The organism is Planctobacterium sp. AWM4_229, assembly GCF_056160305.1.
This window is the reverse complement of the sequence record NZ_JBSWWX010000002.1, coordinates 288,358-403,700: the sequence shown is the minus strand read 5'-3', so window position 1 is coordinate 403,700 and position 115,343 is coordinate 288,358. Positions and strand designations below refer to the sequence as shown.

90 protein-coding genes and 1 tRNA gene (2 of these 91 only partly in view) are annotated in these 115,343 nt (G+C 46.3%); 52 read left to right on the top strand and 39 right to left on the bottom strand.

Annotation, left to right across the window (positions count from 1 at the left end; all coding sequences use genetic code 11):
• Positions 1–90, bottom strand: the 5' end (the start) of a protein-coding gene (locus tag ACXAGP_RS04815; protein WP_475259886.1) for a hypothetical protein. Its footprint begins 585 nt before the window's first position; only the first 90 of its 675 coding nucleotides appear in the window; the start codon lies at positions 88–90; its stop codon lies off the left edge, out of view.
• A gap of 426 nt (positions 91–516) precedes the next feature.
• On the opposite strand from ACXAGP_RS04815, the gene ACXAGP_RS04810 reads away from it, so the two are divergent.
• The gene (locus ACXAGP_RS04810; RefSeq protein ID WP_475259885.1) at positions 517–1,884 is read left to right on the top strand and encodes a serine hydrolase domain-containing protein; all 1,368 of its coding nucleotides are present in this window, start codon (positions 517–519) and stop codon (positions 1,882–1,884) included.
• Positions 1,885–1,893: 9 nt separating this feature from the next.
• On the opposite strand, the gene ACXAGP_RS04805 is transcribed toward ACXAGP_RS04810, so the two are convergent.
• Positions 1,894–3,657: a CRTAC1 family protein gene (locus ACXAGP_RS04805; RefSeq protein WP_475259884.1), complete on the bottom strand. Its 1,764-nt coding sequence runs from the start codon at positions 3,655–3,657 to the stop codon at positions 1,894–1,896.
• Positions 3,658–3,889: 232 nt separating this feature from the next.
• Between ACXAGP_RS04805 and ACXAGP_RS04800 the strand changes: the two genes are divergently transcribed.
• A complete protein-coding gene (locus ACXAGP_RS04800; protein ID WP_475259883.1) occupies positions 3,890–4,366 on the top strand; it encodes a nuclear transport factor 2 family protein in 477 nt (158 codons plus the stop codon).
• Positions 4,367–4,404: 38 nt separating this feature from the next.
• On the opposite strand, the gene ACXAGP_RS04795 is transcribed toward ACXAGP_RS04800, so the two are convergent.
• From ACXAGP_RS04795 to ACXAGP_RS04780, 4 genes are all read right to left on the bottom strand, one after another.
• Entirely contained in the window at positions 4,405–4,578 is a 174-nt protein-coding gene (locus ACXAGP_RS04795) for a hypothetical protein (protein WP_475259881.1), read from the bottom strand.
• Between the two features lie 299 nt (positions 4,579–4,877).
• Positions 4,878–6,065, bottom strand: coding sequence for an NO-inducible flavohemoprotein (gene hmpA / locus ACXAGP_RS04790; protein WP_475259879.1), 1,188 nt, complete (start codon positions 6,063–6,065; stop codon positions 4,878–4,880).
• Between the two features lie 25 nt (positions 6,066–6,090).
• Complete coding sequence (locus ACXAGP_RS04785) at positions 6,091–7,311, bottom strand: NnrS family protein (RefSeq protein WP_475259878.1); 1,221 nt, start codon at positions 7,309–7,311, stop codon at positions 6,091–6,093.
• A gap of 5 nt (positions 7,312–7,316) precedes the next feature.
• Positions 7,317–7,631 carry a hypothetical protein gene (locus ACXAGP_RS04780; RefSeq protein WP_475259876.1) on the bottom strand — a complete coding sequence of 105 codons (315 nt, stop codon included), beginning with the start codon at positions 7,629–7,631 and terminating at the stop codon, positions 7,317–7,319.
• Between the two features lie 233 nt (positions 7,632–7,864).
• Here ACXAGP_RS04780 and norR point away from each other — a divergent pair, with 233 nt between their 5' ends.
• A complete protein-coding gene (gene norR / locus ACXAGP_RS04775) occupies positions 7,865–9,454 on the top strand; it encodes a nitric oxide reductase transcriptional regulator NorR (RefSeq protein ID WP_475260245.1) in 1,590 nt (529 codons plus the stop codon).
• Between the two features lie 80 nt (positions 9,455–9,534).
• On the opposite strand, the gene ACXAGP_RS04770 is transcribed toward norR, so the two are convergent.
• Entirely contained in the window at positions 9,535–12,834 is a 3,300-nt protein-coding gene (locus tag ACXAGP_RS04770; RefSeq protein ID WP_475259875.1) for a hypothetical protein, read from the bottom strand.
• Between the two features lie 193 nt (positions 12,835–13,027).
• Here ACXAGP_RS04770 and ACXAGP_RS04765 point away from each other — a divergent pair, with 193 nt between their 5' ends.
• Positions 13,028–13,417: a VOC family protein gene (locus ACXAGP_RS04765; protein ID WP_475259874.1), complete on the top strand. Its 390-nt coding sequence runs from the start codon at positions 13,028–13,030 to the stop codon at positions 13,415–13,417.
• 40 nt (positions 13,418–13,457) lie between these two features.
• Here the strand turns inward: ACXAGP_RS04765 and ACXAGP_RS04760 are convergent, their stop codons facing one another.
• Positions 13,458–14,840, bottom strand: coding sequence for a diguanylate cyclase (locus ACXAGP_RS04760; RefSeq protein WP_475259872.1), 1,383 nt, complete (start codon positions 14,838–14,840; stop codon positions 13,458–13,460).
• Positions 14,841–15,162: 322 nt separating this feature from the next.
• Here ACXAGP_RS04760 and ACXAGP_RS04755 point away from each other — a divergent pair, with 322 nt between their 5' ends.
• From ACXAGP_RS04755 to ACXAGP_RS04740, 4 genes are all read left to right on the top strand, one after another.
• Entirely contained in the window at positions 15,163–15,888 is a 726-nt protein-coding gene (locus ACXAGP_RS04755; protein WP_475259871.1) for a TetR/AcrR family transcriptional regulator, read from the top strand.
• 11 nt (positions 15,889–15,899) lie between these two features.
• The gene (locus ACXAGP_RS04750; RefSeq protein WP_475259870.1) at positions 15,900–17,003 is read left to right on the top strand and encodes an efflux RND transporter periplasmic adaptor subunit; all 1,104 of its coding nucleotides are present in this window, start codon (positions 15,900–15,902) and stop codon (positions 17,001–17,003) included.
• Complete coding sequence (locus tag ACXAGP_RS04745; RefSeq protein WP_475259869.1) at positions 17,003–20,104, top strand: efflux RND transporter permease subunit; 3,102 nt, start codon at positions 17,003–17,005, stop codon at positions 20,102–20,104. The genes ACXAGP_RS04750 and ACXAGP_RS04745 overlap by 1 nt, the downstream gene beginning before the upstream one ends.
• A gap of 182 nt (positions 20,105–20,286) precedes the next feature.
• Positions 20,287–21,156, top strand: coding sequence for an alpha/beta hydrolase (locus tag ACXAGP_RS04740; RefSeq protein WP_475259867.1), 870 nt, complete (start codon positions 20,287–20,289; stop codon positions 21,154–21,156).
• On the opposite strand, the gene ACXAGP_RS04735 is transcribed toward ACXAGP_RS04740, so the two are convergent.
• From ACXAGP_RS04735 to ACXAGP_RS04725, 3 genes are read right to left on the bottom strand one after another with little or no spacing between them, the layout of a single operon-like run.
• Complete coding sequence (locus tag ACXAGP_RS04735; protein WP_475259865.1) at positions 21,153–22,139, bottom strand: sterol desaturase family protein; 987 nt, start codon at positions 22,137–22,139, stop codon at positions 21,153–21,155. The two genes, ACXAGP_RS04740 and ACXAGP_RS04735, sit on opposite strands and share 4 nt — an antisense overlap.
• Positions 22,140–22,163: 24 nt before the next feature.
• Positions 22,164–24,395 carry a TonB-dependent receptor family protein gene (locus ACXAGP_RS04730; RefSeq protein WP_475259864.1) on the bottom strand — a complete coding sequence of 744 codons (2,232 nt, stop codon included), beginning with the start codon at positions 24,393–24,395 and terminating at the stop codon, positions 22,164–22,166.
• Positions 24,396–24,399: 4 nt separating this feature from the next.
• The gene (locus ACXAGP_RS04725; protein ID WP_475259863.1) at positions 24,400–26,940 is read right to left on the bottom strand and encodes an imelysin family protein; all 2,541 of its coding nucleotides are present in this window, start codon (positions 26,938–26,940) and stop codon (positions 24,400–24,402) included.
• A 512-nt stretch (positions 26,941–27,452) separates the two neighbouring features.
• Between ACXAGP_RS04725 and ACXAGP_RS04720 the strand changes: the two genes are divergently transcribed.
• Complete coding sequence (locus tag ACXAGP_RS04720) at positions 27,453–28,997, top strand: hypothetical protein (protein ID WP_475259861.1); 1,545 nt, start codon at positions 27,453–27,455, stop codon at positions 28,995–28,997.
• Between the two features lie 74 nt (positions 28,998–29,071).
• Here ACXAGP_RS04720 and ACXAGP_RS04715 read toward each other — a convergent pair whose 3' ends face one another.
• The gene (locus tag ACXAGP_RS04715; RefSeq protein WP_475259860.1) at positions 29,072–29,860 is read right to left on the bottom strand and encodes a LamG domain-containing protein; all 789 of its coding nucleotides are present in this window, start codon (positions 29,858–29,860) and stop codon (positions 29,072–29,074) included.
• Between the two features lie 161 nt (positions 29,861–30,021).
• Between ACXAGP_RS04715 and ACXAGP_RS04710 the strand changes: the two genes are divergently transcribed.
• Positions 30,022–32,352 carry a winged helix-turn-helix domain-containing protein gene (locus ACXAGP_RS04710; RefSeq protein ID WP_475259859.1) on the top strand — a complete coding sequence of 777 codons (2,331 nt, stop codon included), beginning with the start codon at positions 30,022–30,024 and terminating at the stop codon, positions 32,350–32,352.
• A gap of 90 nt (positions 32,353–32,442) precedes the next feature.
• Here ACXAGP_RS04710 and ACXAGP_RS04705 read toward each other — a convergent pair whose 3' ends face one another.
• The 4 genes from ACXAGP_RS04705 to ACXAGP_RS04690 are packed head-to-tail and all read right to left on the bottom strand — an operon-like array spanning position 32,443 to position 38,019.
• Positions 32,443–34,551, bottom strand: a complete 2,109-nt coding sequence (locus ACXAGP_RS04705; RefSeq protein ID WP_475259857.1) for a TonB-dependent siderophore receptor — start codon at positions 34,549–34,551, stop codon at positions 32,443–32,445.
• A 17-nt stretch (positions 34,552–34,568) separates the two neighbouring features.
• Positions 34,569–35,846 (bottom strand): DUF3526 domain-containing protein, encoded by a 1,278-nt coding sequence (locus tag ACXAGP_RS04700; RefSeq protein WP_475259855.1) that lies wholly within the window; start codon positions 35,844–35,846, stop codon positions 34,569–34,571.
• Positions 35,843–37,279: an ABC transporter permease gene (locus ACXAGP_RS04695; protein ID WP_475259854.1), complete on the bottom strand. Its 1,437-nt coding sequence runs from the start codon at positions 37,277–37,279 to the stop codon at positions 35,843–35,845. Before ACXAGP_RS04695 ends, ACXAGP_RS04700 begins: the two co-directional genes overlap by 4 nt.
• Positions 37,279–38,019, bottom strand: coding sequence for an ABC transporter ATP-binding protein (locus tag ACXAGP_RS04690; protein ID WP_475259852.1), 741 nt, complete (start codon positions 38,017–38,019; stop codon positions 37,279–37,281). The genes ACXAGP_RS04695 and ACXAGP_RS04690 overlap by 1 nt, the downstream gene beginning before the upstream one ends.
• Positions 38,020–38,302: 283 nt before the next feature.
• Between ACXAGP_RS04690 and ACXAGP_RS04685 the strand changes: the two genes are divergently transcribed.
• Positions 38,303–39,901: an ABC-F family ATPase gene (locus ACXAGP_RS04685; RefSeq protein WP_475259851.1), complete on the top strand. Its 1,599-nt coding sequence runs from the start codon at positions 38,303–38,305 to the stop codon at positions 39,899–39,901.
• On the opposite strand, the gene ACXAGP_RS04680 is transcribed toward ACXAGP_RS04685, so the two are convergent.
• Together ACXAGP_RS04680 and ACXAGP_RS04675 are read right to left on the bottom strand one after the other, a co-directional pair.
• Positions 39,898–40,818, bottom strand: a complete 921-nt coding sequence (locus tag ACXAGP_RS04680; RefSeq protein WP_475259850.1) for a hypothetical protein — start codon at positions 40,816–40,818, stop codon at positions 39,898–39,900. The genes ACXAGP_RS04685 and ACXAGP_RS04680 overlap by 4 nt on opposite strands.
• A gap of 19 nt (positions 40,819–40,837) precedes the next feature.
• Entirely contained in the window at positions 40,838–41,587 is a 750-nt protein-coding gene (locus ACXAGP_RS04675; protein WP_475259849.1) for a DUF2306 domain-containing protein, read from the bottom strand.
• Between the two features lie 153 nt (positions 41,588–41,740).
• On the opposite strand from ACXAGP_RS04675, the gene ACXAGP_RS04670 reads away from it, so the two are divergent.
• Both ACXAGP_RS04670 and ACXAGP_RS04665 read left to right on the top strand, forming a co-directional pair.
• Positions 41,741–42,874, top strand: coding sequence for a helix-turn-helix domain-containing protein (locus tag ACXAGP_RS04670; protein WP_475259848.1), 1,134 nt, complete (start codon positions 41,741–41,743; stop codon positions 42,872–42,874).
• A gap of 23 nt (positions 42,875–42,897) precedes the next feature.
• Positions 42,898–43,968 (top strand): Kelch repeat-containing protein, encoded by a 1,071-nt coding sequence (locus ACXAGP_RS04665; RefSeq protein ID WP_475259847.1) that lies wholly within the window; start codon positions 42,898–42,900, stop codon positions 43,966–43,968.
• A gap of 82 nt (positions 43,969–44,050) precedes the next feature.
• Here the strand turns inward: ACXAGP_RS04665 and ACXAGP_RS04660 are convergent, their stop codons facing one another.
• The gene (locus ACXAGP_RS04660) at positions 44,051–44,839 is read right to left on the bottom strand and encodes a peptidylprolyl isomerase (protein ID WP_475259846.1); all 789 of its coding nucleotides are present in this window, start codon (positions 44,837–44,839) and stop codon (positions 44,051–44,053) included.
• A gap of 230 nt (positions 44,840–45,069) precedes the next feature.
• Between ACXAGP_RS04660 and ACXAGP_RS04655 the strand changes: the two genes are divergently transcribed.
• A complete protein-coding gene (locus tag ACXAGP_RS04655; RefSeq protein WP_475259845.1) occupies positions 45,070–46,710 on the top strand; it encodes a SulP family inorganic anion transporter in 1,641 nt (546 codons plus the stop codon).
• A gap of 56 nt (positions 46,711–46,766) precedes the next feature.
• Here ACXAGP_RS04655 and ACXAGP_RS04650 read toward each other — a convergent pair whose 3' ends face one another.
• The 4 genes from ACXAGP_RS04650 to ACXAGP_RS04635 form a co-directional block, all read right to left on the bottom strand.
• Positions 46,767–47,309, bottom strand: coding sequence for a hypothetical protein (locus ACXAGP_RS04650; protein ID WP_475259844.1), 543 nt, complete (start codon positions 47,307–47,309; stop codon positions 46,767–46,769).
• Positions 47,310–47,311: 2 nt separating this feature from the next.
• On the bottom strand, positions 47,312–48,901 hold the full coding sequence (locus tag ACXAGP_RS04645; RefSeq protein WP_475259843.1) for a YHYH protein: 1,590 nt from the start codon (positions 48,899–48,901) through the stop codon (positions 47,312–47,314).
• A 172-nt stretch (positions 48,902–49,073) separates the two neighbouring features.
• A complete protein-coding gene (locus ACXAGP_RS04640) occupies positions 49,074–49,760 on the bottom strand; it encodes a response regulator (protein ID WP_475259841.1) in 687 nt (228 codons plus the stop codon).
• Positions 49,757–51,226 carry an ATP-binding protein gene (locus ACXAGP_RS04635; protein WP_475259840.1) on the bottom strand — a complete coding sequence of 490 codons (1,470 nt, stop codon included), beginning with the start codon at positions 51,224–51,226 and terminating at the stop codon, positions 49,757–49,759. Before ACXAGP_RS04635 ends, ACXAGP_RS04640 begins: the two co-directional genes overlap by 4 nt.
• Before the next feature lie 148 nt (positions 51,227–51,374).
• Between ACXAGP_RS04635 and ACXAGP_RS04630 the strand changes: the two genes are divergently transcribed.
• On the top strand, positions 51,375–51,635 hold the full coding sequence (locus ACXAGP_RS04630) for a hypothetical protein (RefSeq protein WP_475259839.1): 261 nt from the start codon (positions 51,375–51,377) through the stop codon (positions 51,633–51,635).
• 134 nt (positions 51,636–51,769) lie between these two features.
• Here ACXAGP_RS04630 and ACXAGP_RS04625 read toward each other — a convergent pair whose 3' ends face one another.
• Positions 51,770–52,252, bottom strand: coding sequence for a hypothetical protein (locus ACXAGP_RS04625; protein WP_475259838.1), 483 nt, complete (start codon positions 52,250–52,252; stop codon positions 51,770–51,772).
• A gap of 232 nt (positions 52,253–52,484) precedes the next feature.
• Here ACXAGP_RS04625 and ACXAGP_RS04620 point away from each other — a divergent pair, with 232 nt between their 5' ends.
• Both ACXAGP_RS04620 and rluF read left to right on the top strand, forming a co-directional pair.
• A complete protein-coding gene (locus ACXAGP_RS04620; RefSeq protein WP_475259837.1) occupies positions 52,485–54,611 on the top strand; it encodes a winged helix-turn-helix domain-containing protein in 2,127 nt (708 codons plus the stop codon).
• A gap of 85 nt (positions 54,612–54,696) precedes the next feature.
• Complete coding sequence (gene rluF, locus ACXAGP_RS04615; RefSeq protein WP_475259836.1) at positions 54,697–55,434, top strand: 23S rRNA pseudouridine(2604) synthase RluF; 738 nt, start codon at positions 54,697–54,699, stop codon at positions 55,432–55,434.
• 10 nt (positions 55,435–55,444) lie between these two features.
• Here the strand turns inward: rluF and ACXAGP_RS04610 are convergent, their stop codons facing one another.
• Together ACXAGP_RS04610 and ACXAGP_RS04605 are read right to left on the bottom strand one after the other, a co-directional pair.
• Positions 55,445–55,696 carry a hypothetical protein gene (locus ACXAGP_RS04610; protein WP_475259835.1) on the bottom strand — a complete coding sequence of 84 codons (252 nt, stop codon included), beginning with the start codon at positions 55,694–55,696 and terminating at the stop codon, positions 55,445–55,447.
• Between the two features lie 64 nt (positions 55,697–55,760).
• Positions 55,761–56,531, bottom strand: a complete 771-nt coding sequence (locus tag ACXAGP_RS04605; RefSeq protein WP_475259834.1) for a TrmH family RNA methyltransferase — start codon at positions 56,529–56,531, stop codon at positions 55,761–55,763.
• 94 nt (positions 56,532–56,625) lie between these two features.
• Between ACXAGP_RS04605 and rlmE the strand changes: the two genes are divergently transcribed.
• Positions 56,626–57,246, top strand: coding sequence for a 23S rRNA (uridine(2552)-2'-O)-methyltransferase RlmE (gene rlmE, locus ACXAGP_RS04600; RefSeq protein ID WP_475259833.1), 621 nt, complete (start codon positions 56,626–56,628; stop codon positions 57,244–57,246).
• Between the two features lie 19 nt (positions 57,247–57,265).
• Here the strand turns inward: rlmE and ylqF are convergent, their stop codons facing one another.
• Positions 57,266–58,267, bottom strand: coding sequence for a ribosome biogenesis GTPase YlqF (gene ylqF / locus ACXAGP_RS04595; RefSeq protein ID WP_475259831.1), 1,002 nt, complete (start codon positions 58,265–58,267; stop codon positions 57,266–57,268).
• A gap of 418 nt (positions 58,268–58,685) precedes the next feature.
• On the opposite strand from ylqF, the gene ACXAGP_RS04590 reads away from it, so the two are divergent.
• From ACXAGP_RS04590 to ACXAGP_RS04560, 7 genes are all read left to right on the top strand, one after another.
• Positions 58,686–59,303, top strand: coding sequence for a hypothetical protein (locus tag ACXAGP_RS04590; protein ID WP_475259830.1), 618 nt, complete (start codon positions 58,686–58,688; stop codon positions 59,301–59,303).
• Positions 59,304–59,333: 30 nt separating this feature from the next.
• Entirely contained in the window at positions 59,334–60,620 is a 1,287-nt protein-coding gene (locus ACXAGP_RS04585) for a hypothetical protein (RefSeq protein ID WP_475259829.1), read from the top strand.
• A gap of 66 nt (positions 60,621–60,686) precedes the next feature.
• Positions 60,687–62,141, top strand: a complete 1,455-nt coding sequence (locus ACXAGP_RS04580) for a hypothetical protein (RefSeq protein WP_475259828.1) — start codon at positions 60,687–60,689, stop codon at positions 62,139–62,141.
• A gap of 19 nt (positions 62,142–62,160) precedes the next feature.
• On the top strand, positions 62,161–64,146 hold the full coding sequence (locus ACXAGP_RS04575) for an SUMF1/EgtB/PvdO family nonheme iron enzyme (protein ID WP_475259827.1): 1,986 nt from the start codon (positions 62,161–62,163) through the stop codon (positions 64,144–64,146).
• Between the two features lie 139 nt (positions 64,147–64,285).
• Positions 64,286–65,059, top strand: a complete 774-nt coding sequence (locus ACXAGP_RS04570; protein ID WP_475259826.1) for a MotA/TolQ/ExbB proton channel family protein — start codon at positions 64,286–64,288, stop codon at positions 65,057–65,059.
• Positions 65,060–65,064: 5 nt separating this feature from the next.
• A complete protein-coding gene (locus ACXAGP_RS04565) occupies positions 65,065–66,132 on the top strand; it encodes a VWA domain-containing protein (protein ID WP_475259825.1) in 1,068 nt (355 codons plus the stop codon).
• Complete coding sequence (locus ACXAGP_RS04560) at positions 66,129–67,079, top strand: hypothetical protein (RefSeq protein WP_475259824.1); 951 nt, start codon at positions 66,129–66,131, stop codon at positions 67,077–67,079. The genes ACXAGP_RS04565 and ACXAGP_RS04560 overlap by 4 nt, the downstream gene beginning before the upstream one ends.
• A gap of 44 nt (positions 67,080–67,123) precedes the next feature.
• Here the strand turns inward: ACXAGP_RS04560 and ACXAGP_RS04555 are convergent, their stop codons facing one another.
• Complete coding sequence (locus ACXAGP_RS04555) at positions 67,124–68,194, bottom strand: hypothetical protein (RefSeq protein ID WP_475259823.1); 1,071 nt, start codon at positions 68,192–68,194, stop codon at positions 67,124–67,126.
• Positions 68,195–68,601: 407 nt separating this feature from the next.
• Here ACXAGP_RS04555 and ACXAGP_RS04550 point away from each other — a divergent pair, with 407 nt between their 5' ends.
• Positions 68,602–70,854 carry a hypothetical protein gene (locus tag ACXAGP_RS04550; protein ID WP_475259822.1) on the top strand — a complete coding sequence of 751 codons (2,253 nt, stop codon included), beginning with the start codon at positions 68,602–68,604 and terminating at the stop codon, positions 70,852–70,854.
• Between the two features lie 143 nt (positions 70,855–70,997).
• Here the strand turns inward: ACXAGP_RS04550 and ACXAGP_RS04545 are convergent, their stop codons facing one another.
• Complete coding sequence (locus tag ACXAGP_RS04545) at positions 70,998–71,540, bottom strand: nuclear transport factor 2 family protein (protein ID WP_475259821.1); 543 nt, start codon at positions 71,538–71,540, stop codon at positions 70,998–71,000.
• 153 nt (positions 71,541–71,693) lie between these two features.
• Here ACXAGP_RS04545 and ACXAGP_RS04540 point away from each other — a divergent pair, with 153 nt between their 5' ends.
• The 10 genes from ACXAGP_RS04540 (at position 71,694) to ACXAGP_RS04495 (ending at position 80,219) form a co-directional block, all read left to right on the top strand.
• Complete coding sequence (locus tag ACXAGP_RS04540; RefSeq protein ID WP_475259820.1) at positions 71,694–72,068, top strand: winged helix-turn-helix transcriptional regulator; 375 nt, start codon at positions 71,694–71,696, stop codon at positions 72,066–72,068.
• A gap of 281 nt (positions 72,069–72,349) precedes the next feature.
• Positions 72,350–72,559 (top strand): hypothetical protein, encoded by a 210-nt coding sequence (locus ACXAGP_RS04535; RefSeq protein WP_338290728.1) that lies wholly within the window; start codon positions 72,350–72,352, stop codon positions 72,557–72,559.
• A 93-nt stretch (positions 72,560–72,652) separates the two neighbouring features.
• Entirely contained in the window at positions 72,653–73,405 is a 753-nt protein-coding gene (locus ACXAGP_RS04530) for a DNA/RNA non-specific endonuclease (RefSeq protein WP_475259819.1), read from the top strand.
• Positions 73,406–73,451: 46 nt separating this feature from the next.
• Positions 73,452–74,138, top strand: coding sequence for a hypothetical protein (locus ACXAGP_RS04525; protein WP_475259818.1), 687 nt, complete (start codon positions 73,452–73,454; stop codon positions 74,136–74,138).
• Positions 74,139–74,162: 24 nt separating this feature from the next.
• Positions 74,163–74,663 carry a glycine-rich domain-containing protein gene (locus ACXAGP_RS04520; protein WP_475259817.1) on the top strand — a complete coding sequence of 167 codons (501 nt, stop codon included), beginning with the start codon at positions 74,163–74,165 and terminating at the stop codon, positions 74,661–74,663.
• Positions 74,664–74,665: 2 nt separating this feature from the next.
• On the top strand, positions 74,666–75,421 hold the full coding sequence (locus ACXAGP_RS04515; RefSeq protein ID WP_475259816.1) for a hypothetical protein: 756 nt from the start codon (positions 74,666–74,668) through the stop codon (positions 75,419–75,421).
• The gene (locus tag ACXAGP_RS04510; RefSeq protein WP_475259815.1) at positions 75,399–76,649 is read left to right on the top strand and encodes an HlyD family secretion protein; all 1,251 of its coding nucleotides are present in this window, start codon (positions 75,399–75,401) and stop codon (positions 76,647–76,649) included. Before ACXAGP_RS04515 ends, ACXAGP_RS04510 begins: the two co-directional genes overlap by 23 nt.
• A 15-nt stretch (positions 76,650–76,664) precedes the next feature.
• Positions 76,665–78,773, top strand: a complete 2,109-nt coding sequence (locus ACXAGP_RS04505) for a peptidase domain-containing ABC transporter (RefSeq protein ID WP_475259813.1) — start codon at positions 76,665–76,667, stop codon at positions 78,771–78,773.
• A complete protein-coding gene (locus ACXAGP_RS04500; protein WP_475259812.1) occupies positions 78,770–79,495 on the top strand; it encodes a nucleotidyltransferase domain-containing protein in 726 nt (241 codons plus the stop codon). The genes ACXAGP_RS04505 and ACXAGP_RS04500 overlap by 4 nt, the downstream gene beginning before the upstream one ends.
• 127 nt (positions 79,496–79,622) lie before the next feature.
• Complete coding sequence (locus tag ACXAGP_RS04495; protein WP_475259811.1) at positions 79,623–80,219, top strand: class I SAM-dependent methyltransferase; 597 nt, start codon at positions 79,623–79,625, stop codon at positions 80,217–80,219.
• Positions 80,220–80,256: 37 nt separating this feature from the next.
• On the opposite strand, the gene ACXAGP_RS04490 is transcribed toward ACXAGP_RS04495, so the two are convergent.
• The 5 genes from ACXAGP_RS04490 to ACXAGP_RS04470 form a co-directional block, all read right to left on the bottom strand.
• Positions 80,257–82,329, bottom strand: a complete 2,073-nt coding sequence (locus ACXAGP_RS04490; RefSeq protein WP_475259810.1) for a TonB-dependent receptor plug domain-containing protein — start codon at positions 82,327–82,329, stop codon at positions 80,257–80,259.
• A 118-nt stretch (positions 82,330–82,447) separates the two neighbouring features.
• Positions 82,448–82,885 carry a hypothetical protein gene (locus ACXAGP_RS04485; RefSeq protein WP_475259809.1) on the bottom strand — a complete coding sequence of 146 codons (438 nt, stop codon included), beginning with the start codon at positions 82,883–82,885 and terminating at the stop codon, positions 82,448–82,450.
• A gap of 184 nt (positions 82,886–83,069) precedes the next feature.
• Entirely contained in the window at positions 83,070–83,984 is a 915-nt protein-coding gene (locus tag ACXAGP_RS04480) for a hypothetical protein (protein WP_475259808.1), read from the bottom strand.
• The gene (locus ACXAGP_RS04475; RefSeq protein ID WP_475259807.1) at positions 83,981–85,801 is read right to left on the bottom strand and encodes a sensor histidine kinase; all 1,821 of its coding nucleotides are present in this window, start codon (positions 85,799–85,801) and stop codon (positions 83,981–83,983) included. The genes ACXAGP_RS04480 and ACXAGP_RS04475 overlap by 4 nt, the downstream gene beginning before the upstream one ends.
• A complete protein-coding gene (locus tag ACXAGP_RS04470; protein WP_475259806.1) occupies positions 85,801–86,496 on the bottom strand; it encodes a response regulator transcription factor in 696 nt (231 codons plus the stop codon). Before ACXAGP_RS04470 ends, ACXAGP_RS04475 begins: the two co-directional genes overlap by 1 nt.
• Before the next feature lie 203 nt (positions 86,497–86,699).
• Between ACXAGP_RS04470 and ACXAGP_RS04465 the strand changes: the two genes are divergently transcribed.
• Complete coding sequence (locus ACXAGP_RS04465; protein ID WP_475259805.1) at positions 86,700–88,148, top strand: MBL fold metallo-hydrolase; 1,449 nt, start codon at positions 86,700–86,702, stop codon at positions 88,146–88,148.
• 29 nt (positions 88,149–88,177) lie between these two features.
• On the opposite strand, the gene rlmF is transcribed toward ACXAGP_RS04465, so the two are convergent.
• Positions 88,178–89,113: a 23S rRNA (adenine(1618)-N(6))-methyltransferase RlmF gene (rlmF, locus tag ACXAGP_RS04460; RefSeq protein WP_475259803.1), complete on the bottom strand. Its 936-nt coding sequence runs from the start codon at positions 89,111–89,113 to the stop codon at positions 88,178–88,180.
• Between the two features lie 65 nt (positions 89,114–89,178).
• A complete protein-coding gene (locus ACXAGP_RS04455; protein WP_475259802.1) occupies positions 89,179–89,538 on the bottom strand; it encodes a YacL family protein in 360 nt (119 codons plus the stop codon).
• A 276-nt stretch (positions 89,539–89,814) separates the two neighbouring features.
• On the opposite strand from ACXAGP_RS04455, the gene ACXAGP_RS04450 reads away from it, so the two are divergent.
• A complete protein-coding gene (locus ACXAGP_RS04450) occupies positions 89,815–92,703 on the top strand; it encodes a P-loop NTPase fold protein (protein WP_475259801.1) in 2,889 nt (962 codons plus the stop codon).
• 440 nt (positions 92,704–93,143) lie between these two features.
• Here ACXAGP_RS04450 and ACXAGP_RS04445 read toward each other — a convergent pair.
• Positions 93,144–93,230, bottom strand: a tRNA-Leu gene (locus tag ACXAGP_RS04445).
• 347 nt (positions 93,231–93,577) lie between these two features.
• On the opposite strand from ACXAGP_RS04445, the gene ACXAGP_RS04440 reads away from it, so the two are divergent.
• The 11 genes from ACXAGP_RS04440 (at position 93,578) to ACXAGP_RS04390 (ending at position 110,213) form a co-directional block, all read left to right on the top strand.
• On the top strand, positions 93,578–94,972 hold the full coding sequence (locus ACXAGP_RS04440; protein ID WP_475259800.1) for an ethanolamine ammonia-lyase subunit EutB: 1,395 nt from the start codon (positions 93,578–93,580) through the stop codon (positions 94,970–94,972).
• Position 94,973: 1 nt separating this feature from the next.
• Positions 94,974–95,822, top strand: coding sequence for an ethanolamine ammonia-lyase subunit EutC (gene eutC, locus ACXAGP_RS04435; protein WP_475259798.1), 849 nt, complete (start codon positions 94,974–94,976; stop codon positions 95,820–95,822).
• A gap of 196 nt (positions 95,823–96,018) precedes the next feature.
• On the top strand, positions 96,019–97,023 hold the full coding sequence (locus ACXAGP_RS04430) for an endonuclease/exonuclease/phosphatase family protein (RefSeq protein ID WP_475259797.1): 1,005 nt from the start codon (positions 96,019–96,021) through the stop codon (positions 97,021–97,023).
• Positions 97,024–97,207: 184 nt separating this feature from the next.
• Entirely contained in the window at positions 97,208–97,849 is a 642-nt protein-coding gene (locus ACXAGP_RS04425) for an RNA polymerase sigma factor (protein WP_475259796.1), read from the top strand.
• A complete protein-coding gene (locus ACXAGP_RS04420; RefSeq protein WP_475259795.1) occupies positions 97,849–98,850 on the top strand; it encodes a FecR family protein in 1,002 nt (333 codons plus the stop codon). The genes ACXAGP_RS04425 and ACXAGP_RS04420 overlap by 1 nt, the downstream gene beginning before the upstream one ends.
• A 187-nt stretch (positions 98,851–99,037) precedes the next feature.
• A complete protein-coding gene (locus ACXAGP_RS04415) occupies positions 99,038–101,995 on the top strand; it encodes a TonB-dependent receptor (protein WP_475259794.1) in 2,958 nt (985 codons plus the stop codon).
• Positions 101,996–102,051: 56 nt separating this feature from the next.
• Positions 102,052–103,551 carry a purple acid phosphatase family protein gene (locus ACXAGP_RS04410; protein ID WP_475259793.1) on the top strand — a complete coding sequence of 500 codons (1,500 nt, stop codon included), beginning with the start codon at positions 102,052–102,054 and terminating at the stop codon, positions 103,549–103,551.
• A 16-nt stretch (positions 103,552–103,567) separates the two neighbouring features.
• Entirely contained in the window at positions 103,568–105,040 is a 1,473-nt protein-coding gene (locus ACXAGP_RS04405) for a purple acid phosphatase family protein (RefSeq protein WP_475259792.1), read from the top strand.
• Between the two features lie 122 nt (positions 105,041–105,162).
• Positions 105,163–106,488 carry an efflux RND transporter periplasmic adaptor subunit gene (locus ACXAGP_RS04400; RefSeq protein WP_475259791.1) on the top strand — a complete coding sequence of 442 codons (1,326 nt, stop codon included), beginning with the start codon at positions 105,163–105,165 and terminating at the stop codon, positions 106,486–106,488.
• Complete coding sequence (locus ACXAGP_RS04395; RefSeq protein WP_475259790.1) at positions 106,485–109,604, top strand: efflux RND transporter permease subunit; 3,120 nt, start codon at positions 106,485–106,487, stop codon at positions 109,602–109,604. The genes ACXAGP_RS04400 and ACXAGP_RS04395 overlap by 4 nt, the downstream gene beginning before the upstream one ends.
• A 117-nt stretch (positions 109,605–109,721) precedes the next feature.
• Positions 109,722–110,213 (top strand): RDD family protein, encoded by a 492-nt coding sequence (locus tag ACXAGP_RS04390; RefSeq protein WP_475259789.1) that lies wholly within the window; start codon positions 109,722–109,724, stop codon positions 110,211–110,213.
• Between the two features lie 32 nt (positions 110,214–110,245).
• Here ACXAGP_RS04390 and lptG read toward each other — a convergent pair whose 3' ends face one another.
• Complete coding sequence (lptG, locus tag ACXAGP_RS04385) at positions 110,246–111,307, bottom strand: LPS export ABC transporter permease LptG (RefSeq protein WP_475259788.1); 1,062 nt, start codon at positions 111,305–111,307, stop codon at positions 110,246–110,248.
• A complete protein-coding gene (gene lptF / locus ACXAGP_RS04380) occupies positions 111,300–112,412 on the bottom strand; it encodes an LPS export ABC transporter permease LptF (protein ID WP_475259787.1) in 1,113 nt (370 codons plus the stop codon). The genes lptG and lptF overlap by 8 nt, the downstream gene beginning before the upstream one ends.
• Positions 112,413–112,675: 263 nt before the next feature.
• Between lptF and pepA the strand changes: the two genes are divergently transcribed.
• The 3 genes in view from pepA to ACXAGP_RS04365 are tightly spaced (at most 8 nt apart) and all read left to right on the top strand, a layout consistent with a single transcriptional unit that may run on beyond the window.
• Positions 112,676–114,181 carry a leucyl aminopeptidase gene (gene pepA, locus ACXAGP_RS04375; protein ID WP_475259786.1) on the top strand — a complete coding sequence of 502 codons (1,506 nt, stop codon included), beginning with the start codon at positions 112,676–112,678 and terminating at the stop codon, positions 114,179–114,181.
• An 8-nt stretch (positions 114,182–114,189) separates the two neighbouring features.
• Positions 114,190–114,654 (top strand): DNA polymerase III subunit chi, encoded by a 465-nt coding sequence (locus tag ACXAGP_RS04370; protein ID WP_475259785.1) that lies wholly within the window; start codon positions 114,190–114,192, stop codon positions 114,652–114,654.
• Positions 114,647–115,343, top strand: partial view of a valine--tRNA ligase gene (locus ACXAGP_RS04365; RefSeq protein WP_475259783.1) — the start only. The gene runs 2,150 nt beyond the window's last position; 697 of the gene's 2,847 nt are visible here — the first part of the coding sequence; its start codon is at positions 114,647–114,649; its stop codon lies off the right edge, out of view. The genes ACXAGP_RS04370 and ACXAGP_RS04365 overlap by 8 nt, the downstream gene beginning before the upstream one ends.

Below are 115,343 nucleotides of genomic sequence, written 5' to 3'. Positions count from 1 at the left end.
ATCACCCACAGCGCCGGCATTGGGATTTCTTATACCATGCTGAGCTGGCTTATATACATCGCCACCTATACGACCTGATCCACCCGGCATTATTTATCGCTCATTTCAGATGTAGCAATTACTGGCTACACAATTGCTTAACTTGGGAAAAGATAGCACCATGAATGTACGATTTCTAGTCGCAGTTACTTGTTGCTAGTGGCTCATTTGTGCCAGAAGAAGAGTTTACTGCGCTTCTCAATTCGAACGATGTACGCGAATAAACTGGTTTCTGGTGACACTTGTCACCGGGGAATCCGGGGCTTTCACCGAGCCCCTACTTTTGTTCGTTTATTTGAGAGTGTTCAAAATTCATCGCCCATGATTCACGTTTTCAAGTTCAATCTATCTCGCCTGAATCACTCATATTAGCCAGTACAAAAAATCCCTTGGCAATTTTGGATTACGCGTGTAATACTTTATATGATTACATGTGTAATCAATTGGTTTGTTGCTAGTCTAAATGGAGTATCACAAGTGAAAAAGAAGCGAGTTTTTGGTCTATGTCTCGGGATTTTGGGGCTATGTGCTACTGCACAAGCGCAGGATTTCGATAAAATAATGCAGTGTCATTATTCTGCTGACGCACCAGGTATGGCCGTGCGGTTGGAGCAATCGGGGCGACTTGTTTACAGCAATGCTTTGGGGCTGGCTAATATTGATGAAAAACAGCCGCTCCAGTTAGATAGTGTGTTTCAAATCGGTTCAGCGACCAAAACATTTACAGCTGCTGCTATTTTGAAACTAGCAGAACAAAATAAGCTTTCCTTACAAGACCCATTGGGCAAGTTTATCTCGCAACTTAATAGCGAATACAGCGAGTTAACCATCGCCAGGGTGTTAAGCCACACCGCGGGCTTGCCTGATTATCTGGATAACCCTGAAGTCACTGCTATTTGGGACAAATATGCCACTATCGATCAGGTGTTGGATATCGTTACCAAACAAGCGCTTATTGCCGAGTCCGGACAACGCTATAGCTATTCAAACATGGGCTATCTTTTGTTGGGTAAAGTTATTGAGGTGGCCTCGGGGTTGCCTTACCCGAAGTTCATGGAAAATAGCTTTTTTAAGCCGCTAAAAATGAACGATACTGTTGTCATATCCAAGGGCACAACTGCAGGTAGCACTAATGGTTATACCCTTAATCAAGATAATCCTGACCACTACCTCAAACCTGATGATCCCTCGCAAAACCTGTGGAATATTGATCGCAGTTGGATTTATGCCGCTGGGGCAATCGCATCAACGCTTGCGGATATGAGTCGCTGGAACAATGCCTTGAAATCTGGAAAAGTGATTTCAAAAGATAGCTATAAATTGATGACAACCAAAGCAACGCTACAAGATGGCACAGCAACCAACTATGGGTTTGGTATTGATATTTATCCCATCAGTGGTTTGCATAGTTTCAGTCATCAAGGCAGGGTTCCGGGCTTTTTTGCCTGGAATATTACTTTTCCGCAGCAGGAGTTGAGTGCCACGGTATTCAGTAATCAAGACACCCAGCATCCCGGCCCTGCATTGTTGGACATGCTTGCCGTGCAATTGGGTTTATCTCCACAACCTATTGCTGAAACCTCGGATATTGAGACGTTAGCGAGTAAGTTGACTGGCGAATATCAGACTGCTGACTCTGAGGTACTGACCATTACCTTTGAAGCTAAGCAACTTTATGCTCAATTCGAGGGGGAAAAGAAGCGCAGATTGATACCCCGTGAAGACAATGCTTACTCTTATGAGTGCACCGAGAACTACTTTCAGCTGCGCGTTAATCAAGGAAACGAGGAAATAATCCCCGTGGATTTATATCGCGGCGAACAACCAGCTTTAGTAAAACTTTAAATACGGAGGCTATTCAGCCTCTAAATCCGGGTGATACAAGCGGATAAATTGGTTGCTGGCGATGTTGCTCACTATCGTTTCCAGGGCTGCATTGCCGGGCCAAACGATGCGAATTTCTTCGACAGTGACATTGTCGCCAAGCCCAAAATGGGCCTCTACCGGATTTTGTGACACATAGTGATTGCCCAGCTGTAGCTCTTTAAACAGAGTTAAATTACCAGCTCTTACATAGATTTTAGCGCCTACAGCTTCCGGATTTTCTTGCAGGCCTTGCAATTGTATGTTGAGAAAACCGTTACCCTCTGCTGCGCTGTCATTGCGATACAAAGTGGGCGATTTACCGCTGTTGGCAATCATTAAATCAATATCGCCGTCCCGGTCGTAGTCATAACAAACTAATCCACGCCCCATGTCGGTATGGGTAATACCAAACTGTTCAGTTTGTTCTTCAAAGGTGCCATCTTGTTGGTTGATGTACAGCCGTGCTGGAGTTGCTAAAAACTGCTCAAAGTTGCCACTTTGGGCTTGCTCTTCTGTCCAGCCGTTGTAGCCGTTAACGATAAATAAATCATCAAAACCATCATTATTGACATCGGCAAAACAAGCGCCCCAAGCCCAGAAGCCCTGGCGCACATCGGCATAATCGGTCATGTTTAAAAAAGTGCCGTCGCCTTCATTGCGATACAGGCGGTTACCATCAAATAAGCCCACGGTGAGAAATTCTTCGCGAGGATCGCCGATGGCAGAGACAAACCAATCCAGATCGCCGTCATTGTCGTAATCGGCCACGGTACCGCCCATACCTGCGCGGTCGTTGATCACCGCGGGTACCGTTTGATCCACAAAGCTACTGCCGCCGTTATTCACCAGTACCTGACTGGTGCTCCAGTCAGCCGCCAAAAGCAAATCGGGGAACTGATCCAGATTGATATCGGCAAAAACCGGGGTGAAGGAAAACTGATCTGCCATGGCATCGGCATCAGCGCTGTCGAACTCTTCCAGATCTACGGTATCGCTGATATCGTGATATTGATTGGGGCCGCGATTCTCCCATAAAAATTCCCAGCGATTTTGGGGATTGTCGGGGTGCCAGTGAGCAAAAAACAGATCCAGGTCATTGTCGTTATCAATGTCACTGGCGGCTACAGAGTAGGTATCTTTGCTTAACGTCAGCGCAACACTGTCGCTGATCTCAGTAAAACTGCCATTGCCTGTATTTTTAAATATCTGCAGCCAGGGGCTGGCTTCCTGAATACTTAACAGATCACTCAAACCATCTTGGTCCACATCTACAAAGGCGGCGGAATGGTCTGTGGCACTGACATTGATGCCAGAGGAGACGGTGATATCGGTAAAGCTATCCTCAGCTGAAAGACTGAATAGTTTGCCTTTAGTATCGCGACCATGGGTGACGTAAATATCCAGATAACCGTCCTGGTTAACATCCTGTACTGCAATACCGCCTGCGACGCGGGCCGGAATGCCATCTTCTGGACTCGTATTCACTTCATAACACAACCCAGCCGCTTGTGAGACGTCGCTGAAAGCACCGGTGCTGCTGGTTGCATCGGCAGCACAGCCTCCGGCAGCTAACTGGTTGGCAGAGGTACGTAGTGTAATAACATCGATTCTCGGTCCTGTGTCTTCAACGGGAGGTGGGGTTGTCGGTGTAGTGGTCGTTGGCACAACAGCTGGCGTGGTATCGGAACCACCGCCACCGCACCCACTCAGAAATGCAAGTGTTAAGGCTGAAACGATAAATTTGCTGCTCACTGTTGGGCCTCTTCTAACTGCTTAAGTGTTGTTTACCCGGACTTCTTACGGTGCATCCCACGAAAATAACACTGATAATTTGCTGAGTATTAACAGGTTTAATTCTCCCGCCAATAAAATTACGTCAAACCGGGATCAGTAAACGTTGAGTTGGTACATGTTATTGATTTTAAGCGCCTTCAAAGTTGGGTAAGGTGTAATGTGAAAAATTCGGTTATCTTGTGAGGAAAGTATGTCAATTTTATCGAAACGCTGCGCAGCGATTGTTTGTGTGTTCCTGTTGCTCGCAAATCCGGTGTGGGGTCATGAAAAAGCGCAGGATGCTATCATGAGTCCTGTCACGCTTTTGTTTGACGGTATGCGGGAAGGCAATGGCGATAAAGTCAGAGCGGCATTTGCAAAAAATGCGGTAATGACTCGTGCCCATGCGACTTTTCGTGAGGGGGGGACACCTGAAAAATTTGCTCAAGCGGTTGAGAATAAGCCTGAAAATCAAATTTGGGATGAGCATATATGGGACATTCAAATCCAACAAGACGACAAGTTGGCTTCGGTATGGACCCAGTTCGCTTTTTATCTCGGAGACAAGATAAGCCATTGTGGTGTGAATTCTTTTCAGCTATACAAGTTCGAAGAAGGCTGGAAAATTATTTATCTGGTGGATACTTTCCGCCAAGACGATTGTAATGTTCCCGACGCACCACAATGACCTGACAGTGCGTCGAATATCAGTCCGAGTTGCAAGTCTTAGTGAGCACGTAGCTTCTTAAGGATGGCATCTGGCACATCCAGATGCATTAAAAAAATAGCATCGGTATCAGACATGCCTGACAAGTGCGACTCAGTTTTGAGTGTTTCAAAAATAGCCTTTTCTTCCGCTTTTTCTGAGTTTTTGGTTGGTTGGTTGTGCAAAATGTCCATAAGTACCTCCGGCGCTATTGCATACCTTGTTATCGCCCGTTTATAAAATTACTGGAGTACGACTTTGGTCTATAACCAAACCGATTCGCAAATTTAAAGTGCTTGATACCTTTCCCGGTGCTGGTTGCTGTCGTTTTTTCTGAATACTTAGTTAACTTTTTGTCAAGGGATCCCCGAATAGCACTTCAGACTTAACATCGCAGAGACTTGTAGTGGTGTGTTTTCAGGGAGTCAATACGAAGCCACCCTTTGAAGGAGGTGGCTTATTGATTTGAAGGCATTGCTATTTACAATATGACTTATAAATCCTGATGGGGGCCAAATACCTCGTAGTGTATGCGTTCTTGGGCGACACCCTGAGCCAGGAGCTGTTTTTTGACAAATGCCATAAAGCCCACCGGACCACACAGATAAAAATGGGCCAGACCATAAGGTAAGTTCACTGCATCGAAATTCATCATGCCCTGTAGGGCATCAGCATGGCTCTGCTGTGCATACCAGGTAAACGATTGCCAGTTGTTATGGGATATGAGCGTTTTTGTACGCTGTGAAAAACTGTGCTGTGCTGGTGTTTCACAAGCGTGCAAATAGTACACCTGGTGTTCATAGTGAGTATGTGCAAGGTGCTCCAGCATGGCCTGCATGGGTGTCGCCCCCACACCCGCTGAGACCAGTACTACTGGCGTGTTTCGATCCTGGAAGTAGAAATCACCCGCTGGGGGGTGAACCTCAATAGCGTCGCCCTTGTTTACATGGTCGTGCAGGTAATTTGAAACCACACCTGGAATGTCTCCGGACTCGCGTTTAACCGAAATGCGATAGCTCTCGTCATTGGGTTTATCTGATAGGGAGTATTGCCGTATTTCGGTGTGCGGATAGCCCGGTGGTTTCACTTTTATCCCCAGGTATTGGCCGGGCTGGTAAGAAATGACCGGGCCATTGTCTTCCGGGGCCAAAATAAAACTTTTCACCAGTTCAGACTCTTGTTCAATGGCCTGTACGATAAAGGTTCGGGAACCATTCCAGCCTCCTTGCTCTGCTAGTTTACCAGCGTAGAGCTGCTGCTCGCGGTGTATAAACATCTCGGCGAGAAAGGCATACGCTGCTTGCCAGGCTTCTTCCACCTCAGCGGTGAATAGTTCGCCAGTCAGCTCTTTGAGGGTTTCTGTTAAATGGTGCCCTACGATTTGGTACATCTCAGGCTGAACGTTGAAGCTAGTGTGCTTGTGAGCAATGCGCTCAACGTCTTTTCGCAGCGCTTGCGGAGTTTCAATGTTTTTGGCGTAGGCGGCGATGATGCTAAACAGGGCCAGCTTTTGCGCTCCTGACTGCTGGTGGCTCATATTGAAAATGTCCATCAGTTCGGGATGCGCGGCAAACAAGCGACCATAAAAATGATCGGTTAACGTGGCACCCGTTGTCTCCAGCAAAGGGGCGAGGGATTTAATGATATCTATGTGAGATTGCGTGAGCATGGTTGTTTTCAAGTGTTTTTCCTTAAGGGGTTTAAAATTAATGGTGCCTGCGCGGGGCAAGTAAAACAGGGCAATAGCAAAGCAGAAATATCAACAAGGCCAGCAACCACAGCAGGCTACTGAGTTGCCATCCCAATACAGGAGCCCCAAGTCCGGGGAGAATGGCGCGCACTAAAGCCGCCGTAGCCAGCAGCACAAATGCCACACTCATCAACGGTTTGGGTGTTAGCGGCCTGCCGGTGTGCCCCAACGAAACCCGGCTCATCATGGACAGGATCATCAGGCCTATCGCACCTATGGTGATCAGGTGCAGTGCGGCACTCAGCGAAATGACAGGAGCAATAAAACTCACTCCGGTGGCCAACAGCCCCAGCGCTAAAAACAAATAGGCGCCATGCAGCGACCACAATAATGGCAGTGTGAATATTGCGCTGTGATACCAGCGCATTAACCGATATAAGTGCAACCCGCCTGAGGTGATAAATAGTAGCGCAGGGGATACAGGCAGTGGCATAAAGTGCTCGGTGATAAACAGCGCAATGCCCGTTGCGGAAACCCAGAGTAGTGCCTTGTCGGTTTTTGGGTTGGGGAGCATTACAATCGAGCCAATGCCTCGTTCAGTGAAAAACGGGATAACGCGTCCGGCGATAATGGCCATTAACAGGGTAAACAACAGCACCATCGACCGACCCAAATGCAAGGCCAGAGCTGTGTTACCTGAAATGTCTGCCAGCAACATACTGAGATTGAGTAGCGCCATCAGCGTAAATACAGCAATTAGCAGATAGTTGCGTCGGTTTTGAGCCTGAAGAAGAAGACGGGTAAACACCCCTATCGCAAAAGCCCACCACAGCATTTGTACAACAATTGCAGGTATAACAAGGGCGCTGTGATTGAACCAGAAAACGAGCCGCGCCATTAGCCACAGCAGCATCAGCAAAGCCAATGGTCGGCCTTTAATGCTGGGCTGTCCGGTCCAGGTTTGCACTGCTGTCAGGGCAAATCCAACAGCAACGGTGGCGGCAAAGCCAAATAACATCTCGTGCAAATGCCAAAGAGTTGGTGTCAGAGCGGGTTCACTGAAACGCCACCAATTGTTGAGTAGGCCCAGCCAGGTAACAATAGCAAACACACTGCTAATGCTGGCCAACAAAAAGCAAGCGCGAAATGCCAGGTGCCACAAAGGTAAGTCAAAAAAGGCGTCGGCGACCTGTTTTAAGTTAGGGGTTGGTTTGGGTATTAGTTTGGCTGGTGGCATCGTCTTTACACCACTTCGCCTAAATGCTTGCGTCCGATACAACGCAGCACATAACCTATTTTAAAAAAGCCGGGTAAGATCATTGAACCAATATGCGCGGCGATTTCCACTGGCATAGACACCAGGTGATTGAATTGATAGCCAATTAATAGTGCCGCAATAAAGACAAGAAGTGAGATGGCCATCAGGCGATTGCCAAAGCGCAAGCAGCGCCGAAAGTTGCTTCTGCTGCTTTGCTCTGCAGTTACCTGAGGCGCTGACCAGCGCGGAAGATTTGGACTGGTTGGGGGATGGGTTGCATTACAAAGCACATTGTTCATGGGTTTGGGTCCTCTTGCCACATCGAGATATTGATTGCCTGTTTATCAGCATCATTGAATTCAAAACAGAACAGGCAATTGAACACAGATATTCCAACTTTTGTGCCAGGTTGATAAAAGCATTATAAAACAGTGATTTACCGTTTTTTGGATAGAAACAGGTGCTAAATAAAAAGGTCATTTAGACCTTTGCTTGAATAGGTTATAATGACCTGAAAAGGTTAAATGGTGATATTGTGAAGCTGACAACCGAAACGTTATTAGAATTTGCCACCGCTCAGGTTACGGGTTTATCCAATACTGACCGCTTTGCGCAATTGTTGGATACACTGGCTAAATTGATTGAATGCGATGCCATTGTTCTGTTGGCGCTGCAAGGTGAGGTGTTGAAACCGTTGGCCCAGAAGGGCTTAAGCCATGATACTTTAGGGCGACGCTTTAACATTCAGGCGCACCCTCGGTTTTCTGCGATAGTGGATGCCCCTGGCCCCGTGCGCTTTGCGGCACAATGCCCATTGCCGGACCCCTATGATGGTTTGTTAGCCGGACATAAAGGCAACTTGCCAATTCACGCCTGTATGGGCATTCCACTCTTTTTCGCCGGACAACTCATCGGGGTGTTAACTTTCGACAGCTTGTCGCCAATGGCCTTTGAATCCCTGCCGGAACAGAAGCTACAAAGCATTGCAGCGATTGCTGCCTCCACCCTGAAAATCGCATTAATGTTAGAGGAGCTGGAATTCAAAAACGCCAGGACACATCTGCTGGTGGCAGAGCTCAACCATGAAGCGTTGGCCCGCGAGGGCAGCGAAATTCTGGGAGAGAGTGACGTGATGCGTCGCCTCAAAAAAGAGCTAAATTTAGTGGCGGCATCGCCCTTTAGTGTGCTTATTCTTGGTGAAACCGGGGTGGGCAAGGAGCTCATTGCCAAACATCTGCATTTGCAATCTTCCCGCGCTAATAAACCCTTGGTCTACGTCAATTGTGCGGCCTTACCAGAGAGCCTGATTGAAAGTGAATTATTCGGGCATGTAAAAGGGGCGTTTACGGGTGCGGAAAAAGACCGGGCCGGTAAATTTCTGTTGGCTGACGGCGGTACATTGTTTCTCGATGAAATTGGTGAGTTGCCTGTTGCGGCGCAAAGTAAATTGCTCAGGGCTTTGCAATCCAATGAAATTCAGCCTGTAGGCAAAGATACCATTCAGCATGTGGATGTGCGGGTTATCGCGGCCACTAATCGTCATCTGGCGGATGAGGTGGCTGCTGGTAACTTTCGCGCTGATTTGTATCACCGTTTGAGTGTGTACCCGGTGCAAATCCCACCGCTGAGAAAAAGACCAGGAGATGTTGCCCTGTTGGCGGGGTATTTTACCGAGCAGTCGCGGCGAAAATTGGGTCTGCAGCAACTTAACCTGAGTCCGGCGGCTATTGCACATCTTGAGCAATATCACTGGCCGGGTAATGTTCGGGAACTGGAGCATGTACTTTCACGAGCTGCGCTAAAAGCGTCCTACGAGCAGCAATCGAACGCGATAGTCACCATAGGTCCCCAGCATTGTGGCGATTTGAGTTTTGAGCCCGGTAGGACAGCACCCCAGTCTGAGGAAATATCCAAAGAACATGCAGAGGCATCATTGCAAGGACAGCAGGATATCAAGCTACAAACCGAAGATTTTCAACGGAAATTGATAGAAGGGACGTTAATTCAATGCAATGGAAACTGGGCGGCCACTGCTCGCCAGTTAAATACCGACCGATCCAACCTGGTGCGCATGGCCCGGCGCTTGGGTATTGAAGTGCACAAGCAGATTGTTAGCCGTTAACCCCCCCGCTGAGTTGTTTAATATGCTATCACTCATAGCAACAGGGCATGGCGGATCCACCTTGCCCTGTTTACTTTTAATCATTCATTCCATGGAAGTAATGTGATGCTGAGTCCTTGCGGCGGATTAGGTGTTGAACCCGTATAGGTGATATTGACGTTGGAAGAAAAACCACCCTGGTCGTCATAGGGGGTTCCGTATGAAAGCCCATTGATACTGACATCCAGCTGGTGCAGGTAGGCGGCATACCAATTAGCCAACTGTCCTGGGGCATTCATGGTATGGGGAGGCGTTGTAGAGCCATCCGCCAAACCATTGTCAATAACGGTGGTGGAGCCAGTGCTTGCTGGCGTTACGGATGTGATTTTTTTCATGGCTGTTGGCGAACTGCCGCGATAAACGTTAAACGCCGTAAATGTAGTCACTCCGGTATTCGGGATAGTGAGTGTTATCTGATTGTTATTGCTGCTACTTAGATCATCGGATTGAATGGTCACTATATTACTCGGAATAGTTTCCTGATTGCTGGAGTCGCCATTGACGTTGACTCCGGTAATGGCGTAGTAATAGGTGTGTTTAGCCAGATTGGCTGTTGCACTTTGAGACACCGTAGCGGTGAGTGGGAACAAAGGTGCTTGGGCCCAATACATGGGCTTTAATACTTCTTTTGGCCAGCTTCCGTCAGGGTTTCTACGGGGTGTGAGGCCGCGATTAAGCGCCGCGTTGATGGGATTCATAACGTCTTTCACGATGGCTGGTGGTGCAGTGGAAAGCGGGGCCGCAGGATTGGCTATGCCGACATTATCAGCCGTGCCAAAACAGCCAGATGCACCGAATACCATGGCAGAAGGAGAGGCCTGCTTATCAGTCAACCAGTCTGGCGCTTTGGGTAATGATGTGGACGGATTAAAAGCATCGTCTGGCACATTACTGGAGAAAAAGGGTTGATAGATATTCACGGTTTTACCCGCATAGTTGCCACCATACATTCCTTGTTCGCCCGTTAATGTCAGTACGGTATAGGTTTCACCATTAATTGTTTGCTCAGAAGTATGGCCTGTCCATTTGGTGGAAACTTCGCCGGCAATATCGATTTCGAATTTTCTGAGGTCGCTGTTTTTGTCTTTAGCGGTTTTGTCATCCGATTTTTTAACTGGCCGATAGTAATCAAAAAAGTCTTTAATGGCGTCAGTAAAATAGCCATTGAGAGGTTCAAAAAAGTAGTTGTTCTCAGGAGGTGTGCTTATATCCCCGGAGTTTTCTGGAGATGCACCATTGTCCAGAAATTGCGGTAATAGCGACACCGAGCTACCTGCATCAAAATCCGCAGTACTGAACATGGTTCCGGTAAAGGTAGACTGGCTAATATCCACCGCCGTGTACTGAAATAGGCCTTCATTGACACCATCACTGACAAGCAATGTGCCGACTTTCGGTATTGTGTCAGTTAACGATGTGGATACTGTTACCGAGGTACTGGCACTGGTAACGCTACTTTCCAGTGATGAGTTATGCGGCAATACTGCTGGAGTATAAGGCGTATCACCATTGAGGCGTTGCGCGCCCTGCAGGTTGGCATGTTTGCTGCGGTATACATTGTATCTTGTGGCCCCGGGGTAATTGCGCCAGTTGACAACCGCCAGGGTGCCTTCGTTGATAGTTTGTGCCTGGATCGCACCTGTCATGGATCCGTTAAAGCGCAATTCTGCGGTCGCGCCCTGTCCGCCGCCACCGCTTAAGGTGACCGAGGGCACTGATTGATAACCACTGCCACTATGGGTGATTTTTATCTCTACCACTTTGCCTGCGTTTGCACCAGTGCCCAATATCGCAATACCTGTAGCCGTTGTGCCCCCCGCTTGTGGTGCAGAGATGCTAACATCGGGCGCACTTGTATAGTTGCTGCCACCGCTGGTTACCCTGGCGAAAAACTCTTCCTTAACCGCGCTGATAGCATAATAAAAATTCTGAGGAGCGAGGCTGACAGCCGCCGCCGCACCACTGCCAGAGGTGCTTGAAAAGGATACCGTGGGAGGGTGTGTGTAGCCACTGCCTGCGTTGGTTATCTCAACACTTTGTACTGTTTCCGAGTTCAGTGTCGCTGTGCCTGTGGCGGTTGTGCCAGGTTTCTGTGGCACTGAGAATGTCACTTCAGGCGCGGTTTGATATTTCGAACCAGGGTTCTGTATAACCACTGTATCTTGGGCGGTGTTTACACCAAACGTAAAGCTGGATGTTCCTGCCGGGTTTTGAATCGGCTGAAAACCCGAGATGCCAGAAGTCGCGATTTGCGAACCGCTATTCACCAGAAAATTTAACCAATCTTGCGGCGCGGTGATACGCGCCACCGTTGGGCTTTTATCCGCTGCCAGCGTCTCGAAAACCTTGGCATTAGAGCTCTTTGGTAAACTTTCAAGAAACGGCACAAAACCGTTAAAAAGCGTTGTTCTATTCTGTAAAAAGCCAACGCCCTGATCAAATGGCTGGTGGGGGTTAGTTGGCGCATTCGGGGCATTACTGATTTTTGCGGTAACTTTAAAAGGAAAGCCAATTTGATCAATGGCAGATACATCAAAATCGATACTGCCACCACTGTTGGCACTGAGTGTGCCATTGATGCCCCATTCAAAAAGTCCAAACGTGTCATTGGGATTAGAACTCAAGGTGGGAACCACCAACTCTTGTGCAGCGTTGCTCTGCAAACCATTATTGGGGCCAACAAACATCACCAATTCACCGCTGGAGATATCAGTGGTAGGCACACTGCCCGCTAAGGTCTGACCGGGCGCAGGGATATTGATAACGGTTTGTGCAATGTCGGGGTAGGTGTTGCCCGCAGAAAACACTTCCAAAAGCGGTATGTTGGTGAGTGCGGGTTGGCTGCTGGACAGTACCCAGTTATGGTCGAGGGTCACCATTGCGCCGGGCGAGAAGGTGCCGCTGCCGCCAGTGACACCAGTAAACATGGCATAACCACTTAAATACATATCTTGCGACAGGAACGATTTATATTGCACTTTGGTTTGCGCAATGACGTTGTTATTGTCATCCGTTTCGGTGATCAGCAACGCCCCATTTTCAAGGGGGAAATTCGCCGTCTGGGTTGTTGCATCCACTGCGATGATGATGGTGTCCGAAGGTAATGTCAGGTTTTCGCGCTTAGGATGCTTTTGCGTGGCTTGTTTTGCCAGGGGGGAAGATGCGACAGCAATATTGCCATTGTCGTTGAGTCCTGCGCTGAGAAAAACTTGTGGTGCGGTCTTGGCCAGCCCACTTAAGCCAAACAGGGCAACATAAACCCCTTGCTGTGCAATTTCTTTAGGAACTGAAAAGGTTATCGGAAAATGTTGCGGTGGAAGGACAGCAGTATCAGTACTCATAATCAAGGTTACCTTGGAATTTTAATTCTCTAAAGCGTAGCTTGAGTCTTTATTTTTACCATTACGATGTATTACATGATTTGTGAAGCTCGAAGGTTGATTTTTTAACCCGCATTTATCCCTACTGACACATTTTGGCAGAACACCAAGGTTAAACTAGCCATGAATTCAACACACCTCTAAGGAGCAAATTATGATTGGTTATGTGACATTGGGTACCGCAGATCTGGAAAAGTCAGGCGCTTATTACGACGCACTATTGGCCACTATTGGCGCAGGCCGTTTTATGGAAGAGGAAAACTATTTTATCGCCTGGTCTAAAGGCGAGGATGAACCCGCCCTGTCGGTAACACTACCTTATAACAAAGAACCTGCTACGGTGGGCAACGGTGTTATGGTGGCCATTTTTCTGGAAACACCGGAACAAGTGGATGCCTTTTATGCTAAAGCAATTGAGTTAGGCGGCACCTGCGAAGGCAAGCCGGGATTCAGACCCGAAGAGGCCACAAAAGGGTTTTATGCGGGCTATTTTCGCGATCTGGATGGCAACAAGCTCAATGCGTTTTGCATGGTTCAAGGGTAAGCAATAAGACTTGGCACCCTGCGTCAGAGAACAGTTAATATTACTGGGCTCTGATGCAGTGTTTGCCTGCAGATTTGGCTTGGTACATGGCATTATCTGCGCGTTCCAGCCACAAATCGATACTATCATCAGCACTGACCTCACTGAGACCAATGCTACAACTTACCATGGCATTTTGGGCAAATTGCGCCTGATCCAGCTCTTTTTGCAAACGCAGTGCAAAGCGCTCTGCTTCGCTGGCTAACGCGCCAGGACAGAGCACTACAAACTCATCGCCGCCCCAGCGACCTATGATGTCAGTTTCCCGCGCACACCGTTTGAGCAAGGCGGCGAATTGCTCAAGTACAGCATCTCCGACATTGTGGCCATAGTGATCATTGAGATGTTTGAAGTCATCGATATCAATAAATACCAGTGAGCACTCATTGATACCACGCTTTTTGCGCTTGATATGCTCTTCGGCTTCAGTGGTGATTTGAACCCGGTTGTAAAGGTCTGTAAGGGGGTCGTGGGTGGAAAGGTAGTGCAGGCGGTCATTTTTCTTTTTCAATGCCGATTGCAAACTTTCAAGTGCCCGGTTTTTTTCTTCAATGCGATTGCGATAGCGCAGAGTGATAGTGTGTCGAATAAACAAAAAGATAAGCAGTACTAATATGGGGCCGGCGATTTTGGCGGTTAACCAGACATCCACTTCTTTAATGATTTTGACATTGTTCCAACGTCGATAAATATCATTGTGTTGCTGCGCGCTGATTTGCTCAATGGCCTGATCAATCGCGGGTACAAGGTGGCTATACTCTTTTATGACACCCACTCTGAGTTCATCGTCTAGTCCAATCCAACCGGTAATGCGCAACTCACTTAAGCCGTTTTTTTGAATATGCTCCATGATGGTGTGCATTGAGCCTACCATCACATCAATATCGCCTGCGGCCAAAAGTCTTATCCCCGCTTGTTCAGTGGGTACTTCATAAATAGGTACGTCGGGATAGTATTTATTGATGTGTTCGTGCTGTCGGTAACCTTTAACCACACCGACTTTTTCGGTTTTTATCATGGCCAGGTTGGGAATAGGTGTGCCTTCGCTATGGGTGATAATGACATTCGGCGCTTTAAAGATAACCTGGCTGAAATCCAAAAAAGCAGAACGATTTACGGTTCGGTTGAGAAAAGGGGTGACGTGGCAGGTACCATTTTGCAACCGCTGTAGCGAATCCACCCAAGATTGCGTCGTGATCAGGCTGAATTCCAGACCTGAATATTGGGAGATTAAATCCAGATAGTCTTTGGACATGCCCACATGGCGATTATCCTGCAATCCTTCATAGGGTAGCCAATTCGTATCCACACAATAATTGAGTGGCTGTGTTGCTTGTGCCTGTGACGTCGATGTAAAAAGCCATGTCAGCACAGCGATAATCAAGCTGAGTTTCCTGTCCAATGGTGAGCTCTAGGTTTTCCTGTTTGAAGTTGAGTATAGCTCATATTTTGAGCTGGCAAGTTGGATTCAATACATTCAACAGTCTTAGTCGTGCCGGGTAATTCAATCATACTTAGATTTCCTGTTACAAAATCTAAAAAATCTTATTGATAGTGCGACCATGAACAAAATCTAACCAAATAAAGCGTTGACATTTTTTCATTTTGCATCAGAATAACCATATTCGAATGATGTTCGAACGTGGTTATCCGTAATCCTAAATAGCCCATAACGAACATCTTATTAATATTTATAGGGTGGTTTTATGGCTCCAGCTCCTAAATTTAGTGTCGCTACACAACAGGAAATGATCCTTAATGCGGCGGTGCAAAGTATTTCTGAAACCTCGGTAACAGACTTCACGATGGCCAGTGTGGCAAGGTTGGCCAAACTGTCCATGGGCAGTATCTACAAGTTTGTTCAAAGTAAAGAAGACATTGTCCTGGCTCTGGCCCACCAGTCTTTTACCCACCTGTCCGCCACTTTTCAGAAAGTCTTGGCATTGCCGTTGAGTGCGCCTGAAAAGCTGGTGGCTGTTTGCCTGATTTCCCCCGCCAAAACACAGCTGTTTGAGTTTGAGCACGATTTGCAATCCTACGCCACCAATGAAGCGGTAATACGCAGAGCTTCGCCAATGTGGACCAACAAAATGATTGAGGCCTGTGGTCACTGCGAATCTATTTTTAAACTGACTTTAGCCAATGACATTAAAGCCGGGGAGCTGGAGCAGGTGCCGAACCTGACTGAAGTGATCGAAGAGATCGTGATTTCAGGCTGGGCAATGACTGTAGGTTACGAAGAAGTGCGCCGGGTGAAGCAGACGAGCGAGGTAATTGACGGTACCGATTCACTGCAAGAGCCATTGGCATTAAACGATCCTATGGTGCGCAGTATGGTGAGACTGCTGAATACCTATCCGTGGCGAAAGCCGCTTACACAGCAGTCTCTGCAGCTGATTGAGCAACAATTAATTTCGCTAGATTTACGTTGAGGATGACGACTATGAAAATTAAAGCATGGATATTGAGTATTGGCCTGGTGGTCAGTGTTATTGCCAGCCTTGGGTTTATTAAATATTCGCAGGTGATGGCTGCGATTGCATTTGGCGAGTCTTTCCCTGAGCCTTCAGCCAGTGTGCAAAGTACCACAGTACAAGTAAGTCACTATCGGCCAATAAGTAAAGTGGTAGGGCAGTTACAATCGCCAAAGCATCTGATGGTGCGCAATGAATATGCCGGTCCTATTACCCATGTGGGCTTTGCACCAGGTGATTATGTAAAAGCAGGTCAGGTGTTAATCAAGCAAGATGTGGCATTAGAGAATGCAGAACTGTCTGCGGCGCAATCACGCCTGAAACTAGCGCAAGTGACATTATCTCGCCGGGTGAGTTTGTTAAAGCAGAATCGCGCCAGCCAAGGGGAAGTGGATGAGGCTGAAGCGAATGTCGCAGTAGCCCAGGCAGAGGTGAGTCGATTAGCCACTATCATTAGCCGCAAAACCATCATTGCCCCTTTTGCCGGACAAGTGGGGCTGGAGCAATATCAAACGGGACAATTATTAGCGGCCAACACTGCACTGACCACGCTGGTGGGGCAGGGAGATAAAATCTGGGTGGATTTCTCTATCCCCCAAACTCAAACCCAAATTGCCACTGGTGACACTGTGATGATTCATTCCGCTGTGGTTAACAGTCAGCCAATTGCCGCAAAAGTCTTGGCGCGAGAGGCGTCTGTGAATGCCAATTCCAGACAATTGCGCTATCGCGCCGAATTGGACAACACCAGCAACACATTGAGTCACAATCAGATGGTCACGGTACACGTGCCTGGCCGGGCGGAGCAGGTGGTGCTGGTACCTGTCAGTGCCATTACCCGAAATCACTTTGGTGAGTTTGTTTATCAATTGCAAAAAGATGCTGAGCAAAACTGGCGGGCCAGTCCGATAAAGGTGGAATTGGGACCGCGTCAGGGAGAGCAACAAATCGTATTGTCGGGCTTAACCGGCGGTGAGTTCATCGCTGCCCAGGGGGCATTTAAGTTATCCGAAGGTTTGTTAGTGTATACCGAGCAAGCTAATAGCAGCACTGTAACAGCTGGGAGCCTGTAATGAGCACCTTGCATGAGAACAAACCCTCTTGGGTGGACATCTTTGTCAGTCGCCCTGCGTTTGCCATTGTTATCTCGGTATTGATCATTCTGGCTGGTTTGAACGCGGCACAGAAAATCTCCGTACAGCAATTTCCTCAAATTAAAAGTGCTTCATTAGTGATTGATACCGTTTATACCGGGGCATCGGCGGATGTGGTAAAAGGCTATGTGACTGAGCCCATTGAGCGGGTCACCTCCACCATTCCCGGCGTGGATTACGTGGATTCGGTTACCACTGCAGGCTTGAGCAAGGTAACGGCCTGGTTGGAGTTGAATCACGACACCACAGACGCATTGGCAGAACTGACCACTAAACTCAATCAAATTAAATTTGAATTGCCGGTAGGTGTTGAAGATCCCTTTATTCAGATAGTACGCGCCGACAGCCCGTACGCGGTATTTTATCTGGATGTGGCCTCTCAAAATTTGCCTCGTAGTGAAGTCAGTGATTATCTGGTGCGCAATATCGTGCCTGCGCTTAACGATATTAAAGGGGTACAAAAAGTTACGTTGGAAGGTGGCCGCGACCCGGCCATGCGTATCTGGTTAGATCCCGATAAACTGGCCATGTATGACCTCAGTGCCGCCGATGTGTTTGCTGCGTTGCAAGCCAATAACACTATCGCCACCTTGGGCTACAGCGAAAACAATCGTCAGCGCATTGATTTGTTGGCCAACACCAGTCTGAAAAGCATTAGTGACTTTGAACAGCTGATCATTCGGGATGTGGCCGGCAGCCAGCTGCGTCTGGGCACCATTGCAGAGATAGAGGTTGGGGAAGCACAAGGCATGGTAACTGCTCGCCTGGATGATAAAAATACCGTATTTCTGGCTATTTGGGCGCTACCAGGTGCCAATGAAATTGATATCGGTGACGGCTTGTACAAGAAGCTAGATGAGCTGAATCCATTGTTGCCAGCGGGTATGCAAATCGACATCGGTTACGACGGTACTTTGTATATGCGCGACTCCATTAAAGAGATTTTCACCACGTTGGCAGAGACAGTCTTGCTTGTGGGTCTGGTGGTCCTCGTAATGATGGGTTCGTTCCGCACTGCACTGGTGCCTCTGATCACCATTCCCATCTCTATTTTAGGGGCGGTTGCGGTAATTTCGCTATTGGGTTTTTCCCTGAATCTGCTGACAATCTTGGCCATTGTATTATCAGTAGGCTTGGTGGTAGATGATGCTATCGTGGTGGTGGAAAACGTCGCCCGCCACATGCGCGAAGGTAAATCTCGCCTTTATGCTGCGCTGATCAGCTCGCGTCAGCTGTTGATGCCAGTTATCGCTATGACACTAACACTAGCTGCGGTGTATGCGCCCATTGGTTTTCTCACCGGATTAACCGGGTTCTTGTTTCGTGAATTTGCCTTTACCCTGGCAATTGCCGTGCTGATATCGGGTGTGGTGGCAATTACTCTGTCACCCATTATGAGTGCTTGGGTAAACCCTGAAGGCGGCAAAGAGGGACCGTTCACCAAGCGGGTTAATCAGCAATTTGATCGCCTGCAAGACTTCTATAGCCGAATATTGGAGCGTTTGTTTCAATATCGCGCTCAGGTGTTTTTTGTGGCGATTGTATTTTCCCTGTTGTCGGTGCCTTTTTATTTGCTTTCACAAAAAGAGCTGGCACCCATTGAAGATCAAAACACTGTCCAGGTAGTGATAGAAGCACCACCTGAATCTTCGCAACAGTATACTGCAAAGCAAATGAACCAAACTGCCGCTGTGATGAATGCCACAGACGGTGGTAAGTTCACCTGGCAAATCGTCACTGCCGCAGCGGGCTTTGGTGGTGTTGAACTAGAACCCTTCGAAAAACGCGAGCACGCCGTACACGATCTTTTGTTTGATTTATACGGTCGTTTGGGCAGTGTTTCGGGTTTAAGTTTGTTCCCCATATTACCAGCTGCATTGCCTACCGCTGGCCAGTTTGATGTGGAGCTGGTGGTGCGCGCCGGTGATGATCCTCGCACCATGAAGCGCTATGCCGATGAAATTCTTGCACAAGCTGAAGCAAGTGGAAATTTCATGTTTGTGAACACCGATCTGAAAATTGATTTGCCTCAGGCGGAGCTGGAATTAAATAAGGAACTGATTGCCGATCTGGGCCTGACTCTGCAGTCGGTGAATGAACAGTTGGCTATTTTGATGTCCAATAATTTCGCGAACTACTTCAACAAAGAAGGCAAAGCTTATCGGGTGATCCCCATTGTTGGCGAAGCAGAGCGCTTCAACCCAGAGAATGTGCTGTCCATGAAGGTGCGCAACGATGCCGGCGACCTTATTCCGGTATCGGCATTTGCTGAGTTACTTACCTTTACCAGTCCTCGGGTACTTGGATCTTTTAATCAGCAGAATAGCTTCCGTATCCTGGCGGGGGTATTACCGCATATCACCAAAGAGCAAGGATTGGTCACAGTAGAAAATATTGCAGCCAATGTTTTACCCGCCAGCTATTCAGTGGATTATGCAGGTGAATCCCGACAGTTGCGCAAAGAAGGCAATACTATGGTCGGTGTTTTGCTGGTGTCTATTATCGTTGTGTACTTCTTGCTCACCATTCAATTCAATAGCTTTCGCGATCCTTTAGTGGTGATTTTAGGGTGTGCACCATTGGCTTTGGCCGGGGCTTTGATGTTGCCGTTTGTCTCCCTGACCACCATCAATATTTACAGTCAGATTGGGCTGATCACCTTAATTGGTCTTATCGCTAAAAATGGCATCTTGATCGTAGAATTTGCCAAGCATTTACAGCTGGAAGGTAAAACTAAGCTGGAGGCCATCAAAGGTAGTGCAGCAACCCGCTTGCGTCCTATCTTAATGACAACTGCGGCCACTGTGCTTGGTCATTTTCCATTGGTATTAGTCACCGGAGCTGGGGCTGAGGCGCGCAACAGCATTGGTGTTATTCTGGTGGTAGGTATGGTCATCGGTACCTTCTTTACCTTAATTGTATTGCCATTGCTCTATCAGGTGCTGGCCAAAGAACACAAACCGCACAACATTGAGCAGTGGCAGGAACAGTCCGCTGTGGATATCAAGCAGGCGGCTTGATTAAGAGCATCTCAAACCATCAAGCGGGGGCATTAGCCCCCGTTTTTTTACGTCTGTTCTGGGGGGAGCTTTAAAACAAGACAGAGCATCAGTGACAAATCAGCAGAATGTCAGGTGTAATTCAGGATTTTAAGATTGGGTTTGTCCACAATGCGTGGCAAATTGACCAAGGATACTGAACTATGAAACGCCTGTTTTTTTTATTATCGAGTCTGTTATTGCTTACCACTTACTTGCATGCAGAAAACGCAAAACCACTTAATCTAGAGACCGACAAGTACCCCGGTTACTCGATGCCCCGAACGCAGGTTGTCCCGCTTAAAGATACCTCGAATGCCAAACAATACGAGTTGTACATCAAGTTACCTGAAAGTTATCAGGAGGAGCCTGATAAAACTTATCCGGTGATTTATTTTACAGATGCTGTCTGGCACATCGAGGTATTGTCCGCGGCAACAGAGTTTATTTTATCAGAGTCGATATTGGTGGGCATTTCCTGGCAACAAGATTCAGACGCTGGATTAGTTGCGCAATACGGCGCACATGCCAGCCGTTTCAGCGATTATTCCTATTGGGATAAAGCCAATCCCAATCACCCCAAAATCAAGTTTGGTGGCGCTGCCAAGCATCTGGAATTCATTCGCAAAGACGTATTACCCTTTGTGGAAAAGCACTATCGAACCCAACCAGATAAGCGCAGTTATTTTGGATATTCACTAGGAGGTGGATTTGGTGCCTATGTGTTGTTAAATCAACCAGATACTTTTCAAAACTATATTTTGGGTAGCCCCTCAGTGAACCTTTTTTCTGAAGATGATTACAAGCGTTTCAAACAAGCCACTATTGAGCGAATAAGTATATTCATCAGCCATGGTGATCAAGAAGAAGCGAAAGCGAAAGAGGTTGATGCTTTCATCACAAAGTTTGAGCAATCTGCCAAGAATCCAGTGGTTTTGGATTCTGAAGTTATCACTGGAGACCACTCTACGGCATTCCCTGGAACGGCGATAGAGAGTATACGTTGGTTAAAAGCACGTCTTTCAGCCGGCTAGTTGTTTGAATTGAGTGGGGCTTTGTTTGGCTGTTTAAACAATCGGTTCTTACAGGCAATAAAAGGCCTGGCATAGGCATCGACAACTGAGCGATGGGAAGGCTCTTTTTTATCTAGTCCGAACAGCAAAAAACGGGTATTGCCCGACAATACCAGGGTGCCAAACAAACGGTCCCATACTGCAAGCGCAGTACCGAAGTTCTTATCGTGGAATTTCACCTGGCGGCTGTGGTGTATCTGGTGTTGCACCGGGCTTATGAACCAGCGTTCGATGCGATTTCCCCAGCGCCACTTTACATGGGAGTGGCGCAAATTCGAGCCCATCACATTAAAGATAAAAATAAACACATTAGCCCCCAGAATATCCACCATCGACAAAGTGGGACCAAATAAGAAATAACAAATACCCACGGCACAGCCTTGCGCCAGTCCCATGCGACAAGCATAGAGAAAGCTCTCCAGTGGATGAGAGCGATACACCGTCATTGGGGTTAGCACTTTGGCTGAATGATGGACTTTGTGAAATTCCCAAAGCCATGGCACTTTATGTAGCAAGTAGTGCAATAAAAAACGGGTGAAATCATCGAACAAAAACAGCATCAGGGTGAACACAAAAATCACAGTGACACTGCTTTCAATATCGCTGAATACCTGCTTGATGCCGAACAGCCTCTCCAAAGCGTCACTTAAGCCAATGGCAATAGGCACCATAGTGAGTACTAAAGGGGCCCACAAGAAAGAGCGCACCAGTCGATTAATAATAAACAACTGATAATCCAACATGGCGCTTTTGTGCAGCCATACTTTTGGGTTAAACAGGTAGTAAATAAAGCCTTTGTCAGTTTTCAGCTGGCGTTGCTGAATGACGTACACCAGAAAAGCGAACAGTGCTGCCCCGACGATGTATCCCACAAACAGACGTTTGTTGGGATCCATCAGGTAATTCAGTATTTCCAGCAGCTCTGCTTTAAATTGCTCTAGCATGATTTGGGGTAAGTTACTCTCCGCTTAGAAGTTATATTTTAGCCCAACCTGAAACTGCTGCGGGCGATTGGGTCTGGCGCCGTAGGGGCGTCGACTGACAATACTGGCGTCATCAAACAGGTTATCCGCTTTAACGTAGAGGCGAATATCTTGATTAAAGCGATACCAAGCAGATAAATCCACCACGGTGAAACTGTCACTGTAAACGCCGGTTAGCGCATTATCTGATTCGCCTTCGATATTCTTTAGTACCTGCTGTCCACTTTCGGGCATGGCATCGGTATAGACAATATTGCCTTTGATGGCCCAGTTGTCACCTTCAAGCCCCAGACTCAGGGTTGCCTGATGTTCTGCCAGGTAAGGCAGTGGGTTGCCTGCATCCACTTGGTTCCATAAGGAGAACGGCGAGTAAAAAGTTTCTTTGAATTCAGAGTCGGTGTAGGTGTACATCAAATCTACGGGTATAGTCAGTCCGTAACCCACAGAGAACTCAGTGCTTGCTGCCATTTCGAGACCGTAAACATCGACACTGCCACCACTGAAGGCCAGATCGGTGTCACAACCTGCTGAGAAAGAGCAGGATTCAATCAGATTGGAATAATCGTTAAAAAACGCCACCGATTCAAAGCGGTTGTCGTCGCCGCTATAACGATAACCGATTTCGTAGTTATTGCTTTTTTCGAATTCAATGGACTCATCCTGGATTGGGCTGGTGGGGACAAATCCGCGATGAACACCTGCGAAAATCACCGACTGCTCTGTTAATTGATATAGCGCGCTGAGTCTCGGCAGGAAGATGTCGTTGCTCTTTTGCTGGGCATCGTCTTCCTCACCAGGTGCGCGGTTTTGGTAGTCACCATCGATATTTTCGTAGCGCACGCCCGCCGTTACTACAAAGTTGCCCCAACTGATGGTGTCTTGCAGATATACCGAAACAGCATCAGTTTGCTCGGTATTGGTGGTGGTGGCACGAGAGCCCTCGCCGGTGGGTGTTAGCGCACCGCTGCGCATAAAGTAGTTTTCTACCGTATGGTTGCGCTGGATTTCGTCTTGATGAAAGCGAAGTCCAAATTCGATAAGGTGCTCAGTATCACCGGAAGTTATGCGATAATCACCGTCGCTTTGGATTCCTTGTGAATACAAAGAACGGTCGTTATTGCCCAACTGTAAAATCTCTCTGGCGGAGCTGTCGATTTGTCCGCGCATCACGGCTAACAGTTCGAAATTACGCGGTTCAGTGGGATCTGAAACGATGGTTAATAGATCAGGCAGAGTTTCACCAAAGGAGCTAACTAATCCGTTAAGTTTATTCCAGGCCCGATCCAGATCGGTGCGATAAGCTTGCGTCGCCAGGGTCCAGTTATTGCCCTCAATAAAATGCGACAGGGTAAAGGCGCTGTGGTCCCATTCCATTCTGTCCAGCTGTCCGGCAGCGTATCGTTGATAAGGATTTTCACGAAAATCCTCATCGGTTAAGCCGGTATAGGTAAAGTTTGACTTTTCATCGGCGTAATTGGCTTTAAATATCAGCTCTTGGGTATAGCCACCGGAAGACAAGTCGTAGCGTACTTTCAGGTTAAAATCATTTTTTTCAAAGCCGACATCTCCACCATTGTCCAGCTCCTGGAAACCATCGGATTGCAGGTTAACCCCTTCAATCAGGACGCCTAGTCGATCTGTGACATTTTTACCGTAATAGCCGTGCGCTTTTTGATAACCGTCGGTACCCAGTGCGATATCTAACTGGCCCTCATCGGCCTCAGGCACGGTGCGAGTAAGCATATTCAGTGCGCCTGCCACGGTATTGGGTCCATATTTGATTGCTGCTGGTCCTTTGGTGACTTCCACACCCACCATTTTACTTGTAAGCGGGAAGAAGTAGGCCGCAGGAGCGGAATAAGGGGCAGGGCCAATTAACAGACCGTCTTCCATGATATTGATTTTTTTACTGCGCTCGGGGGTAACACCGCGAAAACCTATGTTGGGACGCAGACCAAAACCATCTTCCAGGCGCACGTTAACACCCGGTACAGTGGCCAGAATACGGGCAATGTCGTCGTACTCAAATTGCTCAAGTTCAACTTCGTCCACCAGTGACACGGATCCTGCGGACAGTTCCATAGTGCGCTGATTGCCAATAATACTGATGTGCTCAATAGAAGAATAGTCTGCCTCTTCTTCGGCAGCGTTTACGTTAGCAAAGAGGCAGCCAGAGGCTGCCCCAATAAAACCCATTAATAACGTTTTGTTTTTCATGTGTTTAGTCATTGTCTCCAGCAGACGTAGAAGGCAGTTCCAGCGCCAGGCTCTGGATAAAGTCGCCTTTGAGGATGTCATCAACCTCGTTAACTTCTTCGTGCAATTGCTCCACACTTTCAGGATTTTGCTCCAGCACTTCACTATAAGTGCCAGTCATTTGCTCCGCCAAAGTGATAGCGTCATCCAGTTGTGCAATGATGTTGTTGGCGGTTTCGGTATCGCCTTCTTCCGTGAGAAAATCAACGAAGCTTGCGTCTTGTTCGGAACTACCCGCTAACAAGGTACGCAGCGCACGCATGTTGTTTAAAATGTTTTCCAGCGAATAATCAGCGTAAGGTGATTCCGCGTCCTGGGCACAAGGTACCAATCCACAATTATTGACTTTGATCCCCACGGGCGCGGCAATCTTGCCGTCTTTCATTGCGCCAGTAAAATAAAAGAATCCGTCAGAAATATCGTTGATGGCCTCAAGGCTGGTGGCAAAATCAGAGCCGGGTTGCCCGGCATTTTTAAGCAGTTCACCGTAGCCGCTATCTCCCGTCCATTGGCTGACGATATCGTTGGCGCCGGCTAATACATCGGAAGAAACGATACTGGCAAAGTTACAACGGGCTGCAATGCGATCCTCATCACTTCTTTCGTTCCAGCCTTCAGGCTCGGTGCCCGGGGTCGTGCATTTGTGATCGAGATCTTCGTCAAACAGCAGATACTCCAGCGCATCCATGCCCTTTCTGGCCACATTTTGCTGAGTTATGTCATAACCTGACTCTTCCGCTGCTACTACGTCTTGATCCACGAAACAGGCGCGATTGTTGGGCCAGGAATAGATGCGGTCTCGGCGTTCATTGTTGTTCTCTGCCAGTGGTCCCACTTGCATCAGCTCAGCCATTTGCCAGGTGTCCATGGCTGTTTTCCAATTATCTTGGGCGGTGCCACGAAGATTGTCGTCATCGCTCGGTAAAGCGTCGCAATAGGCGCTAACCGAGGTATCTAGTGTTTGAGCGCGTTGCGCGAATAGCTCAAACGTAGGAATGTAGATGTTATCAACTATCGCTTCAATCAGACCGCTTTCGGTAAATTCTGCGGCTTGTTGCGCCTCATTAGGATCGGTGCCGTTACTTACTTCTTCGCCATCATTAGTCCCGTCACCATCACTGTCAGCATTGTTAGGATCGGTTTGATAAACATTGATTTCATCACCGTCAGACAAACCGTCGCCATCTGAATCTGCCGTTGTAGCACTGGTGCTGTAAGTGTTGATTTCGTCACTGTCACTCAAGCCGTCGTTGTCAGTATCACTGGAAGTGGCATCAGTACCGTGAGTATTGACTTCGTCACCATCTGACAAACCATCGTTGTCAGAGTCGGCCACTGTGTAATCCGTTCCTAAAGCATCTTCTTCTGCTTTACTTAAACCGTCCTGGTCGATATCGGCAGATGTCCACAAGCTGTATTGTGGTTGTGCCAAGGGGATATCACTTTGTTGCGTACCGAAGGTCAGACGGGAAATGCCATCGCTGTTATTGCTGAGCGCGTCTGTACCCGAACTGTTGAGCACAAACCACTGGCTAGTGGAAGCGCGACGCACCGCTAAATCGGTCATACCATCTCCGTCATAATCTGCCGGGACAGGAATATCGGTAGAACGTAAACCAAATTGACGACGTGTGATGCCGTCTGCATTGCCAGAAATGGTATCAGTGCCTGAAGAATTTAAGACGTACCAGAACTGTGTACCCGGTCGTCTAACAGCGAGATCGGCCTTGCCATCGCCATCATAATCCGCCGGGACGGGAATATCTGCTTCCTGAGTGCCAAAACGTTTACGAGTTATGCCATCTGAATTACCAGAAATGTTATCCACACCAGAAGAATTGAGTACATACCAGAATTGTGTACCCGGACGACGCACAGCCAAATCTGCTTTGCCATCGCCATCATAATCCGCCGGTACAGGTATATCGCTTTCTTGCGTACCAAATTGGCGGCGAGTGATGCCATCTGCGTTACCCGTTATGTTGTCGACACCAGACGAGTTGAGAATGTACCAATACTGGTTGGAAGGTCTTCTTACTGCAAGGTCGGTGATGCCATCGCCATCATAGTCGGCAGGTACGGGAATATCGCCAGTTTGCAGGCCGAACTGCTGACGCGTAATGCCATCGGCGTTGCTGCTGATGAGGTCAGTACCGCTGGAGTTTTTGATATACCAAATTTGCCCTGTGGCTCTACGTACAGCGATATCTGCAATGCCATCACCATCGAAATCACCTACCACCGGGATATCACCGCCATTGCGACCAAATGTAATTTGCGAGGTTTGGCCATCAGAAGAACGATAAATGCTGTTTTCGAAAGTAGACGCTCTGCGGAAAACGATATCGTCTTTACCATCACCGTCATAATCCAGTGTTGCACTGACTTGCACATTATTTGCCCATACTGCATTTGGTGCCACAAGCACGGCTAGCAAGCTGAACATAGTGAACAGTGTGCTTTCTCGCTTTTTCCGGGATTGCTTGAATTTCGGATTAATTTTCATGGGTTAAACCTTGTGTCACGACATTTCTAATCGCGTTATTGGATGTTATTGCAGTTGGCAGCAGGCGCGGAATGCAAACACGTTTGTCATTCTAAACTTGTACTTAATTCAACAGCGAACGCTACCAATTGTTTGAAAATACTGATTTTTCTCTCAAAAAGTTACTCCAGTCAAAGACTGTAGAGCGGCTTTCTGAGTGCTTTCCCTGGACGATTCAAGGAAATGCCCAACTCATACGTAAAAAACCTAAATGCGGATTGTTCTCATTTTTATCTTTTTTGTCAAATGGTCTTTTTATTACAGTTAACGTTCGGGGGTGAAAATTTAACCTTTTGTAAAATGTTGGGTTGACACACCCTATACAAATAATAATAATTCCTATTATCGTTATGCGAAGAGTTCTTATTATTGTCAGGGCGACTGGTTTTTGAGCCTGGCGAATTCCACCAAGGAATGACATCTACTCCTTCAAACGAATAAGAATCAAATATAAACATTAATGGGATACAACAATGATTGATAAAAAGTTTGCTCTGACATTGCTGAGTGTGGCATTTCTTGGATTAGCTGGATGTAATGGCGATGACGGCGCAACAGGTCCGGCTGGCGCGGCGGGTGCTCCCGGCGCTGATGGTGCCGACGGTAGTGATGGCACTGACGGCACAGATGGCGCTTCTTTGCAGATCGTAGTAGACAGAGTATACGGCGAAGCAAATGATTTTCGCGGTTTAACTTATGCACAAGTAGGTGATCATGCTGGCAAAATTTACGTTTCCGGCTTTGTGGGGACTGATGACGCAAGTCGTATGGCCGTGGTTGGTCGCTTATTTGCCGACGGTACGCCAGATACCTCATTCGGTGGCGATGGCTTTGTAGAAGTGCAAGCGACTACTGAGCAAAGCAGCAGCGATGAACAATCTCTCGGTGTGGCGGAACTACAAAGCGGTGACGTGGTATTTGCCGTGAACGCTGCAGAGAGCACGGGGGGACGTTCTATCTTCTTGTTCCGCGTTACACCTGAAGGTGACTTAGCCACTGGGTGGGGTGATGCAGATGGCAAGGCAGAAGTGGTATTTGGCTATGCCGATGCGGATAACGCCAACTTCCCCGGAGATACAGTACAAGATTTCGTTTGGGACGTACAAGTGGACCGCAGCGTAGCGACGGATCGTGTGGTGGTTTTCGGTAATGGTTCTGCTAATGATGGCACTCGTACTGATACTGACCGCTATATTACTCGCGTTAACATTACCGATACGGGTATCGAGACCGATGCCACTTTCAACGGTGGCGAAGCCTTTTCTTTTGATGCTGGCGGTTTAGGTCTGGGTGATAACCAGCGTCGCGGTATTGTTGAAGCTGATGGTAAAATTGTGGCTGCTGGCTACACCAACTTGGGTGATAGCCCTCGTCATCACGTGATGACCATTCGTTTAAATGAAGATGGCTCTTTTGATGAGACCTTCGCTGGCTACAGTGATGAAGCAAATTTGGTAGCAGCAACGCCAGGCCTTGCAGTCTTTAACCCGTTCCAGGTTGATGGTGGTTTTGCCGAAGCTTATGCCGTGGGCTATCAAGGTATCACCGACTCTTACGTTCAAGCCGGTTATGGCGGTGCAACGGGTTCAGGTTTTGAATCATCATTCGGTTTTGAATCCTATGTTGCCCAAGACATGGTGGCTTTCAGAACTTCTGCCGGAGTTTCAGATAGTCAGGACCTGACCTTCGGAGATGGTGTTTCCGGTGCAGCTGTGATCCAAAGTGAGGGCAAAGGCTTCCCAAGCAGTGAAGATCGCGCCCGTCACCTGGTGGTATTGCCCGATGGTCGTACAGTGATTGTTGGTCGTTACGGCGGTGTACCAGCTGCGTTTGTTTTAACTATTGATGGTCAACCTGATACTGGCGTCTTTGGCGATGGCATCATCGAATTGAGCAACCCCTCAGTTAGCTCACAGTTCTTCGGTGCTGCATTATCTCCTGACGGTACTCGCGTTGCTATGTCCACCAACTATAGTGAAAACGGTGCTCGCCTGGTGGTGATCAAGCCAGGTAACTAATCTAACGATTAATATAATAGGAAGGCCGCAGTCATCAGCGGCCTTTTTTATGTTTATCGTTTAGTCATTTTGTTTTATTTATTTGTGTGGGGTGAAGCAGAGTAAGCCCTCACTTCATCCATTGATAATGCTCTCGAAAAAATTTGCAGTTCATCAATGACGCCTTCGAATTGTAAGTCTTGATGGGGTTGTGAACCATTTCGGGTACCTCCGATGACACAAGCCCTATTTTCGGCTAACTGGGTTGCTCCCCAAGTTTCCTGATGGCTTCCTTTTAACTGAACACCATTCACAAATATCTTGATATTGTCAGCGTTTAATTTTTCGTTTTGTTTCGCTGATAAAACGGCTACCACGCTGTGCCATTCTGAACTATTGACTTCGGCTACTGCATTACTGGTGGTAAAACCCTGACCTAAGGTATCAGCAAAACGGTACTTGTTACTGGTGGTCAACCATAAAACGAACAAGTCATTGCAGACAAAAATATGTTGATGAAGGTTGGATGTGTCTATTTTGAGTTTTGCTGCTACCGTCACCGGACCAGTTAGATTCATTTCTGCGACATCGGGAAGTACAATCACATCCTCTTTCCTGGAAAATCGCAGGCCTTTGCCGTATTGCCCTTCTGCCATTACCGCTGAGCCCATTTGGGCGTGCAGAGTAAAAGGGCCAAAGTCACGCAATAATCCGTCTTGAGTGATGGATTCGAAATCATAAGAAACCACCAGGTTTTGCGCTGATATAGCCGTCGAACCCGTCGGGAGTTTTTCGCTGATACCGGAATAACTTTGACCTTCATTAGCCGCGGCTGGCAGCGAGATGCCTGCGAGAAGTATGGGAAGTACGTGAATCGCTTTCATAGTTGTCCTGTTTTATTGTTATTGAGAGAAACACCCGTTGTTTAATTTGCGTGTGTTGGCTCATATCCACGAGCGTTTCCCCTGTTGAATCGCAGGACATTATGGGAATTGCACAAAGAAAAAAATGAACAAGCGATGAAAAAAGGTGACGAAAAGGTGACGTGGACAATTTACGAAGGGCTTTTAACAATTTTGCTTTCATTGCAGCCAATAACCAGCGTTATTGGTGTAAATCGGTTATGCTACGCCACGATGGTAAATGGAAAGATTTTCTCAACATGACCTTAATTGGATTGGGTGAACTGACAATTGATTTGCAGGCACAATGCATCTTGCAAGGTGAGCAAGAAATTGCCATGGAGCCGAAACAGTTTCAGCTGTTACTGTTATTCCTTGAATATCCTCAACAAATAGTATCGCGTCAGCAAATTTTAGATTCCATCTGGCCAAATCAGTTAGTGACGGACAACGCTGTTAATAAACTGGTGGCAAACCTGCGCAATACCCTCAATGACAACCCTAAATCCCCGCAATACATAAAAACGGTACCTAAGCGTGGATATCGTCTTGTGGCACAGTACCAACAATTAAACAGTCAGGAGTTTGCCAATAGCAGTAATGACAAAGTTGTTGATAATGTTGAATATTCGCCGCAGAAAGGGACTCGTTACTATAGTTGGAATTGGGGAATAGTTGCTATTACCTTATTGATGCTTAGCTTTGTTTATGCTTTTTATGGCAAGAACAATGACTCACCGGGCGAAGTGTCTTCAAGTGCGCAATATGATTTTGCGCTGCTCACCAAGTTGCCTGGGTTGGAGCGTTCACCGTTATTGAGTGAAAACCAGGACGTGTTGGCATTCTTGCGAGAAGATATCGATACGGGTTATCGCAGCTTATGGCTGAAAGAGTTGTCCAATGAGGTGAGTGTTGAGATCTCAGGAGTGACTGAGTTTGTGAGTCGTTTAATTGCGTTCTATCAAGACGGCGAGCATTGGCAATTACTCTATCTGGCGCAGGAAAACAATGACTGTCATATTTCACAGGCTGTTATAGATGCTGATTACTCGTTAGTGGACAACATTGAGTTAATGACCTGCGATGATATGCATGTATTTGACGTGGCCTTTACCAGGTCTGGTGAGCAGCTCTTTTACTCTGCACAGCGAGAGCATGAAACCAAGGCGCGTATCTATCGATTGGATTTGACTACAAGGGCGCAACAGCTGATAACCCAGCCAGAAGTCTCAGGTAAGGGAAATCGTGGTATTGACCTGTCGCCAGATGAACGAAAGTTATTGATCGTGCAATTAGACAAAAACTACGCCAGCCAATTGGTTGCACTGGATTTGTATAGTAATAAACTCGACTTTGGTTTGCAGTCTCAACATAACCTGGCACAAGCAACCTGGAGCCGAGATTCAGAGCACATTATGTACTTCTCCGCATTTCCCTCCCGGCAGATATTACAAAGTGATTTACACGGCGAAAATCTCGAAGTGTTGATTCAGATGCCGGATTACATTGAGCGAGAATTTATTAGCATTCCAAACAGCGACAAGGTGCTATTTTCCACTATTAACCGTGATTATAACATTCGCTGGTTAACTTCCTCCTTGGGCGAAGGTGAAGTAGTAAACTCAACGGTCTACGATATACGTCCTACATTGGCCCATCACAGCAACCAGTTCATTTTTGTTTCAACGCGTCTTGGCAAGCGGCATTTGTATGTTTCGGAACCTGGAAAAACAGGAGAAAGGTTGCTTGCAAAGTTAAAGCAGGACAGGGCGATCAGGCGTCTGTCTCTCTCGCCTGATGACAAGGTTTTGTTATTGACTGACAGCAGCCGACTTTGGCTGGCAAAGATGCAGGAATTATTCTCGTTAAAGAGTAGTTCTAAGCAGTTAGACCTTTCCTCTGCAACAGCAACATTGGAATTTGATGGCGTCATAATGGCAGCACGCTGGTTGAACGAGCAGTCTGTCTTTGTGAAAGTGCAACAGCAGGGTCAGGTGCTGAGTTATATTTATGATGTGATACAACAAAAATTGTTGCAGGTGCCATCGCAGTGGCAGGATCTAGTGGCAGATCACGCTGACACGGGCTCCTTATATTTGATTAGCAAGGACATCGGCGAAATCTACAAAATCCCTGTACAGCAACTTCCTGATGTCATCAACGCCAAACAATTAAGGTTTTCAGACCTCGATACGATAGCAACGGGCAAGAGTATCGCCAAGGCATACAGTGACATTAATGCTCATCTTGGTAAGCTTTATTATTCAACCTCGACAATTAAAAATAGCCCGACGGCATATAGTTATCAGATAGAGGTGATGGATTTAGCGGTGGATAACAACGACATCGATATTTTACCAGCTCGTTGTCAGTGTGGCTTTGATGTGTCGAATTCCGGTTTTATCGTCAGCGAATTACAAGCGATTAAGGGCGATGTGTATTTGGCTGGTGCAACCAAGTATTCTGAGCCTTAAACTGCCAGAGCGCCTTTAGCCTGATGTTGGAAAGATTAATTGTGTGGCACTTCCTTGTGCAGACAACACTAATAATCCATCTTGTTCCGGTTAAAACTGATAAGCTGCAGATACTTTGAAGTTGCGTGGCGCACCGGGTTGTACCCAGGTGTTCGAAAAAGAATTTGGATAATAACGCTCGTCGAATAGGTTGTTGATTTCAACACGAAGCTCAATTTTTGAGCTAACTTCATAAGCCGAAAACAGCTTCATCGTGGTGTAACTTGGTAACTCGAAGTCTGAACCGAAGAATCCGTTGCGCTTACCCACATGTACCAGCCCGCCACCTATAGACAGAGGCTTTCCTTGAAGTTGCATCTCTTTGACCAACTGCAGTGTTAACTGTTGCTCCGGCACGTTTAAAAGTGGGCTTCCAGGAGGCACATCAAAACCAAAATTGGCGTCAAAGAACTGGTTTTTTGTTTCGGCGTCTATATAAGCATAGGAGAACCAAAGGTTGAGATCATCTGTCAGGTTGCCTACTAAATCCACTTCCAGGCCACGGCTCTCTGCTTCGCCAATAGCTGCAGTGGTAAAGGTATTAACGTCATCTACCACCAGAATATTGTCTTGTTCCACATTGAATAAGGCTACGGTGCCCTGTAACGCGCCATCGTTAAGCAAAAAGTTTACACCAGCTTCAATTGATGTGGATTGATTTGGCTTGTGTCCATTACCATCTTTATCTGTGCCAGACAGAGGGCGGAAGTTTTCACCATATACAGCATAAAAAGATATTGCTTCCGAGCTTTTATATACCAGACCAAATTGCGGACTGAAACGAGATTCAGTTTGAACGGCAATAGACGCTGGATCGGAACGACGATTGACTAGTTCTTGCTCATAATCATCGAATCGTGCACCCAATCTGATATCGAAGTTGTCTGTAAGACTGATTTGGTCTTGGATATAGATACCAAAAGATTCTTGGGTTTCAACACGGTCAGTATTGGGTAGGGGGGTAGGTAACTCATACGCACCATAAACTGGATCATAAACGTTGATGCTCTGACTGACACTACCGCCCTGACCATCGCGCACTCGCAGGAAAAATTGATCGTTTTCAAATTCATCTTTATCGGCACCGATAATGATGCGGTGCTTGATTGAACCGGATTCAAATTCGCCACTTAATTCTGCTCTTAATACGTAGTAGTTGGCATCGTATTCACGGTAACGACGGAAGCGACTAAAATCGCCGTTTTCAGCGACCGCGCCAAAGCCGTTTTCAGTGGCAAAGCCTTCCAGTGAGGTATCGCGGTAATTAAATCCTATTAAACCGCTCCAGGTGTCATTGAACCTATGTTGCAGTTCTAACTGATGTCCCACCACTTCTGTATCAATGGGGCCATCACCGGGTTCACCTAAAAAGCGACTTTCTGGCAAGACATCAAGGTCGCCGTTGATCTCCACGATACCGCGATCAAAGGGGATTTCTTGATTGCTGTATTCCAGTTCATAAGTCAGCTGACTGTTGTCATTGAGTCGCACTGCAATAGAAGGACTGAAACCAGATTTCGTGGTTTCAACTGTATCGCGGAAGCTTTCCGCGTCTTCATAGAAGCCCACAAGGCGAATGGCAACTTTGTCTGAAATCGGTGTGGTGTAGTCAATGTCGGTGCGGTAGGTGCTAAAACTACCTAGTGTGAAATGTATTTTACCCTCTTGTTCAAACGTGGGGCGTTTAGTCACCAGATTGATAGTCCCTCCGGGCTCACCACGGCCAAACAATGCTGCACGAGGACCTTTCAATACTTCAACTGAATCGATACCTGACAAGTCTCTTGGGCCACCAAAACCTCGTCCAGCATTGAATCCATTGACCAGATAGTTGCTAGGCAGGTTTTCATCACCAACGAATCCACGGATGGCAAAGCTATTCCACAAACCGCCAAAATTATTTTGTCTGGCCACCGACGCTGATAAGTCCAGTGCTTGGGTCAAATCAACTGCGCCGAAATCTAAGAGTGTGCCCGCGTCTAGTGTTGATTCGGCTTGTGGTGTTTCCATTCGGGTAAAATTACCTTGATAGGCCTGTTTTTGGCCAATGACGGAAATGCTTTCGATATTGTTATCATTTTTATCGTTAGGCTCTTGGGCTAGTGCAGGTGCAGTAGTCCACAATGCAGCCATTGCTGCAGTGAGTATTCTAATTTTCATTTGTGTGTTCTCTGGTTTTAGTTTGGATTCTTATTTGGTTGATACCGAGGAAGTGCCTCTAGTTTTTCCTGTGAAAACTCCGGGTTTTCAAAGAGCAGGGGGTAATAAAAGTCACGTAACTGTCCGTGAAAATTTCGTACTTTATTTTCATACGCTAATAATGCTTCGGTATCTGTTTGGGCAACGTGGGTCATAAGTCGTTGAGTCATCAAGGTCGGAGAAAACAAGGCTACATATCCGGCAATATTGTGCTTCCTCACAGTAGCTTGTTGATACGCTTGAGATAGCTCCGCGGCTTTTTGGTCTCCAACTTGTTGGAATGCGTAGTACCATTTCCATTCGAACATTGACTCCATTTGAGTGTAGTTTTGCCATTCAGGGTGGGTGGCTAAAAAGGCATTCCAGGTGTCAGAAAACGGCAAATCCCAAGCATCGTTAACAGCCTCTCGTTGCGTCAGCATGATGTCTCCACCATCAGGACTGTGAACAAGTTGTTTGAGTAAAGCATGGCTTGATGCAGGAATGATCACTGCGAAAACCAGCCAGATACTGAGCAGTACGGATGCAAATTGGGCTGAGCCGAGTCGAGACAGACTGGGTAAATTGCCCAGCCCCAGAATCAGTAGACTCCAAAATAGCATTTGGGCGGCCACTATCGCTAACATGACAACGGTGCCTGCGGCACTTGCTTGAGCTACTATCGCAGCGAGAACAAAGGGAATAGCAACGACTAAAAACATAGGTAGAACGATGGCTAATAGACGGTTAAGCCACAGACCGTTTTCGCTACGAGTCGTTACAATGAGTAAATCAAAACGACCAGCTTCGCGCTCTGATGCCCGCATGTCATGTAGCATCAGGATCATAAACAGTGGCAATAACACACTGATCAGAAAGGCAAAATCAAAACGTCCTAAGTAGGAAAGCTCGGGGTTGTCCGCGTCAGTCTCGTAGATTTGCCCTTCCAAAGCCAGCATGCGAATACGATGCTTCCACGGGAACACATCCCGTTCACCAATAGCTGCAAAGGCCAACGACGAAGGCTCTGACCAGGTGAGATGAAAAGAGTAATATGCCGCACCACCGTAGTCTTTTTGATTAGATAGCACATGGTTTCGGTCTTTCTCGTCTTTTTCAATAAGGCGCTCGATGGTACTGCGCTGGGAACTAATCTCAGTGTATCCAGACCATACTGAGAATACTGAGAGTAAAAAAAGAATTGAAACGGCTATCCGAAACTGTGGCTGATAAATGCAAAAGGAAATTTCTCTTTTAAATTCGCTGACTGTAATCATAGTTGCTTCCTTTTAGCGGTATACACAAGGCTGGCAAAGGCCAGCGCTGCCCAAAGCAACAGCTGTAATAAATAAGACTGACTGGCACTGATTCGGTCGCTGGCTATTTCAGGTTGAAAACGGAACTCAGACAATATTTGCCAGTTACTTGCATCAACTCTGGCTCGTAGATTCGATTGCTCGTTCTTGGAACGATTGATATCCAGGTCGTAAGCCAAAATGGTTTCATGGGCCTTATTCAACCCTTGCACAAATTGGTAACGCAGTGCTTCTGCCTCTTGTAAGAACCGGTGATGTGTTTCAAGGCTGGAACCAGCGATACGCATAGAATAAGAGCGCATAGCGATTGCGGGGGAGAGCCAACCAAATTGCCTTGCAATCAATGCCTGATTGCGCTCTTCATCCATGCGGGCTTGAGCGTAGCGATTTAATACCCGAGTGAGTTTTTCTTCTGAATACTGCGCTACAACACCGCGAAAATTAACAGGTAGCTGTTCTACATCGTCAACCTCATATTGTGCTAACAGGTTAGATTTGAGCTTCGCAAACGCCGGGTCGGATGCATTATGGCCGTCACCCAATTTGCGCAATTCTTCTAAAACGGCAAAGTCTGCCTCTAGCTTACCAGCAGAGGGTTGTAAGCTCATTGCTGTAGAGCTTGCGATTCGAGGTAATAAAATACAAAGACTGATCCAAAGCCCAACCAACATCACAAAGCTGGTACTGCTTTTTTGGGACCAGGTGGATACGGCTGTTACGAGCATAGCCCAGGTAAAGATGTAAAGAAGGTATCCAATAACAAACATTAAACTGACAAGGCTACTCTCACCTTGAAAGGTGGCCCAAATACTGGCTACAACCAGAGGAATAATGATAAGTACTCCAGTGCTGAACAGTGCCAAGGTTTTGCTGAACATCACAGTAAGCAAAGGGACGCCTTGCGTGACTAACATGTTTAGTGTGCCGGCTTCTCTTTCCCTTGATACGCCCGCATAACCAATCAAAATAATCAACAGCGGGGCCAATATTTGCAGAAGAAAGCCGGGAGTCACACTGCTAAAGCGAGTAAGTCCAGCTGATTGTCGCTGCTCAGAAAACATGGCGCTATTTTGTCGGTGGCCTTCCAGGAATATCGTCGTACCCACAAAAGCATCAACGCCGGGATCGATAATGCTCAATGGCGACGGGGTGCGAAATACATAATGGCCGTAATGCACCATTCTATGAGGATGACGGTCGGGTTGTTCTACAAAGCGCGTCTCTGCTGCTTGTTGTTGATGGATTCGGGCATCATGACTTTCTGCTATGTGCAGAGAGTTCACGATAACTGATGTCATGGTTAACAGCGCGCCAACCATAAGTACAATGAGCGCCAATTTAGAACGTTTCCAGTAGCGCCATTCACCAATCAATAGTGGCATTAAGGTATTCATTATTTGCCAAGCTCCGCAAATGCGGCGTGAACCGATTCGGTATCGATGATGTTGTCACCTTGGCGGGTAAATGAGCCAACTAATTCACCATTGTTGAGCAAAGCAATTCGGTGTGCTACCTGACAAGCACCGTACACGTCATGAGTCACCATAAAAATGGTGGTACCTGCCGCAGATAGTTTTGTTATTAGGGTGTTAAACTCATCGATGGCACTTGGGTCAAGACCAGAAGTGGGTTCATCCAAAAACAACACTGGAGCTTCTCGCAGCAAGGCAAGAGCGATAGCCGTTTTTTGTCGCATTCCTTTCGAATAACTGGACAGTAAACTATTGCGCGCAGAATCTTTCAAAGCGACTTTATCAAAGGCCGCGTTGATATCATGTTCGGTCCGCTGAGTTCCCGCCAAAGCAAGAAAATAACGCACGTTTTCAATGCCAGAGAGATGGCCATACAACATGACTGATTCAGGTAAATATGCGACTTTCGCACGTATTTGTTTGATTTCGTTGGCCACTGAATGACCCAGTACGGTTGCATCGCCACTGGTGGCTTTAACCAAACCTAAAAACGTTTTAAGTGTGGTGGATTTTCCGGCTCCGTTGCCCCCTAGCATGGCAAATACTTCTCCTTTGCCTACATCAAAACTGAGGTTTTGCAGAGCCGAATATTGTTCAAAATCAACACTCAGATTTGACGCGCTAATCGCGAAGGTTGCGGATTCAATTGAAACTTGCTGCATAATGGGAAATTGTAATTGTTATGATATAACATATTTTAAGTTGTTTTTTTTATTATAAGCAAGACTAATTTTGTGTGGATTTGGAATAATTGGCTGAATCACAAACGTGAAGTTGTTAGGTTTAAGGGTTTAAAGCTGATTTAAATATCGAGAGCAACTTATTTAGCTTTGTTTCGTTTCGAGTTAAAAATTATGTAGCGTTCAAATAATCGTTATCTGCTATACTGCGCGCCCTTTAGCCATCGGGCTATCCAGTAAACCTTCGACTTTTGAGAGCTTTCCTTTGATCAGTGCCGCAAACATCACCATGCAGTTTGGTTCTAAACCATTGTTTGAAAACATTTCTGCTAAATTTTCCAATGGTAATCGCTATGGTTTGATTGGGGCCAATGGCTGCGGAAAATCCACTTTTATGCGGATCTTGAGCGGCAAGCAAATGCCCACTGCGGGTAACGTGTCTTTGGCACCTGGCACCAAATTAGGGGTGCTAAATCAGGACCAGTTTGCTTACGAAGATATGTCGGTGGTGGACACCGTGATCATGGGTGATACCCAGCTGTGGGCGGTAAAACAAGAGCGTGATGCCATCTATGCCAAAGCCGATATGAGCGAAGAAGAAGGCATGCGGGTGGCAGACCTGGAAGTGCAGTTTGCTGAGATGGATGGCTACACAGCAGAAGCAAGGGCTGGTGATATTTTGTCGGCAGCGGGAATTGAGGAAAGTTATCATTTTGGCTTAATGAAAGAGGTGGCACCGGGACGCAAGGTTCGGGTGCTATTGGCGCAAGCCTTGTTTGCAGAGCCAGATGTGTTGCTGCTTGACGAACCCACTAACAACCTGGATATCTATACTATCCATTGGCTGGCGGAAGAGTTGAACAAACGCAAATCCACCATGTTGATCATTTCTCACGACCGTCACTTTCTCAATTCCGTATGTACCCACATGGCGGATATCGATTATCAGGACTTGCGCATTTTCCCCGGTAATTATGACGCGTTTGTGGCTGCCGCAGCCTTGATCCAGGAGCAACTGCATCATGAGAATGCCAAAAAATCCGCTGAAATAGAGGATTTGCAAGCCTTCGTGGCGCGCTTCTCGGCCAATGCCTCTAAAGCGAAACAGGCCACCTCGCGAGCCAAACGTCTGGAAAAAATCGAGTTGGCAGAAATTAAAGCCTCCAGCCGTCGTCGTCCTTATATTCAATTTAAACAACACAAAAAACTGCATCGCCTGGCAATTACCCTCGATGGTATCGCCCATGGTTATCCCGATCTGCCGCTGTTTAGCGACGGTAACTTATTGCTTGAAGCCGGCTCTCGTCTGGCGGTCATTGGTGAAAATGGCGCGGGTAAAACTACCTTACTCAAGTGTTTGATTGACGAATTGGCGGTAAAGGAAGGGCGTATCAAGTGGGCGGAAAATGCCGCTATTGGTTATGTACCGCAGGACAGTAGTTGTGATTTTGATGGCGACTGGACCCTATACGAATGGATGTCGCTGTGGCGCAATGAAAAGCACGACGACCTGCAGGTTAAAGCCATGTTAGGTCGATTGCTATTTAGCGCCGATGACTTTAACAAAAAGGTGTCGGTTTGCTCGGGAGGAGAGAAAAACCGTCTGTTATTCGGCAAGCTGATGCTGCAGGATATCAATGTGCTGGTGCTGGATGAACCCACTAACCACCTGGATATGGAATCCATCGAAGCCCTTAACGATGCCCTGCTGCAATTTGATGGCACTATTATCTTCGTCAGTCACGATCACGAATTTATCAGCTCTTTGGCCACGCAAGTGATAGAAATCAGTGAGCAAAAGCTGAACTATTTTGATGGTACTTATGATGAGTTTTTGGCCAGCGAGTCAGTTAAAAAGGCTTAAGTTTCTAACATAGCCAGAAATTGATTGATCTTGCGTTTCAGACTGGCATCTTCAGATTCCTCTTTCAGGCGTTCAAAGTCCTGAATTGAAGTGTCGGGGTGCTGATTAAGATAGCGCAATTGGGTAAGTCTGAAACTTATCCAGTCATCTGAAATAGTGCGCTGATCAGGTGGCAACTTTGCGTATTGCTCAATACTGCTTATGCCTAGCGTCAATTGGCGTTGTGACTCTGCGGCCTGTTTAGCCAGTTGATAATGCAACATGGCAGAGAATGATTGAGGGGCAGCCTGATTGGTTTTGTCAATCGACATCAGTACATCAAGTGCTGTGGAATGATGCCCATAACTTGAAAGCCACATGGCGTAGTCGTATTTGAAAGTCTCGTCCTCATCTGATGCGGAACTGTTCAGTGCCATTAGGTAGCGTTGGTGCACCCATTCAAGCGGATTTTCTTGCAACATTTTTTGCACTTCAAAACTAAAGGCGGCTTTTTCATCTATTTTCCTTAATTGAGCTACTAAATCCGGTATCGATTCTTTTTCGCCACCGGCCAGCACGGGTGCTTCCTGATGAAAACGAATTAATCCGATAATGGCGTCTTTGTGTTGTGGAGCGATAGAGAGGGCTCGTTCAAAGTAGCTTTTGGCTTCTCTGGCATAACTCAGTTTGTTAAATATATTGGCTTGCTGCGCCTGTTTCGCGGCGATGCGTCCAGCCAGATAAAGGGTATCGGGTTGTTCTGGCTGCTGTTGCAAGGCTTTTTCGATGTAGGTTTGCGCGGTTTCCAGTTGCGCTTTTGAAAAAGCCCGCTGAGCTATTTCCAGTAAACTCTCATTGGCTAAGCTTTCATCAGAAATGAAAACACTGCTCAGGCTTAAACAGGTGATTAAACAAGGTAGAAGCTGTTTGATAGGCATTGAGTTACTCCCGGATGAATTAGGCTTTGGATACTTGTTTGAAAGTGCGTCCGTGCAGTGCAAAGACGTTTAACTTGAGCATCCAATAGAAAATCGTCAGTAAGGTCATTACTGTTGGCGCAAACCAGTCGAAATAGCCGCCTAATATTTTTTGGGCCACAAAAAAGCCGGTCACGGCAGTGGCGTAGCCCGCTAACATTTTTGAGAGGTGCAGCACCAGCCAACGCTTTCTGGCAAGACCCGGTTGCTTGAAGAGCCACAAATCCACCAGACAAAAACCTATCGCAACCACACCAAAAACGGTTTGCAAGGGTTGAAAACCGCCATGCAGCCACTTTGAATAGAACAGGATAAACAGGCTGACCGTAGCCGTCACAGCAATTAATGCATAGTCCAGGCGGTAGCGATGTTTTGGATTTTTAAAATACAGGCTGCGAATTCCCCCTAGCAGAAAATACAGAGTCATGACACTGATCTGGAACATTGAGGTACTAAAGTGGAAGGGCATTGTCGCTACTATCAGGGTAAAAACGGCGGACAAGGTCATGAGCAAAAAGAACAATGTGCCAGTGAGTTTGTGTAGGCGTCCGCCTTTTTTCGCGATTAATGCCAAACCGCCCACCACAAAGGCCAGGCTACCTAAGATGACATGCGCTGCGATAAGGCCGTTAACCAGACGAATCTCCAGCAGAATGACAAACAGGGCAGTTGCTATGATTGAAAGAGTTGAGGTTATACTGAGATATCGAATGAGTAATTGCGAGTTCATTGGGTTCCCCTTGTTTTGAGCGCCCAGATTAGGCTTTCAAATAGCTGAAAACCTCTCAAAAGCCATTTTGAGAGTAGGAAAAACAAGAACTGAGAGTACATATATGCTGATAATTAACCCTGAGAGTATTTTCCGCCGATGGGGGCTGGCTAATTGAGTTTTTCCTTTTTTGATGTGTTGTTAATGATTGGGATTGTGCAAGGGCTGGTTGCTATTCCTTTGTTGTTGAGGTCGAAGCAACAACGCTTGAGTAAAGTGTTCCTGGCGTTGGCAATTTTGTCTTTTTGTCTGCTGTTTCTCAAAGTGCTGATTATATTTAGCAGCGCTTTTGCCGGGCCACAATTCCATTACTTCCCTATTGCCTTTGAAATGGCAACGGCTCCCTCGTTCTACTTCTATTTTCTGGCGCTTACTGAAAGGCAGTTTCGTTGGAAAAGGAGCTATGCTTGGCACTTTGTACCGGTGTTATTGGCTCAGAGTTATGCCTTTTTAGTGTACTTTTCTATGCAGGACTTGCCGGACGGTACTCTGAGTTATCAGATGCTGGATGCATTGCATTATAGTACCGTGAAAGAGGTGGAAAACTGGCTTATCGTGGTTTCGATATCGAGTTATTTAACAGTGGGCGCCAAAAAGTATCTGCGCTTTCAGCAGCGTGTCAGAGACAATACCGCTGACACTGCTTATCCCACCTTGAGTTGGTTGAAATCGATTATTTCCACCTGTGGACTATTATTGTTGTTCCTTGTGGTGAATATGCTGGTGGATCGCATCTGGTTGCTGGCCAATGAAACTCTTATTCACTGGCAAGTGTATTATGTTTATGTGGCGGGTGTGACCTATTACCTCGGGTTAATGGCGTTCAGACAACAAGCTCCGGACCTCAATCAAATTTATCCATTAGCGCCAGATTCAGACCAGATGGACGTGATTTGCGACGATACCCGAGAGTTGGCACACAGAATTGAAACGCTACTCAAAGAGCAAGCGCTGTTTTTGGATCCGAATCTCAATGTATCGCGGCTTGCCAGTGAGTTGCGGGTTAACTCAGCCACCATATCGCAAGTGATTAACCGCCATTTTGGTATGAGCTTTCGCGCTTACATCAATGAATTTCGCGTTAATGCCATCAAAGCCAAGCTATTGGATGAAAAAAACAAGGCCTCAGTGTTATCGTTGGCGCTGGAGTCGGGTTTTAATTCTGAAGCCAGTTTTTATCGGGTATTTAAGGCGGCAACAGGCCAAACACCTACGGGTTTTATTGAAGCCAATAAGAACCCGGAGTAAATAGTTTATGGGAGTTGTGAGTTATGAGAATTAGCATTGCTGTATCTTTCCCGTGTTTGAACAGTTTATTACTGTTACTCATTATCTTTTTTCCACAAAGGGCCGTGAGCGCGGAAAAAGATAACGCTGTGATCTGGCAGCATGCAGCGTCACTGCCTTATCGGGTGCAAGAGATTTATCCCACGGTTTTTAAAGGGCATATCATTGTCGCTGGCGGATTATCACCCGATGTTGACCAAAATCGCATCGGCGTATCAGACAGAGTAGTGGCCTATAGCCTTGGAGACAAAACCTGGTTCGATATGCCAACGCTGCCGCAGCCAAGACACCATCCTATGCTCATTGTGGTCAACGACAGGTTGTTGTCATTCGGTGGATTTACCGTGGATCAACAGGGAGCTTGGCACAATAGTCGAGATGTACTGGAGTGGATCCCAGAACAGGTTAATGAAGAGAAAAATAGTTTATTAAAGGGGGAGTGGCAGAAAATCGCCAGTCTGCCGGCGCCCTTGTCCGAAACACTTGCTGTGGTCAATGGGGAACAGGTACATCTTGTGAGTGGTCGCACCCCGGCAAAATCAGAGCAGAATAGTCAATGGAACCATCAAAAAGATGTGGCGACACACTATGTGTTTGATCCAAACAATCTGCAATTTGAACAGAAGGCCGCCGTGCCCACCGCGCGCAATAGTGCCTGTAGTGTTAAGTTAAATAGTTATTGGCACACTATCGCCGGCAGAACGGTATCGGGCGGTAATCTTGCCAGTCATGAAGTGTATGATTTTGAAAAAGATACCTGGATAGCGAAAGCACCGTTACCCGATACTCAAGGAGGCCTGGCTTGTGCTGTAATCGAGCAACAAATCTATGTTTTTGGTGGCGAATATTTTGACAATGGTGGCGGCGTCTACTCAACCGTGTGGCAATACACAAGTGCAACGGATAGCTGGCGCGCTGTCTCGAAAATGCCCTTACCTCGTCATGGTTTAGGGGCGATAGCAGATAATAATCATATCTATGTTATTGGTGGAGCATTGCAAGCAGGGGGCGTTCAAACCAGTGATGCTATGACCATCTTTTCCCTGAAACCCTGATAACTCGTGATGCGCTGACAGACTATAAAGCGGGTTGCAGTGGCAAAGGTTTGTTCATTGCCACCGCATTTTTTAGATTTTTTTACGCTTTGATTCTGCGTCTAAATAGCAATGTGCCAAGTGCTAAAACCAGCATGGTTATCGGGTTGATAGCACCACCAGATGAACCACCATCGGATGGGGTGCTTGGATTGTCACTACCACCACTGTTATTGTTGTTGATCAGGGTATTGGGCGTCGGATTCAAATCCGGATTGGTTACAACCGCGTCATCGGTAACCACGATGTCCGTGATCAGGACAAAGTTGTCTTCGTTTGGATCTTCACCGCTGGCAGAATCGTAGTCGATTAGCGGTGCTGCGCTGACAGCTCCACCCAAGTTAAAACGCGGTAACTGGTTAATTTCATCTGCGATGTCCATGCCGTTTTCAATGACCTGACCAAATACGGTGAAGCCACTATTTTGCAGATCCAGGTTAGCGCTGTTATCCGCCATATTGATAAACCACTGTGAGGTGGCACTGTCTGGATCGCCTGCGAGCTTGGCCATAGCGATGGTGCCGCGCACATTTGACAACTCCGGCTCATTAACCACAGGAGCACCGGTAGGCACTTCATCTAACGGCAGTTCTCCATTGTATTGATAGCCACCTGACTGGATAACAAAGTCGGGTTCAAGGCGGTGCACGATAGTATTGGCGTAGGCCCCCGAGTTTACGTATTCTAGGAAGTTTTCTACAGTTTCAGGTGTTTGTTCATCAAACAGGTTAACGCTGATATTGCCCATATTGGTACGAATTTCAACGACGGTGGCAGAGGTTTGGAAGCTGGCTAAGGCAGCCAGAATGAAAGCTAATGTTATTTTTCTCACGTTCTTATTTCTTTTTTGTTTCTAAATTTGTGGGCCAATGGTAAAGAATGCGCAATCTTGCCAAAACTGTTTCCCTGTATCAATTTGTAATTCAGTTTCAGTTCATGGTTTTGCTTTTTTTAGGCCATGATATAAATTGGTATTACCACTTAGCATTTTTATGGTTTATTAATGAGTTAGCGGGCCTCACAACTTATAATGGGGCAACCAGATTATTTCACTGCCAGTTTATGTTTAACTTTTTTTCCTCGAAATACCTGCGCAACGACATCATGGGCGGCATTACTGCTGCCATTGTGTCGCTTCCCCTTGCATTAACTTTTGGTGTGGCGTCAGGCGTCGGTCCGGAAGCAGGTCTCTACGGTGCCATTATCATTGGTTTGTTTGCCGCCGTATTTGGTGGTACGCCGACACTTATTTCGGAACCTACCGGGCCCATGACGGTGGTAATGGCGGCCATTGTGACAAGCATGATTGCCAATAACCCAGAGAATGGTTTGGCCATGGCCTTTACTGTGGTAATGATGGCGGGCCTTTTCCAGATTGCGTTTGGGCTATTTAAGCTGGGCAAATACGTTACCCAGATGCCTTACAGTGTGGTTTCCGGTTTTATGTCGGGTATCGGGGTGATCCTGATCATTATTCAGCTGGCTCCGGCGTTAGGACAGGCCGCTCCCACTGGCGGTGTCATCGGTACTGTTAAGGCGATCCCTGACATCATTGCCAATGCGCAATTTAATGAGGTTGTACTGACCTTAATTACCCTGTGTATTTTGTTCTTTATCCCCAAGCGATTTACCAAGCGCATACCCGCTCAACTTATTGCCTTAGTGGGCGTCAGCGTACTTTCCTTGGTGGCTTTTGGGCCAGATACGATACGCCGTATTGGCGAAATTTCGGTCTCATTGCCCAGCCCGGTTTTACCCAGTTTTACCGCAGAGCAACTCAATGCCATGCTGGCGGATGCCGTAGTCTTAGGTATGTTGGGCTGTATCGATTCTATGCTGACATCGGTGATTGCTGATAACTTAACCCGGACCGAACACAAATCGGATAAAGAATTAATTGGTCAGGGTATTGGTAATTTTTTCTCCGGACTTTTGGGGGGCTTACCCGGTGCCGGAGCCACCATGGGTACCGTGGTGAATATCCAGACTGGAGCGCGCTCAGCCTGGTCAGGGGTAGCCAGGGTCGTCACCCTGATCATTGGTATTTTTGGTGCCGCCAGTTTGTTGAGTAGCATTCCTCTGGCTGTGCTGGCCGGTATTGCCGTTAAAGTGGGTATTGATATTCTCGACTGGAGTTTTATCAAACGGGCCCATCGGGTTTCCTGGCAATCTACCCTAGTCATGTATTCTGTGCTGTTCTTAACCGTGTTTGTTGATTTGATTTTTGCTGTGGGTTTTGGCGTATTTGTGGCCAATATTTTGATCATCGAAAAACTCAGTGCCAGTCAGTCTAAAAATGTGCGTGCTATCAGTGATCTGGATGACCAACTTCCGTTGAATAAACGCCAGCGAGAACTGTTAAACCAAGCCAATGGTCGCATTCTCTATTTTTACTTAAGTGGTCCCATGATTTTCGGCGTGTCTAAAGCGCTGGCCAAAGAGCGGGCCAACATAGCCAATCACGATGCGGTGATCATCGATTTAAGCGATGTTTCCTTATTAGACGACACTATGTCTTTATCTATCGAAAACATGATCCTGGAAACGCGAGACATGCACAAAGAAGCGATCGTGATCGTAAAAACGGAAGCGGGTAAACAACAGTTGTTGAGATTATTGCAAGAGCACGACCAAAATCTCGAAGAAATTGTGGTGGATAGTCGCACGCAAGCGCTTGAATTGGGCTTGAGTAAGTTAGCTTAAAGCCAGCCTGAAAAGTAATTTCAGGCTGCCTGTTTGTGTTATTGGAATCAGCTCAACTAGTGATGTTTGTGGGCCATTTGCTCAGACGCCAGTTTTGTATCGTCTAAAGGCTGAGAGCTGTAGTTGTGCAGCACTAACTGCTCACTCTCCAGATTGATAAACACCGAGCCCACAATATTGCTGTTGTCCTTCACCCAATTCTCATGTTCATGGCTGTTCAGCGAAATAGCGATCTGATTAACCCCTTTTGCTAACCACGATTGTGGAACATGCAGATTTTCTCCATAAAGCCGTTGTCGTTTAATGCCGTTAACAAACACATGCGCATGTCCCTGTAGCAGCGCTTTTTGCTGCTCGTTGGCCGTATCAGGTGCATTGAGCAGGTAATTGTCTACGGCAACGTGCACATTCACCCCATCCATAGCATCGCGAAATACCGACAATTGCATCTGTGGCACCGGATAACTGCCGATGTCTTTTGATGCATGTTGATGTATTTCCGTGCTGCCTGCATGTGATTGTTGACCTAGCAACAAACAATGGCTGAGCAGTGCGCAGAGGAGCATTGTTGATGGTAATCGAGTGTTAGTCAGTTTCATGATTAACCTCCTGCACCAGGGCCAGGGCCACCCGGTCCGCCAGGGCCACCTGCTCCTGTGCTACAGGTGGCAATTGCGTTGTCTTGTAGTTCACCGGCAAACCTGTCACCTACAATGTAAGGAAAGGCTGGGGTTAACTTGCCATCCACTTCTTTTACCGTAACGTGGTAATGATAACCTCGCTCATCGTCGGAGTGAGCATTATATTGATCCAGATAGGCACCGCCCAACGCCGTGAGTTCTGGGTCCCAATAATGATCTTCGTGATAATAACCGTTGCTGGCCACCAGTTGATTACCGGATAAAGTGGTGACTACTTCATCAAAACCCGGTCCGGCAGAAACGTCTTCAGTGCCTAAACTGACATCGTATTGATCCACCAGGGTGCAGCTTCGAGCGCCGTCGGCACAGCCAGTCGCTGAATCGGCGGAGTAATCTCGGGTAGTCCAGGAACTGATGGCAAGCACCCCATCTGCTTCCCATGGCCCATAAATCGGATAACCATCCGCGGCATAGCCATATAAAGGCGAATGACCATCAGCCTCATCACCCACCATATCGGCCAGGCAAGAGGAATAAAAATGGTGATGATAGTCGTCCATGGCAGCGTGTCCGCCACAAATATCCACATCGTAAAATTCAGCAACGGGGGCCAGGTTGTACCAATCGCCTTGATTGTTGAAGCTCATGCCATCGCCCCAGTTGTACACGGAAGAGCCATTCACCCAGAGTCCAACTTTGCCCAGTCCTGTAGTGCAATCTTCTTCTGTGGGAGTGGGGTCTTTGGGCAAGTACCCTTCACGGGTATTCTGGCCGGGACATTCGGGTCCCGGGGGCCAATAACCATAACCTGCATTGGTTTCGCAGTTGTTATTGCTGGCGTAGCCAATATCCTGGCCAAACTGAACGGTGTCCCCTACGCTGATGGTGGGGGAGCCGGTGACAAAATCAGAGGCCGCGCGTGGCCGTTCGGTGAGACCTGCCATGATATCTTCAGTGATCAATACCGCATAGTCAGGAATACCTTGAGAGGTCACCACCGTAAAATCCTGCCCGTTTAGAGTCGCATCTGCTACTGACTGCACGTTCACCATAACGCCATTGCCAGAATTGGACTCCAGAATATGGGCTGCGCGGGTTTCCTCACTATTAATTATCCAAACGCTGGCATTGCTATCCGTTGGTTCATCCGCATCATCTTCTGCGGCAGTGACGATGACAGATACGGTATCGGTAACGGCGGCATTGACGCCATCATCTACCGTTACGCTGAAGGTCAAAGTTTCATCCTCATCAACATCGGGTGCGGTAAAGGTTGTTGTTGCTGTTTCAGCATTCGTCAGCTCAACCGCGGTTCCGGCTGTTTGAACCCAAAGCACTGTATAGCTGCCATCATCGGTAATCGTTGCGGTTAAAGTGACGGTATTTCCGGGTCCTGTAGTTTGCTCAGTACCCGCATCAACACCAGGGGCGTTATCAACAGTAACCACAGTGTCAGTGCTCTGTTCGGTATCGGAGCTGGAGCCACAGGCCACCAAAACTCCAGAGGCAAATAGCATTGCCATGATTTTTGCCATTTCAGTTTTTTTCATTGGCTGCTTCCAATTGATTCATCGAAGTCCATTGTAAAAATCAATTGTGCAGGTTCGGTGCAGATTTGATGGGATTGCTGTGCAATTTGAAAGCAGTAGCTGTGCATTCCATAGGTTTAAATTGGACCTATAGCGACGCTCTTAAAGTGTTTAATCCTGAAGAGAAATTGGATTATTCGGCTTTGTAACCTATGCCATAAACGGCGTGCAATACGTTTTCCTCGGGGTAGGCATTGCTGAGTTTGCTGCGCAAGTTTTTCATGTGGCTATCTATTGTACGGGTGCTGACAATGCGCTCGTCTTCATAGCAAGTATTCATCAGTGAATCGCGAGAGAAAACTGTGCCGGGCTTTTTAATGAGGGTGCATAACAAGCGAAACTCCACAGGTGTGAGCTCCACCAGTTGTTCACCCACTTTGCAACTAAAACGCTCTAAGTTGATGTGGATGTGTTTATAGTTGATGTGCAATTCGTTTGTTGCAGATACGTTATTGCCCCGGCGTAAAATCACTTTAACTCGGGTGACCACCTCTCTTGCAGAGAAGGGTTTACACACATAATCATCGGCGCCGATTTCCAGTCCCATGAGTCTGTCTATTTCATCGACACGAGCGGTAAGCATTAATATAGGAACATTAGATTTTTGCCGTACTTCTCTGCAGATTGTCAAACCGTCTTTATATGGCAACATGAGATCCAATATTACCGCTGTCGGTGTTCTATTCAGAATCTGTTCTACCGCGTTTTTGCCATCCGGCAATACTAGTGTTTCAAAGCCATCAAGCTGAAAGAACTCCACCAGGATGTTGGCGATTTTTTCCTGGTCTTCAACAATGATAATAAGGCCATTGTGACTCATTTGTGCTCTCCAGTTAGCAAGGGTAAAGACACTTCCACTTTTAATCCGCCGAGATCTGATGGGGATGCTTCAATCTTACCACCATGGGCTTCTACCACGTTTTTACATATCGTCAGACCAAGACCTGCACCGGATTCTCTGCTGGTTCGTGAGGCATCCTGGCGATAGAGAGGGTCAAACAGCAGTGCGCACTCTTCCTCTGTTACCCCGGGTTTGGTGTCATCCACAGTGAGAATGATGTGGTTATTGTCTTTTTTCAATGTAAACATAATCTGCCCAGGTGCGTCGGTGTAGGCTATGGAATTGGCACACAGGTTACGCAGTAATTGTTCAATACGCTTAGCATCGATATTGGCCTCGAATTTGCCCTCGTCTACTTTGAGATCCAGGTTTAAGTTCTTCTCTTCTGCTTGCTTATGCATACTATCCAGGACAATTGCCAGCACATCCAGCACGCTATGTGGGCTAAAGTTGTATTTCAGGCCACCGACATCTGATAAGGATAAGTCATATAAGTCGTCTACCAGGTGGCGTAGTAGTTGTATTTCTTGCTCAAAAGACTGCAGTTGCTGTTGATCAAAGGGCCGGATACCTGCTTTGAGCATTTCAATTTCACCGGCAAGAACCGTCAGCGGCGTCCGAAGCTCATGAGAGATATCAGCAAACAAACGGTTTTTAGCACTGCGATTTTTTTCCAGGGTATCACTTAAGGAAGTAACATCAGCCATGAGTTGGCCTAGTTCGTCCCGGCGTTTTTCGGGAAATGACACCGAATAGCGACCATTAGACAATTCTGAAATACCTCTTAAAACCGCCCGAACAGGCTTTAATAATCGGGTTGCTGCGACCCAGGAAACTAACCCCGCCAACAGCAGGCAGGCAAAGGCGATAAGTAAACTGGTAACTAGCTGTTGTTCTGCGAACTTGCTCTGGGAATGGGCGGATAAGCCAGCTTTGGGCCAACTGCGCAGCTCTCCGATGGGGTTCGATTCTCCGGTTTCATCCTCCAGATATAGGGTTAATTGTATCCCCGCACCAAATGCATCAGCAGGAGTCTCGCCAAATACGAACTCGCCATCAGCATCATATAGTGCGGTGGGAGGGCCTTTTTCATCGGAGAATGCTCGTGGGTCTGCATGATGAGGTGGAGGACGGTGACGCCTGACTTCATGCGGAGGCCGTTTTTCACTCTGGCTGGGTTTGTTTCCAGCAGAATCCGAATCCCTGCGCATTCTGCTCACCAGGGAGTTCATTTCCTGAGTTTTTAAGGTCTCCCATGAGTTGCCTGCTGCCACATATTCTTGCTTCAGTTGCCCGCTTATACGCTGCAAGCGGTTCTGCTCCAGGCCGCTGATATATTCGTAGAAACCCTGTTGAAAGCTCCAACGGGCAAGTGCCAGACTCACCAAAACCACGAAGGTGATCAAGCCAAACAACGTCAAAAACAGTTTTAAAGTAATTTTCATGTTCTCAGTATAACGGGTTATTGCACTGGAGAAATGGCACCGGGGCAAACTTCAGCAGTTCTCCATGCAATCTGCACCGGATCTGCACAATTGCAGGGTACGCTGAACTGGAATCTTTTTTGTGACTGGAAAGTCTTGGGAGTAATCGATGATGAACCTTAAATCAAAATTAGTTGTGGTGGTGTTATTCAGTGTTCTTGCTGGTCAGGCTGCTGCCAAACCCGGTAAGCAAGAAGGGCAGCGAAAAGGCCCACCACCAGAAGCCATAGAAGCTTGCGCAAATCTGCAAGAGGGAGATGCGGTAACCTTTGAAACCCGCCGGGGAGATACGTTAAGCGGCACCTGCATGATGATTGATGACCAGTTGGCGGCGGTACCAGAAGGCCACAAACCCCCAGAAAGAAACTGAATTGGCTCTAGTGTAGAGTTGCTGTTGCAGCTCTTACTGGAAATGTAAATAGCCGCATCCTTGTTGAAGCGCTAAAACTAGAATTTAAAGAACCAGGCAATTTTTTACCTGGCTCTTAGCTGAAAACAATGCAGTTACTGGTTCGCCAATAGTTTTTGTTGCGCTAATACCTTTTGATTATGGGAGACCAGGCGTTGATGTTGAGTGCCCTTGGCTGCTTTTTCTAAGTCATTGCGGCTCGCCTCTAAATTTCCATTGAGAAAATGGAAAACGGCTCTGTTACTCAAAGCGATTTCTTTCGCTTTGTTGCTATTTACGGATTCATTGCAGAAAGTTTCCGCTTCATCAAGCTTATCTAACGCAATATAAGCAACACATAGGTTGGTAAACAATGGCGCTCGTTGCGACGAAACCGTGGTTAGATTTAAGGCGGCCTGGGTCTTGCGGATCCCGTCTTGATAATTACCGGTTTCGATTTCTCGTACGCCGATAACTTCCTCCGTGCTGGTTTTTAACTGCATCGCCGGGCTTTGCACCGATGCCGCCACAAACGATGTGGGCAACATGAGTAAGGTAGCAACTAAGGCGTTTTTAAATGTTTTGTTTTTGTTCAACATGGCAAATTATCCTCATTTCAACAACGTGTTGGTTGTGATCTTGCTATTGCAACTGTTATCTTTCTTGTAAAGGTTGCGGCATAAAGTACTAACTGACTTGCGGTCGATTATTGGCCATGAATTGAAAAATTACCTGACCGAGTCCTGAACAAAGACGAACTTTTTTCTGATGAAAAACTGATGGAAACCTGAGAATGCATTGTAAATTAGGTCTGATGGTGAGGAGTTTACAATGAAACCATTGACCAGCGCCTCATGCTTCATGGTGGCTGATTTTAAAATTGATCCCGGTGATAACACTATCTCGAGTGCCACTAACACCACGCATATTGAGCCCAAAGCGATGCATGTGCTATGCGTACTGGCTAGCAAAGCCGGTGAAACCGTGAGCCGGGACGAGCTCATGCAGGAGGTTTGGGGTGACAGAATTGTGGTGGAAGATGCCTTAACTCGGGCAATTTCCAAACTGCGTCACGCATTTTGTGATAGCAATGCTAAACAGCTCATTCAAACTGTCCCGAAAAAAGGCTATCGCTTAAAAGCCAAGGTGCTTTGGGACCTCAACACACCAATTTCAGAATCAGCTGCAGATTCACAAACTAATGAACCTGACGTTGATGCAGACAGCAAGGGCAATGTAGAAGAACCGAATTCTGATAAACCCGGGGTTCAGAGATATGATTCAGATTCGACCGATAGAAAATATTCAGCTAAAGGATCCCTTCGTTTCGCTGTTGGCACCTGCTTGCTGTTGCTAGTACTGATAATCGCTTTTTTCTACGCTGCAAAGTCCCCGACAGAAAAGGCCGCTTTAAGCAACGTGAGTATTGCATTATTACCCCTTAATAATGTGACGGGTGAGGCTCAGGCGGGCTATCTGGCTGAAGGGATCCCCGAAGAAATATCGGGAATTTTGTCTCGCTATAAACAGGTTACTGTAAAATCTCGATATGCTACTTATACCTATGCCAAGCGAGGTTTACCGCTCAGAGAGCTGGCTCGGGTATTGTCAGTTCAATATCTGCTTGAAGGCAGTGTAAGAAGCAATCAAGAGCAATATCGTATCGTAGTGCGACTCATTGAGGCAGAGACAGAGGAAGTGGTGTGGTCTTCGGTATTCGAAGATTCCAGCTCTGAGCTATTTGCGGTTCAAAGCGAAGTTGCTACAGGTATTTTGCAACAGATTTTACCTGGTTTGGAGGAGTTGCAAACGCCACATACTGGCTCAGATAATGTCGATGTGGTTGCGTACCAGCACTATCTGACAGGTTTATATTGGTTAATGCACGGTAAAACCAGCGAGTGGTTTTACCGTGCCGAAGCCGCATTGTTAAAAGCCATTGAGCAAGATGAACAGTTTGCCGCGGCTTATGGAAGGCTGGCTTATGTTTATGCGCGGCATGATTACCACGACGTGCACATGAAGAGTGAGCTTGCTTTGCCCAAAGCCCAACAAGCTATAGAGCGAGCCACTGAGCTAAACTCAAACGAAGTGAATGCTCACCTTGCAACCGCTATTCTGAATACCAAGGTCGCCGCGTTCGATGAGGCACAAGAGGCGCTTAATCGCGCCTTATCTGTGCAGGATAATCATCCAACCGCACTGTATCTATACAGTGAGCTGGCACTGGCCAGAAACGATTTTGCCCAAGCATTGGCGTATGCAGAGCAGGCGCGGAACATTGATCCCTTATCACCCTGGATTAATGTAAACCTGGCTATTGTGCAATATTGGCAAGGCAACTATGAAGCAGCTCTGAAAGCCCTTGAAACTGCTATTTCTGTGGACAATGAATACACATGGGCTTATGTCTGGCAGGCCAAAGTATTTCAGGTACAAGATAACATCGAAGCTGCAATCAGTAGCATGGAAACCTGTCTTGAGCTTGATCCTGCTTCAACCATTAACAGTGCCTGGTTAGGTATGCTGTATTTAGAGTCTGGGGACATAGCAAAAGCCAATGAATGGTTTGCTCATACCGCAACTTTGTATGGTGACAGTGACGATGCCCGGTTTTGGCAGAGCTATACGCGCTTTGCAGCGGGGCTGGGGAATAAAGCCGTTGTGCATAGCTTGCTGCAAAGGCTGACGTTATTAGACACTCCGCTGTTTAGTTTGCTTCCTATGCTCGGCCAAACGGCCACTAGTGAAGCGGAAATTAATTCGGTCGTCGCCACGCTGATGCAAAAGTTACAGGCGAATGGTAAAGACACGCCTTGGGTAAACATCCACAACTATCAAAGTGCTAAAAGCCTGGTAGCGCTCTCAGCAGTATTACCAGTTGAATACCGAACAGCCTTAGAACTGAAATTTGAGCTGCTTGAAGCAAAGTTACGAGATGAGTTGAAATCTCCGTAACTCCAAAAGGGAAATTTCGATATACTCTAGCGAAACTGAGTCTTTATCCATTGGATACTTTAAGTAGTGGAATGAATTCCTTGTTATGACGACTGATGCCCCAAAACGATTAAACAAGTACCTGAGCGATACGGGGGTATGTTCCCGCAGAGAAGCTGACAAACTCATAGAACAGAAGAGAGTGACCATTAACGGTAAGCTACCGGAACTGGGGACTAAAGTTGGGCCGGGCGATACGGTTAAACTGGACGGAAAAGTCATTGGAGGGGTGGCCAAAGATAAATCTGACCGTATCTATATCGCTTATCACAAGCCGATAGGTATTACCTGTACAACAGAGCGGCATGTAAAGGGTAATATCATCGATGCAGTGCGCCATAAAGAGCGCATTTTTCCGATAGGGCGTTTAGATAAACCGTCAGAAGGGCTGATTTTACTCACCAGTGATGGTGACATCGTTAACAAGGTACTGCGAGCTGAAAACGCTCACGATAAAGAATATATTGTGACGGTGAACCAACCCATCAGTGAACGCTTCTTAACAAAAATGTCCAAAGGTGTACCTATTCTTGGCACAGTGACCAAGCCTTGTCGGGTAGCGGCCAGAGGCCGGTTTGAATTCAGCATTATTCTTACCCAAGGACTGAATCGTCAGATTCGTCGTATGTGTGAGTTTTTAGGCTATGAGGTCACCAAATTAAAGCGCACCCGCATTATGCATATTCAATTGGGAAAACTGCGGCCAGGACAATGGCGCAATCTCACAAAGCAAGAGCTGCAGCAGCTTAACGATGCTGTGAAGCACTCTAAAAAAACGGCGTAGCGAGCGGCTCTTATTTCATGGTGACTTTACCCCCGACTATTTTGTAGGCCGGCGTCCCTCGAATCAGTGTTTCTCGTGCAAAGACTTGTTCGCAGCCGGGGCAGGTACATGGGGTTTTAGTGTGATCTTCTACAATCCGCTGTTTAAAGCATTTCACAAGCGCGCCTTTTCCGCCTTTCCGATATTTAAACAATATCGCTCGGCACTGTGCGCAGAAAATTTGAACCGTTCGGGTGGGGCCTTTGGGGTTGGGTTTTGCCATAAATGATATCTACCCTTAATGGATTAAGCGCAGATTGCAATTTTGTTGCCTTGACGGGGCCGTGCTATCCATTTGATAGCGACAGCTGGTAGACGGACATGCCCACTGAGCTGGCCAGGTTGAGTGAGTCGATTGTGCCCCTGCCGGCAATGGTAAAAGCATCAGCCTGCAATTCTTTGAGGCTCTCCAGTGGCACACCACGTGCCTCGTTACCAAACAGATAACATTGGTAGTTGCTAAACTCTGCGCTATTCACTTTTGCGCCTTGTAAGTCTAGGTAAGCAAATCTATCGAAGCGCTGGGGTAATGCCTTCAGGCTAATCTCCATTTCTATCGGTAAATGGAAAATGGCGCCCATGCTGGCACGCACTACTTTTGAGTTAAATGGGTCAACGCTATTGGGGCTGAGCAGTAAACGAAAACCACCGAACCACACAAGGTTGCGAATGATGGTGCCCAGGTTTCCAGGATCTTGCACTTCGTGCAAGTAAATATAGCGTTCGGTTGCTGGCACAGCCTCTTGGCTTTTCCCTGGTTTGGGCAGTGGCACAAGGGCAAGCACGCCTTGTGGTGTTTTGGTGTCACTAATCCTGGTCATCTGTTTATCGCTGATGACCTCCAAGTGAAAGTCCGCTGAGAGGCTTTGCGCCCATTCTTGTCTTGATTCAGTGACGTAGAGGCTGATGGGTTGTATATCAGCAGAACTGTTTTTGGCCTTTTGCAGTTGCAGCGCTTTTTGAAGTTCTAAAACAAGATGCTCACCTTCCACCAGATAATAGCCAAATTCGGCACGGTATTTTTTCTGATGCAGTTTTTTCACATCGTCTAGTTTCATTTTTCTGAGCCTGTTTTATGGGAAGGGTTTTGCAATTCACGCGGGCGAGTTTACAATATTCGCCCTTTTTGCGATACCGGAGCAGGCAAACTAAATGGCGCGATCAAAAACCAGTAAAAAGTGGTTGGACGAACACGTTAATGATATTTATGTGCAAAAAGCACAAGCCGATGGCTATCGCTCGCGCGCCAGTTATAAGCTGATTGAAATCAATGAAAAAGATGCGCTGTATCGCCCCGGCAGTGTGGTGGTGGATCTCGGTTCTGCGCCTGGGGGTTGGTCGCAGATTGTCGCCCCTGTGGTGGGCGAATCTGGTCGTGTTGTAGCTTCCGATATTTTGCACATGGATCCAATTCGCGATGTCACCTTTATCCAAGGGGATTTTACTGAAGAAGCGGTGTACGACGCTATTTTAGAGGCGCTAGACGGGCAGCAGGTAGACACTGTGATTTCCGATATGGCCCCTAACTTAAGCGGGGTTAAAAATACCGATCAGTATGCTGCGATGTATTTAGTGGAACTTGCGCTGGATATGGCCCGCAACGTATTGAAGCCCGGCGGCAGCTTTTGTGCCAAAGTATTCCAGGGCGTGGGTTATGACGAATACGCCAAAGACGTGCGCAGTTCGTTTGATAAAGTGATCGTGCGTAAGCCTGCCGCGTCCAGACCGCGCTCCCGCGAAGTGTATTTAGTGGGGAAAGGCTTAAAAGGTTAGTGCCCGGCTGCAATAAGGGTTACTTATTTCTTTTCATACGCTGGCTTTGCGCTTCGCGTTTTTCGGTACGTTTTTCTTTGCGATCCCGCTTATCCGGCGTTAACGAACCCTCTTTAAAACGCTGCTTGCGCTTGGCTTTGGCAGCCGCTTTTTTCTCTGATTCGGCTATCATCTCGAGTTTTTCTCGAGCTACCATCTCAGGGGTTTCCAGGCTAATACGACCCAGTTTGCCTGATTGCAGTTCGGTGAGTAGGATTTCGCAGATCTTGTGTAGATTAACCCGGCCACCTGCCATGATCGCCCCGCGCTGTCTCGCTGCGGCTTCCAGAAACTCAATTTCGGTATCAGCTATTTCGTCCAGTTTATAGCGATCTTGTAAAAGCGCCGGATAGGCCTTAATCAGATAGTCGGCGGCAAAAAAGCCCACATCATCATATTCCATAGCGGTATTTTTCACGGCTCCTGAGGCGGCAAGGCGATAGATAGAGTTGGGGTTTTCCACCTTCGGCCATAATACGCCGGGGGTATCAAACAGCACGATACCACTGCCCAGATTGATTCGCTGCTGGCTCTTAGTGACCGCAGGCTCGTTGCCAGTTTTAGCAATAATGCGGTCCGCCAGGATATTAATCAGGGTGGATTTACCCACATTGGGAATGCCGGTGATCATGGCATTAATGGATTTTACCGAGGCATCCTTTGCTGCGCAGTGCTTGCGAATCAGTCCCAGAATTTGTTTGCTTTCGGCAGGTTTCTCGTTGGATGTGGTAATAGTGAAAACACCGCGCTGACTTTCCAGCTCGTCTTGCCATTGCCGGGTAATGTCAGGATCCGCTAGATCAAACTTATTGAGGATTTTCAGACAGGGCTTATCACCACGGATTTTGGCGATCTCAGGGTTTTCACTGGAATAAGGGATACGGGCGTCCAATACCTCAATCAGGATATCCACCTGACTCAACGACTCTTTAATCTCTTTCAGGGCCTTGTGCATATGCCCCGGAAACCACTGTAACGCCACGTTTGCTTCCCATTAAATCTGAATTAACGCGTATTCTACTGTATTGCGGCGTTCATGGCACATCGGGTTCAGCAATTAACAGACATTCAGTGCTGTTTCGGTTGGCGTTTATGCACCACACAGAAATCCATGAGTTTTTAATGTTAGTTTTATTTTAAATTATTTAAGGTAGATAAATTTTGGGCTCTATCTGCCAGTGATTAATAGTATTTAAGATCCGGGTTTATCTATATTTTTAGGTAAAACATGAGCTTAAATATTTTATTCCGCCTGAATTTTTTAAAATTAGGTGATTTTTCATTGAAGAATCAGATAATTTTCATGTGTTAATTTTTAATGACACAAAAAGTTACACTTGAACTAAATATTTCTCTTTGCTAAAAAGTGAAGACAATTTCGCCCTCTTTGGGTTTTAAGGATGTGTAAAAATTTGAAAACGACAATATCTTGCTTTGTAGCAGCGCTTTGTTTTTTTAGCGTATCAGCGCAGGCGCAAACCAGTACATATCAAAAAGGCGCTGCTTATGATTGTACTGGTGTCGAGTTGGAAGATATTGATCCTGAAACCATGACCAAAGAAGAAAAAATTGCCCTCCTTGAACTTTCTCTCAACAATTCAATAGACAAATTTTCGAAGTGCATTAATAAGGTGCAAACTCAAATGGCGGCTTCTGGTGGAGGTGGCGGCGCTGGTTCTGGCTCTGGAGCAGGAGCCGGTTCTGAGGCGGACGGTAGCGGTGAAACCTCCGGTGAAGAAGGGCAAGGTTCGGACAATGCTGAAGGGCAACCCCCTGGGCAGGAAGGTCAGCAAAGTGAAGGCCAGGAAGTTGATTCAGAAAATTCTACAAGTAATGGATATGCAACCCAGACAACTCCTCAAGCTTCAGGCGCGGGAGCAAAGAATCAAATAATCCCCCCTAAGGACAATGACAATATTGTATGTATGTTGCTCTGGGACGAAATATCTTCTTCGACTGATCAAAGCGAAAAAGCAGGTTTGATCAAACAGTATGAAGATATGGAGTGTGGAGAATAAAAAATTAACAAGGTAAAGGAGAATTCACTAATGAACATAAAAAGAGGCTTCCTGGCCAACATTAATAAGTCTATTTCGGTGGTTGTTTGTTCAGCTGCCATTGTATTGAGTGGCTGTGGAACAACTGCTAAGACCCAATCTGGGCCCTTAATGGTGGGGCCTGGCTCTACGATGAACTCGGGCCCCGTACAGAGAACCTATGCCTATAATTCAGATATTTATCTGGATGTTGCTATTCCTGTATTTAATCCGGGGTTCCCGCTGGATAATACTGGTCAGATTGATTATGACGAGTTGGGAGAGCTAGATATTTGGCCTCAACTGAGGAGAGCCGAAGCAAAACGATTTGCAATCCAAACTAAAAAAGCGTTGGAAAAGACAAAGTCCTTTGGTGTTGTCAGTGTTGTTCCGAATGCAAACACTACAGCTGACGTTTTTGTACTTGGTACGGTGTTAGAGTCTGATAGTGAAACCATTGAAATAGAAACAACGGTGATGGACAGCTCAGGGGAAATTCTAGGGCAAAAAACTTTTGAACATCGCGTTTCTAAATATTTCTTCCGCGACCAGGAAAACAGCGAAAAAAATCCTTATGCTCCAGTATTTACTCAAATCAGTGACTATGTTTACGATTTGATTATTGCAATGCCTGATGAATCTAAAAAACAAATTAAGGACACCACTTTAGTTCGTTATGCTCAATATTATTCTCCAGAAGAGTTCAACCGGTATGTGAGTACATCTCTAAAGAGAAAGAACAAAGTCCAGTACTACAAGCATGAGCTGGTTGCACTCCCTGCTGATGGCAACAAAATGCTGTCGCGGATCGGAGCTCTGAAAGCTCAAGATCAACTTTTTGTAGATCAGTTGCAGAATCAATATGAGGTTTTTGACGCTAATACGCTGACGGCTTACAGAACCTGGCAGAAAGAAACCTTACCAGATGCTGTGGCTCGTCGCGAAGCAGAAGAAGAACGCAATACTAAAGCTGCAATTGGCGTTGGGCTTGGTATTCTCGGTGCTGTTTTAGGTAAAAATAGCAGTTCAACAGCTGGGAATATTGCAACTGCGGCGGCGGCGATTGGTTCTGTAAAACTTATTGCTGATTCGTTCAAAGCCAATAGTGATATGAAAGTTCACAGTGAAATTCTTGATGAACAAGGTCAAGGGTTGGATTTATCTTTAAGCCCAACTGTTATGGAGTTTAATGATAATACGGTGGAGCTTACTGGCACTGCATCTGAACAATACGAACAATGGAAGGCACACCTGAAAAACATATATGACTTAGAATCTACGCCTTCAGAGTATCTATAAAATAGGTATATCCAGACAGGCAACCTCATGTTGCCTGTCTCTACTTGACGGATTAAAGAATAAAGCATGGATCAGGAACAGGAAAAGTCCCTCCCTCAGGACGAAAAAATAAAATTGCTCACCAAAGCTGACAACGACAACAGAGTTAAATCGATGCTCTTAATGTCTGGTGTGCTTGTTGGGGCTGCTGCCTTGTATTTTCTGTCCAGTTATATAAGTAATATCAATACCGCTTCTGATGCGACTGAACATACAGAAACAGCTCAAACTTTACCTGAGTCCATCGACACTGAGACTGCACGGAACGAATTTAAAGCCGCCCTTGCGGAGTTTGAACAATCACTACAACCTTATCTCGACGCTCCCGCATTAAAGGCATGGGCGAAAGTTCCCGTGGCTCAATTGTTGGCGGACAAAGAAGAAGTCTTAGTGTATTTCGCCCAGGGAAAATATGTTCAAGCTCAACATGCTCTGACTCAACTAGAAAGCAAAGTTTCAAAACTAGTAGCTGACTGGCAAGCCGCTTTCACTGATACCCTGGCTTCTGCCCAGACCGCTTTTGATGAAGAACGAATCAATCTGGCAAGCATTAATCTTCAAAAAGCGGCAGAAATCCAACCCGAAGCAGAGTCTGTTAAAGCGCTGCAATCCCGTATTAATGCCTATAGCGATGTGAAAGAGTTTATCAATCAGTATAAAGTGGGCTTGGTGGAAAACGACCTGGAAAAGCAAGTGCTCGCTTTGAGTCAAGCATTGGCGCTGGACCCCCTGAGAACTGATTTATCACCCCTGCTGGATGCTGCGCAAAGTGCGTTGCAAGAACAAACGTTGAAATCAAAACTGCAGGCCGCGCAAAACGCGTTGATGCTGGAAGATTATGCTGCGGCTGAGAGAGCATATTCAGAAGCTGCGCAAATATCTCCCAACGACCAAGCTGTGTTAGGGCTTCGCGAGGAACTTGATACAATTGCACTGCAACAAACACTTGATGAAGCCCTTGAAGTTGCCAACGTACTCGCTCAAGAAGATGACTGGCAGCAGGTGCGGGATTATACAAACCAAGCGCTGGCGATTTTTCCTGAAAATGCCTCGTTAAACCAACTAAATGCTTCCGCTACAGACATATTAAGTACCCTTAAAACTTTGAAGAGCTACTCTAACCGTCCGCAACGTCTTACCGATAGTAATATTCGAGACGCGGCAAAAACGGTCTTAAAAAAGTCTGTCCCTCTGATGACAAGGTCTGCCACTGTGGCACAGGAAGTTAAAAGATTAGGAGCCTTGATCAGAGACATGGAGTCCACTGTTGCACTCACAGTTATTTCAGATAATCGCACTCATATTATTGTCAAAGGGAAAGGCATTATTGGTAAAACCAAAAAGAAAACTGTTTCACTAACACCTGGTAATTATATTCTTGAAGCGAGTCGAGATGGCTATCGCAGCAAAATGTTGGAAGTGAACTTATCTCCCGGGCAAAGTGATGAAACCATACATCTGGTTTGCAACGAAAAAATTTGAGCACAATGGAAAAGAATAAATGAGTAGTGCCCTTGATGAAAGACTAAAAAAAGCACAAAAAAGTGATGTGAACTTCCACTATATCAGTAGAGCCATGGGGTTGGTTGTTGTCCTTGGTTTTTTGTTTTGGCTACTACTGGTTAAAGGTTTTGTCATTTTAACGGGACCAGAAGCAGCTGTAAGTACGAGTAAAGTAACACTTGTTGAAGGCAGTGGTTATGTTTCTGGGAACAAAGTCTATTTAATTGGCACGGACGCTAAAATTGTAGTTAGCGCTGACAGATTTGAACCCGAAACAGTGGCCATTTCGGCTAACACTAGTAGTAATATCGAAGTTGTTCTGAAGCCCAGTCCTGCAACATTGTTCGCCAGTGTTAATGTTGCCGATGGTGACACTTCCTGGTATGTCGAAGGCGTTCTCAATAGTGTTGGACAGCAATTGGAATCTAGCTTAGCACCGGGCGAATATGAAATTCTGGTAGACAATCCGTATTACGCACCTTTTGTTACCTCCGTGGTATTAGAGAGAGGGCTTGAGCAAGAGTTAGATGTAACGCTTGAGCCAATAGAAGGCGTCATCACCTTGAACTCTGAGCCTGCGGGGGCAAACGTTTTTGTCGATGATGAACTTTACGGGCAAACTCCTTTGCAATTAGATGCTGAGGGAGGTGCATATAATTTCAGGCTGGAGCTACAAGGGTATGAAGCAGTTACCGATACTGTAGAGTTAACCAACCTCAATAAAATCCCAACGCGTGAATATCAATTGGCCCCAGAAAAAGGCATGCTCACAATTAATGCTGAACCTGAGTCGGGCTTGCTGACCATCAATGGCAGTACGGAAGTTTTGGGACAAGTACTCGTAGAGTCAGGAAGAGAGCATCTTATCCAGTATGCCGTCCCCGGATTTTACAGCATGAGTCGAACTATCGAGCTACAACCCGGTGAGCACAAATCCATCAGCTTTGCATTGCAACCCGAAATTGGTGAAGTAATTCTGGAAGCCAGCCATCCAGCAATGGTGTTGGCTGATGGTCAACCCATAGGTACTACACCGCTGACAATTGAAGCGCAAGCTCTCCCCATTAAGTTCGATTTTGTCGCTGACGGTTTTCGAACCGTGCAAAAAACAGTTACGCCGAAAGGAAAACAAACGCTGACCGTTAATGCAGACATGCTGACTGAATTTGAAGCTCGACGTCAGGGAGGACTGCCGCTATTTGTTTCTGGCCTTGGTATTGACATGGTTAAGTTTCGTGGCACTGCTTTTACTATGGGGTCAGCGCCCGGTGAACAGGGCCGTAGCCGTAATGAATACCCTCTTAAAGTAACCTTTAGCAAACAGTTCTGGGTGTCGCGTCATGAGATAACAGAGGCACAATACAGGGCCTATGATAGCGGTCGAGATAATACTTCATTGCCGATTACAGATGTGACTTGGCTCGATGCAGCAATGTACTGTAACTGGTTAAGTGAAAACGAGGGGTTGACGCACTTTTATCAGATCGAAAACGGACGGCTTTCGGGCATTGACGCTGCCTCTAAGGGCTACCGTTTACCTACCGAAGCCGAATGGGAATGGCTGGCTAAAAAAGCCAAGCGTGCCAAAGAGACAACTTATGTTTGGGGCAATACAGAGCGCATCCCGAACGAGATAGGAAATTTTGGAGACCAATCTATCCAAGGCTCTCAAGCTCTTATCTTAAAAGGTTACAACGATGGTTTTGTGGGTAAAGCGCCTGTTGGCAGTTATAAACAAGAGCGCGCGGGGTTATTTGATCTCGCTGGCAATGTCAGTGAATGGGTACACGATTTATACACCAACACACCGCCCAATACAGCAATCACTCACAAAGATTATTTGGGACCCACTCGAGGGCTGCAAAACGTGGTTAAAGGGGCTCATTTTAAGTCTGGTCGATTAAAAGAGTTGCGTGCTGCAAAGCGGGATTTTTCTGAGGAAAGCGCTGATACCATCGGTTTTCGCATTGCCAGATATGAGTAGTTAAAGGGACATAGAAAGATGAAAAAAAGAATGATTTGGACAATCTTGTTGATTGCAATTGGATTCACCGCTGTTGCGGCTGTAAAAGTGAGCCTTGATGCGCCCGCCACTTTGCCAATTGATATTTAAGGAGACAGTGATGAATAACATCAAGCATGATGCCAATATGAACCCCAGCCCGATGTTGCAATTGCTGTCTTTTCTCGGTCTTACTGCGCTGGTGCATTTCTTTTATCAGGGGGTCATCCTTCCCTTGGCTGAAGCTGCAATTGGCGCTCAAGGGGCGGGTGCCACAACCAACATCTGGGTGATCCTGAAAGATCCGGAACAACAGATTTGTATCACTCTTGGGTTTTATTGTCTGGGGTTGATGTACTACAAATATCGACACCTGGTCAGGCAAGAGACATTGCACACCATCGATTATCTGGATACCTATGATAAAAACGAACCTTTAGATGTTGCTGAAGCACTTGATGGCTTGGAAAAAAGTGAGTTCTGCGAAACAAGCTCCATGTCTACCTGGATAAATTGTTTGCGTAGATACAAAAATACAGGACAAGTTCAGCATGCAGCGGACGCAATCCGGGACAGTGTTGAGTCTCTGGCTGAGCAATTGGAATCGGGCAATAGCATGATTCGCTATTTTATTTGGGCAATCCCCAGTATTGGTTTTATTGGCACTGTTAGGGGGATCGGTTCAGCCTTGGCCAAAGCTGAAGAAGCTGTAGCCGGAGACATATCCGGTATGGTGGATAAACTGGGAGTGGCTTTCAATTCAACTTTGGTGTCTTTGGTTATTTCCATCATTTTGATGTATGTGCTGCACAATTTAAATAATCGTCAGGAACAAATGGTAATCAAGACTCGCAAGAACTGTGAAACCCACTTACTGACACATTTACACAAGTAAAATTTATGGCAGAAAAACGCAAAGAAGACGGATTTAACGTTGCGTTCCTGGACGTCATGGCTTGTGGTCTTGGTGCGGTAATTCTGATCCTGATTCTGGTGAAATTCACGGCTAACACCGCAGTGCCCAGTGAGGAAATAGAGCGCCTCAAAAAAGAGTTAGCGGCTACGGAAAGCCAGGCCAGTCAGATGAACAAGAGTCTTGACGAAATCAATGACAAAATTGCCATGGAGACTGCGAAATCTGAGGAGTTGGAAACCCAAATAGAAGAGTTAAAGGTACAGCAAGATGCCGTTTCCAGAGCTTTGGCGGATCAAAAAGCGGTGGTGGCCAACCTGCAACAGTCTATCGCTGCAGCGGCGCCAAAACAGGCTGACGATCCCATCAAAATTGATGGTAGTGGTGAAGAGGAATATCTACTGGGACTGAAAGTTGAAGGCAAACAAATAGGCATATTACTCGATATGAGCGCATCTATGACGGATGAAAAGCTCATTGAAATTATCAAACGTAAGATCGGCGACGACAATAAAAAACTGCAGGGCCCCAAATGGCAGCGAACAAAACGCATCGCCAAATGGATGATTGCACGTTTACCTGAAACCGCCAAAGTTACGGTTGTCGCTTTTAACGACAGTCATCAGGTGTTGGGGCTACGTCCAGTCAACAGCGCTAAGATAGGTTCATCGATGCAGGAATTGGCGAAAGACATAGACAAATTAGTACCTGCAAATGGTACCAATCTGATGCAAGGATTGAAGGCCATCAAGAAGAACATGCCCGATATGACGGATCTCTATGTGATCACCGATGGTCTACCTACCCTGTTAGACGCAGGCAGCGGATTTCGCGGCAATCGAAATTGCCAACCCAATTCAGGGGCAACAACTATTACTGGCGAATGTCGTATGTGGTTGTTCACACACACGCTAAATAACGCGCTACCCAAAGGCGTTAGAACCAATATTGTACTTCTACCTTTGGAAGGGGATTCCCAAGCGCCGGCGGCCTATTGGAATTGGGCCGATCTCACGGGTGGTTTAATGATAAGTCCGGCAGGAACCTGGCCATGAAAAAACGCGCACCAATTGAAGTTTTTAGTCTGTCTTTTCTGGATATCATCTCATGCGCCTTTGGCGCTGTGGTAATGCTGATACTGTTAGCTAAAAATGGTGATGAGGGAGAATTTAACGATGCCAATCAAATTGCAGATCTCATCCAAGCCTTGTCTGCGGCGGAACAAAGTGTCAATGAACTGCAAGGGGCGATGTCTGATCAGCTTCAAGAGTTAGCAAAGGCTGCAGCCAACTCTGCCAGTAACGCCGACGAGGCAGATGCGCTAGAGGCTGAAATTGCCCGGGCTCAAGATAATATTCAACAGTTAACGGATCAGGCATCTGGCCTTCAGGTGACTCGAGTTGAGCAACAAAGAGCGGCTATCAACGTGGGCAGGGCGACAGAACGAGATGACGAAGTGGGGGGCATACCGGTTGATAGTGACTGGGTTATATTTATTGTCGATACGTCTGGCAGTATGAAGGATTTATGGGACAAAGTACTTCGCACCATGAATGAGGTGTTAAATAGCCATCCGCAAGTGAAAGGATTTCAGGTAATGTCGGACAATGGTGAGATACTTGGGCGCAGTGCTCCGGGCTCCTGGCGTAATGATACCCCATCGCAAAGAAATGGTGTGCTCAGCGCTATGCGTCGCTGGAATGGCTCTTCCAGCAGTTCACCTGTGGAGGGCATAGAGATAGCTCTGCGCAGTTACAAAAGCAAAGCGGGCTCGCTAGCGCTCTATGTATTTGGTGATGACTACACAGGCGGCTCGTATGATGCCACGCTGAAGCTGATAAACGATCTCAATACCAACAAGCGCACCGGCAAGAAAATCGCCAGAATTCACGGTGTCGGCTTTAAACCTCGCGGTATGAGGTTGGGCGGTACTGTGTTGAAATTTTCCACCTTGATGCGAGAAGTGGCCAGGCAAAATGACGGGACTTTTTTGGCGCCTTGAAAGGATGTTAAATTCTAGAGGAAAGTGGGATCTTTGCGCCAGTTTTAGTTCTTGATTCGTATCATTTTAGCCGCTTTAGGGCATAGGACTTCTGGAGGCTTGCACCAATATCCAGTATTTTTATCAAACTGCCAACCTTTGACTCTAAGTAAGTTTCTTTCTGCATTGGTAAATGAACCCTTTATTTTTTTATGTTCTTTGCCAAAAAGCCTGGAAGCATCTCTTATTGGTTTTTTACTTCTCATTGCGTTGCGGAGAACCATGGAGTTTTGTCTCCAGTTTTCTTTGGCACTGTGTTGGTTTGGTAATTTACTTAGTAATGACTTTTCGTTTGGTTTTAATTTGTGTGGTGTTAGATGATCAACTTTTCCGATGACAGTATTTTGGTGACTTTTTGGCAATTCTAATTTCGATGCTCTAGATGATTTTTTTAGGAAGAAAGGTTTTATAGTTCCTGAGTCCACCAATGCTCCATATACCTCATGTTTACAGTCTTCAGCGCTCTTTTTCTTACTTTTACACTTTCCCATAGCTTTTTTGGTCACAGCCCTTGCTTGGGTTTCTTTTCCTTTGTATGTATGTCTTTTGATTTTTTGTTGGAAAAGATCTTCATTTGCCATCTTTCGAGATTTATTTCGTATTGAAGTTAGCTCCTTAGTTGACCTCATTCCTTTATCGGACAAGTTGCGGGCATTCAGCACCTCTTTAACTAGCTTATTGCATTGTGTTTTTGATAATCCGCTACATTTTTCAATCTCTTTCAATGCTGTCTTTCTGTCTTTTTTACTAAGTTTCGAAAGTTGTTTCTTCAATCCTTCAGAACGGCTTGCTATTTGCTCCCTAGGAAAAGAAAGGTTTTTATTAAGAGAGCTATTCTTTGTTTTTCCTTTGACAAGTTCTTGAGCTTTGTCTTTAACCCCTTGCGACAGTTTTTTTAAACACTTTTGTTTTGATTGACCCTTACAGGCTTTTTTAGCGATATTTTTGGCTGCTTGCTTCCCTGCCTTCGACTTGACTATTTTTTTTACCACCACAGGCGCCACAGCTTCCGATTCAAAAGATGTGAAACAAAGTGAAACAGAAAACAATATTAGAAAAATTGTCGCTAACTTCATCTGTAACTCCCTGTAAGCAATGAGTACCAGTGGCTGATATGTACATTTTTGTATGAATTGTAATCTACAATAATAGACAATCCTACTGAATTTAGTGAAAATAATTTTCAAATATTTTGGTTGTTTAGATTCTTCTTTGGTGAGTGCTTGTATCCTCAGATTTTTTATATGTATTTCAATGATATATTTAACAAGTATGGCAATATATGCCATGAAATAATTTGTAACATGGATAATAACGAACCTTTGTGTGTTTTAGTATTCTGACTATATTGAAGGCTAGCTTTCCCGCCATTCGGGCTGGAAAGTTTTTCGGTCAAACTATCTCAATCACATCCTTGGATGGGGGCGAAAGCAGTTACAAAAGCACTCTGCATATCCGGGGTACGGAAACAAAGGACTTTATTATGACTATTGAATTGGATATCAAAGGACTAAAAGAGGCCATTGGCCCTGTTCTTGAGCCATTGGAAGATTATAACGGCACAGATCTTCCTTATATCAACGACCTGACCCATACCATTCCGTTTAGTATTGGAGACGCCAAAGGCAGTATCGTCGGCGCAGCTGATGTGGAATTGTTTAATGCCAAAGACGATAAAGATGCTGATGGAATTTTAGGTGACAAAAGTAAAAAGCCGGATGATACCGACTTAGTCGCCGCTATCCAGTATTCCAAAGACTCTTGCTGGCTGAAATACTCTGCGGATGCACAATTAAAAGGTAATGCAGCGCAATCTCTTGCCGATCTAGATATTGGCATCGATGTCGATGCCGGTCTTTCATTGTCAGCTTATCGCTGCCACGAGCCAGAAGACAAGCTTGGTAGCGCGGTTATTTCCGACGTGGTCACTACGCCACTAATCTTTAATATCGATGATGTCCGTGCTTTAAAAGAGAACGAAGCGGTCGTAATGGATACAAACGGCACCATCAAGGCCAATGCGAGTTTTAAGTGGTCCGACATAGTTGCGCAGAATATCTCTGTATTTAGTCGCTGGCTGGATCAGGGGGAATTATTAAATATCAAAATAGACGCCTCTTTGTCCGCCAGTATAAACGTGGCTCTCTCGGGCGGATTTAAAGTTGTCTTTTCCAGGTCTAATGACGATCCTGGTCATATACAGTTAGCTATCAAAAAATCTTCCAGTTTTAGTCTTAATTCTTCCATAACCGCGCAATTGGTGGCGGGATGGCAGGATGAAGATGCATTCAAAAAAGCCTATGGCGCTTTATTAACAGGCATTTTTGACGAAGCTCTTGATAGGGTCAAAGCTATCGAAGAAGCCACTAGTCTGGATGACTTAGACGACAACTTGAAAAAAGTGGCTGAAAAGTTAATTGAGCGTTTGGGCCTGGATGCCATTAATGATGAATTGTCTGATTTGAAGGCAAAAATCGAAGCGATCAAAAAAGATGTGTTGCAGAAAATTGAAAAAATCGCAGAAGCTAAAGCCAAGCTGAGTTTTGCCTTTGAGTACTCGCGTACTTCATCAAATCAGTCTTTGGTAGAGGCAAAATTGACAGACCAAGGTCTGAATAAAGTTCACCAGAGAGCGTTGTTTGGGGACATATCGAAGGTTACACAATCCGCCGACGACAGTGATATCACTATATCGCGCTTCTTTTACCAAACCACTACGAATATCAAGTATTCCTGGGGTTTTAATTTAGGCTTTGGCTCGTGGTCTGCAATGAGTCGAAATAGTTATTCGTTTAAAACCATTGAAAACCAAAACAAGTTTGGCAATGTAAAGCTCTCAACTATTGGTATGCGGGGCTATAAGGATAAGTGGGGTGATAAACGAAATTACTATATTAGTTTCGATGCCGAGATGGAGCATTATTCTCCCGATGCAGAACCTTCACTCGACGAGTTTACGTTGGGGCTGACTCTGGTGCACGAGCAAGAAGAAGCGCGGTTGGATAAAAGAGAAGTTGAATATGTATTAGACGATTTGGCCGTGTGGGGACAAATACCAGCCAGAGAACTGGAAGAAGCAGAGGCACAGTTGCAGGAGATATTTGATGGTGCCAGCGATATTAAAATAGTGAAAATGCTCAATGTGGAACATGACGCGTTTATCGCGTTATTACCTCTCATGGCGCATTTCGATCAAGAAAAGCTATCTGAATCATTGGCTGCTGCGCTGCCAATCAATAGAAAAATATTACCTGACAGAACATTGCTGGCTGATCGTATCGACATGTACGATTTATTGTTTCAGGCCTGGTTGGAAGAGAGATTAGATTCTCCCGATGAAATGGCCAACGCCGCATTCAAGCTGCTAAAGTCAATGGGCTATAAAAAGTTAGCCAGAAAAGAACGAGATTGGCGCAAATTCGGTGTGAAGTCGCAAACCATTGCTGGCGTTCTTCAGACGCACCCTGATTTGCTCACCGACGTTAAGAAACTTTGCAAGGGATTTGACAATTTAAACCTGGCTTACCAGCAGGGGGGCTCCTATAAAGTCTTGCGTTCAGCTTTCAACCTGTTTGATGATATGGGCGAGCACGCCTTCTACAATCGGTTCTTTGCCAACTATGTCACGCTTTGTGCAACTGAATTGGCTGACCTGTCTGAAGGCGTTTCTGTTTCGGTAAAATTTGAATTTACCAAAGACGGTGAACAACAGGACGTTGTGTGGAAAATGCAATAAGCCAGTGATATCCGGGCTTTAATGTTTGGCATGACTACTCAGTGAACTAATTTGCGAAGTGGTTGTGCCTCAATGAGAAAGAAAGTTTTGGAAGCGAGTAGCTGCTCGCTTCCGATATATTTATCTCTTCGTAAATAAAGCGACTAAAACACCCCGTTGTCATTTTCAATATTGCCGCCACTCATTAAGGCATAAAAGCGCATAAAGCTGTCCAGCGCTTGAATTGAGTCCCAGTGCTCTACGATCCGGCCATCTTCAAGGCGCCAAATATCAACAATGTTCATACCTTTTTGATCATTGCCCCTGTGTTCTTTTTTTAAAGTTGCATGGGAATGGAATATCACCCGGTCGCCATCTACATAAATATGTTTTACATCGTAGGAATAGCCCGGGTAATCGCTGACAAACTCCTGTAAAAAGCCTACAAGCCCGGTGATTTTGTCCGGCAGGTTGCGATTGTGCTGCACGTAAGCACTATCGTTATAGTTTTTAAGGATGTAGTCAAAGTTGTGGTTATTCATTAAGTTCTGCACAAAATCCGCTACGGTATTAACGTTTTTCCGTTCTTCGGCAGACCAGTTTGATTTTTGTAATGCGTGCAAGTTAATTGTGGGTGTGTCGTTGTTTTGTGCCGATAATGCAGCGCTCATCAATAGCAGCGCGATTGTAAATACAGATTTTAACATGGGGCTCTCCAAGGTATAAATAATTAATGCTAGTTACTAATGTATACTATGTTAAGATATAAATAATTGGCTTGCAATTAGGCACAAAAACAGAGGTAAGTTACATTTTGGTAACCTATGGCCAGCGAAAATCATATTTAGGAGATAAAGGTAGTGGCAGAAAAAAATGAGCGACGAGTATTCCATAACAACGAAGATTGCCCGATCCGCAATGTGATCGCCCAAATTGGCGATAAATGGTCGATGTTAATTTTATTTGCGCTGGTGGATGGTGAGGATCGTTTCAATTCTTTGAAGTCTCGTATCGTGGGCATATCACAGCGCATGCTGACTCAAACATTAAGGGATCTTGAGCGCGAAGGTTACGTGAATCGAACAGTATTTCCCGAGGTACCTGTCAGGGTGGAATACGAGCTGACAGAAATGGGTAGGGAGATAGTGAAGCCCCTTTATCAGCTGGTCTCCTGGGCCGACGATCATCATGATAATATTAAACAAGCTCGTGCCGCCTATGATGCAGCAGAGTGAGTAATTTTTCTATTTGATTTGGCCTGGTGCAAAACCCAAAACACTCTTCATATCAAACTGTGTGATGCGGCACACAACCCATTGTGTGCGCAAATACATTCCTGCCATCCATTTTAAGGCTTCCTTTCTCGACAATAGTTGAAAAAAATTACCGCTAGATCTCAATTCTTCATTGTGCTATTTTCATGTGGTCTGTCCAGTTGAGGTGTCAAATATTTTGATATTGAATCTGTATAGATGTACTGAAAAATCTATTTTTTGAGTGTTTAAAGGAAATATAAATGGAAAACGTAAAAGAACAACTGATGGAGCAGTCCAAAGTTGAACTTATCGACTCAGCGCTACTTAAAAATGTAGCCGGAGGTAATTGTGGTGAGCCTACTGGATGTGACGGAAGTTGCACTGGTGGCTGCAACGACAACTGCTCGGATTGGGTTGAAACCTGTGGCCTGGACGATTGCGCTGACTGGTGTGGTCGCTGGAGCAACTAGGGCTCTGTTAGCTACTTTAAGGAAGCAAAGTCAGTAGCGCGCACTGGCTTTTATAGCTTCATTCATTAAAAATTTAGATTTTGTGTTTTTATTATGCATAAAAAAATATTGATTATTATTGCTTTAATATTTTCTTCTGAATTTGCTTTTGCCTGTTCTCATTTGGCAATGGGGATACCCAAAAGTAGTGATCATTTATTCTGTGGTAAAGGATTTGCCGTAGGATACAACTATCAAAATAGAGCACCGGATTGGGTTTCATATCAACTGCAATTAAAAGACCTGTCACCCAATGCTTTAAAGGATAAGACTCAAAAAAATTATACCTTTCGCACTAACCAGAACATCCCTCTGGCTTACCAGGCTGAGCCTGAAGAATTCAACGGTTCTAACTGGTACATCGCGCAGCTGGCTAACCCCGACACCATAGAGTTTAGTACTCTGGCAAAAGCGCAAACATTTGCCATGTTTGGCGTTGTTCCCGTGAGATCAGAATCAGCACAGGCACTTTGGTTTAAATTAAACCAAAAAGAAGTCCATCTATTTAAAAAATACTCAATCGTTCACGTTTCCTCAGGTGGTATTTATCAAATTATTGATGAATATTTCGGCCAGAATGGTATTGCCGTTCCGAGCCACTTGTGGAAGGTGTTTTATTTACCTGCCAGCAATGAGGCGTTCGCTTATTTGATACCTAATCATCGCGATATCATCAATGACAATTTACAACACTATCAGGTCAGTATTGATGAGATAGAGGAAAAAGCGGGTATCAATTTGTTGAAAAGGTTGGATGACGAAATAGAACATGTGCTCGAAAGTAAAAAAGTTGCATTACTCGATTAAGTAAAGGCACTGCACAGTTTTTATTTTTTAGTTCAAGGATAGTGTTATGGATTGGTTTTGTGCTGCCTTTAAAGGTGCCCGGACGCATCGCGCTCCTTTTTTGCATTCGCAGTTAAGCGCTGTTTTACCCGCTGATTTGCATCAGGACATGTTGCAGTTTTTTCCGCAACAACAAGATATGTTTCTGGCGGACAAAGGTGCTCGGGACAAAGGGATCCGGCACCATCTGTTTTTAAATGAACGCCTTCAGCAACAAATATCAAATCAGAGGGCAGCGGATTTCTGGTTGTCTTTTTGGCATGCAGTTCATCAACAGGCAACAGATATAAAAAAGCAGGCAATTCAGTATTTTGAGCACTGGCGTTTATTTCCCGGTATACACCTGTCAGAGATAAAACTGGGAGTGCGATTGGTCAATGAGAGTTTGCCTTACACCATGGCGCCGCACATTGATCAGGCCTTTAAGCTCGCAGTAATGGTTGTTTATCTGCACAGTGATGAGTTGACGTTTTCACAAGGCACTCAACTTTATAGCAAGCAGAAAAACGATACGCTTTCGGCTGTCTCTGCCCTGCCTTTTGAGCCCAATGCGGGCGTTTTTATGCCGAGAGTTCGAAACTCATGGCACGGCGGGCATTGGTCAGGGGAAGGGCACCGGAAAACACTTCATTTTTATTTTTTTAAGGCACAGGGCGAAGGGCAACAACAGCACATTTCGCCCGTTTATTTTTAGTGGTTAAACGCGCAGAGGTAAACAATGCAAGTCAATGCATCAGCACAAAAAGTACAGGACTTAAAGCCATTTCCAGATTTGCAAGAGGTCCTGCAATATGAAAATCAAAATGTTGTAGATGGCCTGCGAAAGGCCCTTGATATAACGCAAGAAACGGCACAAGAGTTATTTAAAGAAGGGGTAAAATGGCTTTGGTACTGCTGCCACCCAGACACCAAAAATTCGCGTAATATTGACAATGCCATGTTGATCATCGACGAGGTCTGGCACACCTTCATTCTTTATACCGGGGACTATTTTAGTTTTTGCCATCGTTATTTCGGTCGCTACATTCACCATGCTCCAACTACAGCAGCTGAAGCAGCTAAACAACGCGCTGAATCAAAAAAAGACCGCATGTTGCGCAAGCGCAAACAATACGAATTGATCTTTGACATCTTAGGTAAGGAAACTTTTATCCGTTGGTATCACGAGTACCCTGAAATCTACTCACGTGAAAATATACTGGCGCTGCGCAGAAAGTAATCATGGCATTGAGTAGCAGTACTATTCTGGCGCACCCGGATCTGGTGGACGCGAAAGCCGTTTTAGGCCTTGGTAGTTTTTTTGAGGGGCGACATGGGGCAACCAGCGACGTTGATTTGATTGCCATAATGTCTACGCAAAATGTCGTCAAAAAAATCCTTCCTTATCACGCGCATTCACTGGATGTCACTATATGCTCGCTGCCCTATTTTATCTATACCTTCGCTAAATCTGAAGGAGCGGCACATTGGCGAGAAAGTTTGCATCGGGCAGTGATCTTGAAAGACGATACGGGGAGTCTTGAGCAATGTCTTGAGTGGATTAAAACCCAATGGCAAGAACAGAAGTTTTGGACCACTGATGCTCATGTTTGTGCCACTAAAGCCAGGTTAATGAATCTGCAACGAAAATTAGCTTATACGGTGGTTGAGGAGCAGCTGCAAATGCTGCATTACATGAGTGAGTGGACACAGTGTGCTTATCAACTAATGTGTTTGAAACACAAGGTTTTGCCGTCTTATAACCCAAGACTAATCACACAACATCTCAATCGGGATTTTCCCGATCTCGCTCAGAAGATAAATACTTTAGCAAAGTCCTCTCATAGCGAAAGACAAGCGCTCATCGCAGAGACAACTCAGGAGGTTTTAGCTGAGTGCTTCCCTCGAATCAATGCCGAAGGCATCGTGTTTCGCAAGCCTGTCTCTAATATGCGCTTAAAAGGATTAGTTCCCGATGAACTTGCAAACCTTATTTAGAAAAGAAGCCCTGGAGCATAATCACAACAGGTTAAATGGCTCGGTAGTGCTCAATACGCCGCCTTCCTACAATTTGCTGCTGTCCTTTTTTAGTTTGATCGCTATCGCGAGTTTACTGTTCATCGCCATTGCAGAGTTCAAAGATCAAAAAACCGTCACCGGCTATCTGGTATATGACCAAGCGGTCGTAAAGATATATCCCACCTCGGATGCCATTATCAAAACACTGTTAGTGAATGAGGGCGATGCAGTGAGTGTCGGTCAGCCGCTGGCGATAATACGCCGTAATTCGCATCGATTAGATGGCTCTTCCAACGACGAACAGTTGAAGCAGGAATTGGAAAAGCAGCTTGCCTCACTGCAACTTTCTAAAAGTGATGCCATTGAGAACATAGACTTGCGCACTGCATCACTGCAAAAAGAAGCCAAGAGCCTTATCGCTAAAATTGAAAACTTGAATCAGAAAATCACAATCATCGAACAGCGTATTGCATTGTCTGAGGCCACACTTGCCAGTCAAAAATCACTGGCAACGGTGGGCGGTGTATCTGAGCTGGATATTGCGCAATCCAAGGCAGAATATTTGCGTTTACAGGAATCGCATCTTGAACAGCTCAATACCCTACTGGGACTTAAAAATTCGCAACAGCAAAATGAACAGCAGCGCAAAAATTTGCCTCTGGAGAAGCGAAAATTGCTACTGGATATTGAGACCGAGATTTCTGCACTGACACGCAGTTTACTCTCTATGTCCGACGAAATTGAATATGAAGTTCAGGCAAGAAATGCCGGCATAGTTAGTAATATCGTGGCCAAAGAAGGTGAGTTTGTCAGTAATCAATTTCCCCTTTTAACGATTACCCCGGCAAACAGTGAGCTGCTTGCTGAATTGCTTGTACCCTCACGCGCTATCGCCTTTATCGAAGAAGGCCAGGATGTGTACATCCGTTTTGATGCTTTTCCCAACCAAATATATGGCGATGTTGAAGGTCTGGTCAGCGAAATATCTCAAAGTGTGCTTCGGCCCGACGAGTGGAGCAACCCGCTGAATATTGCCGAGCCGGTATATCGCGTTAGAGCCTCACTTGCAGAGCAGCAAATGGTTGGCAAGGGACGTGCTGTGCCGCTGAAAAGCGGCTTGAGATTGCAGGCTGATATTGTCATGGAGCAGCAGACCTTCCTGATGTACCTGCTCAGCCCGTTGCTCGAATTAAAGAATAGCCTGTAGGGAAACAACGATAAAATGAATAAGCTACCTGTTTATCTACAGTCTGAGATTGCTGAATGCGGCCTGGTTTGTGTCGCTATGATGTTGTCTTATCACGGCAGCCATCAAAATCTGGTCAGTTTACGGCGCAGACATCAGGTTTCCTCGCAGGGCCTGACATTGGACAATCTCGTTGATATTGCCCATGTTAACGGTCTTGTGGCACGCCCTCTGAAAGTTGAAATCGACGCCATTAAACACATCAATTTACCCTGTGTTTTGCACTGGAATATGAATCATTTCGTGGTGCTGAAAAAAGTCACAGCGAAACATGTTGTGATACACGATCCCGGACAGGGAGTGCGCCATATCTCCTTATCTGAGTTTGGAAAGTCTTTTACAGGAGTTGCTCTTGAGCTGTTTCCTGGCGAGAGCTTTGTGAAAAAAGAAGTGAAAGAGATCTTTTCCATCAGGCAGCTTTGGCAGCAAATCACGGGGCTAAAACGCAATTTGGCAAAAGTGTTTGTTTTGTCCTTGTTTCTGCAGCTTTTTACCTTGCTCGCACCCTATTATTTGCAGGTGGGAATAGATCGCATTATTCCAACCCACGACAGCAGTTTACTTATCGTCATAGCATTTGCATTTGGCCTTGTATTGGTATTTCAACAGATTGCCACGCTACTGCGATCATTTGTCATTTTTCACCTGGGGTCACTATTCAGTATTCAGGTGTCGGGTAGCCTTTTTAAACATCTATTGAGTTTACCTCTGAGCTTTTTTGAAAAGCGCGATGTTGGCGACATCGTTACCCGTTTCGATTCTTTAAACAAGGTCAGGGACTTTCTAACATCCAGCCTGATAACGCTTGTTATTGATGCGCTGATGGCGCTCACTCTGGTGATTGCCATGTTTTACTATCACGCCGGGATTACTTCGCTGGTACTGTTTTTTGTTGCAATTTACGCCGCAGTCAGGGTGATTGCCTTTAAGCGCTTTAGACAATTAAACGAACAAGAAATCAAAGACAGAGCGAGAGAACGCAGTAATTTTATTGAGAGTATTCAGGGCATTCAGACCATCATGGGTTTCGATGGACAGAGCAGGGCATCTTCGCAATGGATGAATTTCAATTCCGAATACGTCAATAGCAACTTAAAGGTAAAGAAAACCAGAGAGTGGTATCGATTGATCAATGGCTTGAATTTTGGCGTGGAGAATATCCTGGTTGTTTACCTGTTTATTCTCAGTGTTATTGCCGGTCAGGCGACAATCGGTATGTTGGTGGCTTATTTAGCGTACAAACGTATTTTTATCAGCCGTATCAGCTCGTTGATTGACAAATTAATGGAATTTAAGATGTTGCGTCTGCACCTTGAGCGAGTCTCAGATATTGCACTCACGGAGCCTGTTCGGGAGCCAGCTACGCCTAAACCCCCCAAATTTAAGGGCGACATCGAACTAAAAGACGTCAGCTACCAATACGACGAGTTTTCCGACCCTGTTTTCAGCAATCTCAATCTCAGTGTTCAACGCGGTGAATACATTGCAATTACCGGTTTGTCGGGCAGTGGTAAATCTACCTTAGTGAAAATATTGTTGGGTTTGCTTGAACCAAGCAAGGGAGCCCTATCGGTGGATGGGGTCGATCTGCGTCGCTACGGCGCGAAGAATTACCGAGAGCATGTGGCGAGTGTGATGCAGGATGACCGCTTGTACGCCGGCTCTATCCTGGAAAATATTACCTTTTTCGATGCCACACCTGATGTGAAAAAGGCGATAGAGTGTGCCCAAATTGCTCATGCTCATCGTATGATTTTAAGTAAGCCAATGGGCTACAACAGCCTGCTTAGTCATCAAGGTGGAGGACTCTCAGGCGGAGAAAAGCAGCGTATTTTGCTGGCGCGAGCCTTGTACAAAAATCCGGTTATTCTCATCATGGATGAAGCGACCAGCAACCTGGATCTGCGGGTGGAACGCTCTATTGGCGAAGCTATTTGTAAGCTGCAAATAACGCGCATTGTAATCGCCCACAGACCGCAAACCATTCAGAGCGCTGATCGCATATTTCGGCTAACTTCCGAGGCATTACTGGATGTTACTGAAAAGCACAAAATCACCCAGATAGCACCGGCCAACAACGCATGATCCAGCTAACCAATCCTGAAATTGCACTGCCAGAAAGCGAGTCGGTACTGGGCTCATTGCAAGACATAGTGCAGCGGCTTGCAAGCCAGAACCCGATACAATGTGTTATCGGTTATGGCTCTTATTTTAGCGGAACTGCCCAACCGCACAGCGATGTAGATGTATTGCTTTTATCTAAATCAAATGCCTATGAAAAACATCTCATTCAACGACAGCGTACTTTTGAGCTTGTCCATATTGGTATTCGTCGATTCAGAGCAATGTTGCAAAAAGGACATGTCTGTTACGTGCCTGCAATGCTTGAAGCTAAGGTGTTGTACGATGCGCCAGATCTGACCTCTGAGCTTTTGAGCCTCGCCAGGACTCGCTATCAGTCGGGTCCGGCAGCACTACATGACCCGGGCTTTGCAACGCGACTAAAGTCCAGAATCAATACCCTTTATCAGGACATGCAAGACAGCCTGGAAAATACCGCCACATTTCAGTTGCTTCACGCTCAGCTTATCAGTGGTTTTTATACTTATCTTTGCACGAAGAACAAGGCGTGGGGAAGATCTGAAAAAAAAATGTTGCAGCACATTGCTGAAATGTCGTCCGCATCGGAGCAATTGATTATGGCGAGTCTTGCCACGAGCGCAACAGACGAAAAGCTGGCTCATATATCCAGGTTGCTCAAAGAGCATGAGGTTTTGATGGGCAATGAGGTTATTAATTATGCCTAGGGGCTTTTTGTGATTTATTACTTTGTTCCTGTGTGCTGTTGCGCAATTATGCCGACAGTTAGCATGGGGCAAATCCTAACAAGCAACAGTGTTAGCGCACAGGTTAATATCGGATGAGATCATAAGTATGAAGGCGATGACGGATATTTATTATCAAAAGCGCATTCAAAAAGGCCACAGCAAAATATTGGAAGCTGCTATTGCGCACAACCATTCGCAGTATTTTGTGGCAATTGATTGCGGCTGTGGTGTCGGCAATGATGCCCGTTACTTGCTGGAAAAAGGCTATGAAGTTCATGCCTTTGACAAAGACGAACGCGCCATTGCACTGTGTCGCGAGAACGCTCCAGTAACAGATAAACTGCATTGGTATCAGGCCAGTTTTGAGGACTTTACCTACCCCAAAGCAGGGCTTGTCATTGCCAATTCCGCCTTGTTTTTTTGCAAGGAACAGCATTTTGATAGCGTATGGCATCGCATAGAAGATGCGCTTGAGCCAGGTGGTGTGTTTTGTGGTGACTTTCTCGGTGTTGACGACGATAGCAATCATGCCCAAAACAAAACCTCCACCAAATTCTTCACCAAGGCTCAATTGCAGCAATTGTTCTCCGAGTTTGACGTGATAGGGATAAAAGAGCGCAACGGCCTCTATCCGACAATGACGGGACGTGAAAAACACTGGCATGCGTTTTCTGTTATCGCTTGCAAGCCGTTGCAACTCTGAAGGTGGGATATGGGCACAGTGCGTGCCCATTTCGAGGTTAGAAAGAAGCCTGCAATCCGATATGAACATTTCTACCGGCGGCAAATAACCTTTCACCCGCTGGTTGCTCTATCCCTTGGATTCTATTCACCCCGCCAAGATGAGGTTGCCAGGCTTTGTCAAATAGATTGGAAATCGTCCCAGTCAGTTTAAGGAACTCATTAAACTGATAAGAGAGGTTGCCATTGACGATACCATAACCCGTACTTTGTGTTTCATTCTGTAAGCTGGAGGTACGGGTTTGACTGGCGGCTAATTCAGATTCCAATGTTGCATTCCAGGCGCCACTTTGCCAATTTAGCCGGGTTAACAACGTCGCGGGTGATATGCGATAAAGTGGTTCTTCGATGTCATCTCGTTCTCCTCGCACTATCGATGCTGCCATATCGAGTGTTATCGTCGAAGAGATATTCACCTTTAACTCCAGGTCGGCTCCATATAGGGTGGCATCGGTGTTTTGCCATTGTAGCGGGCTGTCGCCACTCATCATCATTGAGACCATGTTGGCTGTTTGGTTTGTGGAAGGATCGCCAACAATATAATCATCGATGCGCTGATAGAATATTCTCGGCATGATACTGAAACGATTGCTGTGGTAGTTAAGGCCAAAATCAATTTGTTGCGCGGTTTCTTCTTTGAGCTCTAGGTTACCTAAATAATTCCTGCCATCGGCTAAACCTGCCGAAATACCCAGTGGCAACCAAACATAGAGCTCAGTATAGGCCGGAGCGCGATTTTTTTGTGCCACTGCCAGTTGCCAGCTCAAGTGTTTGTTGATGTTGTCACTTAAATGCAGGCTCGCATCGACAAAACTAAAATCCAGATTGCGTTGTGCGCTATTAAAATCTTCAACTAAGATAGCAATATTGGGATTCATCATTGCCATCGTATTGGCAACTTCATCGGCGTCACTTTTTACCTGAGTGTAACGGGCGCCAATTAGCCAATCGAGACCCAATAGCTGGCTGTCCCACTGGCCATAGAGGCTGCTCAACTGCTGTTCAACATCATTGAAATTATTGATGGTGAGATTACCCATCTGCGGGTTGGTAATAACGGAGTTATGTTTAGCTGTGTGCCAATTTACGCCGGTTTCCAGGTTGCCCTTAAGCAGTTTGTCTTTCCATACTAAAGAGTAGCCCTTGGCAAGGCTATCCACGCTATTGAGCCTGGCCATTTCAGGCATGGTAGCGGGACGAAAATCAACATTGTTCATGCCATGTTGATTGCTATTGCCATGAAACTTTAGCGTCAGTGAACGGTGTGCGTTAGCCTGCCAAAGATAAGATAGCCGATAGATGGCAGCGTCTATGTATTGAATATCCATTGCCAGTGCGGCCGTACCCGTGTGATCAGTATCCGCTTTATGGTAATAACCTTGCCACTGGTGGTCGCCATAGCGAAAGCCTGCCGCAATGCCTGCCATTTGTCGGTCGTAAAAACTGTTGGGCACCAGGTTGCCATTTCCGTCTTCTATGTCATCCCGTTGCTGGCTCAGCGCAAAAGTTTGCAGATACAGGTTTTCACTGTAATAACCCAACACCCCACTATGGTTTCTGGCGTCCCCTAACTGTCCGTGTTGCAAAGTCAATTGACCTTGCCAGTTACTTTGTTCAGAGAATAGGGCATCGGCATTTTGTTGGATTTCTATGGCACCACCGAGTGATTGGGCGGCAACAGATACTGGCGCAATTCCGCGATGCAGGTTCAATTCGCTACCAGGCAAGGCAAAGACATTGGATAAGGGCGGATCCATGGCATTGGGTCCGGCACCTGCAACAGGTCCACCTTCGACGCTGACATGCACTCGATTGCCAAATAAACCTCGGTATTGGGCGATAGCGGATAAGGGGCCATTGCCATTGCCGGTTAAACCGGGAAGGCGTTTTAGTGCATCACGTAAATCAGGGGAGTAGGTGTCACCCTGGATCAGCTCTACCGAGCTTATGGTGTTATTGGTTTGACCCAGGACTTCGACGTGCTCAAGCTGTTCTTCCGAAGCGTGTAAAAAAGGGCTGGCGAATATCGCAGAGGCTACGCTTGTTGCAATCAATGAGGTGCGCAATTTCATTTATTTAATTCCTTTATATTGCCCGTTAAGGGCACAAAAATCTGATGAATTCCCGCAACGGTAAGCCGGAAATATCCGTTGCTTCAGCAGGCGAGAAAATTGAATTTTTTTAAGGTGATTAAATAAGGGAAGGAGGAGCGCGAGATAGTGGACTTTGATAGGCAAATAGCGTGTAAGGGCGCTGATTCAGGCGAGTGATAAGAGCGCGAAACACCTGAAAGTTTACCAATACAGCGGTTTCCGATAGTTTAGTAAAAGGTTGAATATCGGCATATTCCCCGACAGGACACAAGTGTTCAAAAGAAGTGTTTTGGTATTCTTCCGGTGCTTCCACAAAAACAAAAGCACCGGCCTGCTCGGTCAAGCTATGGGATATCCATTTCATTTGTGTGCCGGTACATATCAGCTCGGTATCCCCATTGATCCTATCCTGAAATGCGGCGAGTCGGTCTTGCTGAACAAACGCAGCAAGACTACTTTGCAGCAGTAGCGATAAGACTAAAAAAAAGTGGAGGAATCGAGTCAACTTAACCAGCACCAGAGAAGTTCGAGACACTCAGTGTACCTTGGTGCGAAAACAAAACAATGAAAAATAAAGACTTTTTGTTGCCTGAACCACGCAGTTTATGCCGATGCCACGGGATATTCAGCTCCCGGTGCCTTAGGCGCTGCTGATGCAGCAACTGAAGTAACACTAACAGCGGCGACAACGATCTTCATATTTCCCCCTGGTTTTGGCATTACTCTTTGAGCTGTTTTTTAAGAGCGTAAATTACATCGGTGCTAACCCAGTAAATATTGGAAACGCGGCCGGGTTCGTTGTAACGGCCAAAAAACAAATATTTGCCATCAGGCGACACTCGGGCGACAGTTTCGGAATACGTGCTGTTTATTTGATTTCCAAGGTTAACGGGCTTTGACCAGCTGCCATCTTCTCTTTTGAAGTAAACATACAGATCATTGTCGCGGCGTTGTTCATTGCTGCGATTACGAGCATTGACTAACAAATAATCTTGCTTGGGAGACATAAAACCGTGCAGACCAAATTCGATATCTAATGGTTTCAGTTCACTGATTTGGCCATTGACGTTATGAGCTGTGTATAATTTTCTCTCGGGCATATTAGTAAAGATAACCTGGCTGCCATTGCCTTGATTGTAGTCAGACAAGCGCCCCTTTTCTGGCATCACATCTAGTTTATTTATCTCGCTCCAGGCACTTTGTTTACGCGTGGCATACCAAATGCCACTGGAGTCTTTAGATTGATTTGTTCGACCCGAAAAGTAGATTCTGTCTTGAGACAAGCTGACATGTGGCAGAAGCTCATACACAAGTTTTCCGTTGCTAAAATCCGCTTTCTCAGGTTTGCTCCAATAGCCAGCCTCTATTTTTGAATAGTAAATTTCGGGGTTACTATCATCTCTTGTTTCAAGCGCAGTAAAGTACAGCTCGTCTAAATTCGGTGAGAAAGAAATGCCAAACTCATACCGCCCCTCCAGAGATACCAATCCTGGGGCGAAAACTTTGGGGGTATTGCCCGGAGTGGATTGACCAAACCAAGGGCCTTGTAGTTTTGGAAATACTTCGTTTGCGCTAATCGATTTAGCTGCCAACGCCGCTAAAATGCTTACCAGGAAAATAGCTTTTTTACTCATTGTTGTTTGTCCTTAAAAATAGAATTGTGGGTTTCTGATCCAGGCTGATATTTAAAGGAGAGAATTATGGCCAGACCGGGCTTTTTGCGCACTGCCTGAACAGTACCTTGCTGTGCTTTTACCAATTCTTCCACTAGCGCGAGTCCCATTCCGGTGCCTTGGGTACTGCGGGTGAGTTCATCCCCGCCGCGGAAAAATAAATCGAATATTTTTGTTTCCTGTCCGCTTTCAATCCCTTCTCCGTAGTCACGGATCTCCAGCTGTAATAGCTGTTCGTTGGGAGAAGGCAGACTAAAGATGAAATCAATTTTTTGACGGCCAGGGTCTTTGATTTGGTTTTTATCAAAAAACTTGATGGCATTGTCGGTAACATTGATAACAATTTGTGAGAACGCATCTTGCTCAATCCAGACCTCGATATTTTCGGGACTGGCAATGTCGACAATGATGTTTTGTTGAAAGCCGTTTGCCTCCATCAACGACGAGGTTTTAGAACGGATCATGTCTTGCAGTATTGTCAATTTTGTATGGTCTGCTGCAACGTTTAGCCGCTGATTATTGAGCTTAGAAAGTTGCAGAATATTGTTGATCAAACGCGTTAGCCGCTCACTTTCGGTAAAGATGAAAGCAAAGTAATCTTGTTGATGTTGCTTAGAAATCACCGTGCCTTGTTGCAGCATTTCTGCATACATACGAATTGCGGTCAGTGGGGTTTTTAACTCATGACTGACTGCCGAAACAAAATTCATTCGTTGTTCGGCTAAGGCCGATTGTTGGACCCCTAAACGATAAAACCCATAGCAGGCTGCCAGCATGATGACTATCAAAACAAAGGCAAAAACACTGCTGTACAGCATTGTTTTTGTCATGGGAATTTCACTGGTGGATACCGTTACCTCATAACCTCTAAAAGGTGAAGCAAGTTTGGCGCTGGAAATAATTTGTTGTTGCCAATGCGCTGCAATCTGATTTTTCCAGCTGACCTTAGCTTGTCCATCGGGTGTATTTTCATAGAGAAAATACTCAACATCATCAGAGGTACGGATGTCTTGCAAGGTAATCAAGACCGGACTGTCAAAGCGCCGCCTTTCCAACATCCCCAAAAAGGCGCGCTGCATATAAGGTTTGCGCTCAACCAGATAGCCTTGCAAGCGTTTTTGTTGGCCAAGGGAAATAACCCGGTAAAAAACAAAATACTCCGGAATATCGAAGATGATCTTGAATAATTCATCTTTCTGCTGCAGCCCTTGTTGCAAGAGTGCGGAAAGGTCTCGCGATGTAGACACAGTCTGATAGATGCTGAGTGCGAGGTTCTTGCGTTCATTTAACTGATTTGGATTTTGCTGCTCATTCTGTCCGGGAAAGTTCTCTATATTGCTTTTGTCATCGCGCCCCCATGAAAATGGATAAACAGGACTATTAAATTGGCCGTTTGATGCAAACTGAAAATAACCCACTAAGCCTGCAATATTTCTGGCTTCTGCTAATTGTTGGATATCTAAACCAGACAGGGGCGAAAGCACCTTTTCTGTTTGTTGTGTGATGGGGTTATAGGTGGGTTGATAATAATCGAATGCCGTAGCGGGCAAGTTATTCGACAAGGTGAGTCTTTTATAAAATTTCCTGTTGGCAGCCACAAGCAAGGCATTAGACTCATTCTCATAAATGGCAATTGCGTCCTTTTCCAGTTGCTGATATCCCAGAATCAACAGCATTCCCAGTGGCACAATTAAAAGTAGTGAGAATCCCAATGCGACCAGGCGCAACTTGCGCAGACGAAGGGTGTGGTTGAGCAAAGGTTGATTTAAAAATTGCATCAGTCGGCATTCAGTTGATAACCCTTGCCACGATGGGTTATCAAGAGTTTGGGGGACTTGGGGTCAGCTTCAATTTTCTTGCGAATTTTGGCGATGTGTATATCCACTGTTCGGGTATCCATGTCCGTAGTGATTTTGTATCCCCATACCTGGCGGAGTAGTTCATCTCGGGAAACTGGCTTATGTTGTTGTTTCAGGTAGTTGATGATGTCAATTTCAAGGCGAGTGTATTTTATCTCCTTGTGGTAGGAAGATCCGGTTAACGATTGAGTGAAGATAAAAACATCATCATTGATAATCAGTTTATTATCTGTACCAGTCCAACCTGAACGTCGTACCAGGGCGTTAACCCGTAAAACCAGTTCTGAGGTGGAGAAGGGCTTAGCAACATAGTCATCGGCCCCCAGCGTTAAGCCGTTTATTATGTCTGCTTCTGTATTTTTAGCGGTCAGCATTATGATGGGCCGAGTTGGGGAGTGATTTCTGATGGCATTGCAGATTTCAAAGCCATTGACTGAAGGCAGCATAACATCCAGCAGCACGCAGGCGTAAGGGTTGCCCAAGGCACGAGATAACCCCAATTGACCATCGCTTTCGCTCTCCACTTCATAGCCGTGGAATACGAATAGATCCGTTAACCCGCGTAAAATACTCGGTTCATCTTCAACGATCAGAAGTCTGGGTTTGGTACTCAATGAAATGCTTCTCTTTTTAATACGGCGCGATTTAACCCGGACTATAGCAATTATCAAAAGTACTGCATGTAAACTTTTGTAAAATTCCGGGCTTCAATTTTTACATAACATGCCTGTTATAAAGAGGAATAAATCTCTAGATTTAAGCCGAAAAATAAACGTTAAAACAACGTGTCGCTTGAGATGTCAGCAAGGAGATTTAGATGTTCGCAAAACAGCTTAATTGCTTTAGAAAGATAACTTGCCTGCTACTTTTCTATTGCATTGTGTCCTCAGTTCAGGCGGGCGAAACAGAAGAGTTTGTTGCAAAACTCAAAGACCATTATCAAGACACCTTTTCTATTGATGCATTCACCCTGAAATACCATTTTTTAAATCGTCGCTATCGGGTACTCAACTATTGGGACTTCCAGGCCCCTAATCTTCATATGTCGCAAAGAATGGTTGAAGTGGACTTAGCTAAAAAGCACTTTTACGACAACGATATTCTCTACTACGCGGGTGGCAGACTGTTTGATAGAGTACAGTTCCAGAACGATAAAGAGAGCGTGTTTTACGAAAAAAGTGCGACGTCTTTAGGAAGAATGATCCTTCGAAGAGATATGGACAATTTCGACAGGTTCAAACGCCATATGATCACCAATATAGACTTTCTTGTGGTGAGACCCATCTTTGAGGAAGCCCATATTGAAGACAAGATGTCTATCTTTATGGATGAACAATCAGATACTACGACACTAATACACGAAATTGCGGATGAAAAAGTCGTTGAATATCAGTTTCGAAATAACCCAATCCAGCTCATTTCCATCAATCACGGTCTGTTAAACGGTGTGTTCCACTACGATGACTATCAAACAACGCGGGGCTATACCTATGCCCGTAGCATTGTGAAGTATTACGACGGGGAAACTAAACCCACCTATATTAAGTACATTGATGACTTTGCAGAGATTGATGGTGTTGAACCATCCAGACTCAAGGTGCCACAAGGTTATGGACCACAATACCAAAGAGGTGACGGCATTTTGGTGGCAAACGAGATTGCCAGGGATCTGTTTCTGGTAACAGATTCGTCTGCCGCCCAAAACAGTTTACTCAAAATAACGGGCGACAAGATAATGATCATGGGTGCCGCTGGTGGCAAAAGCATCGCAGAGAAAACATTGCAACTGATCAACGAGCAATTCCCCGACAAGACCGTCACTGCAATTTACGTGACCCATCCGCACCTCTATCAAGTAGCCGGCCTCAGCGTATTTGCGCAACAGGGAATAGAAATACTTGCCGATGCGTATACCATCAGTGGTATCGAAGCTTATCCCGGTTTTGCTGACGATATTTCCAGCTTTAAGTTTAGAACGATTACACATGGAGAAGTCATTGACGGGGCGACGTTTTATGTACTGGAAAATATGCATGCTAAGCGACAGAGCTTTGTGCATTTCAAAGACAAGGACATTATTTTTCAGTCTACTTTCATGCATATTCCGTTTGATAATACCATCGCGAAAATTGTACCGGGCTACACCAAGACCTTTATCGACTTCATTCGAAGTGAGCAGCTGAGTTTCAGCCGTATCGTGGGAAACTACCGAAACAACAATATTTCAGTGGATGTGGTAAATAAGACTTACGAGGCTCACCTTTGATTGTAAGCAGTTAGATTATTGGCTTTTTTCTATTCTTTTAGATCCCAGCTGATGAGTTCGTCTGGAGTTAGAAAACTCCAGGCAATAAAGCGGCTTATCTTTTGCCCCTGTGACATTTTCACCACTTTAATTTGCCTGGCGTTGGCCTTTTTCAGGGCGAGTTTTATGCCACTTACATTGTCTTTTTTAGACACCAGTGACGTAAACCAGGCTACTTGCTGATCATAGTGGCGGCTTTCTCTCACCATGTTGCGAATAAAGGCTAGTTCTCCGCCTTTACACCAAAGCTCATTAGAGCGACCCGCAAAATTGAGTGCAGGGGGCGCATCTTTTTGTTTGGCTTTTCCTAAGTTTTGCCATTTTCTATTGGTGCCTTTAGCTGCTTGTTCTGGCGAGTCATGAAAAGGCGGGTTACACAGGGTTAAATGGAACCTATCATGTGCCTTAATTATTCCGTGGAAAATTTGATTGGACTGCTTTTGATGGCGTACCTCAATGGCCTTTGACAAGCCATGGTTCGCGTTGACTATCTGCCTGGCAATTTTGATAGATTGGCTATCGATATCCGCTGCCACATAGCGCCAGCCATAACTCTTATAACCAAGTAGCGGATAAATGCAGCTGGCACCAGTGCCAATGTCTAGCACTTTGACTTTGTTGTGCTGGATTTCCTTTTGGAAAGTAGATTGAAGCAATTCCGCCAGGTAATGAATATAATCCACTCTGCCCGGAACGGGGGGACACAAAAAGCCTTCAGGTATATCCCAGTGCTCAATAGCGTAATCATCCTTAAGCAGCGCTTTATTGAGCAGTCTAACCGCTGTCGGGCTAGCAAAATCCACAGTTTGTTTGCCGTGGCTTTTAACTATAAAGCGGGCTAATTCAGGAACCGCCTTGCACAGTCGATCAAAGTTGTAATCTTGATTGTGTTTATTTTTGGGATGGAGTTTCGCTTTTGAGTTCACAACAGTTCAAATCAATATCGGTGGATTAACACGGTAGCTTGTTTATCAGCAAGCAACTTAACTTATTAAAGCGTACTTTGCGTAAAGTCTTTCCAGGATAATAAGACCGATTCAAAGTCCTGTAATCCGCAACCTGCGATGACGTTGCTGCACCATTCTGCGCCTTCTGGTGGTGCGTCTTCTGAATAGGCATGGGAACGTACTTCCACTTCTTCAGAGGACAACAGCAGATCATAATTTTTGCCTGTTAACTTGAATTCTTGTATCTGCCTGTCTTGCAGTCGTTGTATGGTGTTTATTAGATTAGTAATCTTGGTTTGGTCGTCACGCAATTCATCCGAGAACCAATAGCCGAACGCTTCACCACCCATTTCAAATGTTGCGCTAGGGTATTTAGAGAAACGCATTGTAAATTGATATTCCACTTGTTTTGGGCCTCTTCATCGGGGGGGGCTATCTCTTAACCACTATTGCTCAAATTTCGGCGAGCGATTATACCAAACTAAGTTGAGTATATATGCTGATTTTTGTTGTATTTGATTGTGGTGTTTTAAAAAAAATTACGGGGTCAGGTTTGCTGGGGTATTAAAAGGGTTTTAAAAGGACTACGCCCCCTTTTATTCCTCTATCTGTAAGGGCAGCTATTGACTCTTCTGTTCTTTTTGGTAAATCTAAAAAATTACCCTGCTCATGGAATGCCAATGCTCACAAATCAAAAGGAAGATAGCCTCAAGAAATTCAATACTCTTAGGGAAGACTTCAATGAATGTTTTACTGCACTTCATACGGCGAATGAGGCTGAAACAAGGCTGAGGCTTATTGACGAAGTACTCAAAGTTTTGGGGTGGGGAACAGAGGATTTCAACCCAGAATCTCACAGTTCATCAAGTGGGTTTTGTGATTACTTATTAAAGGACTCGAACACTTCAAAATTAGTTGTTGAAGCAAAGAAGGTTGGTATTACTTTCGGTTCCCCAAAATCTAAACTCAATCAAGTAGAGTACTCAGTTTCCTATCTGAAGACGGCATTCAAAAACCACTTAACTCAAACAATTACCCAAGCATCAAAATACTGTTTCGATAATGGAGTTTCTTACGCTGTCATAACAAATGGGAGGGAGTGGCTGGCTCTTCAGTTAGCGGTTTCGCCCGGAAAAACTATTGATTCCATGAAAGGAATTTATTTCGGTGATATTTTTAGTGACGAATTTTATTTTGATCACTTTTGGAACATGCTTTCCAAAGAAGGAGTAATTGCTGGTGAACTAGAAAGCCATCTCAGTGAGTTGAATTATTCTCCTTCGCCTGTGGCAAAAATAATCAAGTCAGATTATAGCGAACTCAAATGGGGTCAATTCAACAGAGAGAATTATCTGGATGAATTTTATGAGGCGTTCTTCTCACAGATTACCGACAGCAACCAAAGAAAAATGCTCGATTATTGCTTTGTTTCAGACTCTAAGCTTTCCCAATACAAAGGTGATCTTAAAAGAGTATTGAAGGATAAAGCGCCTAGCTACTTACCATCATTTGCTGAAGATTTAGAGCCGGGGCAGAGTAAAGATGCCATCATCAATGAATCCAACTCAGGAAAAGTCATTATTATTACCGGTTCAGTTGGGTGTGGTAAAAGTACATTAGTTCAAAAAAGTCTTATAGAGGCAAAAACAGACAAAACATCTAATACTATTCCAGTATTGGTAGACCTGATAAATGACGTATCAAGAACTACCACTTCAGCAACAAAAATAATTTTCGAGAGAATAAATGATGAGCTTTTAAAAGCGTTTGAATGGATTCACTCTTATGAAAATCTCTGCCAAATATATAAAAAAGAAATAGATGTTTTGAAAGGTGGGGCGAGAAAAAAGCAGTTTGAACAAGATCCTAATCTTCTAATGGAGCATGAAGCAGAGTTACTTGAATCATTGAAGAGCCAAACCCACAGTTTTGTAGTTCGTTCGTTAAAGGGCATCACAAGTAAAAACACCAACGCAATTCTTATTATTGATAATGTAGACAGAGCCTCTGAAGACTTCCAGGAAGAAATGTATGCGATAGCTCACAAGATATCTTCCGAGAGTGGCGCTACTGTTATTATAACAATGCGAGAATTTACCTATTTCAAAAACAAAAATAGTGGATTTATGGATGTTCGTTCCGGTGACAGAGTTATACATCTAAAAGCCCCTGATTTCGGCAAGCTCATTTCTGCCAGAATTAAGTACATAGAGAACCACTTTGATGATGATCACCGTGTGAGAGATTGGCGAAGAAAGTTTGAGTTAGATGAATTTAAGAAAGCATCGCATTCATTCAAAGATGTTATTAAGGATAGCTTACAACGCTCGAAAGACGGTACAAAGATCATTGAGACGCTGTCATGTGTCGCGTGGCACAACATCAGATTCTTCTATGAGTTGATTAAAAAAATCCATTTTCAGCTGGGCTCTAGAACAGATAAATGGACACACCAAGAAATATTAGCTGCATTGATGGTCGGGCAAGAGGCTGGTGAGCCTGTTGTTATTCCAAATATTTTTACTCCATATCAAAACGTAAATCGTTGCTATTTTCTTAAAACGAGGATAATTCTCTTTTTAATGTACTCAATAAAGGCTAATGAAAGAACGCACGGTATACCTAAAAACAGAATTGTTGAGTTTGCAAAAATGTATGGATATCGCTCTAGCTGGGTTTTGTCTGGAATCGAAGAGTTGGTTAGGCAACGGTTTATAGAATGTCTTGAAATTCCCAGTGATAGTGACGATATCGTTGATTTTGATATAAATATAGGCGAAACATTCAGAATTTCTCCCCTTGGTGCAGTGTTTCAGACCTCTATAATTCAGGAACGGGTCTATCTTTCTTTGGTCTCTGCTGACTTACCATTCCACACTGAATCAGATTACGACCGAGTGAAACATGAATATGACGGTGTTTTTTCGTATATGGGAGAAAAAGGCGAAAATACAATTTTTAAAGACGGAATTGACTTTGTCGAGAAATCGAAATTAGCTGATATGGTTTCAAATTATCTTTCGACCAGACATGAATTTGAAAAGCTCCTTAATAAAAGTTGTGAGTCTATGTCCGAAGTCAGTATTGCTGAAGAACGGTTAAGAACATTGGTCAGTGAATTGTCTACGAAGGTTAAATCAACCTTTGTAAACAAAACTAGCTATGGGCAACTCCATTTAACGCTGGATGAGGAAGATCCGATTACTGAGACCGCAGAACAGCCAGATTACGATTTGGATGAACTCATACCAGACGATATTGATGGTATGAGGTTCTTAGGAACAGAATATATTCCTTTAATCATTTGCGCTTTGCTTGTGCGCAAGGTGATGGGACATGAGTACAGTTTTGGAACGGAAATTACAGAATGTATTAATCGCTTTATTGTTGCTGCAGATAACACAAAATTTTCGAACAATGTATCGAGGGCATTGAGAACCAAGAAATTGAAGACTCAAAAATGGCTTTCAATTCGAAATGATTTACATGTCAAATTTAGTGCTTTTTCGTTGAAGGAAGGTTGGGAAGAGAGTTGGATTGAAATATTTGGAATCGAACCTAGTTTATAGTTCGAACATTTTAAAGTTTAAAAACGTCAATGAGCAATAAAGAAACGCGTGGTATCTTGTAATTAATTTAGAGGATGGTACCAGAGGGTGAAGGAGGCTGTTTTAGCCGCGAAGCGGCGCGCCGACTGAACGACTAGACATGGGTGAAGCGAGTTTCTTTAGGCGCTCAGCGCCGCCTCGCTGAACGGCCTGCCAAGGATGGCTGGACTGGGTGACGATCATCAGGGATGTGTTTAAGATGAGCGCAATAGGGAGCAGTATTTGCTTGCACGTTATTCTTAAGCTGGGTGACTGCGAGTATGGTTCAATAAACCGAAAGCACATTTGCTTGTTCGAAGTGACGAGCCTGTTTTGACCGGGAACCGGTTCTTTAGTCCGGCGGTTTACAAATTAACAAGCCCTAGATACAACAAAACCCGCTTAAAAGCAGGTTTGAAGTTTGGTACCAGAGGCCGGACTTGAACCGGCACAGTATTGCTACCGGCGGATTTTGAATCCGCTGCGTCTACCAATTTCGCCACTCTGGCACATTATATTGTGCTTTGGTTTCTTAGTTACCTAACAGTTAGGTAATGTCTACCAATTTACTCGCCACCGTCCATGGCGCTCGCCCTTCGGGCCATGCTGCGCATGTTAAAACTTGTTCCCTACAAGTTTTTCGCCACTCTGGCACACTATATTGTGCTTTGGTTTCTTAGTTACTGCTTCTTAGAAAAGTAATGTCTACCAATTGCCCCAACTTACGTTGAGTGGCAGGCATTATAGTCAGCTGTGTTGCTGATGCAAGCACTTTATTGCAGAAATAATACAGTTGACGAAAGAATGAACAGGTTTAAGCTAAAGGCATAGACGCTGCTTTTGAGATGCTTGTTTCATGTCGTTTTTTGCTGATGTTGCTCATCAACGTTTTCAGTTTCAGGATTTAAAAACACTATTAGCCAAAGCCACGCCACTGCGCTCTGGAGATTGTTTGGCGGGCGTTGCCGCTACTTCCATGCTGGAACGTGCTGCGGCACAAATGGCACTCGCTGATTTACCATTAAAACACTTTCTCAATGAATTGGTGATCCCCTATGAACAGGATGAGGTGAGTCGCCTTATCGTCGATAGTCACAACGCATCGGCATTTTCCCTGGTATCCCATCTGACGGTCGGGGATTTTCGCAACTGGTTACTCTCTGATGCCGCCACCGCCCATGCTCTGATGGAAATACGCGCCGGCCTGACGCCTGAGATGGTGGCCGCGGTGAGTAAGATCATGCGAGTCCAGGATTTAATTTTGGTGGCACAAAAATGTGAGGTGATCAGCAAGTTTAACAATACTCTTGGGCTTGCAGGTCATATGGCAACCCGTTTGCAACCCAATCATCCTACCGACGATATTTCCGGTATCGCTGCCAGTATTCTCGATGGTTTGCTTTATGGCAATGGTGATGCTGTGATTGGTATTAACCCGGCCAGTGACAACTATGCTGCGGTGACAGAATTAATGCACATGTTGGACGATGTCATTACTCACTATCAAATACCAACTCAGTCCTGCGTCTTAACTCATGTCACTACGCAATTAGAGGCCATCAATAATGGCGTACCTGTTGATATCGTTTTTCAGTCCATAGCCGGTACGCAGGGTGCTAACGAGAGTTTTGGCGTTTCACTGTCGGTTTTAGATGAAGCCTATGATGCCGCGCTTTCATTGCAGCGCGGCAGCGTGGGTGACAATGTCATGTATTTTGAAACGGGCCAGGGTAGTGCCTTATCAGCGAATGCCCATCATGGGATTGATCAACAAACCTGCGAGGCACGTGCCTATGCAGTGGCAAGACGCTATAAACCCTTATTGGTAAACACGGTAGTGGGCTTTATCGGGCCTGAATATTTGTATGACGGTAAGCAAATAATTCGGGCCGGCCTGGAAGATCATTTTTGCGGCAAGTTATTAGGTTTACCCATGGGAGTCGACGTTTGTTATACCAACCACGCGGAGGCTGACCAGGACGATATGGACATGTTGTTGACACAATTAGGCGTGGCTGGCGTGAATTTTATTATGGGTATTCCCGGTTCCGACGACATTATGCTCAATTATCAAACCACCTCATTCCACGATGCCTTGTACATCCGAGAGGTGTTGGCTAAGCAACCCGCACCTGAATTTTTAGCTTGGTTACAAAAAATGCAAATATTTGAAGCTGATGGACGACTGACGCGTACCGGACAACTGGGACCTTTTGAGTCCTCTTATGCAGCGTTGAAGGTAGGTGAGTAACATGAGCGAAAAAACCAACCCAGCTAAGCATCATCAATTGCCTGAAAATACGCCTTATCAAAATGATCGCTGGCATGAGCTGAAGCGTTTTACGCAAGCCCGAATCGGTTTGGGGCGAGCGGGGGGGAGTCTACCCACCAGGCATCAATTGCAGTTTAATGTTGATCACGCTGCGGCCAGAGATGCGGTACATATACCGCTCAATTTTGAGGCACTGGAACAGGAGTTACAGCAAATGGCTTTGCCTTATGTTCGTTTACATAGCAAAGCTCAGAATAGAAGTGAGTACTTGCAGCGGCCTGACTTAGGCCGCCGTTTAGCGCTTTCATCGGTTGAGCGACTAATACAACAAAACCACCAAACGAAGAAATACGATGTTGCTATCGTGCTAGTTGATGGGCTGTCTTCTGTGGCAGTGCAAACTCAGGGCAGTCAGTTGTGTCATAGTTTGATTAAACAGCTAGAGGACAATCAGTTGTCCGTGTCGCCAATTTGCATCGTGGAGCAGGGTCGGGTAGCTATTGGTGACGAAATAGGCGAACTACTCCATGCCAGGACGGTGGTTTTGATTGTCGGGGAAAGGCCGGGACTAAGCTCTCCTGATAGCTTAGGAATTTATTATACCTTTGCGCCCAAATCCGGACTGACTGACGCGAACCGCAATTGTATTTCCAATATTCGACCAGCGGGTTTGAGCATTGAACATGCCACAGCTAAATGTTGTTGGCTTATCATGGAATCCAGAAAGCTGGGCCTGTCTGGAGTGGGTCTAAAAGACAAATCGTCGGATCCTTTTGAAGGCGATTCTGGAGCCTTAGCGCAGCCGGGCAACTTTCTGATAAGTCAGTGATGCTCTCTTTTCGCTATCTTGTGTTCACAATTGGGCATGCTCGTGCCTGTTGCATGAGTCGCGTCCGCAATTCATGACATTTCCATGAAACATTTTTGAATCGAGAAAATTCCTCCTCGGCTATTCGTCGTCTTTGTGTTTGTTGTTTTGCAGCAGACACAAAGAAACTTACAAAACGAATTCACTGGAGATGAAAATGAAAAAACTCACAATGGCATTGTCGATGATGCTGTGTTCGGCATCCGCAGTTGCTGATGTTGACCCTTGGGTTGTGGCCTCGGATATACCCGGATTGATCGGCGACCTCTGGCCCAATGGTAAGCGCAGCTCAAAAGGGCTTTCCTATGAAGGCTCACAGGAGACGGCAACTAGCGGCACTATCAGCGTCATGGCTTACAATGTGGATGGCTTTCCCGAATCCATTGGTGGCAACAGTAAAAACGATTTTAAAAACATCGTTAAAACCCTGAATACCCTCAACTACGATATCGTCAATATGCAGGAGCTGTTTATCAAGGATAAACACGACAAATTGCGCGATTATTTATCCGAAGCACAATACCCCTATCGCTCCGATCATCATCGTGGCTCACGCACCAGCTTTGGTAGCGGCCTTGTGCGATTATCCACCTTGCCCTTCGATAAGAACAATGGCTTCGATCGGGAAGACTGGAACGATTGTTATGATATTGATTGTTATACCGAAAAAGGATTTACATTTCAGCGACATCACCTGGCCAATGACATCATGATCGATGTGTATAACATGCACAACGATGCGGGTGGCCAGGACGGCGATATCAAGGCGAAGCGAGTTGCCATGAGACAACTGGCCAACTACATCAATACCCATTCCGCCGGAAATGCCGTGATTGTTGCCGGTGATTATAATCTGAGCTGGCATGACGAGACCAAAGACAAGTCTCCAGAGTTTTTGCAAATCGTGCAGGAGTTTCTAAGTGCGACATCAATGCAGTTTGTCTGTGAGGTTACTCATGGTTCAGCCTACTCCGATCCCCTTGATGGTTGTAAATACCATTTTCCAAAGCCGGACCGCATCGCATTTAAAAGTGGTGACTCAGTACAACTGACGGCAGAGCATTTGGAGTTTGTTGAAGGCATTTTTGTGGATGATAAAGGTGATGAGCGTAGTGATCATTTACCGCTCGCAGCTCAATTTAGCTGGAGTTTGCGCAATTAAGCCCGGCTTTTTATCAAAGCGATTCAGGGCGTGAATACGCCCTTTTCAAACTTTTTTCAAAATAACTGAAAAATTTTGCAGCGCTGCACGTCTCATAAGCGCAGGCCTGATTTTCGTCTATTTGTGTCGTTTCTAACACACCGGCTTAATCGAGAAACGGGGTGCCCTTAAATAAGACAATTCAATGAAATCTCATGCTAACTGGTTGAAGAAAATGACATCCCAGGCACATAATCTCGCAGTTTCCATTAATGAAGATGATCCCCCGGTTAACGAGGGACCAGGCTCTCTGTTAACATCCGTTCCGACTTTGAACATGCGCCCGCCTAAAAAACACAGTTTGACTGAGATTTACCGCAATCACTGGACTGATCTGTGCGCCATTTTAAAGCAAAAGTTTTATCACAGCCGGGTCGACACTGAAGATGCTGTGCAAAATGCATTTGTAAAGTTTGCTCAAATGAAAGATCAGGATGCGGTTGAGAATCCCAAGGCGTATCTGTATCGGCTTGCTCACAATCAGGTGATTGACGAGCATCGCAAAGAGGTGACTGCGGAAAAATATCTTACTCAGGAGCCACAAGCGGAAATGCCCACCCAAATTTCCGATCCAGAAGCAATGCTGCTTTCACAGCGACAGTTGAACAATGTCGAAAGCAGCATTGCGCAACTTTCGGAGAAGCAGCAGCGCATTTTGACAATGCACCGCATTGAAGGCAAAACCTATCAGGAAATAGCGCAAGTTACCGGGTATTCATTGGCAGATATTTGTCGTCAGCTCAGTAAAGCACTGACCCAGTTGGCTATCGACATGGAGAGGGAATAATGGACGAACGTATACTGGAACAGGCATCACAGTGGTTGCTTAAACAAGCTGATAAGCCTTTGCCTGAACAAGAAAAAAACGAATTTGATAACTGGTTGGCGGAAAGTGAAGCACATCGCAATGCTTACCGACAGATGCAGGCTTTGTGGCAGCACCTACCGCAGTCGGAAACACTGCAGGCACATCAGCAAAGCTCAACACAGCAAAGCTCAACAACCAAGGCTCAGCCCGGTGGGAAAAAACGCAGTAGCTCCTGGTTGTCCATTGACTGGCGTGCGCCAGTGTTGGCTTTTTCTTTACTTATTGCGTTGTTTTTTGGTTGGTTTTTGCAACCAGATCCTATTGTCGAAACTCAGATATATGCCACCCAGGTAGGGGAAATTAACCAGATTGAGTTAACCGATGGCAGTGTGATCACTTTGGGGGGCAACACCCAGTTAGTGGTGTCTTTACAAGAACAGCAGAGAAACGTGCGATTGCACAAAGGGGAAGCCTACTTTGACGTGGCACACGACAAAACCCGACCTTTCGTTGTAACTAATGACGAAACACAGATAAAGGTATTGGGTACCGAGTTTGCTGTTCAGGCATTGTCTACAAGTCTGCAACTGGAGGTGGCACAAGGCGCTGTGGAAATAACAGACATGCAGGCCATCTACTATAACAGAGTGAAAAATCGAGTGTTAACTGCCGGGGAAGCGATTACCTATTCGGACACCAAAGGACTGACCGAAGTGGCCAAGGTAGATGGCGAATTAATTGGCAACTGGCGAGACAAGCGATTTAATTTTAATAATCAAACTCTGGATGCGATTGCTGAGCGGCTCAATCTGTATTATCCGCCCGGCATTGTCATCGCATCTGACAGTCTGAAACACAAGGCTATCAATAGTTCATTTCGGCTCGAACAGCTGGATACCTTCCTCGCGGGTTTGAGTATGAGTGACGATATCGACGTCATAAAACGCGAAGATGGCAAGATTATTATTACCAAAGTGTAAAGTTAAGGCATTGTCTGGTAATTAAAATATCCGAATCTTTAAACTTTTATGACATTACTAAAAAGCTGAAAAATCTGGTTATGCACCGCGTCATTGTTGATGTAAATCCGCAGGTTGCTTATTGCACTAAGCAGCCCAGGCGGAAATGGAACAGCAACTAACTAAGTGATTACTGAACATGAAACCAGTGAATAAATTTCTCAAAGTAGCTTTGATATCGTCTGCGGTAGCGGCAGCTTTTCCCACAAGTGTGCTTGCGGATAACGCAGTATTGCAACAACAACACCAATTGCAAATTGTTGCCATGCCGCTGCATGAAGCACTGGCGACTTTTTCCAAACAAACCGACCTGGTGGTTTTAGCACCTTCAGAGCTGATAGCGGATAAAACCTCTTCGGCAGTTAATGGCAATTTCACCGTTCAGGAGACGCTGGGCCGAATTCTTTCAGCAACCGGATTAGAAGCGCGTTTTGAAAACGGCGCCATTATTATTTATCAACCGGATGCCCCTGAAGTCCCTGAATCCAGTTTGATTCGCCCGAGCTTTGACAATACCCCTGATGCTGAATTAATGGTGGAAGTGGTATCAAAAGGGTTTCGGGGCAGTCTCGCCAGCTCGCTTGCACAAAAACAGAACGCCAACCAGTTTATCGATGCCATCACTGCCGAAGATGTGGGTTTGTTTCCGGATCAAAACGTGGCTGAAGCGATAGCACGTATCTCCGGCGTTTCATTGACCCGCAACAACGGGGAAGGTGAGTTTGTTACCATCCGCGGTTTAGATCCTACCTTTACGCGGGTTGAAGTTAACGGTCGTTCTACGTTTTTAACCTCGGACTCCTCAGATCCTGAGCGAGCAGCGGTACTTTCCGGTATTAGTTCTGAGCTGTTTCAAAATATTGAGGTCGTCAAATCGCCCACAGCTAAGGACGATGAAGGTGGATTGGGAGGTATCGTGCGTTTGAGCTCCCCAAAGCCATTGGACGTGGGTGAACGCAAAATTGGCTTCCAGGCCGGGTTAAGCAGCTCTGAATTCAAAGATGATAGTCAGCCTTCTATCAGTGGTTTTTTTGCCGACGTATTTGCGGATGAGCGTGTTGGTATCCTGTTTTCAGCCAACTACGAAAAACAAGACCGACGCATCGATCGCGTTCAAAACACCGACAATTGGCTTGAAGTTGACGAAGGCATGCTGGCCAACCCCGATGACCCGGAAGCTCAAGCGCTAGTAGGGTCTTATTATGCCGGAGCAATTCGTCAAGAAGCGCGTTGGGGAGAAAGTCCCAGATACAATATTAATATGGCGATTCAGGCCAGGCCTACGGATATGCTGGAGTTGCATGCTGACCTGATCCACATTAATGAAAGTCGCGATGAAAACTTTAGTCGCATTGAGGCGGAATTTCGTCGTGGCGAACTGTTATCGGGCACGGTTGATCCGGCCACCAACACCTTAGTGGAAGGGACTTTTCAAGACCATCGGGTGGATTTTAATAGCTTTACCCGCGATATCGACCTCGAAACGACGGGAGTCACCCTTGGTGCTGACTGGACTTCCGGTTTCTGGTCGATTGGCGGTAAATTGAGTATCTCTGAAAGCGAAGAGGATCGCTTGCAAGGGCGAGTGCGAGCGCGTGTTGGTAAGGATGATTTAGGCTCGTACAACGTCGCTATTAACGAGAACTTCCCCAGTTTTACCACCACCGCAGCCAATTTGTCCGCAGAGGATGTTTCTGTTCGGGAAATGGATTGGCAACGACGTATCATCGCTATCGATGAAACCAGTGTTCAACTTGATATCGAGAGAGATATTCAGTTTGGCCCTTTTACAGCTATATACGGTGGGGTGAAAAACCGTTTAACTGAGTTTACCCGTCGCCAGGGCTCCACCAAAGGACCAACAGAGTTCGATTTTGACGGTGATGGTGAAGCGGAAGATATTACCTATGCCAATGGCGACCCCAACTTTTTTGTTGATGACTATGCCTTTGGGCTGGGCTCGGAAGGATTTTTGACTAGCTGGGTGAGTGCCGATCCTCTGAGCTTTTTACAACAATTCAACGTGCCCTCAAACAACATCGAATTTAATGATACCAACCGTTATGACATTGAAGAGGACAATCTGGCGCTTTATTTTATGGCGGACTACGAAGCGGATATCGGCAAATACTATGTCAGAGGTAACGTTGGGCTGAGACATGTTAAAACAGACTCTCAAGGTGATGGTGCACTGGAAATAGACGGAGAGCTGCAGGAGGGCAATGTGGCCAATCTCGACGGCTCTACCACCAACACCTTGCCTTCGTTTAACCTGATTTTGTCGGAAGGTTCAGAGGCAAATTTACTGTATCGTTTTGCGGTGGCTAAAGGCATGACACTGCCAACTATTGATGAGATCCGCCCAGTGGTTGAGATCGACAATGAAGAGGCCAGAGTGTCTCGCGGTAATCCTGAACTGGATCCGTTTCTGGCCTGGCAATATGACTTCAGCCTGGAATACTATTTTGGTGAGCAATCCGAGGGGCTTGCGTCGATTGGTTTTTTCTACAAAGACGTGCAGAACTTTATCGCTGAAACCTCATTCTTACAATCGGGTAATGAAATCGAAGGGGCAACACTGGATGAGGATTACCTGGTATCCAGCTTCCGCAATGCCGGAGAAGCAGAAGCTCAAGGGGTAGAACTCAGTTTTCAGACGCCCTTTACCTTTTTGCCCGGATTCTGGCAAAACTTCGGTACTATGATGAACTACACCTATACCGATTCGGTATTCAAAGACATCGATGGCACTGAACGTTCTTTCTTAGGTGCTTCAAAAGATACCTACAATATTGCGCTGTACTACGAAACTGACGAGCTGAGCACACGTCTGTCCTACAACTATCGCAGCGACTACCTGGATGAAACTGCCGCCACAGATGCTGATGGTGACGGGTTTAACGATACCAATGCCATTTATGGTGCGGGTGCAGGGCGTCTGGATTTTGCCTTTCGTTATTACTTTCAGAACGGCTGGCGATTGTCTTTTGATGTGCTCAATGTCACGGAGACTCGCAGCCACGAGTATTACGATGTGTCCAATCGTCTCAGAGATTCTGAGACCGAAGGTCGTATTTACAGTTTGACTGCTTCCACATCTTTTTAAGCGCATTTGTTTGAACAGGGGCCCGTGCCCCTGTTGTCGATTTCGGAGAACAATACATGTTAAAACGAATTTTTTGTGCTTATCTGACGCTGATGCTGTTAATGATGTGCGTTTTGCTCAGAAGTGCACACGCATCAGATTCGCCAGCTGCCCACTGGCAAAAAGCCAGTGCCTGGCCGGATCGCATCGTGGTAAATCCGGCTGAAAATCCCGCTACGGGCTTTTATGTTACCTGGCGTACCGACGATACTGTGGGCACCAGCATTGCGCAAATCACCCCTGCCAATGACGCTGCCCGATTCGATAGCTTAGCCATTACCAAAAGAGCCAAAGTCGAAAGCCTCAACCTGGAAAGTATGCCGACACCCAATGGCATCCATGAAAGTGTTGAAAATGGTGGATTGGGGAAAGTGCACTATCACAGCGTTGGATTTAATGATCTTGCGCCCGATACTCAGTACGCCTTCAGGGTGCAAGGTGCAAGAGGCAAGTGGAGCGAATGGATTTACACCAAAACAGCGCCGGTGCAAGGGGATATCGAATTTGTCTATTTCGGTGACTCGCAAAATGGCGTGCGTTCTCATTGGTCTCGCACTATCCGCGCTGCCTATAAACAGGTACCGGAAGCAAACTTTTTTCTCCATGCCGGTGATTTAACCAACAAGGGCGATAGTGACTACAATTGGGCCGAGTGGTTTGCCGCTGGCAGCTTTATCCATGCCACGATTCCGGTTATCCCGGTACGCGGTAATCACGAGAATGTTTCGGTGCTGCGCAATGGCAAAAAACACGGCCGGGTGCGCACACCTATCTGGAGTAAGCAGTTCAGCTTACCTGTTGATAAATCACTACCAGAACACTTGCGGGAGTCCAACTATCAATATCGCTTCGGCGATTTGCTAACGATATTCGTGGTGGATTCAGCACTAACCAGTGAAGATTTTGCTGCCCAGGCCAGCTGGCTGGATCAAGGGTTATCCAAAAGTACGACGCGTTGGAATATGGTGAGCATGCATCACCCCTTCTTTTTGCCGGAAAAATTTTTGCGGGTGAAGCGCGATATTGCGCGTCGAAAAGCCCTTATGCCAGTGATTGAAAAACACGACGTCGACCTGGTGATGACCGGGCATGTGCACAGCTATATGCGTAGTGTTGATTATCTGGAAACCACAGAAGATAACAATCAGCCTGTTAAAACCGTGTATACCATTTCAGCCTCTGGTGCCAAATTTGGTGCCATGAATCAAGGACTCAAACAATTGTTAACGACGGGTGCCAAGCCAGGCGACAAAGACGGCGATTTCGGCGGCTTTGCTAACTCTCGGCGCGATCTAGAGCGCAGCGGGCAAAACACTCCGTTGTTCCAGGTTGTTCGGGTCGCACAAGATAAGCTGACTTTTGTGGCACACACTGTCTCTGGCGTGCGCTACGACAGTTTTATTTTGAGCAAAGATGAACAGGGCAAAAAATACCTGCAAAACCAGCCTGAGGCTTATGCGGAAACGCGTACTTTTAACAATACGCTGCCTTACAAAGACTGGTACGACCTAAAGTAAATTACGAGACTTAAACATGATTTCTGTATTATTTCGTTGTGGAGCGACCTTGCTGTTGCTATTCCCCATTGTGGTCCTGGCAAACCCACTTCTTCCACCCTGGCAGGCTCCTACGCAATGGCCGGATCGCATCATTGCCACGGTAACCGATGATCCCACTAGCAGTTTCGCCGTGACCTGGCGCACCAACCAACTGGTGGGTGAAACCATTGCTCAGATAGCACCGGCAACCCCGGATGCCAGATTTGATTTAAATGCCGACACGCAAACCGCGACATCTGAACTAGTGCACCTGGATCACGTGATGGGCCCCAATGGCAAATTTTCCTTTATCTATAATCAAGGATTGGAGCCGGTGATCCATCATTCGGTCAAATTCACCGATTTGCAGCCCAATACCCTTTACGCCTATCGGGTGCGCGGTGCCCGAGGGATGTGGAGTCCATGGTATCAGTTACAAACAGCACCCGCAGAGGGTAAAGTTCAGTTCGTATTTTTTGGTGATGCACAAACCAGTATTCGCTCGCACGTGAGTCGCACTATAGCGGCAGCCTACAAAGCAGCACCTGATGCGCAATTTTATGTCCACGGAGGTGATCTCACCAACAAAGGTACCTACGACAAAGAGTGGGCTGAGTGGTTTGCTGCCGGGGGGCGCAGCTACAAAATGGTGCCCTCGCTGCCTGTGCCGGGCAATCATGACTATATCAACTTCACCCCTCCTGAAATAACGGAGCGACGCCTGCGCAAATTATTCCAGGCTCCACGTGCTGTTACCAATGTATGGCGACCACAATTTAATCTGCCGTTGTCACCCGATTTGCCACCTGATTTGCAAGAAACCACTTATCAGGTGCGCTACAACCGCGATCTACACATCTTCGCTATCGATAGTTCCGGAGTCGAATTCGATAAGCAGATGATATGGCTGGACAAAAACCTCAAAGCCTCAGATGCCAGCTGGAAAGTGGTGACCATGCATCATCCTCTGTACTCCTTTGTTGGGGGACGAGAGCATCCCGGTGCCAAAAAACGCCGAACCGCGCTGCTTAAAGTATTGCGGGAAAACGATATTGATCTGGTGATCACCGGACATCGGCACACTTATCAGCGAGCCGCCCGGGGAGATGAACTGGAGAGATTTAGCATTGGTGATGCGCAGGAAGTGGATACCGTGTTTGTGATCACAGCATCGTCCACCAAGCGTGGTGATACCAAAGTGGCGGGCTGGGAGCGTTATGCCAGGGAAACCGATCAGGAATTCAAATTGACTCGCTACGGCAACAAAACGCCCATTTTCAGCGTGGTGAATATTGAAGGCAACCAGATGCGAATTGAGTCAATCGATCCGTTAGGCCAAATATACGATGCCTTCACCTTAACCAAATCCAATGGGAAAAAGATTTTGCTTAATGAACCCGAGGCGAGCGGCCCTATTAGAGACGGCGAACTGTTGGGTGAATACAAGGCCTGGGATGATCTGCGTTAAGCAACAATCCAGTTCTTTTAACCAATACAACGGGTGCCCGAGAACCGTGCTGATGGGAAACTTTTCCCATTGGCACGGTTTGCTTTCGGCGTAGTTGACTCCTATTTTTCCCGGAGCTTTTTTTGAATCCAGAAACACAAAAGACAATCGACCCTGAATGCAGAGATACAACCAAGGTGAATTGGTGGACGCACCTTGCGGTCACTCTGGTGATACTAATGTGCGCTTTCGGACTGGTGGCGTATATTGTGAATAGTGGCCCAGTCGCTCCGAAAAATAGCTCGCCGGGTGCGGTTGCAGTTGCGGTAGAAGCTTTGCCATTAAAGCGCCAGTCTTATCGGGTCTGGATTAATTCATTTGGCACCGTTCGCGCCATGCGTCATAGCGAATTGATGTCAGAAGTTGCCGGCAAAGTGGTATGGATCTCCGATAACATCCGCCCCGGACAGCGATTTACCGAAGGTGAAGAGTTGTTGCGACTGGATGCCACTGAATTTGAAATTAACCTCAATATCGCAGCGGCGGAAGTGGCTAGTGCTCAACTAGACTACACGCGAGAACTGGCACAGGTGGAATATGCCGCGCAACAGTGGAATCAACTACCAGAAACCGATGCGGCCCGAAGTTTAGCGCTTAGGGAGCCACAAGTGGCAGCGGCTAAAGCGCAATTGCAAGCTGCACAAGCGCGCTTGCGCAAGGCAAGAATCGATTTACAAAGGACCCGGATAACAGCGCCCTTTGATGGCAAAATACTGCAGCAAAATATCGAGCTTGGTCAGGTGGTTGATGCCTCTGAGTTACTGGCCAGCATATACAGCACAGCCGCTGCGGAAGTGCGTTTACCTGTTAAAATATCAGATCTGGCGCATCTGCAACTGGACACATTACCCGATCAGCCCATGGAGGTGGTGCTGGAAACCGAAATGGGCAATGCAACGCATCGTTGGAAGGGCAAAATCGTGCGCTCAGAAGATGTCTTCGATTCCAACACTCGCATGCTTTACCTGGTTGCCAGAATCGATAACCCATTTATTGCGAACTCCCTGCAAGCCACCATGCGAGTCGGTCAATTTGTGAAAGCACGTATTCAGGGACGCGAATATGCGCAGGTGTTTGTGCTGCCAAGAAAAGCCGTGTCTCAGGCCTCAACCGTTGGCATTGCGCATAATGACAGGCTGCAAAAGCGTCAGATTCAGCCCATCTGGTCTGATCCGCATTCGGTTGTTGTATCTGCAGTCGCTGCACATGAGCCGAATGCGCCAGGGATTGAACTGGCAGAGCAACCACAGGCCGAGCCATTGCGCGAATCTGAGTGGTTGGTAGTGACCCCTACCTCAAAGCTACCTAATGATACCCCATTGCGCATCGTTGATGTTCTGTCAAACGAAGTACCTGTGATGTCAGAAACTAAGTTGAGTGTTGCCACAGTTAAAGAGGGGGCCAGATGATCAGCTGGTTTGCCAAAAATGATGTGGCAGCCAATGTGCTGTTAGTGGTCGTTATGTTATCCGGATGGTACTTCATGACCACAAAGGTTCCGGTAGACATGTTCCCTGAAGTAGAATCCCGGGATATTAGTATACAAATGTCACTGCCCGGTGCCTCCCCCCACGAGGTCGAGTCGGGGATAACCATCAAAATGGAAGAGGCCATTCAAGATCTGGAGGGGATACAACAAATCACTTCTCGCAGTCAGGAAGGGCGCGCTTCAGTTGTTGTGCAGGTGGAAGATGGATTTGCGGTCAGAGAGCTTCTGGAGGATATAAAAGTACGAGTAGATAGCATCTCTGGTTTGCCCGTGGACGCTGAAAAACTCACAGTACAAATATCGCAAAGAAGGCGCGATGCCATCGGGGTAATGCTCTATGGTAATGCGGAAATGCTGGCTTTGCATCGACAAGCAGAGCATATCAAAGACGAATTGCTGCAACTGCCCGATGTCAAGCTGGTGGAACTGGATAATAAAACCGCCTTTGAAATTGCCATCGAAATACCGGAACTGGTATTGCAAGAATACGGCTTGAGTCTCGCTGAGGTGGCAGACATCATTGCCGATAACGCGAAAGACATGTCTGCTGGCAACCTGAAAACCGAGGGTGGGGACATTTTTATTCGCACCATAGGCAAGGCCGAATACGGCGACGCCTTTGCCGAAATCCCCATGGTTACCAGTGCCGACGGGGTCATGCTCAGGTTAGGAGATATTGCCCAAATTCGGGATGGCTTTGAAGAGTCACCGCGTAAGACGCATTTTAACGGTGAGCCTGCAATCGAGATCGAAGTATTTCGCACTGGAAATCAGAACATTATGGATGTGACACAGGCAGTGCGCGACTACATTGATGTTAAACAAGCACAACTTCCGCCAGGTCTGAAACTGGACTATTGGCGGGATCGCAGCAAACCCATTAAGGCCAGACTGGCAACACTCACTCAAAGTGCCTTGCAGGGAGCGGTGTTGGTGGTGGTGATGTTGGCTTTGTTTCTCCGGCCCTCCGTGGCGCTATGGGTTTGTATGGGCATTCCTATGTGTTTTCTGGGTACCTTTATCTTTATGCCGCTTTTTGGTGTCAGTATTAACATGATGAGTTTATTCGGCTTTATTCTGGTGCTGGGGATTGTGGTGGATGACGCTATCGTAACTGGCGAGAACGTTTACAGCCATTTGCAGCGGGGGGAAGCGCCTTTGCAAGCCGCCATTGTAGGCACCAGAGAAGTCGCTGTTCCGGTAACCTTTGGCATTTTGACAACCGTTGCCGCTTTTTTACCGCTGCTCTATCTGAATGGTCGGGCAAGCTGGTATGCCTCCATCACCTATGTGGTCATTCCGGTGCTGCTGTTGTCGCTGGTTGAGTCTAAGCTGATCTTACCTGCGCATTTAAAACACGTGCGCCCTCAGGCGGATAAAACCTCGGCGTTTTCACGAGTGCAACAGACCATAGCAGGGTCGTTAGATTGGCTGATCTCAACCCTTTATCAACCGGCGCTCTCTGTGGCAATGCGTTGGCGTTATGCCTCTGTCATGCTCATGATTGGCGTTTTTATTGTTGTGCTGAGTACTTTGTTTAGCGGCCACTCCAGATTTGTGTTTTTTCCGCGTATTCAAAGCGAAGTGGCGGCGGCTAATGTGATCATGCCAGCTGGCACATCATTCGAGACTACCGACCAGATTGTGACAGCGATGGTACAGCACGCCTCAGATCTGCGTGAGCTGTATCGCGATCCGGTTTCCGGACAATCTGTGATCAGCAATATCTACGCCGTGAGTGGTGGTGCCAACGCCGCTGCCGGTCGAGTAAGGGTAGAAACAGTACCTCCTGAGCAGCGTATCCTCAATGTTAAAACTCAGGACATTGTTAATGAATGGCGAAAACGTGTTGGCGAGGTACCCGGTGCGGAGCAACTCAATTACAAAGCGGAAATTGGTGGCTGGCGAGGCGCCGTTATCGATATTGAACTCAAAGGACACAATACCGCCTCATTGCAAGCCTTAACCCAATCTCTAACCGAGCACCTCGCTGGCTACTCTGGTGTTTTTGATATTGAAGATTCCTTATCCGATGGCAAAGAGGAGTTACAGCTATTGCTTAAACCTGAGGCGCACCTGCTGGGGTTGGATCTCGATAGTATCGCAAGGCAAGTCAGGCAGGCCATATACGGGTATGAGGTGCAACGAATACAAAGAGACAGAGAAGAAGTGCGGGTCATGTTGCGCTACCCTTTGTCTGCACGTAAATCGTTGAGCACTTTGGAAAACATGATGATATCGCTGCCCGGAAACGCAAACGCTGACAAACGGGTGCCCCTTTGGCAAGTTGCCGAATTGCAATCGGCAATGAGTCCGCAGGCTATTTTGCGCATTGATCGGCAGCGGACAGTTGCCGTGACGGCTGATTTTGATAAGACATCAGGTGACTTGAATATCGTGCAAGCAGAAATCGCGCAATGGTTAGCTGATCAGACCGCCAGCCTGCCTGGTGTCAGCTATTCACTGGAGGGTGAGGCAAAAGAGCAAAAAGAATCGACTCGTGGATTGTTGGGCGGTGCTGGGGCCTTGATACTGTTGGTGTATATCTTGTTGGCCATCCCACTTAAATCCTATCTGCAACCTTTTATTGTATTAGCCATTATTCCATTTGGCATTGTTGTGGCTATTCTGGGGCACTGGCTATTGGGATTTGATTTAACTTTGTTGAGTTTTATGGGCATGCTGGCCCTATCCGGAGTGGTCGTGAACGACTCGTTAGTGCTGGTGGATTACATTAACCAGCGACGTGTCGCAGGCATGAGTGTTAAAACGGCGGCTTTTCAGGCCGGTAGTCGGCGCTTCAGGCCTGTATTGCTTACCTCAATGACCACATTTGTCGGCTTGATGCCTCTGCTATTCGAAAAATCCACCCAAGCGCAATTTCTGATCCCGATGGCGGTGAGCTTGGGCTTTGGTATTGTTTTCTGTACCTTGATCACCCTGTTTATTGTGCCTTTGAATTACTTGATCATGGAAGATCTTAAAGCGTACTTTCGCGCTTACCGAAAAGACGTTAAGGGTTTGTTGTACCGCTGAAATTCGCCTGATTATTGATTCGCCTGGCCGCCTGGGAGCTCAGGAGCGGGAATTGCTGTATTAGTACCACAATGGTTTAACTGATAGAATTCAGCCAGTTTGACTGGAGTGCAATGAATGCAGAACAAATTTCCCCGAGCTGGTTTTTTACGCCGTTTGGCAGCCATGGTATACGACCTTCTGGTGGCAGTTGCCGTGGGAATGGTGGCCGCAATGGTGATGACGGTAAGCCTGATACTGTTATTTGAGAATGGCGTGCTGGATAAACAAGGAATGGAGCACGTCAGCGATATTATTCAAAACTCGGTATTGTATCGCACCATAGTTCAGGTCTGGGTGTTGTCATGGGTGGTGGGCTTTTTTGTCTGGTTCTGGCGCAATGGTGGCCAAACTATTGGTATGCGCGCCTGGCGCATGCGTCTTTATAGCACCAACGATAAGCCTATGGGCTACGGCCGCGCTTTTTTGCGTATGCTTTGCTCTATCGGCGGTTTGGGTACCTTGTTAGTATTGCTCGACTTTAAAAACAAACAATCTTTACAAGATAGGCTGGCCAGCACCGAGATACGGGTGTTATCTAAAGAAGCCAATGATCATAAAAACTGGTAATTGCAGACAGGCAACCTGTTGCCTGTCAGTATTTATTGCCGCTTGAGTAGTTGCATCGCCACAAAGGCAAAAACCACACTGGGCAATAGCGCACCTAAAAATGGCGGTACCTGATATACCAAACTCAGTGGGCCGAATACTTCATTACTGATAAAGAAGCCAAACCCAGTGAGTACACCCATGATAATTCGGGCCCCCATGGTAACACTGCGCAGTGGGCCGAAAACGAACGATAACGCCATTAAGAGCATGACTCCCACGGAAATCGGCTGCAGTAGCTTACGCCAATACGCCAGAGTATACCGGGACGAATCTTGACCATTGTTATTCAGGTATTGGATATAATCATTTAAACCTGAGATGGACAGGGCTTCAGGTTTAACGGTTACAACACCGAGTTTGTCCGGTGTCAGGGTCGACACCCATTGTGACTCATATTCTGACGTGGTAGTAACTCGGCCATTTATTTTAGTGAATCTAACCCGCTCCAGACGCCAGGCATCGCTATCAAAATGGGCCTCTTTAGCTACCGTGATCTGGGTTAACCTGCGCTGCTCATCAAATTCGTATACCGTGATATCTCGCAGCGTGTCCTTATCAATTACTTCGCCAATACTGACGAACTTGTCGCCATCTTTAGCCCATGTGAGGCGATCTGTGGCAAACAGACTACCACCGGAAATAGCCTGAGCGCGGATCTCTTTGGCCTTAGCTTCTGTGGTGGGGGCTACCCATTCACCAAGAGCCATAACAAATAACACCATTACCAGTGCTGATTTCATGGCCGACATAATGATATTCCAGCGGCTTAATCCGGACGCCTGCATCACCGTCAGTTCGCTGCTACTGGCTAACATGCCCATCCCGGTCAAACCGCCAATTAAGGTTGCCATTGGGAAGAATTGTTCTATTTCACGGGGCATGGATAAAAACACATAGACAGCTGCGACGGTCAGGTCGTAGTTACCTGTACCGACTTTTTTAAGCTGTTCGATAAAGCTGATTAATGAGCTAAGCCCTACCAGTACTGATAGGCTCAGAAAGGTGGTGCCCAATAACGTGCGTGCCAGGTACCAATCAACGATTTTAAACACTGCGCAGCCCCCTGAATTTAGCCCGCACTTTCACGCCCAAGGTTCGCCCCTTGAGGATTAGCACCATGCCCACCAACAACATCACAATGTGCACCCACCAAAGGCCGAGTTGCGGCGGGATTTTGCCATCTTCCAGTACTTCACGGCCCATCATCAGCAGCAGGAAATACCCTAAATACAATAAGATGGCCGGAAACAAGCGGCCAAAGCGGCCCTGGCGCGGATCAACCGAGCTAAGTGGCACGGCGATGATCACTAAAAATGGAATAGATAAAGGAATGGCAATGCGCCATTGAAATTCAGCAATGGCATCCAGGCTGTTTTCTTGCATCAGGGTTTCGGTGGAATAGGCACTCAACTTGCGGCGCTTCTGTTCAGCTTGCGCTTCTCCCAAGGCAATTTGTACCTGATATTCGTCGAATTCCACTACGCGATAATCTCGCATGCCCAGTTTGCCCTCGTACTGATTACCGGAAGTGAGTATTAACTTTTGCGAGCCATCCGGGCTTTCGGAAATATAACCGCCTTCAGAATGCACAATGTGTACGGCTTCGCTGGCTTTTTCCGGATCGTGCTGGGCAACGAAGACGTTTTTAAGTTGATTATCACCATCAATTTCTTGCACAAACAGTACGGCTTTTTTGTTGGCAGTTTCTTCAAACCGACCGGGAAGTAAAGCAGATAAGCCGGATTCGGCGGTGAGTTGTTCTTCTAATTGATATTCAATTTCGGTGGCAAGCGGCGCTAACCAGAGGGTCAAAGAGGCACTTACTAAAGACATGAACAGCGCCAGCACCAACATGACTCTTGCTACGTACCATTCGCTGATGCCACATGCCCGCATAACCGACATTTCACTGTCTACATGCAATCGGCCATGGGCCAGCATAATGCCCAAAAATACGCTTAAGGGCAGGATCAGAGCTGCTAATACGGGAGTCTTTAGTGCCAAGAAATTAAGCACCAGTCCGGCGGGGATATCGCCATTGGATGCTTCTGCCAGTACACGAACAAATTTTTGAGTAACAAAAATCGCCATTAAAACCAGAAAAACGGCGAGTTGAGATTTGAAGGTTTCCTTCAACAGATATCTGAATATGAGCACGATTTATCCGGTCGAAAAGATGTATTTTTACTGGCAAGCACAGGATTTTTAAGTAAACTAAGTATTTTTATAAGTTTAAAAAATAAAAACTGCACCCTACCTGAATAAAAAAGCCAACATTATCATTATGAACGTTGAATGAGGGGCTTGTAAACCTGCCTTTTTCGACAACGAAAGACTTTTTTTGTTCGGTTGCATGTAGCACAAAGGTGAAATTTACTGATTTTTACCATTTAGGCTACTGAAATGAGAGAGGAACAACGATGGAATTTCATGTAAAAAGCGGTAGTCCGGAAAAGCAGCGCAGCGCTTGTATTGTCGTAGGCGTGTTCGAGCCAAGACGTTTAACGGCGGTAGCTGAGCAATTAGATGTGATCAGCGAAGGTTACATCAGTAATTTATTGCGTCGCGGCGATCTGGAAGGCAAACCCGGCCAAATGCTGTTATTGCATCACGTTCCTAACGTGCTCAGTGAGCGTATTCTTCTTGTAGGTTGCGGTAAAGAGCGCGAACTGGACGAGCGCCAATATAAGCAAATCATCGCCAAAACCATTTCTACCTTAAACGAAACTGGCTCAATGGAAGCTGTGTGTTTCTTAACAGAGCTGCACGTTAAAGGCCGTGATACCTATTGGAAAGTGCGTCAGGCTGTGGAAAGCACTAACGATGCCTTGTATCGTTTTACCCAAATGAAGTCGCGCAAAGATGAAGCCCGTCGCCCACTGCGCAAAATTGTCTTTAACGTACCCACTCGCCGAGAGCTGACGGTTGGTGAGCGTGCGGTAGAGCACGGCCTGGCCATCTCTAAAGGTATGGCCACCTGTAAAGACGTGGCTAACATGCCACCCAATATCTGTAATCCGGTTTACCTGTACGAGCAGGCTCTGGAACTGGAAAAACAATATGATAATGTCACCGTTGAGCGCATCGGTGAGCAGGAAATGGCTAACTTGGGCATGAACTCCTACCTTGCTGTAGGGCGTGGTTCTCACAATGAGTCGGTCATGACAGTTATGCACTACCGCGGTGGCGCTGCCAGTCATGATCCCGTTGTCTTAGTCGGTAAAGGGTTGACCTTTGATTCCGGTGGTATTTCGTTGAAGCCAGGCGAAGGCATGGACGAGATGAAGTACGACATGGGCGGTGCCGCGGGTGTTTTAGGTGCCATGCATGCTATTCTTGAGTTGCAACTTCCGGTTAACGTGATTGCGGTAATCGCAGGCTGTGAAAACATGCCCGACGCGAATTCTTATCGTCCAGGTGATATCCTGACTACCATGTCTGGTCAAACGGTGGAAGTGCTCAATACTGACGCTGAAGGCCGCCTGGTTTTATGTGATGCACTGACCTACGTGGAGCGCTTCGATCCTGATACGGTTATCGATGTAGCTACCTTAACGGGTGCTTGTGTTATTGCCTTAGGTAAGCACGCCACGGGTTTAATGAGCAGCCACAACCCGCTGGCTCATGAAATTGTAAATGCTTCTGAGCAAAGTGGCGACAGAGCCTGGCGTTTGCCGTTGTGGGACGACTATCAAGAGCAAATCGAGAGTCCTTTCGCGGATATGGCCAATGTGGGTGGTCGTCCAGCTGGGACCATTACGGCTGCGTGCTTCTTATCGCGTTTCACTAAAAAGTACCATTGGGCCCACCTTGATGTGGCAGGTACCGCATGGAACAGCGGTAAGAACAAAGGCTCAACCGGACGCCCAGTGCCACTACTGACGCAATTTGTGATGAATCGCGCCGGTATTGAGATGGAAGATTAGTCACGGCTATGCCGAACGTTACCTTTTATCTGTTAACACAACAAAACGATGCCACCACTGAATCCACTCAGGAAGCTTTTGCCTGTGAGGTGGCAACCCATTATTATCGTCAAAAACAACGTGTGCTGATCCTCTGCGCCAGTCAAAAACAAGCTGAGCGCATGGATGAGTTATTGTGGCAATTACCCGTGGATGCCTTTGTACCCCATAACTTGCCGGGAGAAGGCCCCGAATCGGGCACACCTGTAGAGATCAACTGGCAAAAGCCAGATCGTCTGAACCGTCAGGTGTGTATCAATTTGCAACAGGATATGCCTGCCTTTGCCGCACAATTTCGCACACTGATTGACTTCGTGCCCGCCGATGATAACGGCAAACAACAAGCACGAGAACGTTATAAACACTATCGCGCGGCTGGCTTTAGCCTTGACACCCGGCCCGCTGAAAATTTGAATGAGACCCCGAATGGATAAGACTTTCAACCCCCAAAATATTGAAACCCAGCTGTATCAGGAATGGGAAGAAAAAGGCTACTTCAAGCCCTCTGGTAAGGGCGAGGCCTATTCCATCATGATCCCGCCACCCAACGTTACGGGCAGCCTGCACATGGGGCATGCTTTCCAGGACACCATCATGGATACGCTTATTCGCTACAAGCGCATGGATGGCAACAACACATTATGGCAGGTGGGGACTGACCACGCGGGTATCGCCACGCAAATGGTGGTAGAACGCAAACTTGCCAATGAAGAAGGCAAAACCCGTCATGAGCTAGGCCGTGATGCTTTTATCGACCGCATCTGGGACTGGAAAGCCGAGTCCGGTGGTACCATCACCAAGCAGTTGCGTCGTTTAGGTGCCTCTGTCGATTGGGACAGAGAACGCTTTACCATGGACGATGGCTTGTCTGAGGCAGTGAAAGAAGTCTTCGTGCGTTTGTATCAGGACGACTTGATTTACCGCGGTAAGCGCCTGGTAAACTGGGATCCGAAACTGCATACCGCCATCTCCGATCTGGAAGTGGAAAACAAAGACAAAAAAGGCAACATGTGGCACCTGCGTTATCCATTAGCGGATGGCGTTACCACCAAAGACGGTAAAAACTATCTGGTGGTGGCCACAACTCGTCCGGAGACCATGTTAGGTGATACCGGCGTTGCGG

What these genes read in the sequence shown, in the direction of transcription:
- ACXAGP_RS04545 (WP_475259821.1), bottom strand. Translation starts at nt 71,540, where the DNA reads ATGTTAAAATCTGTATTTACAATCGCGCTGCTATTGATGAGCGCTGCA.
- ACXAGP_RS04625 (WP_475259838.1), bottom strand. Translation starts at nt 52,252, where the DNA reads ATGTTGAACAAAAACAAAACATTTAAAAACGCCTTAGTTGCTACCTTA.
- ACXAGP_RS04680 (WP_475259850.1), bottom strand. Translation starts at nt 40,818, where the DNA reads ATGCCTATCAAACAGCTTCTACCTTGTTTAATCACCTGTTTAAGCCTG.
- ACXAGP_RS04495 (WP_475259811.1), top strand. Translation starts at nt 79,623, where the DNA reads ATGAAGGCGATGACGGATATTTATTATCAAAAGCGCATTCAAAAAGGC.
- ACXAGP_RS04410 (WP_475259793.1), top strand. Translation starts at nt 102,052, where the DNA reads ATGTTAAAACGAATTTTTTGTGCTTATCTGACGCTGATGCTGTTAATG.
- ACXAGP_RS04610 (WP_475259835.1), bottom strand. Translation starts at nt 55,696, where the DNA reads ATGGCAAAACCCAACCCCAAAGGCCCCACCCGAACGGTTCAAATTTTC.
- ACXAGP_RS04765 (WP_475259874.1), top strand. Translation starts at nt 13,028, where the DNA reads ATGATTGGTTATGTGACATTGGGTACCGCAGATCTGGAAAAGTCAGGC.
- ACXAGP_RS04440 (WP_475259800.1), top strand. Translation starts at nt 93,578, where the DNA reads ATGTCGTTTTTTGCTGATGTTGCTCATCAACGTTTTCAGTTTCAGGAT.
- ACXAGP_RS04745 (WP_475259869.1), top strand. Translation starts at nt 17,003, where the DNA reads ATGAGCACCTTGCATGAGAACAAACCCTCTTGGGTGGACATCTTTGTC.
- pepA (WP_475259786.1), top strand. Translation starts at nt 112,676, where the DNA reads ATGGAATTTCATGTAAAAAGCGGTAGTCCGGAAAAGCAGCGCAGCGCT.
- ACXAGP_RS04655 (WP_475259845.1), top strand. Translation starts at nt 45,070, where the DNA reads ATGTTTAACTTTTTTTCCTCGAAATACCTGCGCAACGACATCATGGGC.
- ACXAGP_RS04665 (WP_475259847.1), top strand. Translation starts at nt 42,898, where the DNA reads ATGAGAATTAGCATTGCTGTATCTTTCCCGTGTTTGAACAGTTTATTA.
- ACXAGP_RS04425 (WP_475259796.1), top strand. Translation starts at nt 97,208, where the DNA reads ATGAAATCTCATGCTAACTGGTTGAAGAAAATGACATCCCAGGCACAT.
- ACXAGP_RS04675 (WP_475259849.1), bottom strand. Translation starts at nt 41,587, where the DNA reads ATGAACTCGCAATTACTCATTCGATATCTCAGTATAACCTCAACTCTT.
- ACXAGP_RS04570 (WP_475259826.1), top strand. Translation starts at nt 64,286, where the DNA reads ATGAATAACATCAAGCATGATGCCAATATGAACCCCAGCCCGATGTTG.
- rlmE (WP_475259833.1), top strand. Translation starts at nt 56,626, where the DNA reads ATGGCGCGATCAAAAACCAGTAAAAAGTGGTTGGACGAACACGTTAAT.
- ACXAGP_RS04695 (WP_475259854.1), bottom strand. Translation starts at nt 37,279, where the DNA reads ATGAATACCTTAATGCCACTATTGATTGGTGAATGGCGCTACTGGAAA.
- ACXAGP_RS04635 (WP_475259840.1), bottom strand. Translation starts at nt 51,226, where the DNA reads ATGAAAATTACTTTAAAACTGTTTTTGACGTTGTTTGGCTTGATCACC.
- ACXAGP_RS04620 (WP_475259837.1), top strand. Translation starts at nt 52,485, where the DNA reads ATGAAACCATTGACCAGCGCCTCATGCTTCATGGTGGCTGATTTTAAA.
- ACXAGP_RS04750 (WP_475259870.1), top strand. Translation starts at nt 15,900, where the DNA reads ATGAAAATTAAAGCATGGATATTGAGTATTGGCCTGGTGGTCAGTGTT.
- ACXAGP_RS04505 (WP_475259813.1), top strand. Translation starts at nt 76,665, where the DNA reads ATGAATAAGCTACCTGTTTATCTACAGTCTGAGATTGCTGAATGCGGC.
- ACXAGP_RS04605 (WP_475259834.1), bottom strand. Translation starts at nt 56,531, where the DNA reads ATGAAACTAGACGATGTGAAAAAACTGCATCAGAAAAAATACCGTGCC.
- ACXAGP_RS04475 (WP_475259807.1), bottom strand. Translation starts at nt 85,801, where the DNA reads ATGCAATTTTTAAATCAACCTTTGCTCAACCACACCCTTCGTCTGCGC.
- ACXAGP_RS04550 (WP_475259822.1), top strand. Translation starts at nt 68,602, where the DNA reads ATGACTATTGAATTGGATATCAAAGGACTAAAAGAGGCCATTGGCCCT.
- ACXAGP_RS04370 (WP_475259785.1), top strand. Translation starts at nt 114,190, where the DNA reads ATGCCGAACGTTACCTTTTATCTGTTAACACAACAAAACGATGCCACC.
- ACXAGP_RS04630 (WP_475259839.1), top strand. Translation starts at nt 51,375, where the DNA reads ATGATGAACCTTAAATCAAAATTAGTTGTGGTGGTGTTATTCAGTGTT.
- ACXAGP_RS04510 (WP_475259815.1), top strand. Translation starts at nt 75,399, where the DNA reads ATGAACTTGCAAACCTTATTTAGAAAAGAAGCCCTGGAGCATAATCAC.
- ACXAGP_RS04700 (WP_475259855.1), bottom strand. Translation starts at nt 35,846, where the DNA reads ATGATTACAGTCAGCGAATTTAAAAGAGAAATTTCCTTTTGCATTTAT.
- ACXAGP_RS04390 (WP_475259789.1), top strand. Translation starts at nt 109,722, where the DNA reads ATGCAGAACAAATTTCCCCGAGCTGGTTTTTTACGCCGTTTGGCAGCC.
- ACXAGP_RS04515 (WP_475259816.1), top strand. Translation starts at nt 74,666, where the DNA reads ATGGCATTGAGTAGCAGTACTATTCTGGCGCACCCGGATCTGGTGGAC.
- ACXAGP_RS04585 (WP_475259829.1), top strand. Translation starts at nt 59,334, where the DNA reads ATGAACATAAAAAGAGGCTTCCTGGCCAACATTAATAAGTCTATTTCG.
- ACXAGP_RS04645 (WP_475259843.1), bottom strand. Translation starts at nt 48,901, where the DNA reads ATGAAAAAAACTGAAATGGCAAAAATCATGGCAATGCTATTTGCCTCT.
- ACXAGP_RS04640 (WP_475259841.1), bottom strand. Translation starts at nt 49,760, where the DNA reads ATGAGTCACAATGGCCTTATTATCATTGTTGAAGACCAGGAAAAAATC.
- ACXAGP_RS04735 (WP_475259865.1), bottom strand. Translation starts at nt 22,139, where the DNA reads ATGCTAGAGCAATTTAAAGCAGAGCTGCTGGAAATACTGAATTACCTG.
- ACXAGP_RS04520 (WP_475259817.1), top strand. Translation starts at nt 74,163, where the DNA reads ATGCAAGTCAATGCATCAGCACAAAAAGTACAGGACTTAAAGCCATTT.
- ACXAGP_RS04780 (WP_475259876.1), bottom strand. Translation starts at nt 7,631, where the DNA reads ATGAACAATGTGCTTTGTAATGCAACCCATCCCCCAACCAGTCCAAAT.
- ACXAGP_RS04450 (WP_475259801.1), top strand. Translation starts at nt 89,815, where the DNA reads ATGCTCACAAATCAAAAGGAAGATAGCCTCAAGAAATTCAATACTCTT.
- ACXAGP_RS04395 (WP_475259790.1), top strand. Translation starts at nt 106,485, where the DNA reads ATGATCAGCTGGTTTGCCAAAAATGATGTGGCAGCCAATGTGCTGTTA.
- ACXAGP_RS04490 (WP_475259810.1), bottom strand. Translation starts at nt 82,329, where the DNA reads ATGAAATTGCGCACCTCATTGATTGCAACAAGCGTAGCCTCTGCGATA.
- ACXAGP_RS04705 (WP_475259857.1), bottom strand. Translation starts at nt 34,551, where the DNA reads ATGAAAATTAGAATACTCACTGCAGCAATGGCTGCATTGTGGACTACT.
- ACXAGP_RS04590 (WP_475259830.1), top strand. Translation starts at nt 58,686, where the DNA reads ATGTGTAAAAATTTGAAAACGACAATATCTTGCTTTGTAGCAGCGCTT.
- ACXAGP_RS04690 (WP_475259852.1), bottom strand. Translation starts at nt 38,019, where the DNA reads ATGCAGCAAGTTTCAATTGAATCCGCAACCTTCGCGATTAGCGCGTCA.
- ACXAGP_RS04555 (WP_475259823.1), bottom strand. Translation starts at nt 68,194, where the DNA reads ATGAAGTTAGCGACAATTTTTCTAATATTGTTTTCTGTTTCACTTTGT.
- ACXAGP_RS04770 (WP_475259875.1), bottom strand. Translation starts at nt 12,834, where the DNA reads ATGAGTACTGATACTGCTGTCCTTCCACCGCAACATTTTCCGATAACC.
- ACXAGP_RS04755 (WP_475259871.1), top strand. Translation starts at nt 15,163, where the DNA reads ATGGCTCCAGCTCCTAAATTTAGTGTCGCTACACAACAGGAAATGATC.
- ACXAGP_RS04715 (WP_475259860.1), bottom strand. Translation starts at nt 29,860, where the DNA reads ATGAAAGCGATTCACGTACTTCCCATACTTCTCGCAGGCATCTCGCTG.
- ACXAGP_RS04530 (WP_475259819.1), top strand. Translation starts at nt 72,653, where the DNA reads ATGCATAAAAAAATATTGATTATTATTGCTTTAATATTTTCTTCTGAA.
- ACXAGP_RS04420 (WP_475259795.1), top strand. Translation starts at nt 97,849, where the DNA reads ATGGACGAACGTATACTGGAACAGGCATCACAGTGGTTGCTTAAACAA.
- ACXAGP_RS04405 (WP_475259792.1), top strand. Translation starts at nt 103,568, where the DNA reads ATGATTTCTGTATTATTTCGTTGTGGAGCGACCTTGCTGTTGCTATTC.
- ACXAGP_RS04575 (WP_475259827.1), top strand. Translation starts at nt 62,161, where the DNA reads ATGAGTAGTGCCCTTGATGAAAGACTAAAAAAAGCACAAAAAAGTGAT.
- ACXAGP_RS04650 (WP_475259844.1), bottom strand. Translation starts at nt 47,309, where the DNA reads ATGAAACTGACTAACACTCGATTACCATCAACAATGCTCCTCTGCGCA.
- ACXAGP_RS04800 (WP_475259883.1), top strand. Translation starts at nt 3,890, where the DNA reads ATGTCAATTTTATCGAAACGCTGCGCAGCGATTGTTTGTGTGTTCCTG.
- ACXAGP_RS04430 (WP_475259797.1), top strand. Translation starts at nt 96,019, where the DNA reads ATGAAAAAACTCACAATGGCATTGTCGATGATGCTGTGTTCGGCATCC.
- ACXAGP_RS04500 (WP_475259812.1), top strand. Translation starts at nt 78,770, where the DNA reads ATGATCCAGCTAACCAATCCTGAAATTGCACTGCCAGAAAGCGAGTCG.
- ACXAGP_RS04785 (WP_475259878.1), bottom strand. Translation starts at nt 7,311, where the DNA reads ATGCCACCAGCCAAACTAATACCCAAACCAACCCCTAACTTAAAACAG.
- ACXAGP_RS04480 (WP_475259808.1), bottom strand. Translation starts at nt 83,984, where the DNA reads ATGAGTAAAAAAGCTATTTTCCTGGTAAGCATTTTAGCGGCGTTGGCA.
- ACXAGP_RS04740 (WP_475259867.1), top strand. Translation starts at nt 20,287, where the DNA reads ATGAAACGCCTGTTTTTTTTATTATCGAGTCTGTTATTGCTTACCACT.
- rluF (WP_475259836.1), top strand. Translation starts at nt 54,697, where the DNA reads ATGACGACTGATGCCCCAAAACGATTAAACAAGTACCTGAGCGATACG.
- ACXAGP_RS04560 (WP_475259824.1), top strand. Translation starts at nt 66,129, where the DNA reads ATGAAAAAACGCGCACCAATTGAAGTTTTTAGTCTGTCTTTTCTGGAT.
- ACXAGP_RS04535 (WP_338290728.1), top strand. Translation starts at nt 72,350, where the DNA reads ATGGAAAACGTAAAAGAACAACTGATGGAGCAGTCCAAAGTTGAACTT.
- ACXAGP_RS04565 (WP_475259825.1), top strand. Translation starts at nt 65,065, where the DNA reads ATGGCAGAAAAACGCAAAGAAGACGGATTTAACGTTGCGTTCCTGGAC.
- ACXAGP_RS04795 (WP_475259881.1), bottom strand. Translation starts at nt 4,578, where the DNA reads ATGGACATTTTGCACAACCAACCAACCAAAAACTCAGAAAAAGCGGAA.
- eutC (WP_475259798.1), top strand. Translation starts at nt 94,974, where the DNA reads ATGAGCGAAAAAACCAACCCAGCTAAGCATCATCAATTGCCTGAAAAT.
- ACXAGP_RS04730 (WP_475259864.1), bottom strand. Translation starts at nt 24,395, where the DNA reads ATGAAAAACAAAACGTTATTAATGGGTTTTATTGGGGCAGCCTCTGGC.
- ACXAGP_RS04525 (WP_475259818.1), top strand. Translation starts at nt 73,452, where the DNA reads ATGGATTGGTTTTGTGCTGCCTTTAAAGGTGCCCGGACGCATCGCGCT.
- ACXAGP_RS04580 (WP_475259828.1), top strand. Translation starts at nt 60,687, where the DNA reads ATGGATCAGGAACAGGAAAAGTCCCTCCCTCAGGACGAAAAAATAAAA.
- ACXAGP_RS04725 (WP_475259863.1), bottom strand. Translation starts at nt 26,940, where the DNA reads ATGAAAATTAATCCGAAATTCAAGCAATCCCGGAAAAAGCGAGAAAGC.
- ACXAGP_RS04720 (WP_475259861.1), top strand. Translation starts at nt 27,453, where the DNA reads ATGATTGATAAAAAGTTTGCTCTGACATTGCTGAGTGTGGCATTTCTT.
- ACXAGP_RS04465 (WP_475259805.1), top strand. Translation starts at nt 86,700, where the DNA reads ATGTTCGCAAAACAGCTTAATTGCTTTAGAAAGATAACTTGCCTGCTA.